The 90,000-nt window shown below is 35.9% G+C and carries 88 protein-coding genes, 14 tRNA genes, 2 rRNA genes and 3 riboswitches (1 of these 107 running past the window's edge); of the genes, 26 read left to right on the forward strand and 78 right to left on the reverse strand.

All coding sequences use genetic code 11. The features are described from left to right. Position 1 precedes the first annotated feature (1 nt). The 6 genes from M1D66_RS25880 to M1D66_RS25905 all read right to left on the reverse strand — a co-directional run bounded on the left by M1D66_RS25880 (position 2) and on the right by M1D66_RS25905 (position 1,007). Positions 2-78 (reverse strand) — tRNA-Met (locus M1D66_RS25880). A gap of 25 nt (positions 79-103) precedes the next feature. Then, positions 104-179 (reverse strand) — tRNA-Val (locus M1D66_RS25885). Positions 180-183: 4 nt separating this feature from the next. After that, positions 184-258: transfer RNA gene (locus M1D66_RS25890), tRNA-Glu, on the reverse strand. Positions 259-266: 8 nt separating this feature from the next. After that, positions 267-357: transfer RNA gene (locus M1D66_RS25895), tRNA-Ser, on the reverse strand. 3 nt (positions 358-360) lie between these two features. Then, a tRNA-Asn gene (locus M1D66_RS25900) sits at positions 361-435 on the reverse strand. A 113-nt stretch (positions 436-548) separates the two neighbouring features. Continuing rightward, positions 549-1,007 carry a SprT family protein gene (locus M1D66_RS25905; protein WP_000344237.1) on the reverse strand — a complete coding sequence of 153 codons (459 nt, stop codon included), beginning with the start codon at positions 1,005-1,007 and terminating at the stop codon, positions 549-551. Between the two features lie 195 nt (positions 1,008-1,202). Between M1D66_RS25905 and cmpA the strand changes: the two genes are divergently transcribed. Beyond that, the gene (gene cmpA, locus M1D66_RS25910) at positions 1,203-1,319 is read left to right on the forward strand and encodes a cortex morphogenetic protein CmpA (RefSeq protein WP_001143642.1); all 117 of its coding nucleotides are present in this window, start codon (positions 1,203-1,205) and stop codon (positions 1,317-1,319) included. A gap of 57 nt (positions 1,320-1,376) precedes the next feature. Here cmpA and M1D66_RS25915 read toward each other — a convergent pair whose 3' ends face one another. The 6 genes from M1D66_RS25915 to acpS all read right to left on the reverse strand — a co-directional run bounded on the left by M1D66_RS25915 (position 1,377) and on the right by acpS (position 7,317). Further along, the gene (locus M1D66_RS25915; protein ID WP_048558646.1) at positions 1,377-3,545 is read right to left on the reverse strand and encodes a Tex family protein; all 2,169 of its coding nucleotides are present in this window, start codon (positions 3,543-3,545) and stop codon (positions 1,377-1,379) included. A gap of 67 nt (positions 3,546-3,612) precedes the next feature. Beyond that, positions 3,613-3,963: a type II toxin-antitoxin system endoribonuclease NdoA gene (gene ndoA / locus M1D66_RS25920; protein ID WP_000635965.1), complete on the reverse strand. Its 351-nt coding sequence runs from the start codon at positions 3,961-3,963 to the stop codon at positions 3,613-3,615. Between the two features lie 4 nt (positions 3,964-3,967). Continuing rightward, positions 3,968-4,255, reverse strand: coding sequence for an antitoxin EndoAI (locus M1D66_RS25925; protein ID WP_000004570.1), 288 nt, complete (start codon positions 4,253-4,255; stop codon positions 3,968-3,970). 308 nt (positions 4,256-4,563) lie between these two features. Further along, positions 4,564-5,733 carry an alanine racemase gene (gene alr, locus M1D66_RS25930; protein ID WP_086385303.1) on the reverse strand — a complete coding sequence of 390 codons (1,170 nt, stop codon included), beginning with the start codon at positions 5,731-5,733 and terminating at the stop codon, positions 4,564-4,566. A 117-nt stretch (positions 5,734-5,850) separates the two neighbouring features. Further along, positions 5,851-6,801, reverse strand: coding sequence for a LolA family protein (locus M1D66_RS25935; protein WP_002004297.1), 951 nt, complete (start codon positions 6,799-6,801; stop codon positions 5,851-5,853). A 156-nt stretch (positions 6,802-6,957) separates the two neighbouring features. Further along, a complete protein-coding gene (acpS, locus tag M1D66_RS25940) occupies positions 6,958-7,317 on the reverse strand; it encodes a holo-ACP synthase (RefSeq protein WP_000583415.1) in 360 nt (119 codons plus the stop codon). A 93-nt stretch (positions 7,318-7,410) separates the two neighbouring features. Between acpS and M1D66_RS25945 the strand changes: the two genes are divergently transcribed. Further along, positions 7,411-7,983, forward strand: a complete 573-nt coding sequence (locus tag M1D66_RS25945; protein ID WP_242554903.1) for a rhomboid family intramembrane serine protease — start codon at positions 7,411-7,413, stop codon at positions 7,981-7,983. Here the strand turns inward: M1D66_RS25945 and uvsE are convergent. The 14 genes from uvsE to M1D66_RS26015 form a co-directional block, all read right to left on the reverse strand. Beyond that, complete coding sequence (uvsE, locus tag M1D66_RS25950; RefSeq protein ID WP_000961166.1) at positions 7,976-8,938, reverse strand: UV DNA damage repair endonuclease UvsE; 963 nt, start codon at positions 8,936-8,938, stop codon at positions 7,976-7,978. The two genes, M1D66_RS25945 and uvsE, sit on opposite strands and share 8 nt — an antisense overlap. 95 nt (positions 8,939-9,033) lie before the next feature. Further along, positions 9,034-10,635 (reverse strand): degradosome RNA helicase CshA, encoded by a 1,602-nt coding sequence (gene cshA / locus M1D66_RS25955; protein ID WP_000206592.1) that lies wholly within the window; start codon positions 10,633-10,635, stop codon positions 9,034-9,036. 305 nt (positions 10,636-10,940) lie between these two features. Then, positions 10,941-12,317, reverse strand: coding sequence for a UDP-N-acetylmuramoyl-tripeptide--D-alanyl-D-alanine ligase (gene murF, locus M1D66_RS25960; RefSeq protein ID WP_086385304.1), 1,377 nt, complete (start codon positions 12,315-12,317; stop codon positions 10,941-10,943). Between the two features lie 62 nt (positions 12,318-12,379). Further along, the gene (locus M1D66_RS25965) at positions 12,380-13,465 is read right to left on the reverse strand and encodes a D-alanine--D-alanine ligase (RefSeq protein ID WP_000161427.1); all 1,086 of its coding nucleotides are present in this window, start codon (positions 13,463-13,465) and stop codon (positions 12,380-12,382) included. A gap of 228 nt (positions 13,466-13,693) precedes the next feature. Then, positions 13,694-14,965: an MDR family MFS transporter gene (locus M1D66_RS25970; RefSeq protein WP_000799717.1), complete on the reverse strand. Its 1,272-nt coding sequence runs from the start codon at positions 14,963-14,965 to the stop codon at positions 13,694-13,696. Between the two features lie 108 nt (positions 14,966-15,073). Beyond that, on the reverse strand, positions 15,074-16,489 hold the full coding sequence (bcaP, locus tag M1D66_RS25975; protein ID WP_000809361.1) for a branched-chain amino acid transporter BcaP: 1,416 nt from the start codon (positions 16,487-16,489) through the stop codon (positions 15,074-15,076). Positions 16,490-16,719: 230 nt separating this feature from the next. Beyond that, positions 16,720-17,892, reverse strand: coding sequence for a homogentisate 1,2-dioxygenase (locus tag M1D66_RS25980; protein ID WP_013141710.1), 1,173 nt, complete (start codon positions 17,890-17,892; stop codon positions 16,720-16,722). Beyond that, the gene (locus M1D66_RS25985; protein ID WP_000674004.1) at positions 17,858-18,814 is read right to left on the reverse strand and encodes a fumarylacetoacetate hydrolase family protein; all 957 of its coding nucleotides are present in this window, start codon (positions 18,812-18,814) and stop codon (positions 17,858-17,860) included. The genes M1D66_RS25980 and M1D66_RS25985 overlap by 35 nt, the downstream gene beginning before the upstream one ends. A gap of 66 nt (positions 18,815-18,880) precedes the next feature. Further along, positions 18,881-19,999 (reverse strand): 4-hydroxyphenylpyruvate dioxygenase, encoded by a 1,119-nt coding sequence (gene hppD, locus M1D66_RS25990; protein ID WP_000810922.1) that lies wholly within the window; start codon positions 19,997-19,999, stop codon positions 18,881-18,883. 393 nt (positions 20,000-20,392) lie between these two features. Then, on the reverse strand, positions 20,393-20,503 hold the full coding sequence (locus M1D66_RS25995) for a DUF3948 family protein (protein WP_001083690.1): 111 nt from the start codon (positions 20,501-20,503) through the stop codon (positions 20,393-20,395). A 43-nt stretch (positions 20,504-20,546) separates the two neighbouring features. Next, on the reverse strand, positions 20,547-20,654 hold the full coding sequence (locus tag M1D66_RS26000; protein WP_000664237.1) for a DUF3948 family protein: 108 nt from the start codon (positions 20,652-20,654) through the stop codon (positions 20,547-20,549). Positions 20,655-20,698: 44 nt separating this feature from the next. After that, the gene (locus M1D66_RS26005) at positions 20,699-20,815 is read right to left on the reverse strand and encodes a DUF3948 family protein (protein WP_000654250.1); all 117 of its coding nucleotides are present in this window, start codon (positions 20,813-20,815) and stop codon (positions 20,699-20,701) included. 35 nt (positions 20,816-20,850) lie between these two features. Then, positions 20,851-20,967, reverse strand: coding sequence for a DUF3948 family protein (locus tag M1D66_RS26010; RefSeq protein WP_000654250.1), 117 nt, complete (start codon positions 20,965-20,967; stop codon positions 20,851-20,853). Between the two features lie 35 nt (positions 20,968-21,002). Further along, positions 21,003-21,110 carry a DUF3948 family protein gene (locus M1D66_RS26015; protein ID WP_000664237.1) on the reverse strand — a complete coding sequence of 36 codons (108 nt, stop codon included), beginning with the start codon at positions 21,108-21,110 and terminating at the stop codon, positions 21,003-21,005. 442 nt (positions 21,111-21,552) lie between these two features. Here M1D66_RS26015 and M1D66_RS26020 point away from each other — a divergent pair, with 442 nt between their 5' ends. Beyond that, entirely contained in the window at positions 21,553-22,425 is an 873-nt protein-coding gene (locus M1D66_RS26020) for a Cof-type HAD-IIB family hydrolase (protein WP_242554904.1), read from the forward strand. A gap of 34 nt (positions 22,426-22,459) precedes the next feature. Here M1D66_RS26020 and M1D66_RS26025 read toward each other — a convergent pair whose 3' ends face one another. From M1D66_RS26025 to M1D66_RS26045, 5 genes are all read right to left on the reverse strand, one after another. Continuing rightward, complete coding sequence (locus tag M1D66_RS26025) at positions 22,460-23,425, reverse strand: ABC transporter ATP-binding protein (protein WP_001294523.1); 966 nt, start codon at positions 23,423-23,425, stop codon at positions 22,460-22,462. Then, a complete protein-coding gene (locus M1D66_RS26030; protein WP_000030789.1) occupies positions 23,422-24,402 on the reverse strand; it encodes an ABC transporter ATP-binding protein in 981 nt (326 codons plus the stop codon). Before M1D66_RS26030 ends, M1D66_RS26025 begins: the two co-directional genes overlap by 4 nt. A gap of 10 nt (positions 24,403-24,412) precedes the next feature. Next, positions 24,413-25,333, reverse strand: a complete 921-nt coding sequence (gene opp4C / locus M1D66_RS26035) for an oligopeptide ABC transporter permease (RefSeq protein WP_000451077.1) — start codon at positions 25,331-25,333, stop codon at positions 24,413-24,415. Between the two features lie 11 nt (positions 25,334-25,344). Beyond that, entirely contained in the window at positions 25,345-26,301 is a 957-nt protein-coding gene (locus tag M1D66_RS26040; RefSeq protein ID WP_000860748.1) for an ABC transporter permease, read from the reverse strand. 103 nt (positions 26,302-26,404) lie between these two features. After that, positions 26,405-28,132, reverse strand: a complete 1,728-nt coding sequence (locus tag M1D66_RS26045) for an ABC transporter substrate-binding protein (protein WP_144597362.1) — start codon at positions 28,130-28,132, stop codon at positions 26,405-26,407. A 367-nt stretch (positions 28,133-28,499) separates the two neighbouring features. Between M1D66_RS26045 and M1D66_RS26050 the strand changes: the two genes are divergently transcribed. After that, the gene (locus tag M1D66_RS26050; protein ID WP_000369248.1) at positions 28,500-28,697 is read left to right on the forward strand and encodes a hypothetical protein; all 198 of its coding nucleotides are present in this window, start codon (positions 28,500-28,502) and stop codon (positions 28,695-28,697) included. 343 nt (positions 28,698-29,040) lie between these two features. Here the strand turns inward: M1D66_RS26050 and abc-f are convergent, their stop codons facing one another. Continuing rightward, the gene (gene abc-f / locus M1D66_RS26055) at positions 29,041-30,921 is read right to left on the reverse strand and encodes a ribosomal protection-like ABC-F family protein (RefSeq protein ID WP_000150889.1); all 1,881 of its coding nucleotides are present in this window, start codon (positions 30,919-30,921) and stop codon (positions 29,041-29,043) included. A 124-nt stretch (positions 30,922-31,045) separates the two neighbouring features. Further along, positions 31,046-31,180 (reverse strand): RAxF-45 family protein, encoded by a 135-nt coding sequence (locus tag M1D66_RS26060; RefSeq protein WP_000830643.1) that lies wholly within the window; start codon positions 31,178-31,180, stop codon positions 31,046-31,048. Positions 31,181-31,600: 420 nt separating this feature from the next. Between M1D66_RS26060 and M1D66_RS26065 the strand changes: the two genes are divergently transcribed. Together M1D66_RS26065 and M1D66_RS26070 are read left to right on the forward strand one after the other, a co-directional pair. Further along, positions 31,601-31,729: a hypothetical protein gene (locus M1D66_RS26065; RefSeq protein WP_041183967.1), complete on the forward strand. Its 129-nt coding sequence runs from the start codon at positions 31,601-31,603 to the stop codon at positions 31,727-31,729. Between the two features lie 135 nt (positions 31,730-31,864). Next, positions 31,865-32,659: a DUF4931 domain-containing protein gene (locus M1D66_RS26070; protein ID WP_000381029.1), complete on the forward strand. Its 795-nt coding sequence runs from the start codon at positions 31,865-31,867 to the stop codon at positions 32,657-32,659. 11 nt (positions 32,660-32,670) lie between these two features. Here the strand turns inward: M1D66_RS26070 and M1D66_RS26075 are convergent, their stop codons facing one another. Beyond that, positions 32,671-33,204: a transglycosylase SLT domain-containing protein gene (locus M1D66_RS26075; RefSeq protein WP_000713249.1), complete on the reverse strand. Its 534-nt coding sequence runs from the start codon at positions 33,202-33,204 to the stop codon at positions 32,671-32,673. Between the two features lie 239 nt (positions 33,205-33,443). Between M1D66_RS26075 and M1D66_RS26080 the strand changes: the two genes are divergently transcribed. Beyond that, positions 33,444-35,093, forward strand: coding sequence for a DUF2334 domain-containing protein (locus M1D66_RS26080; RefSeq protein ID WP_000710606.1), 1,650 nt, complete (start codon positions 33,444-33,446; stop codon positions 35,091-35,093). Between the two features lie 115 nt (positions 35,094-35,208). Here M1D66_RS26080 and M1D66_RS26085 read toward each other — a convergent pair whose 3' ends face one another. The 5 genes from M1D66_RS26085 to M1D66_RS26105 all read right to left on the reverse strand — a co-directional run bounded on the left by M1D66_RS26085 (position 35,209) and on the right by M1D66_RS26105 (position 39,616). Next, positions 35,209-35,973, reverse strand: coding sequence for a TatD family hydrolase (locus M1D66_RS26085; RefSeq protein ID WP_242554905.1), 765 nt, complete (start codon positions 35,971-35,973; stop codon positions 35,209-35,211). A 737-nt stretch (positions 35,974-36,710) separates the two neighbouring features. Next, positions 36,711-37,067 (reverse strand): YxeA family protein, encoded by a 357-nt coding sequence (locus tag M1D66_RS26090; RefSeq protein WP_000728422.1) that lies wholly within the window; start codon positions 37,065-37,067, stop codon positions 36,711-36,713. 138 nt (positions 37,068-37,205) lie between these two features. Further along, positions 37,206-38,042 (reverse strand): YitT family protein, encoded by an 837-nt coding sequence (locus tag M1D66_RS26095; RefSeq protein WP_000248038.1) that lies wholly within the window; start codon positions 38,040-38,042, stop codon positions 37,206-37,208. Positions 38,043-38,160: 118 nt separating this feature from the next. Next, on the reverse strand, positions 38,161-38,490 hold the full coding sequence (locus M1D66_RS26100) for a PH domain-containing protein (RefSeq protein ID WP_001004230.1): 330 nt from the start codon (positions 38,488-38,490) through the stop codon (positions 38,161-38,163). A gap of 148 nt (positions 38,491-38,638) precedes the next feature. Further along, a complete protein-coding gene (locus M1D66_RS26105) occupies positions 38,639-39,616 on the reverse strand; it encodes a LacI family DNA-binding transcriptional regulator (protein ID WP_001273918.1) in 978 nt (325 codons plus the stop codon). Between the two features lie 305 nt (positions 39,617-39,921). Here M1D66_RS26105 and M1D66_RS26110 point away from each other — a divergent pair, with 305 nt between their 5' ends. Beyond that, positions 39,922-40,017: a DUF3948 family protein gene (locus M1D66_RS26110; RefSeq protein WP_001059999.1), complete on the forward strand. Its 96-nt coding sequence runs from the start codon at positions 39,922-39,924 to the stop codon at positions 40,015-40,017. Between the two features lie 72 nt (positions 40,018-40,089). On the opposite strand, the gene M1D66_RS26115 is transcribed toward M1D66_RS26110, so the two are convergent. After that, positions 40,090-40,695 (reverse strand): lysophospholipid acyltransferase family protein, encoded by a 606-nt coding sequence (locus M1D66_RS26115; RefSeq protein ID WP_000277783.1) that lies wholly within the window; start codon positions 40,693-40,695, stop codon positions 40,090-40,092. 337 nt (positions 40,696-41,032) lie between these two features. Here M1D66_RS26115 and M1D66_RS26120 point away from each other — a divergent pair, with 337 nt between their 5' ends. Further along, positions 41,033-41,128, forward strand: coding sequence for a DUF3948 family protein (locus tag M1D66_RS26120; protein WP_001060007.1), 96 nt, complete (start codon positions 41,033-41,035; stop codon positions 41,126-41,128). 60 nt (positions 41,129-41,188) lie between these two features. Here the strand turns inward: M1D66_RS26120 and M1D66_RS26125 are convergent, their stop codons facing one another. Next, positions 41,189-41,329, reverse strand: a complete 141-nt coding sequence (locus M1D66_RS26125; RefSeq protein WP_000894065.1) for a YrzO family protein — start codon at positions 41,327-41,329, stop codon at positions 41,189-41,191. 21 nt (positions 41,330-41,350) lie between these two features. Then, the gene (locus tag M1D66_RS26130) at positions 41,351-42,319 is read right to left on the reverse strand and encodes a DMT family transporter (protein WP_041183966.1); all 969 of its coding nucleotides are present in this window, start codon (positions 42,317-42,319) and stop codon (positions 41,351-41,353) included. Between the two features lie 127 nt (positions 42,320-42,446). Between M1D66_RS26130 and M1D66_RS26135 the strand changes: the two genes are divergently transcribed. Both M1D66_RS26135 and M1D66_RS26140 read left to right on the forward strand, forming a co-directional pair. After that, a complete protein-coding gene (locus M1D66_RS26135; protein WP_000423031.1) occupies positions 42,447-43,313 on the forward strand; it encodes a LysR family transcriptional regulator in 867 nt (288 codons plus the stop codon). A 254-nt stretch (positions 43,314-43,567) separates the two neighbouring features. After that, positions 43,568-43,669 carry a DUF3948 family protein gene (locus tag M1D66_RS26140; RefSeq protein WP_001060017.1) on the forward strand — a complete coding sequence of 34 codons (102 nt, stop codon included), beginning with the start codon at positions 43,568-43,570 and terminating at the stop codon, positions 43,667-43,669. A 217-nt stretch (positions 43,670-43,886) separates the two neighbouring features. Here the strand turns inward: M1D66_RS26140 and M1D66_RS26145 are convergent, their stop codons facing one another. Beyond that, a complete protein-coding gene (locus tag M1D66_RS26145; RefSeq protein ID WP_012593135.1) occupies positions 43,887-44,807 on the reverse strand; it encodes a substrate-binding domain-containing protein in 921 nt (306 codons plus the stop codon). A 160-nt stretch (positions 44,808-44,967) separates the two neighbouring features. Between M1D66_RS26145 and modA the strand changes: the two genes are divergently transcribed. The 7 genes from modA to M1D66_RS26180 all read left to right on the forward strand — a co-directional run bounded on the left by modA (position 44,968) and on the right by M1D66_RS26180 (position 53,569). Next, positions 44,968-45,774, forward strand: a complete 807-nt coding sequence (gene modA, locus M1D66_RS26150) for a molybdate ABC transporter substrate-binding protein (RefSeq protein ID WP_001031840.1) — start codon at positions 44,968-44,970, stop codon at positions 45,772-45,774. A 5-nt stretch (positions 45,775-45,779) separates the two neighbouring features. After that, the gene (gene modB, locus M1D66_RS26155) at positions 45,780-46,454 is read left to right on the forward strand and encodes a molybdate ABC transporter permease subunit (protein WP_144597366.1); all 675 of its coding nucleotides are present in this window, start codon (positions 45,780-45,782) and stop codon (positions 46,452-46,454) included. Between the two features lie 300 nt (positions 46,455-46,754). Continuing rightward, positions 46,755-47,606, forward strand: coding sequence for a GRP family sugar transporter (locus M1D66_RS26160; protein WP_000353544.1), 852 nt, complete (start codon positions 46,755-46,757; stop codon positions 47,604-47,606). 285 nt (positions 47,607-47,891) lie between these two features. Beyond that, the gene (proC, locus tag M1D66_RS26165) at positions 47,892-48,695 is read left to right on the forward strand and encodes a pyrroline-5-carboxylate reductase (RefSeq protein ID WP_000956254.1); all 804 of its coding nucleotides are present in this window, start codon (positions 47,892-47,894) and stop codon (positions 48,693-48,695) included. A gap of 1 nt (position 48,696) precedes the next feature. After that, positions 48,697-49,530 carry an aldo/keto reductase gene (locus M1D66_RS26170; RefSeq protein WP_000604203.1) on the forward strand — a complete coding sequence of 278 codons (834 nt, stop codon included), beginning with the start codon at positions 48,697-48,699 and terminating at the stop codon, positions 49,528-49,530. 114 nt (positions 49,531-49,644) lie between these two features. Continuing rightward, a riboswitch (SAM riboswitch) is annotated at positions 49,645-49,749 on the forward strand. 132 nt (positions 49,750-49,881) lie between these two features. Further along, the gene (locus M1D66_RS26175) at positions 49,882-51,522 is read left to right on the forward strand and encodes a peptide ABC transporter substrate-binding protein (protein WP_000726482.1); all 1,641 of its coding nucleotides are present in this window, start codon (positions 49,882-49,884) and stop codon (positions 51,520-51,522) included. A gap of 406 nt (positions 51,523-51,928) precedes the next feature. Continuing rightward, positions 51,929-53,569: a peptide ABC transporter substrate-binding protein gene (locus tag M1D66_RS26180; protein WP_000731086.1), complete on the forward strand. Its 1,641-nt coding sequence runs from the start codon at positions 51,929-51,931 to the stop codon at positions 53,567-53,569. 44 nt (positions 53,570-53,613) lie between these two features. On the opposite strand, the gene M1D66_RS26185 is transcribed toward M1D66_RS26180, so the two are convergent. Genes M1D66_RS26185 through M1D66_RS26195 form a run of 3 tightly spaced genes read right to left on the reverse strand, consistent with a single transcriptional unit; the run spans position 53,614 to position 54,998 of the window. After that, positions 53,614-53,892, reverse strand: coding sequence for a hypothetical protein (locus tag M1D66_RS26185; protein ID WP_242554906.1), 279 nt, complete (start codon positions 53,890-53,892; stop codon positions 53,614-53,616). Beyond that, a complete protein-coding gene (locus M1D66_RS26190) occupies positions 53,889-54,080 on the reverse strand; it encodes a hypothetical protein (protein WP_000922547.1) in 192 nt (63 codons plus the stop codon). The genes M1D66_RS26185 and M1D66_RS26190 overlap by 4 nt, the downstream gene beginning before the upstream one ends. Before the next feature lie 18 nt (positions 54,081-54,098). Then, complete coding sequence (locus M1D66_RS26195; RefSeq protein ID WP_000544199.1) at positions 54,099-54,998, reverse strand: helix-turn-helix transcriptional regulator; 900 nt, start codon at positions 54,996-54,998, stop codon at positions 54,099-54,101. A 173-nt stretch (positions 54,999-55,171) separates the two neighbouring features. Here M1D66_RS26195 and M1D66_RS26200 point away from each other — a divergent pair, with 173 nt between their 5' ends. Further along, entirely contained in the window at positions 55,172-55,639 is a 468-nt protein-coding gene (locus M1D66_RS26200) for a YusW family protein (protein ID WP_001221552.1), read from the forward strand. Positions 55,640-55,663: 24 nt separating this feature from the next. Here the strand turns inward: M1D66_RS26200 and M1D66_RS26205 are convergent, their stop codons facing one another. Genes M1D66_RS26205 through M1D66_RS26225 form a run of 5 tightly spaced genes read right to left on the reverse strand, consistent with a single transcriptional unit; the run spans position 55,664 to position 60,964 of the window. Continuing rightward, the gene (locus tag M1D66_RS26205) at positions 55,664-57,274 is read right to left on the reverse strand and encodes a peptide ABC transporter substrate-binding protein (protein WP_000714125.1); all 1,611 of its coding nucleotides are present in this window, start codon (positions 57,272-57,274) and stop codon (positions 55,664-55,666) included. 13 nt (positions 57,275-57,287) lie between these two features. Beyond that, complete coding sequence (locus M1D66_RS26210) at positions 57,288-58,061, reverse strand: ABC transporter ATP-binding protein (protein WP_016124190.1); 774 nt, start codon at positions 58,059-58,061, stop codon at positions 57,288-57,290. Beyond that, on the reverse strand, positions 58,058-59,068 hold the full coding sequence (locus M1D66_RS26215; protein ID WP_000531241.1) for an ABC transporter ATP-binding protein: 1,011 nt from the start codon (positions 59,066-59,068) through the stop codon (positions 58,058-58,060). The genes M1D66_RS26210 and M1D66_RS26215 overlap by 4 nt, the downstream gene beginning before the upstream one ends. After that, positions 59,025-60,029, reverse strand: coding sequence for an ABC transporter permease (locus M1D66_RS26220; RefSeq protein WP_086384891.1), 1,005 nt, complete (start codon positions 60,027-60,029; stop codon positions 59,025-59,027). The genes M1D66_RS26215 and M1D66_RS26220 overlap by 44 nt, the downstream gene beginning before the upstream one ends. Positions 60,030-60,046: 17 nt before the next feature. Beyond that, a complete protein-coding gene (locus M1D66_RS26225; protein WP_086384890.1) occupies positions 60,047-60,964 on the reverse strand; it encodes an ABC transporter permease in 918 nt (305 codons plus the stop codon). A gap of 135 nt (positions 60,965-61,099) precedes the next feature. Beyond that, a riboswitch (SAM riboswitch) is annotated at positions 61,100-61,205 on the reverse strand. Positions 61,206-61,374: 169 nt separating this feature from the next. Between M1D66_RS26225 and M1D66_RS26230 the strand changes: the two genes are divergently transcribed. Beyond that, complete coding sequence (locus M1D66_RS26230) at positions 61,375-61,590, forward strand: DUF3951 domain-containing protein (RefSeq protein ID WP_000371386.1); 216 nt, start codon at positions 61,375-61,377, stop codon at positions 61,588-61,590. 16 nt (positions 61,591-61,606) lie between these two features. Here the strand turns inward: M1D66_RS26230 and M1D66_RS26235 are convergent, their stop codons facing one another. The 6 genes from M1D66_RS26235 to M1D66_RS26260 form a co-directional block, all read right to left on the reverse strand. After that, positions 61,607-62,110, reverse strand: coding sequence for a hypothetical protein (locus M1D66_RS26235; RefSeq protein ID WP_000756528.1), 504 nt, complete (start codon positions 62,108-62,110; stop codon positions 61,607-61,609). A 261-nt stretch (positions 62,111-62,371) separates the two neighbouring features. Then, complete coding sequence (locus M1D66_RS26240) at positions 62,372-63,622, reverse strand: multidrug effflux MFS transporter (RefSeq protein WP_001006738.1); 1,251 nt, start codon at positions 63,620-63,622, stop codon at positions 62,372-62,374. Positions 63,623-63,747: 125 nt separating this feature from the next. Further along, positions 63,748-65,466: a DUF3981 domain-containing protein gene (locus M1D66_RS26245; protein ID WP_000674040.1), complete on the reverse strand. Its 1,719-nt coding sequence runs from the start codon at positions 65,464-65,466 to the stop codon at positions 63,748-63,750. A 78-nt stretch (positions 65,467-65,544) separates the two neighbouring features. Then, positions 65,545-66,078 (reverse strand): MFS transporter, encoded by a 534-nt coding sequence (locus tag M1D66_RS26250; protein ID WP_000222352.1) that lies wholly within the window; start codon positions 66,076-66,078, stop codon positions 65,545-65,547. Then, positions 66,075-67,511 carry an FAD-binding oxidoreductase gene (locus M1D66_RS26255; RefSeq protein WP_000746315.1) on the reverse strand — a complete coding sequence of 479 codons (1,437 nt, stop codon included), beginning with the start codon at positions 67,509-67,511 and terminating at the stop codon, positions 66,075-66,077. Before M1D66_RS26255 ends, M1D66_RS26250 begins: the two co-directional genes overlap by 4 nt. A 66-nt stretch (positions 67,512-67,577) precedes the next feature. Further along, positions 67,578-68,342, reverse strand: coding sequence for a DUF6612 family protein (locus tag M1D66_RS26260; protein WP_000720580.1), 765 nt, complete (start codon positions 68,340-68,342; stop codon positions 67,578-67,580). A gap of 157 nt (positions 68,343-68,499) precedes the next feature. On the opposite strand from M1D66_RS26260, the gene M1D66_RS26265 reads away from it, so the two are divergent. The 4 genes from M1D66_RS26265 (at position 68,500) to M1D66_RS26280 (ending at position 72,197) form a co-directional block, all read left to right on the forward strand. Then, positions 68,500-69,408, forward strand: coding sequence for an NAD(P)-dependent alcohol dehydrogenase (locus tag M1D66_RS26265; protein WP_000643856.1), 909 nt, complete (start codon positions 68,500-68,502; stop codon positions 69,406-69,408). A gap of 79 nt (positions 69,409-69,487) precedes the next feature. Beyond that, positions 69,488-69,602, forward strand: a riboswitch (SAM riboswitch). A gap of 86 nt (positions 69,603-69,688) precedes the next feature. Beyond that, entirely contained in the window at positions 69,689-70,501 is an 813-nt protein-coding gene (locus M1D66_RS26270; protein WP_000756999.1) for a MetQ/NlpA family ABC transporter substrate-binding protein, read from the forward strand. Positions 70,502-70,513: 12 nt separating this feature from the next. Beyond that, complete coding sequence (locus M1D66_RS26275) at positions 70,514-71,554, forward strand: methionine ABC transporter ATP-binding protein (protein ID WP_000571317.1); 1,041 nt, start codon at positions 70,514-70,516, stop codon at positions 71,552-71,554. Next, complete coding sequence (locus tag M1D66_RS26280) at positions 71,529-72,197, forward strand: methionine ABC transporter permease (protein ID WP_000527150.1); 669 nt, start codon at positions 71,529-71,531, stop codon at positions 72,195-72,197. Before M1D66_RS26275 ends, M1D66_RS26280 begins: the two co-directional genes overlap by 26 nt. 38 nt (positions 72,198-72,235) lie before the next feature. Here M1D66_RS26280 and M1D66_RS26285 read toward each other — a convergent pair whose 3' ends face one another. Further along, positions 72,236-73,012 (reverse strand): SDR family oxidoreductase, encoded by a 777-nt coding sequence (locus tag M1D66_RS26285; RefSeq protein ID WP_012593131.1) that lies wholly within the window; start codon positions 73,010-73,012, stop codon positions 72,236-72,238. 392 nt (positions 73,013-73,404) lie between these two features. Between M1D66_RS26285 and M1D66_RS26290 the strand changes: the two genes are divergently transcribed. After that, positions 73,405-73,911 (forward strand): DoxX family membrane protein, encoded by a 507-nt coding sequence (locus M1D66_RS26290; protein WP_000236368.1) that lies wholly within the window; start codon positions 73,405-73,407, stop codon positions 73,909-73,911. Between the two features lie 72 nt (positions 73,912-73,983). Here M1D66_RS26290 and M1D66_RS26295 read toward each other — a convergent pair whose 3' ends face one another. Together M1D66_RS26295 and M1D66_RS26300 are read right to left on the reverse strand one after the other, a co-directional pair. Further along, positions 73,984-74,550 carry a DUF4256 domain-containing protein gene (locus M1D66_RS26295; protein WP_000147394.1) on the reverse strand — a complete coding sequence of 189 codons (567 nt, stop codon included), beginning with the start codon at positions 74,548-74,550 and terminating at the stop codon, positions 73,984-73,986. Between the two features lie 107 nt (positions 74,551-74,657). Further along, positions 74,658-76,622 carry a S9 family peptidase gene (locus M1D66_RS26300; RefSeq protein ID WP_041184008.1) on the reverse strand — a complete coding sequence of 655 codons (1,965 nt, stop codon included), beginning with the start codon at positions 76,620-76,622 and terminating at the stop codon, positions 74,658-74,660. Between the two features lie 588 nt (positions 76,623-77,210). Between M1D66_RS26300 and M1D66_RS26305 the strand changes: the two genes are divergently transcribed. Then, positions 77,211-78,362, forward strand: a complete 1,152-nt coding sequence (locus tag M1D66_RS26305) for a DUF3994 domain-containing protein (RefSeq protein WP_079994347.1) — start codon at positions 77,211-77,213, stop codon at positions 78,360-78,362. Positions 78,363-78,459: 97 nt separating this feature from the next. Here M1D66_RS26305 and glmS read toward each other — a convergent pair whose 3' ends face one another. The 18 genes from glmS to M1D66_RS26395 all read right to left on the reverse strand — a co-directional run. Continuing rightward, positions 78,460-80,262 (reverse strand): glutamine--fructose-6-phosphate transaminase (isomerizing), encoded by a 1,803-nt coding sequence (gene glmS, locus M1D66_RS26310; RefSeq protein WP_000334163.1) that lies wholly within the window; start codon positions 80,260-80,262, stop codon positions 78,460-78,462. 12 nt (positions 80,263-80,274) lie between these two features. Continuing rightward, on the reverse strand, positions 80,275-80,460 hold the full coding sequence (locus tag M1D66_RS26315; RefSeq protein ID WP_001206405.1) for a hypothetical protein: 186 nt from the start codon (positions 80,458-80,460) through the stop codon (positions 80,275-80,277). 288 nt (positions 80,461-80,748) lie between these two features. Beyond that, on the reverse strand, positions 80,749-82,095 hold the full coding sequence (gene glmM, locus M1D66_RS26320; RefSeq protein WP_000521476.1) for a phosphoglucosamine mutase: 1,347 nt from the start codon (positions 82,093-82,095) through the stop codon (positions 80,749-80,751). Beyond that, positions 82,088-83,569: a CdaR family protein gene (locus M1D66_RS26325; protein ID WP_000359601.1), complete on the reverse strand. Its 1,482-nt coding sequence runs from the start codon at positions 83,567-83,569 to the stop codon at positions 82,088-82,090. The genes glmM and M1D66_RS26325 overlap by 8 nt, the downstream gene beginning before the upstream one ends. After that, positions 83,562-84,383, reverse strand: coding sequence for a diadenylate cyclase CdaA (gene cdaA, locus M1D66_RS26330; protein WP_001115697.1), 822 nt, complete (start codon positions 84,381-84,383; stop codon positions 83,562-83,564). The genes M1D66_RS26325 and cdaA overlap by 8 nt, the downstream gene beginning before the upstream one ends. 248 nt (positions 84,384-84,631) lie before the next feature. Beyond that, complete coding sequence (rocF, locus tag M1D66_RS26335) at positions 84,632-85,525, reverse strand: arginase (RefSeq protein WP_000711563.1); 894 nt, start codon at positions 85,523-85,525, stop codon at positions 84,632-84,634. A gap of 210 nt (positions 85,526-85,735) precedes the next feature. Then, positions 85,736-86,881 (reverse strand): glycerate kinase, encoded by a 1,146-nt coding sequence (locus tag M1D66_RS26340; protein WP_212126069.1) that lies wholly within the window; start codon positions 86,879-86,881, stop codon positions 85,736-85,738. A 117-nt stretch (positions 86,882-86,998) separates the two neighbouring features. Next, a tRNA-Ala gene (locus M1D66_RS26345) sits at positions 86,999-87,071 on the reverse strand. Between the two features lie 10 nt (positions 87,072-87,081). Continuing rightward, positions 87,082-87,153, reverse strand: a tRNA-Gly gene (locus M1D66_RS26350). Positions 87,154-87,161: 8 nt separating this feature from the next. Continuing rightward, positions 87,162-87,234, reverse strand: a tRNA-Lys gene (locus tag M1D66_RS26355). Between the two features lie 5 nt (positions 87,235-87,239). Then, positions 87,240-87,314, reverse strand: a tRNA-Gln gene (locus M1D66_RS26360). A gap of 65 nt (positions 87,315-87,379) precedes the next feature. Next, a tRNA-Tyr gene (locus M1D66_RS26365) sits at positions 87,380-87,463 on the reverse strand. Positions 87,464-87,480: 17 nt separating this feature from the next. Continuing rightward, positions 87,481-87,556, reverse strand: a tRNA-Val gene (locus M1D66_RS26370). Between the two features lie 5 nt (positions 87,557-87,561). Then, positions 87,562-87,636, reverse strand: a tRNA-Glu gene (locus M1D66_RS26375). A gap of 24 nt (positions 87,637-87,660) precedes the next feature. Then, a tRNA-Thr gene (locus tag M1D66_RS26380) sits at positions 87,661-87,733 on the reverse strand. A gap of 4 nt (positions 87,734-87,737) precedes the next feature. After that, positions 87,738-87,812, reverse strand: a tRNA-Asn gene (locus tag M1D66_RS26385). Positions 87,813-87,821: 9 nt separating this feature from the next. Further along, positions 87,822-87,937: ribosomal RNA gene (rrf, locus tag M1D66_RS26390) — 5S ribosomal RNA — on the reverse strand. A 90-nt stretch (positions 87,938-88,027) separates the two neighbouring features. Further along, a 23S ribosomal RNA gene (locus M1D66_RS26395) occupies positions 88,028-90,000 on the reverse strand (it continues 949 nt past the right edge of the window).

Genomic DNA, 90,000 nt, shown 5'->3' on the forward strand with positions numbered 1-90,000 from the left:
TTGGTTGCGGGGACAGGATTTGAACCTGCGACCTTCGGGTTATGAGCCCGACGAGCTACCGTGCTGCTCCACCCCGCGACAATACTATTCATATAAAATTATATGGTGGAGGATGACGGGATCGAACCGCCGACCCCCTGCTTGTAAGGCAGGTGCTCTCCCAGCTGAGCTAATCCTCCGAAGTGGTGACCCGTACGGGATTCGAACCCGTGTTACCGCCGTGAAAGGGCGGTGTCTTAACCACTTGACCAACGGGCCAATATGTATGGCAGAGAAGAAGGGATTCGAACCCTCGCACCGCGTTAGCGATCTACTCCCTTAGCAGGGGAGCCCCTTGAGCCACTTGGGTACTTCTCTGTATGGCTCCGCAGGTAGGACTCGAACCTACGACCGATCGGTTAACAGCCGATAGCTCTACCACTGAGCTACTGCGGAATAATGAAGACAATTTGTATCTTATAAAAATTCTCTCTGTAAGTCAAGAAGTTTTTAACAACATCTTGTTCAAACGTGACATGTTTATAATATACTGGATTGCGTTTTTACTGTCAAGATGTTTTCGATATCGGTTTGAGTTTCCCTTTACACTTTCCACAGACATATCTTTTTGTATTTATTTGACGCCTTCTTACATATTGAAGTGAACACTCCATACATTCATACTTATAAATCTTTTTTTCCTTCTCTTCATTAATCATTCGTTTACAAAAACGTGGTGCATCAACTTTCTTTAACAACTCACGAAAATCCCTGTCCCTGTGCTTATACCCTCTTCCTGCAATATGTAAGTGATAATGACAAAGCTCATGTTTAATAATCCCGACTAACTCTTCTTCACCATACACTTCGTAATATCGATAATTCAATTCGATATTATGACTCTTCAATAAATAACGCCCACCAGTTGTACGTAATCTATTATTAAACACTGCTTTATGTAAGAACGGCATCTCAAAGTATTGTAGTGACACTTCTTCCACTAGTCGCTGAATTTCTTGCTCATCCACTCTCATTCCTCCTAAACAAAAAAATATTTTTACACTTTTCTCCCTTCTTATACATATATTAAATAGTACATATACCCATCCTCATGTAAGAAGCGTGGTTTCTAAAAACAAAACATGAATAGAAATCCACTCACCAACCTCTCATCAATAGCATTTTAGATTTTTGAGAGCAGGATTAAACAAGGAGGGATTCCTATGCCTACGTGGCTAAAAAAACAAATGCAACGTGCATATTTCGAAAAAAACCGGTATCAAATTAAGTTATTAAATGAATGCTGGTTTTATTATAGCAAAATACATCAAAGCTCATAATCCATTACACTTTTTATTCCATAAAAAAAGAGCAGTTTCATCTGCTCTCTTCTCTTACTATTCAATCGGCAACATAGATAGTGCAACGCGTCCTTTTTTTGTATCAATATCATCTACCCATACTTTTACAATTTGCCCTACTGATACAACATCTAACGGATGCTTTACAAACTGTTTGCTAAGTTTAGAAATATGTACTAAACCATCTTGCTTTACGCCAACATCAACAAAAGCACCAAAATCAACAACGTTACGAACTGTTCCTTCTAATTCCATACCACGTTTTAAATCTTCTAATTTCAAAATCCCTTTTTTCAGAAGTGGTTTAGGCAACTCATCCCTCATATCGCGTTCTGGACTAATAAGCGCATCTATAATATCAACTAACGTCGGCTCTCCAACTCCTGTTTCTTGAGATAACTTAGAAATCTCTACTTCTTCCAATCTCTTTTGTAATTGCGGTTGTCCTACGTCATCTATCGATAACCCTAGACTCTTCAATAATAATTCAACATTTTTATATTGCTCTGGATGAATACCTGTTCGATCTAATGGATTCGCTCCTTCTAGTATACGTAAGAAACCTATACATTGTTCATACGTCTTTGCACCTAAACGTGGGATTTTCTTTAATTCCGTGCGCTTCGTGAATTTCCCATCTTCTTCTCTCTTTGCCACAATATTTTTCGCAACAGTTTTCGATAAACCTGAAACATATTGTAACAATGCAACCGAAGCCGTATTTACATTAACCCCAACTTGGTTAACAGCTGTTTCTACTACAAATGTTAATGACTCATTCAGTCTCTTTTGAGATACATCATGTTGGTATTGTCCAACCCCAACTGATTTAGGATCAATTTTCACAAGTTCAGCAAGTGGATCTTGCAGACGTCTCCCAATAGAAACGGCACTTCTCTCTTCAACTTGTAAATTTGGGAATTCCTCACGGGCTAAATCAGAAGCTGAATATACACTAGCACCCGCTTCATTTACAATAATATAAAAGACATCTCGGTTCACACTTTGTAATACATCTACTATAAACTCTTCTGTTTCTCTAGATGCTGTCCCATTACCAATTGCAATCATTTCAACTTGATATTTATCTATAATAGAAAGAACTTTCGTTTTTGCATCATCATATTTACGAACAGGTGGATGCGGATAAATAACATCGATATGTAGTACTTTCCCCGTATCATCTACTACAGACAATTTACAACCAGTTCTATATGCCGGATCTACCGCTAGCACGACTTTCCCTTTCATCGGAGGTTGTAATAATAAGTTACGTAAGTTCTCAGAGAAAATATGTATTGCTTGTTCTTCAGCTGTTTCTGTTAATTCTTTACGAATCTCTCTTTCAATTGAAGATTGAATTAATCGTTTATAACCATCTTCAATCGCTAATTGTACATAATGTGCACTTTTCGAATCGTTATCACGAATTACTTTCTTATTTAAGAAAGTTACTATCTCAGCTACTGGCGGAACAACAGCAACTCTCAATATATCTTCTTTCTCGCCACGATTCATTGCTAATACACGATGTGGTACTACTTTTTGCAATGGTTCTTCATAACTGTAATACATTTCATATATATTCTTTTCATCTTTTTCTTCATCTTTCACGGACGAAGACATAACACCTTTTCTAAAAGTAACATTTCGAATCCAACTACGATACGCAGCTTCATCTGAAACCATTTCTGCAATAATGTCTTGTGCACCTTGTAAAGCTTCTTCTGCAGATTGCACTTCTTTCTCTACATTAATAAATTCCACTGCCTTTTTAGCCGGATCTTCTTTCTTATATAACAATAACCATTCAGCTAATGGTTCTAATCCTTTTTCTTTAGCAATTGTCGCTTTCGTTCTTCTTTTCTCTTTATATGGACGATATAGATCTTCTACTTCTTGCAACTTTGTAGCTTTAACAATTTGCTGTCGTAGCTCTTCTGTCAGTTTCCCCTTCTCATCAATAAGACGAAGAACTTCTTCCTTCCTATCTTCAAGTTGCATCATATATTGCCATCTCTCTAAAATCGTACGAATTTGCACCTCATCTAAAGAGCCTGTCCATTCTTTTCGGTAACGAGCAATAAATGGAACTGTGTTACCTTCTTCTGTTAATTGAATAACATGACGAACTTGCTTTTCGGTAAAGCCTAATTCTTTCACTAACATTTTCATTAACGCTTGTCGATTATCTACCATTTCCATATACAACCGTAACCTCCTCTATAATAAAAAAAGTTGCCCTTCAAAGAGAGCAACTTAAACTGCCGATTTAAAAATCTATTAGTCCTAAACTAATTTGTAACGCTTCATCTACACGACTCATCATCACTTCATCCAAATGAGTGATTTTGTCCGTTAAGCGTTGCTTATCGATTGTTCGAATCTGCTCAAGTAAAATAACAGAATCTCTCTCAAAACCATACTTTTTCGCATCAATTTCCACATGAGTGGGTAATTTCGCTTTTTGAATCTGTGCAGTAATAGCCGCTACAATCACCGTTGGACTAAAACGATTTCCGATGTCATTTTGAATGACAAGAACCGGACGAACGCCTCCTTGCTCAGAACCAACAACTGGGGAAAGGTCTGCAAAATACACGTCGCCGCGTTTTACAATCAAAATATTACCCCCCGCTAACTAAGCGTTCTACTGTATGAGCTGCTTCATACTCTGCTAAGAAAGCTTCAGATGCAATACCAAGATTAATTTTTCCCATTTCAATGTACCCACGTCGCATTGATTCATGTTGGTAGCGTTTCTTCGTCTTATGTTGACGCAATAACAATTGTGTTGCCTGGCAAATTAGTTCATGGCGATTCTTATTCTCTTGTTTTCCAATTCCGTCCAATTCCGTTACCATTTGCTTTGGCAACCGAACCACGATTTCAGTAGTTACACTTGATTCGGACACAAAAATACACCTCCACCGTCAACTACACACCCAAATATATATATGACACCTATTGTAATAATACCATTGTATGGAGCCTGTTGCAAAGACTTCCTTATTCCTTGCTTATGTTTTCCAATTCACAAACAAAACATTCATCTTCTTAAATTTTTTATCTCATAACTCACTAAAAACAATAGAACTCCTCTTCAAAACTTACGTGCAACTTATATAAAAAATGATTATAAGTAAAAAGCTTCTCATCAAAAAGAGCTTATTATCCAGCAATGAACAGTCACCCCAATGACAAGAAGCAATCATACTACCTTCTATATATTGTTCAAGTAATTAATTATCTCTACAACCTTACCATTCCGTATAAATATTCTTGGCACACGGAAACTGATCGTTGCAATAATTTCATAATTAATAGTCCCTGAGTATTCCGCAACCTCTGTAGCGCTAATATACTCATCTCCTTGCCTTCCAATAAGCGTAACTTTCGTACCAAGTGGTACTTCACAAGGAAGATGAATCATGAACTGATCCATTGTTATTCGCCCTACAATCGGTACCCTTTTACCATTTATAAGCACTTCAAATCCTTGTAACCTTCTAAGCCACCCATCTGCATAGCCAATCGCTACAGTCGCAATCCATTCTTCAGTTTTCGTTCGGTAGGTGACGTTATAACTAATTCCATCACCTTTAATTACCTGTTTAATATGAGCGACTTTCGTATGAAGTGATAGCGCCGGTTCTAATTCAAATGGTAAAAAAGGACGTATTTCTACAGAAGGAGATAATCCATACATTGCAATCCCAATTCGCACTGCATTAAATGTAATCCCTTGAAAACGTAACGTGGCAGCACTATTAGCTGTATGAACAAACTTAGGATCCACTCCAAATTCTTTCAACCAACTTAACTGCTCTAAGAACGTGTTATATTGCTTATCAAAATACGAAGTCTCAACCTCATCTGCCGTTGCAAAATGCGTGTATACTCCTTCTAACTCTAAAAACGGTGCACCCTCTAAACTCTTTAAAAATTCTTTTAGCTCTTTTCTTTCACGTATTCCAATTCTCCCCATACCACTATCAAAGTTAATATGGAATTTCATTACAGATGAACCATCCCAAAGTTTAATTGCTTCGTCCACCCATTCTTTTTGAAAAACAGTTAGCGCTACATCATTTTCAGCAGCTACATTTACATCACGCGGCGGCGAGGGACCTAACACTAAAATCGGCTCAGTAATACCAGCCCTCCGAAGCACTAAAGCCTCATCTAAAAAAGCAACAGCTAACCTTGTTGCCCCTGCTTCTAATGCCGTTTTAGCCACCGGTACATAATCGTGCCCATATGCGTTTGCTTTAACTACAGCAAAAATCTCTACATTACTTGGGATGAACTCTTTAATATGTGTAACGTTGTTATAAATGGCATCTAAATCCACTTCCACCCAAGTGTCACGGTAAAATGGTGCTTCTTCCATAAATACACTTCCTTATACACGATATGCGAAGCTTATTCTTTTATATGCTTCTTTTATGAAATCCACCTTCAAACTAAGAAAAGACGTGGTGCACATATATCACCACGTCTAAGAAGTTTACTTCACCTGCTTCGCTGTAACTGAACGAGCAACCATTAACAGCTCCTTCGGCTCTAAACCTTTAGACACGAGCATATATTCTACTCCGTTATGCGACCACGTTACAGAGTCTTTTGTTAATGCACCAATCGTAAACCCAAGATCAACTGGTTCTCCACTTACACTTACCGCTGATGATGCTTCTGCAACTTTTGCCTTTTCTTGTATTAAAGTAAAGGATTTCTTATTTCCAGTGTATGTGAGTATCGCACGCTTGCCACTGTCTGTCTTCAACTCTTTTTCATCTTGCAGAGTCATACCTTGTGGTGTATCAAGTGGATACAAAATAGCAAACGGTTTGTCTTCTTTCGCTGTTGTTTGAACATCTACCTGCGCTCTAGACATATTTTGTTTCGTATCAAATGCACCTTTATCAAATTTCGCATCGAATTTCACTTTAGAGAAATCTACTTTCACAAGAACATTTTGATCATTATCCATTAACTTCACTGAAACTGGAGTCAAGTCGCTCTTATTCAATGTAATCTCTTGTCTCGGCAACATATTTTGATGTTGATAGTTTGTTTTTGTTTTAAAAATATAATACTTATCTGTTTTCTCAAAAGTAAGGTTTTTCTTGTCCTGCAAAATATCTCTTACAAGTGATTCATATAAATAAGCCTGGCTACTATTTTGCGGCCAATCACTTTGAAAACGGAAGCTCTTATTAAGTGCTGGCGTTAATACAAATACACCTTCTTCATTTCTCAAAATAATTTGGCTCTGATCTTTTTTTGCATTTTTTAAATTCACACGATAAAAAGACGGTTCCTTATGCCAAATCTCTACGTTATACTCTTGAGGCTCATTGCCTGTTTTAATAGATAATTTTGCCTCAGCTTGATAACTTTTCATCCCTTTTACTTTTGATTCTAAATCTCTCACGACATCATCTTGCTTCTTTTCCATACAACCCGCCAACACAAAAACGGTCAATAAACCGACAAGAACTAAAAACAGACGCCTTTTCATCAATTCAGCCCCTTTGCCCCTATAAATGAATGGAAGATGTACCTTCCTTATCGCTACCTCAAATATATGAGACAAAGATATAAAATATGCAGACTAGCGTGACGAGCTTTCTAAAACAACTTGAGCAACAGCAAATTCCTTACTATGACTAATTGATAAATGAACAATATGCTCTGTACTTGTAATCAGAATTGGCTTACCTCTTTCATCATTTTTCACTTCAATATCTAAAAAACTCACTTCTTTTCCGATACCAGTACCTACAGCTTTTGAATACGCCTCTTTCGCTGCAAACCTTCCAGCTACAAACTCTGTAAGGCGACTTCCTTTCAGCTCCATAGCAACATTACGTTCATTTTCCGTTAAAATACGTTCCATAAATTTAAGCTTTCCATCTAGCATTTTTTCAATACGATTTAATTCAATAATATCGATACCAATCCCTATAATCATTTCAAAATCCCCTTCTTCTATTTAACTTTCTTCTTTCATATTGATAAGAATAACAGAGAATCTTTCTGATGCAAAAGGGGTGATAGTAACCGTATGCTAATAAGATCCACTCATATTTCTTTACAACCGACTATTCTTACCTTACTGCTTATTCATTTAGTCATGATGATATTAGGCGACTTTTTTCTCTTACCACTGGCAGCCTCTAATGAATATATCGCGAAAGGAGAATGGTGGCGTGTCATAACTTCTCTTCTCGTACACGTAGACTTACAACATTTTCTTTCTAATAGTATTTTTTTGTTTGTTCTTGGTTCTTCTATCGAAAAGCAACTCGGACACTTTTCTTTTTTTATTCTATTTTTTCTCTCTGGAATTTCTGGAAATATTTCTTCTTATATTATTATGCCGCTTGAATATATTCACGCAGGTGCATCAGGTGGTATTTTCGGACTATTAGGTGCACAGTTATTTTTATTGTACAATCGATACCGCTCTTCAAAACCAAAAGAAATTGCCATTTTCTCAATTATGATACTTCTATTACTGCTATTTACTTTCTTTAACCCTTCTGCCAATCCGATCAGTCATTTAACAGGTTTAATAACCGGTGGTATTTTAACCCCTTTTTTAACAAAAAAAAACGATGGTGCAAAGCTTATTTAATATAAAAGCTTGCACCATCGATAATTTCTACATCTACTTGTTCACTTAAATCTCTCATTAATTGAAATAAAGACTCATCCTTCATCTTCGCCTCAATCATACAATCAATTTGCGGAACACTTCCCTTTATCCTTCTTAAAAAAGATAAAAATGCGTCTACATTAATATAATCTGCATGAGCTCTTGGATCTTTTCCCTCTCTAGGGCTAGAGATATGCATTTTAATCGGCAACAAAGACGTTTCCCACGTATGAACAACACGTGCCCAATCTTCATACCAATCTTCTTGCTCATTATTCATCATATGGTGATGCAAGTCAAATACGACGGGAATATCTAATTTTTCTCCTAAATATAATGTTTCCTCTAACGTAAAGGTTGTATCATCATTTTCTAATATAATCATTTCTTGAATACCCCTTGGGACATTCGACCAATTCTCTATAAAGCGCTCTAATGCAAGTTCTTTATCTTTATATCCTCCTCCAACATGCAGTACACATCGTTGCTTATGTTCAATCCCCATGCCTTTTAATAATTTTTTGTGCATCTGCAATGTTTTTACAGATTGTTTAAAAACACTCTCCTCAGGTGAATTTAGTACAACAAAATGATCTGGATGGAAATCAATTCTCATATTCATATGAACTGCATATTCACCTAGTTTTTTTAAATTTTCTTTTAACGGACGAATATAGTTCCACTCTAGCAATTCCTCATGATTCGCTAAAGGAATGAGCTTTGAACTGAGCCGAAAGAAAGATATGTCATGCCCTTTATTATGCTTTAATAAACGTAAACAATTTTCTAAATTGGAATTAGCAATTCTTTCAAGCTTACGAATTGCAGCATCACGATCATCTAATTTCTGAAACTGTGCATACGTCATCGTTTGAGATGGAGATGCATTCTTCAAATGTACACTCATCGCAACGTAACCAAGCCTTACAAGCATATAACAGCCCCTTTTCTATCATAACTATTATGTAGTATGCACAATTATAGAAATAAAAAAAAGAGAATGCCCGCAAAGGGCATTCTCTTTTTTTATTAAGCTTGTGGACGGCTATGATGTTTTCTTTCGCCGCGTCCATTTGAAGAACCAGGGCGACCTTGGCCTTCACCTCTACGACCACGACTACCACCATCACGATTACGATCGCGGTTACCATCACGATTGCGATCACGGTTTCCGTCACGATTACGTCCATCACGGTTACGGTCACGATTACGTCCATCGCCACCGCCGCGTCCATCACGACTACGATTACGGTTACCATCACGGTATCCGCCTCCGTTACCGCCGCGTTTTTTAGAACCGCCGCCTCTTGAAACAACAGGTGGTTCTGATGTTAAAGCGATCGGAGTTGTATCCGGCTCTTTAGTCATCATTTTTAAAGCAGCAGCTACTACTGTTACAGAGTCATTTTCTTCTAACATTTCTTCTGCAATACGCTTGTAGTATGCTAAGTTTTCATTTTCAATTGTGCTTTGAAGCTTTTCAGCGATTAAACGTTGTTGACCTTCTAATGCCTCGTCAAGTGTCGGTGCATCCATACGGTCCATTTTACGTTTTGTTGTACGCTCGATATTTTTTAATTGTCCTGATTCACGTGGTGTTACAAATAGCATTGCAATACCTTTTTTACCTGCACGACCAGTACGACCGATACGGTGAACGTATGATTCTGGATCTTGCGGAATATCGAAGTTATATACGTGCGTTACGCCTGAAATATCAAGACCACGCGCAGCAACATCTGTTGCAACAAGAACTTCAATAGAACCTTCTTTAAATTTACGTAATACAGACATACGTTTCGCCTGAGTTAAATCACCGTGAATACCTTCTGCAGCATAACCACGTAAGTTTAATGCTTCTGATAATTCATCAACACGACGCTTTGTACGACCAAATACGATTGCAAGCTCTGGAGATTGAATATCTAATAAGCGTGTTAACACGTCAAACTTTTTCTTTTCTTGCACTTCTAAATAGAACTGCTGAATGTTTGGCATTGTTACTTCTTTTGCTTTTACTTTAATGTGTTGAGGCTCAGTCATGAAACGCTCAGCAATACGGCGGATTGGATCCGGCATTGTCGCTGAGAATAGTAATGTTTGATGTGTTTCTGGCACATCTGTTAAAATTGCTTCAATGTCTTCAATGAAGCCCATGTTTAACATTTCATCCGCTTCGTCAAGAACAACTGTCTCTACGTTTTGCAGACGAAGTGTTTTACGGTTAATATGATCTAAAATACGACCCGGCGTACCAACAATAATGTGTGGGTGTTTTTTTAGAGCACGAATTTGGCGGTTAATATCTTGACCACCATAAATTGGTAAAATACGAACGCGTTTATGCTTACCAATTTTGTATAATTCTTCTCCAACTTGAATTGCTAATTCACGCGTTGGCGCGATAACAATACCTTGAACCGATTCTTTATGTGTATCCACTTTATCTAATAGTGGTAATCCGAATGCTGCTGTTTTCCCTGTACCTGTTTGCGCTTGCCCAATAATATCTTTACCTTGCAATGCATGTGGAATTGTTTCAGCTTGAATTGGTGTAGCCTCTTCAAAGCCCATACTTTCAACAGATTGCAGTAAAGAATCACTTAATCCTAATTCTCGAAATGTTGTCAATGTTACTTCTCCTTTTCTATCCTATACTTATCATTTAAAAAAAGGCGTTTTCCGAATTTGCGGAAAAGCCCTTTTCCTGAATGCTCACGTATATAAACGGGCGTATATTCTTCACGAAAATACTTCTAAACGTTATTACACTTTATCAATTATAAGTTTTGTATGTGTAAAAAGCAAACCCAACTGTTACCTTATTTTCATATTCAGAGTTTTTTTCTTCACTTTTATTTTTTTATATTTACTGTAAGCGCTTATTATAAGTTTCTTCTATTTTCGTAACTATCATCCCTATTTATATACACCAATTATTTCAACATCGTAATTACTTCTTCTAATTTCATACCGCGAGATGCTTTTATTAATACAACATCTTTCACATCGACTACTGCTTGTAAATCTTTTACTAACTCTTCTTTATTATCATACGCCTTTACACGTTCATTAGGGAAATTAATTTTTGCTCCTTCAGCAATTTGAGCCCCTAATCTACCGTATGTGAATACATGTGAGATTTTTGCTGGATCGATTAATTTTCCTACCTCATAATGGAACTGTACTTCTTGATCTCCAAGTTCTAACATATCACCGAGCACAACGATTTTTTTAGCAAAACCATCTAAACCATTCATTAAATGGAATGCTGCTTCCATAGCCGTCGGGCTTGCATTATAAGCATCGTTGATAATTGTTAAACCACTATTTGTTTTCACAATTTCCATACGCATGCCCGTCATTTGAAGTGTTACTAAACCTTCTTTCATCTCTTCCCACGTTACACCAAAATGTTTCGCAATTGCCATTGAAGCAAGTGTATTATACACATTATGTTTTCCTAACACCGGTAAATAGAATGAAATATTTTCATCTCTATTCATTTTGAAATGTGTCCCAGTTGCTTGTAATGTTACAGTCGTTGGATAATAATCGTTTGCTCTTGCATCACCAAACGTAACCGTTTCTGCTGCTAAATTCATTCCAGGAACACGATTCGTTAATAAAGGCTCATCTCCGTTATATACGAACACGCCACCTTCTTGTAATCCTGTAACAATTTCTAATTTCGCTTCAGCAATTGCCTCACGAGATCCTAAATCCATTAAATGTGCCTCACCAATATTTGTAATGATAGCTGCATTAGGACGAGCTAACTTAGATAAGAATTCAATTTCGCCTCGGCTTGACATACCCATCTCTAATACTGCTACTTCTGTATTTTCTTCTAAGTTTAAAATGGTAAGAGGTAATCCGATATGGTTATTGAAGTTCCCTTCTGTTTTTTGCACTTTGAATTTAGTCGCAAGAAGACTTGTTACAATATCTTTCGTAGATGTTTTACCGTTACTACCCGTTACACCTACAACTTTAACATCCAATTGATCGCGATAGTTTTTCGCTAACATTTGCAATGCCGATAGCGTGTCTTCTACAAGAATAACCGGAAGATTCTCAGGTGGATTCGCTACATCTTTCATCCATAATGTAGCCACAGCTCCATTTTCAACAGCTTTATCTACAAAAGCATGTCCATCGAAGCGCTCCCCTTGAATCGGAACATACAAGTTTCCTTTTTCAATTTTTCTCGTATCAATAGACACGCCTTGAATAGTAATTCCCTCATATTGCTCTGCTAATTCAGTACCATTTACCATCTGTTCCACTTGCTTTAACATTCGCTTTATCATATAGAAACGCTCCTTACATAGAGGAAGCACTATTCCTATGAATAGTGCTTCCTCCTTTTTTGTTAGATTGTATATTTAATTTTTTGTTTTTCTTCGTGACGTTCAATCGCTAAACGAATTAGCTCTTCGATTAATTCTGGATACGGTAACCCAGTATGTTGCCATAATAGAGGGAACATACTGAACGGTGTAAATCCTGGCATTGTGTTTACTTCGTTAATATACACTTCTCCATCTTTCGTTAAGAAGAAATCAGCTCGCGTTAAACCTGCACCGTCTAATGATTGGAATGCAATAATCGCATCACGCTTAATTACATTAGATTCTTCTTCTGTCATTTCAGCTGGAATAATTAGCGCCGTATCACCATCGATATATTTCGACTTATAATCATAGAAGTCCTTTTTCGGAACGATTTCACCTACAACTGAACATTTCGGCTCATCATTACCTAGTACCCCAACTTCTACTTCACGACCTACAATATTTTCTTCTACAATAATTTTGCGATCAAATTGGAATGCCTCTACAAATGCATCCTCAAGTTCTTCACGATTTTTACACTTATTAATACCAACACTTGAACCAAGGTTCGCTGGTTTTACGAAGCAAGGATATCCTAACTTATCTTCTACTTTAGAATAAGCTTCCTCACGATTTTTTTCCCATGCACTACGAATGAAGGATGCATATTTTGCTTGTTTTAAACCAGCCTCTGCAAAGATGTTTTTCATAACAACTTTATCCATACCAGCAGATGATGCTAGAACACCATTTCCTACATAAGGGATATTCATTAATTCTAATAGTCCTTGAACCGTTCCATCTTCACCGTTTGGTCCATGTAGTAATGGGAAAATAACGTCAATAGCGTTCTCCTCAGAAGCTGCAGATGGGATAATTTCTGTACTTAATGATAACGGAGAAATCGCATTTTCTGCACCGCTCATTTTTAAAGCTTCAACATCTGTTACTTCGCCTTCAATACGCTCACCGCGTACCCATTGACCTTGTTCTGTAATATAAATTGGATGAATCTCGAATTTATCTTGATTTAACGCTTTAATAGCAGCAAGAGCCGTCTGTAGCGAAACTTGATGCTCAGCTGATTTTCCACCATATAATAAACCTAATTTAATTTTCGTCAATGAAATCACCCTAACCAATTGTTTTCATTTTTCTATTTTAGCACTTTTTATAAAAATAGGTAGTTCCTATTTGAAATAAAATGTAACTTCCATAAATAATTAAATAACATCACTTATTGGTTTTTCATTTCATTTTCTATATAGCTACACAAACTAAAATGGCAATCTAATCTAGTTATGTACCTAAAATATGTAGAAATCCCCTTTTTTGTGTATGTCACCTATTCACTAAGAAGATTGTTTGGTTAGTGTGTCTTTTTGCCTTTGCTCCACAAGGCGATCTAAAGAAACATATACAATACCTGCAACTACACATCCTACAGCTAAAATTGTAAATAGAAAGTGACCAAGTAATCGATCTAATAAAAAACCGCCCAAAAGTGGACCAAATGCGCTTCCTGTAATCCACTGCAAACTTGCAGCTCCCATATAAGTCCCTCTCAAATGCTCAGGGGCCAAATTTGCTACAAATGTCATCTGTACAGGCGACATAATCATCTCACCTAACGTATATATAGCATAAACGAACAGTAATATTATTAAAATAATTGTAGCATTTGTATTAAATTCTCCAAACCACTTCGGTAACCACCCTATAAAAAATAATCCAATCCCGAATAAACATGCACCATATAACATCGTCTTCCCGACCGGTTTATCCGTAGCCCATTTTGAAATTTGAAACTGGAATAAAACAACTAATAGTCCGTTTAACGCCATTAAATATGGATATGGATTATTCGTTCCCAAAATATGCTTCATTTCATTATCAAAATGTAGTGGTAACATGCCTTCCGTTTGAGAAAACCCCATCGAAATGATAATGCCTGCTAATAAGTAAATCATTAATACCTTATCTCGCATTACAATTTTCCAAACTGCCCCAGCTTCCTTTTCTTTATGTTCTTCCTTATCTGTCCTTTTTGGCATCGTCTCTTGAATAAGAAGTAATACAAGTAACGCATAAAATAGCATTGTAGAAGAGGCAATAATAAACACAAGGTTCTTTGACAACACAACTACTGATGCTCCCATTATCGGACCAATCGCAGCACCTATATTGTGTCCCATTCGTAATAAACCATATGCCTCTGTTCTTTTTTCTGGTGCCGTTACATCCGCGACCATAGCTGATGCAGCTGGATGAAATAAAGAATTACTCAACCCTAAAAAAATAGATAAAATTGCATATGGAATAAATCCTTCTATAAATAGAAAACCGAGCATTAATAATGCATTACTTGCCATAGAAAATATCATAATAGGCTTTCTTCCATATATGTCAGCAATTCTCCCTCCTATAAGTGATCCAAAACTTGCAGCAATTGGAGAAAGCGCCATAATAACCCCAACTTCCAACAACGAATCCACCTTATCTTTTAAATATAATGCAAAAAAAGGCATTAACATCATCATTGCAATTCCATTTAACGTCTCTCCAATAAATCGAATCCATACGTTACGGTCCATCTCCCTTAACTCACGCCACGTATTTTTCATCATTTCACCCCTTTAGTTAGCCAACAATTATCTTATAATAAGTTCAGAAAAATGTAAATTTTCAAATAAAAAAATCCATTCTAACAGAATTAGAATGGATTTTTTCACTTATAAATTTGCAACATCTTCTTCTTTTTTACTATTATTTAAAGCACTATGTTTTCGGCTATATAAGAAGTAAACCGCTATACCAATAACCATCCATATCCCAAAACTAATCCATGCTGTCCCCGATAATTGAAGCATTAAGTATAAACAGAAGATCACTGTTAATGCTGGTAAAAATGGTACAAGCGGAGCCTTAAATGCCCTTGGTAAGTCTGGATGTGTTCTTCTCATTACGATTACCGCAACAGCTACGAGTGCAAATGCTGACAATGTACCCATATTTACAAGATGTGCTAAAACATTTAAATCTATTAATCCTGAAATCAGTGCCGCAATAATTCCCGTTGTCCATGTATTTAAAAATGGCGTTTTAAATTTCGGATGAACTTTAGCAAGACGTTTCGGCAGTAAACCATCTCGGCTCATCGCATAAGAAACACGAACTTGCCCATACATCATAACTAGCATTACTGTTGTAATTCCTGTAATTGCTCCTACCGAAATTACCCCCGCTAAACCATCTTGTCCAATAAATTGAAGTGCAAAAGCAACTGGATCTGATATATTTAGCTGTCCGTATGGAACAATTCCTGTCAAAATAAGCGAAACAACGATATAAAGAACTGTACAAATTAATAACGATGCAATAATACCAATTGGTAAATCACGTTGCGGACGTTTCACTTCTTCTGCCGCTGTTGAAACTGCATCAAATCCTATAAATGCGAAGAATACTGTAGCCGCTCCAGCCATTACACCATCTAAACCAAATGGCATAAAAGGCGTCCAGTTTTCAGGTTTCACATAATTAAAACCAGCAAAGATAAAAATAAGAACAACTGCTATTTTAATAAATACCATAATGTTATTTACTCGTGCACTTTCACGAACACCCCTAGATAAAAGAACTGTCATCACTAAAATAATTAGAACTGCAGGTAGATCAATTATTCCACCCTTACCTGTACCAGGAGCCGAGGAGAGAATAGTCGGAATATGAATTCCAAACCCCTTTAATAAAGATTGAAAATATGCAGACCAACCGTTCGCTACAGCAGATGTAGCAAGTAAATATTCCAGCATTAAGTCCCAGCCAATTAAAAATGCGAATACTTCCCCCATCGTCGCGTATGTATACGTATACACACTGCCCGAGACAGGAACTGAAGAAGCAAATTCAGCATAACAAAATGCAGCAAAGGCACAAGCTAGAGCGGCAATCGCAAATGATAATATAATAGCTGGCCCAGAATGTTTCGCTGCCACAACACCCGTTAGAACAAAAATACCAGTTCCAACAATTGCTCCGATTCCAAGCATAGTTAAATCTAGCGCGCCCAATGTTCTTGCTAACGTTTTTTGCTTACTTTCTTGCATTAACTTTGCAATTGGCTTCTTTTGAAAAATTTGCTTCATCTTTCACTCCTCCAAGTTTTAAATTTTCTGAAAATTTTTAATTCGCTTTTTTATTTTACTCATTACGCTTTTCCTAGTCAATACTTTTGTCGAAACAAGTAGAAATTCTTCTGAATATGCACGCCCCTTATTATTCTTTCTATATATCTTCCCATTATTTTTTTGGTATTATTATACATGTCGATTCCGTGAAAAAGGCATGCCCCTTATTGAGAGCATGCCTTTTTTACTTATTTCACAGTATATGAACCTTGTTCAATCCAGCTATACATATACTTTTCATCTTCTGTTTCATGTGCTTGTTTTACAATACGAAGCGGACGGAATGTGTCTATCATAACAGCTAATTCAAGCGTCTCTTTCTTCCCTATACTTGCCTCTGTTTTCCCCGGATGCGGCCCATGGGGAATCCCGCTCGGATGAAGTGTAATAGAACCTTCTTCCACACCTTTGCGACTCATAAAGTTTCCTTCTACATAGTAAAGAACTTCATCACTATTAACATTACTATGATAATATGGTGCCGGAATTGACTCTGGATGATAATCGTATAAACGTGGTACGAAAGAGCAAATAACAAAATTATGTCCTTCAAATGTTTGATGTACTGGCGGTGGCTGATGAATGCGCCCTGTAATTGGTTCAAAATCCTCTACATTAAATACCCACGGATATAAATAGCCATCCCATCCCACAACATCTAACGGGTGGTGTCCTAAAACATGTTTATGCATATAGCCTCTTGATTTTGTCATTACGACAAACTCGCCTTTTTCATCATATGTCTCTAATTTTTCTGGACCACGAAGATCTCTTTCACAAAACGGACTATGCTCTAACAATTGTCCGTATTCATTTCGATAACGACGCGGCGTTGTAATTTGGCTATTCGCCTCTACAACAAGAAACTTAGTCTCTCCTTCATCTGGAATAACACGATAAATTGTTCCAATTGGAATCGTTACATAGTCGCCTTTTCTATAGTGAATCGTTCCAAACATCGTTTCAATTTTCCCTGTTCCATAATGAACAAATAACATTTCGTCGCCATCACCATTACGATAGAAATAATCCATTTTTTCTGTTGGACTCACTACTCCAATTAATAAATCTTCATTTCCAAGTATGAAATTCCGTCCACTTATTGCATCACCACTTTTTTTACTTTCTTTCGTTCGAAAGTGGCGATGAGAAAGAGCAACATCCTCTTCATACTGCAACTGACAAGAATGCGATAATGCAGAATGACCTACTTCTGTCGGCATATAATGATGATACAAAATAGACTGCGTACCAGAAAAACCTTTTGTTCCCATTACCTGTTCACGATAAAGCGATCCATCTTTTTTACGAAATTGTACATGTCGTTTATGAGGTAGTTCTCCCATGTGACGATAAAACATGCCCATCACCCGCTTCCTTTTCTTTTTTGATCGTATTACGTAGTGTACCTAAACCAGTAATCGACAGTTCTACAACATCTCCATCTTGTAGCCACTCTTCTGTACCCAGTTCTAAAATACATCCTGTTCCTACTGTCCCAGAACCAATCACATCTCCTGGATATAACGTAACGTCCTCTGAAGCACGTTCAATCATTTCAGCAAATGTATAGTAAATATCTTGGAAGTTTCCTTTTGATAATAGTTTTCCATTTACATGAGCAGTCATTTCTAAATTATATCGATCACCATTACGATAAACGTCTAATTCCTCTTTCGTAACAAGATGTGCTCCTAAAGAAGTTGCAAAGTCTTTTCCTTTCGCTGGACCGAGACCTACTTTCATTTCTGTTGCTTGTAAGTCTCTCGCACTCCAGTCGTTCATAATACAATAACCAAAAATATATTCCTCTGCTTGCTCACGAGAAATATTTCGCCCTTCTCTTCCTATTACGCAAGCAATCTCCAACTCATAATCAAGCTTTTTAGACTTTTTCGGACCAATTACAAAATCACTGGAACCAATTACAGCACGATGATTAGTAAAATAAAAAACCGGAATATCATACCATTCAGGCACAACATCTAATCCTCTTCGTCCGCGAGCTGTTTTTACATGTTGTTCAAATGCGTAAAAATCTCGAATACTACTCGGATTAGGAAGAGCAGCTGTCAATTGTACTTCTTCTAAAGCATATATACCCTTATTTGGATTCTTAATATTCCGCACTACTTCTACATACTCATCCGCTTTCTCTAAAAAAGCAATCATAGAAGAAGGGATTTTCCCTTCACTAGCAAGATTCATATCTATTACTTTGTCACCTTCAAGCCATCCAGCCCGTAGTTCTTTTGAAGGAAGACGAAATGTAACAAATTTCATCCTGATTCCTCCTTATAAAAATGAAATTTCCACCAGCAAAGGGACTTTTGCTGGTGGATACAAATCTTATAAGTTTCCGCGACGCTCTTGTTCTCTTTCAATTGATTCGAATAACGCTTTAAAGTTTCCTTCACCAAATCCACGAGAACCTTTACGTTGAATGATTTCAATAAATAAAGTCGGGCGATCTACAATTGGTTTCGTAAAGATTTGTAGTAAGTAACCTTCATCATCACGATCTACTAAGATCTTTAATTCTTTTAACTTATCAATTTCTTCATCGATTTTTCCAACTCGTGCAGTTAACTCATCATAATAAGTATCAGGTGTATCTAAAAACTCCACCCCATTTGCACGAAGCGCTTCAACTGTTTTAACAATATCACTTGTTAATAAAGCAAGATGTTGTACACCAGCTCCATTATAGAATTCTAGATACTCTTGAATTTGTGACTTTCTCTTTCCATCTGCTGGTTCGTTAATAGGAAACTTAATACGACTTCCATTTGTCATAACTTTCGACATTAACGCCGAATACTCTGTACTAATATCGTCATCATCAAAATGAATCATTTGTTTAAAGCCCATAACATTCTCGTAATAACTAACCCACTCTTCCATTTTTTCAACATTACCAACTACATGATCAACAGCAATTAAACCAGACTCTTCAAATGGAATATTAAATTCTACCTTTTGGAATCCTGGCATAAATGCCCCTTTATAATTTTTACGCTCTACAAGCGTATGAATTGTATCACCATACGTACCAATAACTGCTTTTTTCAATGTACCGTCCTCATCTGTTAATTCCTGCGGTGGAGCAATTGCGACGGCACCACGTTTCACTGCTTCTGAGTATGCTTTATCAACATCATCAACAAGTAGTGCCACATCCTTCACGCCATCACCATGAGTCTTTACAAACTCTGCAATACGATTTTCACTACTTAAAGCTCCAGACACAACGAAACGCATATTTTTTTGCACAAGAACATAAGATACCTTTTCACGGTTTCCAGTTTCTAATCCAGAGTAAGCCACAATTTTGAATCCGAACGCTCTCGCAAGATAATAACTCGATTGCTTTGCATTCCCTACGTAAAATTCCAAATGATCTACATCACGTACTGGAAAAAAGTCCTCCATTTGTGCAGCTAGCGTATCCATAGATTTTTGTTTCATAATATCTTCATCCCCCTGTAAATAGATTAAATGGTCCATACTTAAAACCAACCGAAAACGCTTCCAACATTAATTAATAGAAATTAGTTAGCAAGCTAACAAATTCTGACCTTTAAAATTTTCTATCTTTTCTGTCAAATTCCTCTTTTTTTCTTACATATAAAATTCGACTTTTTTCTCTTTGAAATAAAGCGGGATTTTATTCAGTGGATTTTTGATTATTCGTTGAATCAAGTTTCAACCGCAGCGTTTAATTAGCCATGAATGCTGGATAATGAGGTAACTTTAATACTTGAGGGGATATAAGAAGAATATAAAAAAGACTCCAACATATTAACTACTTACTAATACGTTAGAGTCTTTATTTTTTTTGAATGATTGTATTTATATATCTCATACTAATACATTTGCAAGGAATAGAATAAATGATGTTAATATTACTGCTCCACCTAAGGATCCTAATAAATCTGTTTTTGTTACTTGAAACACTTGTTCACTGTTCATATCCCTCATTCTCCTTCCTTTTTTGTTTGATTTAAAACTTCTATTATACTAATACACTTGATAAAAATACGATTAATGCTGTTAATACTACTGCTCCACTTGCTGATCCTACGAAGTCACCTTTTGTTACTTGTAATACTTGCTCTTTCATATCTTTCATTCTCCCTTCTTTTTTCTTTTGTTACAAAGCTTCTATTATACTAATACGCTTGATAGAAATACGATTAACGCTGTTAATACTACCGCTCCACTTGCTGATCCTACGAAGTCACCTTTTGTTACTTGTAATACTTGCTCTTTCATATCTTTCATTCTCCCTTCTTTTTTCTTTTGTTACAAAGCTTCTATTATACTAATACGCTTGATAGAAATACGATTAACGCTGTTAATACTACCGCTCCACTTGCTGATCCTACGAAGTCACCTTTTGTTACTTGTAATACTTGCTCTTTCATATCTTTCATTCTCCCTTCTTTTTTCTTTTGTTACAAAGCTTCTATTATACTAATACGCTTGATAGAAATACGATTAACGCTGTTAATACTACCGCTCCACTTGCTGATCCTACGAAATCACCTTTTGTTACTTGTAATACTTGCTCTTTCATATCATTTATCCTCCCTTTTTATAAGTTATCTATATGTAATTTCTAAGAAATGTTTATTTCATAGTTTTTATGTTAACGTTACATTAAATTTGATAACGTAACGTTTGTAACATTAATGTAACATAACTATTATTACGTTGCAATATAATTACGTAAAATTTATTACACTTTTTTTACGTTTTTTTATAATAACCCTCAAAAACCTTTATTTAATGCGTTTTTCACTAAGTTCACGTTTGTAACATTCGTGTAACATTACAGTCATAAAGTGAAATGTAGTCATATTCCTCTCTATTTTTGTTACAAATCGTTTATTTAGTGACACTAAACCTATCTAATCTTTTACTTACTTTTAATATGAGATAAAATACCGTCTTTCCAAGATAAGTTTATATGTTTCCTCTATATAACTATGTATAATGAAAACAAAGAGGTGGTCATTTTGAAATTAATCGCATTAGATATGGATGGTACACTACTATCATCTAATCTTGAAATCTCCAAAGAAAACCTACAAGCAATCCAAACTGCACAAGAAGCTGGTCATATTGTAATGATCTGTTCTGGTCGTGCGAAAGAGGATGCTTTAAAGCTATTGGAAGAATATAAATTATCTCTTCCAGTCGGAGCAAGCAATGGGGCTATTGTTTATGTGGATGGAAAAGTAATTAACTCGCGTTGTATACAAAACGACAAAGTGTACAAACTTGCAAAATTACTAGAATCTGAAGGTTTCCCATATAAGCTATATACGAATAAAGGAGTTTATTCTCCATATACATGGCAAGATCAAGTGATGCAAGCATTCGAAGAAAATAAGCATGCACTTGATGTTACATTAGAGGAACTTGAACGAATTACAGAAAAGCAAAAGAAATCGAACCTAATTACTGATTTCAAAAAAATAGAAGATGTTGTAAATAACCAAGAACTAGAAATATCTAAATTCTTCATTTTAACGTTTAATGCAGCGCATCGCGCACAACTATTAAGTATATTACAAGAAGATGCTGATATTATGGTTACAGCATCGGCTCCTACTAACTTAGAAATTATGGATAAGAATGGACATAAAGGAAACGGGATACAGCATATGGCAGCTCATTTTAATATCCCTATTGAAGATACAGTTGCTATTGGTGATAATTTTAATGATGTACCGATGTTAGAAGTAGCAGGCTTATCTGTTGCAATGGGCAACGCTGAAGAAGATGTAAAAAAGCTATGTGATGTTGTAACACTAACAAACAATGAACATGGTGTTGCTCACGCAATCGAGCAATTTGTATTGAAACAAACTTCATCTAGTAAATAAAAAAAGGACTCTTTCAATTTGAAAGAGTCCTTTTTTATACGTGATGACAAGCAACAAAATGCTCTGCACCAACATTACGGAATTCTGGTACTATTTTTTTACAAACATCCGTTGCAAATGGGCAACGTGTATGAAAACGACAGCCCGAAGGTGGATTTGCTGGACTTGGAATATCCCCTTCTAGTATAATTCGCTCTCGCTTCACTGTTGGATCTGGTATTGGAACAGCTGATAACAATGCTTTCGTATAAGGATGTAGCGGATTGGTAAATAACTCATCACGCGGTGCTGTCTCCACAATCGTACCTAAATACATAATTCCGATTTTCGTACATAAATGTTCTACTACACTTAAATCATGCGAAATGAATAAATAAGATAATCCCTTTTTCTCTTGTAACTCACTAAATAAATTAATAATTTGTGCTTGGATAGATACATCTAGTGCCGCCACAGGTTCATCAGCTACAATAAATTCCGGATTTAATACCATAGCTCTTGCGATTACGATACGCTGACGTTGTCCACCAGAAAATTCATGGGGATACCGGTCAATATGATAAGGAGCTAATCCACATAACTCCAATACTTCAATTACCTTTTCACGAACATTTTCTTTCGTCGCTAATCCGTGGGCCAACATTGGCTCTCCAAGCGCTTCTCCAATTCTCATTCTCGGATTTAATGAGCTAAATGGATCTTGGAAAACGAGCTGCATATTAGGGCGATGTTTTCTTAATTCCTCCTTGGATAAAGAATGAACATCTTTCCCTTTAAACTTCACTTCTCCCTCCGTTTTTTGAACGAGGCGTAAAATTGTTTTTCCTATTGTTGTTTTTCCGCTCCCTGATTCGCCAACGAGACCAAACACTTCACCTTTATTAATAGTAAAACTTACTCCATCAACCGCTTTTACATGCCCAATTGTTCTACTAAATACGCCCCCCTTAATTGGAAAATATGTCTTTAGATTTTTCACCTCTAATAATGGTTCACTCATTGTTCCGCACGCTCCTCATATAACCAGCAAGCTACTTTATGATTTTCATCATTTACATTTAGATTTGGGGCTTCTTTTTCACATATTTCCATACAATGCTCACAACGCCCACTAAAGTAGCAAAACTCACCTAAACCAACTAAATTCGGAACTTGCCCTGGAATAGAATATAGTTTATCTATTCGTTTTCCCATTACTGGTTTTGATTTCAATAATCCTTTCGTATAAGGATGTTTTGGATTTTGGAATATCTCTAGTACTGGGGCTTCTTCAATAACTTTCCCGCCATACATAACGACAACATAATCAGCCATTTCCGCTACGACACCTAAGTCATGTGTAATTAATAAAATCGACGTTTTAAATTCTTCTTTCACTTGTCTTAGTAGATCCAATATTTGAGCCTGAATGGTAACATCAAGAGCTGTTGTTGGTTCATCCGCAATTAATAACTTAGGATTACAACTAAGTGCAACAGCAATCATAATACGTTGTAACATCCCGCCGCTCAGTTCATGCGGATAAGAATGGACGATTTCATCAGCGCGGGCTATGCCAACTTTACGAATTAACTCAATTGCCTTCTTATATGCTTCATTTTTACTAAGTAATTCATGCTCCCTTAACGTTTCTACAATTTGCTCTCCTACAGTGAAGACGGGATTTAGCGATGTCATCGGTTCTTGGAAAATCATCGCAATATCATTCCCTCGTAAACTACGAAGCTCTTTCTCTTTCATTCCTAAAAGACTTTTTCCTTCATATAAAATATCTCCACCTACTACACTGCCTGATTCAGCAATAAGTCCCATAATAGATAACGCCGTTACACTTTTTCCGCAACCAGATTCACCTACAACACAAACAGTTTCACCTTCTCGAACAGAAAAACTAACATGATTCACAGCTTTTACTGTCCCTTCTTCTGTCTGAAAGTGTGTTTGTAAATCTTTCAGCTCTACTACTGCTTTACTCATATCTCCTCACCTACCGTCTCATCTTTGGATCTAATGCATCACGAAGTGCATCACCAAGTAAATTAATTGATACAACTGTTATAAAGATTGCAAAACCAGGCGGAATCCATAACCATGGACGCTTTTGGAAATCGATTAATGAGTTAGCTGCGCTAATCATGTTCCCCCATGATGGTGTAGGTGGAACGACTCCGAGACCTAAGTAACTTAGTGCGGATTCTCCCAAAATAGAACCTGCAACACCTAATGTAGATACGACAATTAAAATGGGTAAAACATTAGGTATTAAGTGATATATAATTTTCCGGTAATCTTTTATTCCTAACACATCCGCAGCTTGCATAAATGCTTGCTCCCTAAGTGATAAAATTTGCCCTCTTACAAGGCGTGCAAGCCCTGGCCAACCTACTAAACTTAAAATAATCATAATGACATACAAACGATAATCAGACGGTACTTTCCACTCTGATAAAATCGCACCCATTATAATAAGTAACGGTAATCCTGGCATCGACATTAAAATATCTGCAAGTCGCATAATAATATTGTCCACAATACCACGATAAAAACCTGCAATCGCTCCTAATAAAGCTCCAAGTATAACCGATAAAACCATTGAAGCTAAACCAATGGTTAATGAAATACGTCCCGCTTGCATAAGCCTTGTTAAAATATCTCTTCCTAATTGATCTGTACCAAGCCAATGAGAAAAACTAGGTGGTTTGTTAATGAGCGCAACTTGTATTTTTCCTGATGCATATGGAGAAAAGAACGGACCGATAAAACAAAATAAAAACATAAAAATTAATGCATAAAACCCTACAAGTGCCATCTTATTTTTCTTTATCTTTTTAAAAGCTTGTCGCCATGGTGATGATTCATTTCTTCTCTTTTTTTCTTTTTTTTCTGTAATTACTGTAACAGTCTCCATTTCTTTCCCCCTTACTTCAACCGAATTCTTGGATCAACAACTGCATATACGATATCTGCTAAAAAGTTTGAAACGATTGTTAAACAAGAAAGAAACATCGTAAATGCCATCAATACTGTATAGTCACGGAAATTTAATGCTTCTAATTGAATATTACCAATCCCTGGCCAGTTAAAAATTTGTTCAATAATAATTGCCCCAGAAAACAATCCAGGTAATTCAAATGCTAATAACGTAATTGCCGGTAAAATTGCATTTTTTAATGCATGCTTATAAATAACCGTCTTCTCCTTCAAACCTTTCGCTCTTGCTGTTCGTATGTAATCTTGTCTTACAACCTCTAACATACTTGTTCTAAAATAACGAGTTAGCGAGCCGACCCCAAGAAGTGTCAAAATAAATACTGGTAAAATCATATGTTTTGCAACTTCTATCACGTAAGCAAATCCTGTTGAATTACTGCCAACATCAATCATTCCACCTATCGGTAATAACTTAAAGTCAACCGCAAACACCTTAATTAAAAACAAACCGATAAAGAATGAAGGGAATGACATTGCTGCAAAAACACCGATTGTTACAAGTTTATCGAATAAAGAATGTTGCTTCGTCGCCGAGAATACACCGATAATAAGTGCAATTAGCCAAATAAAAAACAATGCAATAATTGCTACACTAAAAGAATTCCAAATAAATTTATTTAATAATGACGTTACAGGCTCTTGATATTGAAGCGAGAAGCCAAAGTCCCCTTGCAATGCATTACCTAACCAATGAAAATAACGCTCAACAATTGGTTTGTTCAACCCATATAACTCCCTCAGTTCAGCTGCTCTTTCCGGTGTAATTTTCGGGTTTGAATCAATATAATCCCCAGGAAGAAGTGCGAACAGGACGAAGATAATAATTGATGTACCAAGCAGTGTAGGAATCATTTGTAACAACCTACGAACAATATATGTTTTCACCCTTTTTCTCTCCAATCTTATGCTTAAAATAGAAGAACATTTTTTCAAAGCGGCACATTACTAACCGAATGAAAAAATGTCTTCTACTTATACATTCTTATCGTTATTTTTCAAATGATAATACTGGTAAGTTTGCACTAATACTGTTGTACTTTTCAGGATCAATTCCTTTTATATTCCCGTTATAACCAGTAATTGTTCTACGGTAGTTTAATAGAATTACTGGTGGATCATCACTTAATTCTTTATACAATTCTTTATAAATAGGTTTACGCTTTTCGATATCTACAGTTTCAATACCTTTTTGAATTAGCTCATCTACTTTTGCATTCTTATAACCAAGACTAGTTTCATTTGCAGTAGACAAATATTCACCAGCTGTTTCACTCGGATCACTTGTAATCGGTGTCGAAACAGAAGCTAAATCGTAATCCCCTTTGTTTACCTTAGAAAGCATCGTATTAAAGTCCATAAATTCAGGATTAAACTCTACACCTATTTCTTTATAATTCTCTTTCGCAATCGGAATTAATAAATCACTATCTTTAGCCGAACTTGGACCGAAATAAGAAAGTTTTAATTTTTGACCATCTTTTTCACGAATTCCATCCGAACCAACTTTCCACCCTGCTTCATCTAATAATTTTTTCGCTTTTTCTTTATCGTATTCGTATTTATTAACTCCTTCTTCCGTATAAGCCCAAGAAGTTGGATGAATTGGTACATTGGCTACTGTACCGTATCCTTTTAACGCTGTATCAACATATTTTTTGCGGTCTAATCCGTAAATAAGTGCTTGGCGAACCTTTTTATCCTTTAAGTAAGGCTTATTATTATTCATATAAATATAACTAAATGACGGTGCTGTTTCGATTTGGATATTTGCGAATTCTAAAGCCTTAGCCTGTTCAAGAACCTCATCACCAGTACCTAAGCCAGTATGGTCAACTTCTCCTGTTTGGAATAACTGAAGCTTCGTATCACCAGAAGTAATTTTATAAATGAAGTTTTGAATTTTTGGTTTACCCGCATAATAATTTTCGTTTGCTACAAAACGAACTTCTTGACCTGGAATATACTTTTCAAATTTATATGGACCCGCAGCTAATGGCTTTCCATATAAATCTTTTAAGTAATCTAAGCTTGTATTTTGCTTATAATCTTTTCCATAATAAGCTTTTGATAGTACTGTACCTCCTAAAACAAATATAGCTTGTGAATTCACTTTTTCAGTTGTAATTTTAATTGTTTGTGGATCAACAACTTGAATACCTTCAATTGAAGTTGCTTTCCCTTCTTTATATTCTTTACCACCTTTAACCGCATATTGAGAGATATCTACTTCACCTTCATATGCCTTATCATGTAAAAGCGTCAATGTGAAAGCTACATCATCCGCCGTTAATGGCGATCCATCACTAAATTTCAAATCTTTACGTAAATGGAATGTATATGTTAACTGATCAGAAGAAACGTCCCACTTCTCAGCTAATTCTGGAATTGGTTTCCCTTGTTTATCGGTTGATACGAGAGATGCAAAAATAACTGAAGTTACGTTTCCATCCCAACCATTTTGTTGGAAGTATGGCAAAAATACGCCGCCTGGCTTACTAATACCAACTACTAACGTATCTTTTCTATTCTTCGCTTTGTCTGGCAATTTCGTTTTATCTGTCGCAGTGATTTTTTCAATTTTCACATTTTTTAAATCCTGCTGTTTAACCGGCTCTGTAGAAGCCGCGTCCTCCTGTCCCCCACAAGCAGACAACACAAGCGAACTACTCATTAATACCGAAAATACACCAGCCCATTTTTTTGTCTTTTTCTTCATTGTCCCCACCCTAACTTTTTATGATTATACCCTCTGAACGAATTACCTTATGTATGCCTCCCACAGCAACATTTATAGCCAATCGGAAAAGTCGGTTTTAATCGTAAAAAAATAGATGTTTTTGAGGGGTAACAACCTTATTCCGACCTTTCCGGTAGACTTTATGGTTATTAGCTTATATCGTTCATTATGTTTTGTCAATTCTTTCTAAATAAATATTTTGAGAATTTTTCCGAAATTATCACTCTACATTTATACTTTAAGAAAACTCAGCTATAATTCGTATTAAAACTTAAAAATCTACTTCTATTCCTTCAGCATGAAACATAGAATACTAATAACCAATTACAAAAAAGGGGGCGAAAATATGGACAACCTATTCCAATACGTCCTGCACTACGTATTATTAACAATTATGATAGTCGGAGCGCTATTACTATTCCCGTTCTTCCCAAAGTTCGTCCTCTTTTTAGCTTTTTTTATCATGCTCGGGATCGCTATTATAATTTCAACGAAAGAAGATGCCACGCAAAAAGAGAGCAGAGTTCAGCGCGTAAAGCTGTAACTTTGCTCTCTTTTTGTTTTCATTCACTAGTCTCTGTTACACATATTTATTCCGCTATTTGCCGGGCAGTAAGACCCCCACTGATTAAAGTTTCACTTTATCTCTCGGGAAATAATTAGCCTTTGTTTTTGTAATTACTCCTATCGAAAAACCACTAATGACATTTATTTTTCAGCTTATCATTTTCATATGTTTCACAAACTATGCAAATTAAGGGAAATGGATTTATCTAAGTTACTGTTTCACGTGAAACACATCGCTTCATTTAACCTTTAAAGCAAAATATCATTATAAAAAACGCCACTTCCTCCAGCAAAACTGAAAGGAAGTGGCTTTCTACTCATTACTCCACCATATTCTCTAATTCATTATATAAATCTGCTCGTAACAACTCTTTCTTCGTTTTTTCCTCATATAATTTTTCAAGTCTTTCAACATCAGCTACATATTCCATTTCACTTTCTAATGCATATATATCTTCTTCTATATGCATTAACTCGTTTTCAATCTCCGCAAAACTTCTAGAATCTTTCTTTTTTATAGAGATTGCTTCAACACTTTTTCTTCCATGGTGCTTATGCTTTATTACTTCCTCCTCAAGCTTTTCTTCCCACTTTTGACGAGCCCATGCATAGTTTCCTGCGAACTCAAATAATTTGCATCTATCAATCCAGTACGTCTTTTCAAATAACTTATTTAAAAAATATCGATCGTGTGAAACAGCTAAAATCGTTCCATTATATTGCTCAAGGGCTTCCTCTAAAACTTCCCTTGATTCAATATCAAGATGGTTTGTCGGCTCATCTAAAATTAGAAAATTGATGTCTTGATACATAAGTTGCGCAAGTCTTAATCTCATTTTTTCTCCACCACTAAGTTGCGTTACTTTCTTAAATACTGCTGGACCATAAAACAAAAACTTAGCTAATATATGTCTTGCTTCTCCCTCTGTTACAGCCACATTCTCTCTGAATGCTTCCAATACATTACTCTTCATATTTTCATATGCATGTTGTGATAAATAACCAATTTTGACACTACTACCAATTCGAATTTCACCAACGTCTGGATTTATTTCTTCTAATAGTAGTTTTAATAATGTAGTCTTTCCTGTACCATTACGACCAACGATAGCAGCACGCTCTTGAAAACGAACATGTAAATTCGCTTGTTCAAATAAAGATCGGCCAGCAAAACCTTTACTCACTTCTTTCATTACAACAACATCTTTTCCACTTCTCTCTTGCCCTTCAAACTGAAGACCCATCTGTTTTCTTTCTAAAATCGGCCTCTTTAATTTCTCTATACGCTCTAACGCACGTTCCATATTCCTCGCTCTTTTATGCAATCCTTCATTCGGAGGATTCGCTTGATTTGCCCATTCACGTAGCCGCTTAATTGCTTCTTTCATTTTCTTTATTTTCTTTTGCTGCTCTTGATAAGCTTGAAACTCTTGAAGTAATCTTTCTTCCTTCTCCTCAACGAACTGAGAATAATTCGTATGGTACACGTGAATCTCTCCATCTTCCAGATCAAAAATTTTCGTTACAACTTCATCAAGGAAATAGCGATCGTGTGAAATAACCATAACTGTTCCATTATATTCTTTTAAAAATTTCTCTAACCATTCAACTGCAAACAAATCTAAATGATTTGTTGGTTCATCTAATAGAAGTAAATCTGGTTTCTGCAATAGCATATATGCAAGGCTTACTTTCGTCTGTTCTCCTCCACTTAATTCCGTAAATACTCTTGGAAATAAGTCTGTTACTTGTAAGCCATTTGCTACCTTCATTATATTTGCCTCTATTTCATAACCACCGAGAAATGCAAATTTTTCTTGAATTATTCCGTACCTCTCCATTAGCTTTTGCAAAGAAGATTGTTCCTGCTCCTCCGCCATATTTTTTTCTAGAGCATGCATTTCTTTTTCTAATTCCTTTTCTACTTTAAAAGCGGAACTCAATACATCATATACAGTCATGAACTCATCAAACTTCGGAATTTGTGCGACATGACCAATACGTGTACCTTTCTTCATATGGATGGCTCCTGCATCCAAACTCTCCATTCCCGTCAGAAGCCCAAAGATTGTTGTCTTCCCACTACCGTTACGACCAACTAACCCAACACGTTCACCATTCTTTATTTCAAGCGATATATTTTCAAATATGATGTTTCCACCAAAAGATTTCGTTACATTATTTACACTACAAATAGTCATTTTCCGTACTCCTTTCAATATAAAAAACCATGAGAAAGAAACATTCCCCATGGTTTTCGGCATAGAAAAAGGAAGCCAAATAGCTCCCTTTTCACACGTTTATTAAAAATGGGTGAAGAGATTTCTATCGTTCAATAGTCACTATGCAATTGTTAAAAAAGGGCATACGTATCCCGTTAACAACTACATCATGAAAAATCGCACGACAAAAATAGATAAAATCTAAAAATTTGGCACGCGCAGCTAAAGAACGTTTCATCTCATTCACCCCTTTCGTACGGAATTTAATACTTACTTCTTTATTATACTTTCCAATTTCATGTTTGAATAGTCATTTTTCTGAAAATAATGAAGATAGACTAAACATTTCAATAAGTGACATCAAATCTTACAAAACTGTTATGTTCACGTAATGGAAAGCGATAGTACGAAAAGATGCCTCCCTCTACAATAAAGATGTAAACAAACGAGACAAACAAAAGGAGGAAACAAACATGATAAAAGAAATCGTAAAAGCAATCTTTGAGGTATTAGTGAACGGACAAGCAGTTGTAAAAGAACTAAATGAACTATAAAAAGGAGTGAAGAAATATGATGAACATGGTGAAAATGATTTTACACGCTTTAGTCGATGCAAAAGCAGTTAGCCAAGAATTAAACCAACAATAAAAAGGGGTATATGAATATGAAGAAAGCCATTATTATAATTGCAAGCACAGCAATTACCTTATACACAATAAAAAAGAGAAAAAATAAAAATAATGAAAATGTTCTATATTATCCATACACGCTATTAGAGAAAAAATAAAAGACAAGGTACCCTATCGTAATGAGGATATCTTGTCTTTTATTTTTCCCCTATTCCTTTAGAGGATTTCCTTCTCCTTTTCCCGAATGTATTAAGCGGGATTTTTACACATATTTTAAAGGGGCATATATACAAATGGATACACAACAACTATATTTTTTAAACGATATCGGTAAACAAAAACCAGAAAGTATTCGGAATAGAAGCGCTGCATGTCCATTTTGCGATAAAGAACAATTAACGGATATTTTAGCAACTGATGGTTCTATTATTTGGTTAAAAAATAAATTTCCTACATTACAAGATACATTTCAAACAGTGTTAATCGAAACCGATAATTGCGAAGATCATATCGCAACATATACAAAAGAACATATGAGAAAATTACTGCAATTTTCTATTCAACATTGGTTACACTTACAGAAGAACGAAGAGTTCGCATCTGTGATTTTATATAAAAATCACGGTCCATTTTCAGGTGGAAGTTTGCATCATGCACACATGCAAATTATCGGAATGAAATATGTAGATTATCTTGAAAATATTGAAGAAGAAAATTTCCAAGGGTTAGTTGTTCAAAAAAATGAATGCATTGAGCTTAATATTTCAGAGCGTCCCATTATTGGCTTCACTGAATTCAATATAATCATTGATAATATTTCATATATAGATGAAATGGCAAATTACATTCAGCAAACTGTACGTTACATACTGACAGATTTCCATAAAGGATGCAGTAGTTATAACTTATTCTTCTATTACTTAAATGGAAAAATTATTTGTAAAGTTGTACCTAGATTTGTCGTTTCACCATTGTATGTAGGATATAAAATACCGCAAGTTTCTACAAAACTAGAAGAGGTGAAAATACAACTCACGCAGTATTTCACGAAAGAAAAGGATGAAATTATTCATAAAAAAACAGAGTAGGTATAGAAAACCTACTCTTTTATTACACCTTTATTTCGATAGTACACATCTTCTAATCCGATGTTATACTTCATGTTATTATCCGTCCACTCTGGCCCTAAATTCCCTGGCCATCCAGATGTATTCGCTATATATTTCAGTAATGCAAAATCAGTCAAACCTTTTTGCACCCCACGCTTATATCCTTTCATTAAATGCGGCATTGCAATTTGCGCATTTGTACGTGGATCTTTCAGCTCATCATCAGTTAAATGTTCTGGTGCAAGCCCGCCGCCGCGGTGTAGTTGAAACAATCCGAATGAAGTTCCATTATCTCCAACACTTCTTGGATTTAATCGACTTTCATGCTCGGCAATTGCAAGAGGTATCCATTCTGGAAGATTTACTTTCTTCGCTTCCTCTATAATAATTTGTTTCATCTGTTTTGCTTCTTCTGAATCAACATAGCTTGTTCCATTCACTAGCTTATCCATTCCTTCAGACTTTCCTTGGAAATATAAATATACTCCAAGAACAACTAAAAATCCTACAAAGAATTTCTTCACTACCTCTACCTCTTTCTCCGCTGAAATTTGTCCCCTTTCAGCCTTCCCTTTACAATTACCTACATTCTATTACTCTTTTATCATAGCAAATAACTATACATATTATCATCATGCTTTAGACCGATTTTGCGAAAAAACAGCTGGTAAATACGGGCAAAAATGTAACTTTCATAGACTATAACGCATTTATTGTATATAATTGTAAACTGAACTCTATATATAGAATAGGAGCGTACAAAATGAAAAAATGCCTAACACTCTTGTTCAGCATTTTACTACTCATCCCTACCTACACCTCTGCACAAACATCATCAAAACCAAAAGTACTTGTTTTGTATAGTACACAAGACGATAAAGTTTCAAATAATGTCCAAATCCTTAATACTCAATTAGGACATTTTACAAATGATATAACCGTAAAAAACTTAAAAGAAGCAACTTCAATTAATAATGTATCCTCCTATACACATATTGTTTATATCGGTGAAACAAAAGAAGCGTTTTCTGATGAAACGAAACAATTTCTAGAAAACTTCTCCGGCCCTATATTAGTATTAGGACAAAATGTTGAACAATTATCTAAGCGTTTTTCTTTCATTACTTTGAAGAGTGATGATATACGAGTTAATAAAATTGAATATCCAGACAAGAAGCTAAAAAATACCTTAGAAGAGGAACGATTAATTCAATCATTTGATACGAATGGAACTGTGCTTGCTAACGCCTTAAGCTCAAATAACACTAATCCACTAATTGTTCAGCATGAAACATCTTATTATGTTGCAACACCTAACCTCTTTGACTGGATGTCTCATTACGTCGGTGAAATGTTATTTTCTTATTTCGGCCAAAAACCAACGAAAAATAAAGTTGAAGCTTATTTACGCCTTGAGGATGTTCACCCAGTAGCAGATATAAATCAATTGAAAGAAATTGCTGAATTACTAAAAGAGAAAAAGATGCCTTACATGATTACTGTTATTCCGGTATATAAAGATCCAGATACAGGAAAGATAATACATTTAAAAGATAGACCAGAACTAGTTGATCTTTTACGCTCTATGCAAGATGATGGTGCAGCAATTATTATGCATGGTTATACTCACCAATTTTATGACAGTGAAACAGGTGAGGGCTTTGAATTTTGGGATGTAAAAACAGATCAACCAATTCGCCAACCGAAGCATGAAAAACCGAAGACAAAAGATGACTTTCCAAATATAGAGGCATATAACCAATATGTAAAAAAAGGGGAAGAATTCGAGGAAAAATATACGAAAGATCATATCGAAAAAGGAATTCAAGAACTTGTAGATGCTAAACTATATCCTGTTGCCTTTGAAGCACCTCATTACACGATGTCTCAAAAAGGATATGAAATATTATCAAGGTACTTTTCAACTTATGTAGGACAACTACAGTTAAATGATACAACTTGGAAATCCATGCACTCACCATATTATACAAGTACTCCGTCATTTTTACATGGAATGAAACTATTGCCTGAAACAGTCGGATTTATTGAAGAAGATACGCCACAAACTATTGCTAAAATGAAAGAACGTGCTCTATCTGTTTCTAAATTATCAGATGGAGTTATTGGTGCATTCTATCATCCTTACTTAGGTGTGAAACCATTAAAAGAAGTATTAAAGGATCTAGAAAGTATTCCAAATATAGAATGGATTGATTTACAAAAGGAAAAGAATGAAGTAAAAATGAAAGATATTCATATTACGACGAATAAAGACGGCATTCACGTTGAAAAACCAACCAGTGCGAATGACATAATTGATTATATAAAGCAATATGGCTTCTTCCTTATACTGGGGTTCGTTATCATTGTCTTTCTTTTATTATTAAAACGTGCGAAAAAATTAGAATCCTAATACAAAACCACCGAGCGGAACGCTCGGTGGTTTTTTTCATATATCAAACCGTGGCATTTTATTAAATAAATTCAACTTTTACTTTTTCCGTTACATTATGAAAATTATAATTCTCCTATCCTTTCAAATAAAATCGACTTGTATTTCCATATATTGTTTTTGCGACCTTATCAATGGATATGTTTTTTATAGAACTAATTTCCTTTAATACCTCTCGAATCATTCTTGGATGCGTTATAACACCCTCTTGAAATTCCCACGGTCCATCTGTTTCTACCATCATATATTCAAGCGGATAATACGAAACAATTTTTCTAATCTTCTCCTTATGTAAAACATCCGGTGTAATCGAAATATGATAACCATTCTTCATCATCCGTTTCATTGTTTCATCACTTCCTTTAAACCAATGGAAATGTGCACGTGAAACTTTATATTTCTCTAGCAAATCACATACAGTGTCAGCATCTTCATAAACTGCGTGTAATATAATCGGCAAATTATACTTACTAGCTAGTTCTATAAATTTTTTCAATACAGCTATGTATGGATCTACAGCAATTCTTTCATCTTCTTTCCTCAAATAATAGGGCAAACCTACTTCACCAATCGCAACAATTTCCTCTGCGTTCTGTTCAATAAGTTGATAAATCTGGTCACACTCTTCTTTATGAATCTGTTGCTCTGGATGAAACCCTATCGCTGGATATATAAAGGGATACTTCTTCGCTAAAAATAACGTTTCCTTACAAGATTGATAATTCATAGATACTGCAATAAGCCCCTTTATTTCATTACTATTTTCCACCTCTTTCAGTAATCTGCTCTTCTCTTCATCCTTATATTGATCAACATGTATATGACTATCAATCCATTTCATCTTTATGCCCCCATAAAAAAAACAAGAAAGGACTTCCTTTCTTGTTTTAGCATCTATATTATTTAACAATTAAGTTTGTTATGATATCAAATAATCCAATACACACTACGGCAACAGTAAAGTAGCTACAGAAATCTTTAATTGGTAACTTCACTACTTCTTCTTTACGCATCCCATTCTTCTCCCTTCTTACTAGATCCCTAATTATTTTTCTATCTGTATCTATTATGCAAAAAATATGACAAATTTACTATCGAATTAACTTACGTAAACCTTACAATGTTGTAAGGTTTAAAAAAGGATCCCCATCTTTATTCAGATGAGGATTATTAAAAATTAGTTGGTTTTTCATTCTTCATTACAAACAGAAAGTAATACATTGAGACTTTCTAGTTACACTATATGAAAATTACTATCTTTTAACTATCGAATTACATTACAGAAGACTTACATGTTTGTAAGTTATGTGTAATGTAATTCGATAGTTTCCCTTACTTATATTTCGTACAATAAAGTTAGAAAGTAAGCCAAATAAGAAGAACAATTACATAACCAAATTGCATTGCTAGTAGCTACTCTTCTTATACCTTTCACCCATGCTACTACAATGTACCCCCTTCCCCTTTATATAATAAAAAAGCCTTAGTCTATATGGACTAAGGCTTTTTTGTTAATCTTAAAAATACCCTTACCCAGTATTTTTATTTTCGACAAAAAATAGATGGGGGTATATTTTACTATCTCATCGTTAAAAGTTTGCTCTTCGCATTTATAGGAATATTTGCAACCTCAATCTCTTCAATCGATTCACCGTAACGTCCTTTTGCAAAAACCTTTAATGCTTCATCTCTCTTTAACATATGCTTAACCGTTTTCTTTATTTTCTGCTCTCTACCACGTTCATCGAATGCAATAAATTCATATTCATACCACTCATCACCAATATGCTGACCAATTGTATTCACAACCGTATAGTATTCTTTCGTCTTATAAAATGGATTATATTTATCGATAACCGGTCCAAGTTTCGTAGGCAGTAACATTACTACTATCACTATCATCGCTATTATAGTAGTGATCATTTTTTTCTTCATAATAAACATTCCTCCTCTGCAGGATATATATACATCCATTTTAAAAAGGGGGAATAAAATCTACTATTGAATCTCATTACATTACACTTACATTTTTGTAAGAATTAAAAAAGGTGAACGAATTTGCTCGTTCACCTTTTAGCTTGCTTTAAAGCCACCGCCAAGTACATCACGTACATCATGTATAACAACGAAAGAATCTTCATCTACCCGGCTAATAACTTGTTTTAACTTAACAAGCTCTTGTTTATTAATAACAACATATAAAACTTCTTTATTTTTACCAGTATATCCGCCGCGCCCTTCTAATACAGTAACACCGCGTGTCATATTTTTCGTAATAGCTTCACGAATTAAATCTGGTTGATTCGAAATAATCGTAACAGCCGTTTTTGTATCCATTCCTTCTACAATGAAATCAATCACCTTCGCTCCAATGAACACAGCTACAAGTGTATACATTGCCTTTTCTTGCCCTATTATAAATACAGAACCAGCAATTACAACAATATCAATAATTAGTACACCTTTACCTACACTCCAACCTAAATATTGATTTGCTAACTGAGCTAAGATTGCTGATCCTCCCGATGTACCTCCGGCTTTGAACATACAGCCTAATCCAATACCCACAAATAAACCAGCAAATAAAGCTGCTAATAATGTATCACTATTTACATGATACTCAATATGTTCTGTAACGTATAAAAACAAAGATGTTTCTACAATCCCTAAAATTGTATAAATCATTGTTTTCTTATCAAAAAATTTATAACCAATAGCTAGTAAAATTGCATTTATAGCAAAATTCACAATCCCTGGTGACCAATCAAATAAGTAGTACGTAACAACCGTTAAACCAATAATTCCACCTTCCGATAAACGGTTTGGAATTGCAAAGTAATTAATACCAATTGCGAATAATAATGAACCAATTGTAATTAGTGTTATTTCCTTTATACGTTGATTAACCATAGTTCATACCCTCCCCCCATTTGACATTGTATCACTATCTCCTAGAGGTTTAGAAGTGGTTTTTATTCCGCATTTTCCCTCTTAAAAATTGAAATATTATGTTTAAACAGAGGGTTGATTAATTATTCATATTTGCTCTAACTACATGGACAAATCGCTCCACATTCCCTTTCTGAATATGCTTAGCTCTAACCGTTTCATGATTATAAGTAAACTCAAAGTACGAATGAAAATCTATGCTATCTATATGCAAATATGGGTACTCTTTAAATGTTGAAGGATAGTACGGAAATTTCCCGTAAAAAAGGAGACGTCTAGTAGTGGCAACAAAAATTCCATGTTGGTAACATAACATGAAATTATCCTTCTCAAAGATCCCTACTACAAAGGCTAACATTTTTTCGTTATCCTCTATATACTTGTTCACACTTAATAAAAGTTCATTCATGCATATCCCTCCAAATACTATTCTTGAAAAGAATCCATGGATTGTTACAAACCGGTTTAACTCCTTTATAAAGTATGAAACGCGTTTCCTGTCAAAGGTATTTCAAAAAAATAATCCGTTATGCGATTATACACATAACGGATTAAAATTAAACTGTAGAGCGTTCCACAAGTTCGTATGGAATTTCCAGCTTTTCTTGTTCAGAACTCTCTTCATTCACTTTTCTATGCAACATTTCAAAAGCAGTTTTCCCTATCTCCTTTAAATTTTGATCAATAGTTGTCAATTGTAACACTTGCGAGATAGGTTGATTATCAAAGCCAATAATCGCTAAATCCTCAGGAACTTGAATCCCTAATTTTTCAACCTCTGTCATAACCCCAATCGCAACTTCATCGCCTGCTACTATTAATGCTTCAGGAAGATCCTGCATCTCTTTTAACTTATGAGCCACTTTTACACCATCTTCTAGTGTAAAACATTCTGTAAAAATCCATTCTTCATTAACCTCTTCGTCTATAGATTGTAATTGCTGTTTATAGACATCAAAACGCTTTTGACTACTTGGCCCTAATTTTCTTCCCGTACAATAACCAATTTTTTTATAACCTTTCTCAATCAAATAATCCATTCCTAATTGAAAGGCCGCTGAATGATTCGTATATACACTTGAGATGTTTGAAATATCATTATCTTCACAAGCAATTATTGTGCCGTAAGAAGCATACGGTTCTATCGTTTCCCAATCATTTGCACGTGAACAAATAATAAGACCATCCAATTGTTTTGTTTTTAACATATGTAAACTTTTCATTTCTTCTTTTTTATTATAATTCGTTTGGCAAAGTAGCACCCTGTAATTATGAGTTAACGCTCCCTCCATCATTCCCCCTACCATTGCATCAAAGCTCGGGTGATTAATGTAAGGTAGAATTACACCAACAATATTCGTCTTCCCTTTTGATAAATGAACAGCATTTGCGTTTTGCGAGTAATTCAATTTCTCAACTATCTCTATAACCGCTTTTCTTTTTTCTTCACTTACATATGGGTGATCATTCAACACTCTCGAAACAGTCGTAACTGAAACTCCCGCCATCTTTGCGATATCTTTAATATTAGCCATACACTCACCTCTATCTTTAACTTAATGAATCCCATGAACATATGTCAAATCTTCTTATCATTACACCTTCATTCGTTTCTCTTACAAAAGTGTAATTTTTCTGTAAGCTAATTCGATAGTGACTTTCCGCAACATTTCATACAATTAAGTCAGAAACAAGGTAACAACTATTCGAAAAGGAGCGGATTAATATGATGAACAAAATGAAAACGAACAATTTCTTACATACAATGGGCATGGTATTTTCCACTCTTTTCGACGCAAAAGCTGTTGCTTCTACATTAAACAAGTAAGGAGAATGTATTATGAATAACATCACTTTTAACAAATTAGATTTTTTAGGACTAGCTAGTGGCTCGATTCTTCTTACTGCTTTTATTTACGCCGCTACGCTTGTATAACTTTGTGTCCCCTTTCCCCTTTATTATAAATAGTAATAGAAAAGACGACCGTCTATGCCCGGTCGTCTTTTCTTATTTTTGATTTGATTGCAAAGCTTCTTTTAACTCCTCAAACTTCTCATTTAATTGATCCGTCATCATTTTCATAGCGGTTTTTCGATCTATTTGTTCTCCAGCCTCAATTTGAATCGGATCTCCAAAAATTAATTGTGCCTTTTTCCCCCTTATTAATTCTTTTACACTTGATGGACCAACATAAGCTGCCGGCACTAAAGGTACATTAGAACGCATCGCAATTGTCACAGCACCCGCTTTTAATGAAACATCTTCTGCTGATCTCGTTCCACTCGGAAAAATTCCTACTACCTTTCCTTCTTTTAATAAACGTGATGGAATTTTAAGTGTACTTGGTCCCGGATTCGCACGATCTACAGGGAATGCATTTACATTTTTAAAGAACCAATTTTTGAATTTCCCTTCAAATAATTCTTTTTTTGCCATGTAATGAATTTGAGTTGGGTACATCCCTGTAGCTAACATTAATACATCCATAAAACTTGTATGTGTACACGCAACAACATACGGACCACCTTCCGGTAACTTTTCTCTTCCTTGCACTTCTACTTTCCCAGCTGTTTTAAATATATATTTCAACAAAAATGTAATTGGTTTATACATTGGTTTCGTTCCTTTCTAAACATCCGAAGTATAATCATATTCTTATAACGATTATAACACTAAGTTTTAGGAGTTGGTAATAAAATTAAGTATGAATTGTTAAATTTCAATTCTTACAAAAGTGTAATTTTCTTGTAAGCTAATTCGATAGTTACTTCTCACTATATTTCATACAATTAAGTCAGAAATAGGGCAACAACTATTCGAAAAGGAGTCGATTGATATGATGAACAATATGAAAATGAACAATTTCTTACATACAATGGGCATGATATTATCAGCTCTTTTCGACGCAAAATCTGTTGCTTCTACATTAAACAAGTAAGGAGAACTCATTATGAATAACATCACTTTTAACAAATTAGACTTTTTAGGATTAGCTAGCGGCTCTCTTCTTCTTACTGCTTTTATTTACGCTGCTACGCTTGTATAACCTTGTGTCCCCTTTCCCCTTTATATAGAAAAAGACGACCGTCTATGCCCGGTCGTCTTTTTAATTTTTTCTTTCTTTCAATTCTTTTAAAAGCTGTATCAGCTCAGCTTGTTGTTTTATCTTTTTACGACCATTTCGATTAATTGCTGCAAGCTCACAGGCAACTCCGACGGCGAAGAAAAACAATAAACTTTCTAACATGTGAAATCCTCCATTTGCCTATTAAACAGCTTGACGTAATTGTTCTTCTTGTAAAACTCTCTTATTTATATTTTCTTCTTTTCTCTGACAAACGTTATTGCGAATAAGCGCTACAATAACAAGTACAGTCCCTATAATATCAAACATTGTGATTTGATACCCTTGCATCATCATAATAGCTAAAGTCGTAATTGGTACAAAATTAATAAATAAAATCCCATTAATGGATGATAAAATTTTTACACCATAGTTCCAAGCAAGTAGCGCTACAATACCTGGCAATGTCATCATAAATAACAAATCATATTTCACAATAGAAATCGTTCCCATACTCGGAACTGAAATATATCCAAGCGACGTAATAATTACCGTTATAATCGCTGTAACAGTCGTACCGAATACACACGTCAACGTAGAATAACGTAATGTTGACCAATCACTACAAGTTTGACCACCCATCGTATAAATAACCCAGCCTACAACACCAATAAATATAAATGCTAATGGGAACATATTATCTTTCAATGTTACAAAGAAACTCATGTCACCTTTTGTAATAACAAATACAGCTCCTACAAAAGCTATAACCATACTCGTTATCATATACTTCTTCGGTTTTATATGCTTATATCCCCATAAAATACAAATAGAAATCATCGGCATAAGTGCTTCCATAATGGAAGCTACCATTACACCCGACTTACCCATTAACATTTGCCCTAAAAATATGAGGACATTATATACTGTAAATGCCATCGTTCCAAAAAAGACGAGTAACTTTCCTCTTCCCTCTAAACGAAATGCCTGTTTTCCTTCTTTCATTAACAACAATACAATCAGCATTATCGCCACTGCTCCATAGCGAATAAGCGAAAAATAAAATGGATCTATGTATTCTAGCGCATGATCAGCAACTGGAAACATCGCTCCCCATGACATACTCGCAATTAAACACGCTAAAGCCCCTATTATCATTTGACCTCTTCTCACCACAATCCCCCGTTTTTTTCTATTTGCACAAAGAGAATTGTAAAAGAAAAAATATATCACGTAAAATGATTCAAAATGATGTTAACTATCATTTATAATGATAGTTAACATCAAGGGGGATTACAAAATGGAATTACGAGACTTACAAATCTTTAAAAGCGTTGCCGACCAAGGTAGTGTAAGTAGCGCAGCAAAGGAATTAAATTATGTACAATCAAATGTAACTGCACGTATTAAACAACTAGAAAACGAATTAAAAACCCCACTCTTTTACCGCCATAAACGAGGAATGACTTTAACAGCTGAAGGAAGAAAAATGCTCGTTTATGTTAGTAAAATTTTGCAAGATGTCGACGAACTAAAACAAGTATTTTTAGATAGCGAAACACCTTCTGGTATATTAAAAATCGGTACAGTCGAAACAGTAAGTACACTGCCTACCATTTTATCTTCTTACTATAAAAGCTATCCGAATGTCGATTTATCATTACAAGCGGGTCTAACAGAAGAATTAATTAGAGAAGTACTTGATCATCAATTAGATGGCGCCTTTATATCAGGTCCTATTAAACATCCACTAATCGAACAATACGATGTTAGTACAGAGAAATTAATGCTTATAACACAAAATAAAGCCTTTCATATAGAAGAATTTACAACAACGCCTCTACTCGTTTTTAACCAAGGATGTGGATACCGCTCCAAACTAGAACGTTGGCTTAAAGATGAAGGTTTGCTACCAAAAAGAATTATGGAATTCAATATATTAGAGACAATATTAAACAGTGTTGCACTCGGTCTCGGAATTACACTCGTACCACAGTCTGCTGTCCATCATCTTTCTAAAGCAGGTAAGGTACATTGTCATGCAATCCCTGAAAAATACGGCAGTATTTCAACGGTTTTCATACGCCGTAAAGATAGCTATATGACGAATTCAATGCGTAGTTTTTTAAAAACAATTGAAGACCATCATCATATCAATATGCTGTGAAAGACATTCTTACATGAATGTCTTTTTTTCTTACAAAAGTGTAAGTCTTTCGTAAGCTAATTCGATAGTTGCAAGTATCCATATTCCCTATAATTAAGACATAAGCAGGGCAACAACAATTCGAAAAGGAGCGGATACGCATGATGAACAATATGAAATCAAATAAATTTTTAAATACAATGGGCATGGTGCTATCCGCACTTGTCGATGCAAAAGCTGTTGCAACTACATTAAACAAATAAGGAGAGATTATAATGAACAACATTACTTTCAACAAATCAGACTTTATCGGACTTGCAAGTGGAGCTACTCTTCTTACGGCTTTCATTTATACACTTGCTCAAGGTCTTATTTAACACTTTGTTTCCCCAAACCCCTTTATATATAGAAAAAGCTGCTCGTCTTATAGACAAGCAGCTTTTTAGTTTGTCCCGCTTTAATGGGCAGTAAGACCCCCACCTCAAAATTCAGCGAAAGCAAAGAAGTTAGGTGGGGGTCGGGCTGCCCATTAAAGTCCGATTGGTGAAGGCTAATAATCAGTGGGGGATGAAGAACCCCCCACCGATTAAAGTTTCACTTTATTTCATATACAATTTGACCTGTTTTCGTAATATCATATCCGCCAATCGCATTTAATTCATTATGAAATTCTTCCGATTGCAGAATGTCTTTCACAACTTCAATCAGCTCTTCATTTTCTTTATTCTTCAAAATTACTAAATCATACTGTTCTTTCATGATTGGAATAAAGTCCACATTTACAATTTGCGAAAACTTTTCTGAACCTACCCCTACATCAGCTTTTCCATTTGCAACTTGCGTGGCAACACCAAGATGATTCGATTCTTCCCATTCATATCCACTAATATCAGCTTTATTTAATTTTTGGATTCGTAATTGTTCATCCACTAACACTCTAATACCAGAACCCTTTTCTCGATTCACAAACTTTATAGTGGACCCGGATATGTCAGCCCATGTCTTTATTTTCTTCGGATTTCCTTTTTGAACATAAAACCCTACATTTCTGGACAATAAATTAATCATAAGACATGGCTGTCCTACTAAAATACGTTTTACGTAAGGAATATTATATGTACCCGTTTCACCATCAAACAAATGCAAACTAGCGATACTTCCTTCTCCTTGATACATTTTCACTAAACTCGTTAAGCTACCTTGATACGCTCTTAAAACATTAGAACTTGGCAAACGATTTTCTATACGTTTAGCTAACATATCTAACGTTAGTTCTTGACCACTAATAATACACGTGTTCAAGATACTACTACCATCGTTTTTTACAGGATTAACTTGTACTTTCCCTGTTTTCATTTGCTTTATATATTGATCTAAATCTGCTGCATCAATGCGCATCTGTCTACCAACTCTATAAGAAGGAAGTTCTCCTTTTTTAATTAAGTCGTATACAGTTAATTTTGATACTTTTAATCGCTTTGCTACTTCTTCCGTTGTGTAGGAATGATGATCCATAGACGATTCCTCACTTTCTCCTTTCATTGTAACAAAGAAAAGAATATTTCTCCTATTTTTTAAAAATAGACATATGTTCAAATTATATTCAATTATAACTAGTTATATTTAGTTATATTTAGTTATAATTAGATGTGTCAAAATGAAAGGGGATTTTTTTATGAATAAATTTATATTACGTTCCATCGGGGCACTTATACTTTCTTTCCTTCTTATATTTAGCGCTGCTTGTACAAGTGGGGAAAAGCATACAAAGTCAGCTGCTAAAGAGGATAAAACAGTTGAACTGACTATCTCAGCTGCTGCAAGCTTACAAGATGCATTAAAAGAAATCGAAAAACAATATAAAGAAAAAGAGCCAAATATCAAACTTTCTTTTAACTTCGGTGCTTCTGGAGCACTTCAACAACAAATTGAACAAGGTGCACCTGCTGATTTATTCTTCTCAGCAGCAGAAGATAAATTCCAAACCCTTGTAAAAAAAGGATTCATTAATGAAAAAGAAGGGAAAAATCTTCTTGGAAATGAACTAGTTCTAGTCATCCCTAAAGATAGTTCTCTTACAAAATTTCAAGATTTAAAAAATGAGAAAATCAAAAAAATTGCACTTGGTACACCTGAATCTGTACCTGCTGGCAAATATGCAAAGGCTTCTCTAACACACGAAAACCTTTGGAATGATGTTCAAAATAAAGTCGTATTTACAAAAGATGTTCGCCAAGTGTTAACATATGTAGAAACAGGGAATGTCGATGCTGGTATCGTATACAAAACAGATGCTCTCATTTCGGATAAAGTAAAGATTGGTGAGACAGCAGCAGCTACTTCTCATGAGCCAATCCACTATCCTTTAGGTGTTATAAAGGAATCTAAACATAAGAAAGAGGCGACTTCATTTTATGAGTATTTGCAGTCAAAAGATGCACAATCTATCTTTAAGAAATATGGATTTACAGTCCTGTCGTAATTACTATGAGCATTGATGCTATTTTATCGCCTGTCTTTCTATCTTTAAGAGTAGCTGCATGCGCCACTATTCTCGTTACAATTTTAGGGACAATTGTCGGGCGAGCACTAGCTCGCTCCTCATGGCGATATAAAGTACTATTAGAAACCATGTTTTTATTACCAATGGTACTTCCACCAACTGTTATCGGCTTCTTTCTCATTATCATCTTTGGAAACAACAGCCCGATCGGAAAGTGGGTTGAATCATTATTTCAGCAGTCTATTATGTTCACATCTACTGCTGCGATCATTGCTTCTACAGTTGTTGCATTTCCGCTTATGTACCAATCAGCGAAAACGGGATTTTCTATCGCAAATGTACAAATTGAAGAAAGTGCTCGTGACCTTGGCGCAAGTGAATATCAAGTTTTTCTGCACGTTACACTTCCGCTCGCATTTCCTGCCTTACTAAGTGGGATGATTTTGAGCTTTGTCCGCGCGCTCGGTGAGTTTGGTGCTACACTTATGTTTGCCGGGAACATTCCTGGTAAAACACAGACAATCCCAACTGCAATTTACATGGCTATTGATGCAAGTAATATGCAACTCGCATGGACACTTGTAGTTATTACTATCGGTATGTCACTCGTATTTCTACTATGTATTCAACTTATTAATAAAAGAATTACTAACCCTTAAAGCAGCTTTTTTCGAAGCTGCTTCTTTATTTCTTAGGAAATAAAATATACCACCGGGAAATAACTGAATTTTACCTTTTATTAAAATATACATTTTATTTGAATTCACTTTCTAAAATAGGCAATTTCCTGTTATTATATGGAGGTGTTTCAAAAAATGAAGAAATGAAAACGCATTTATATCGTGAATTCTTCATCCTGTTTTAGCAATCGGTAATCTTCTACTCTATTAGTGGGGCATTACCGATCGTTAGAACGATATGTAACTATATTGGTATAGCAAACCGAAGGGAGTCTTGTAATGGACATTTTATTAGCGCTTCTTCCTGCAATTGCATGGGGAAACATCTTATTAGTAAGCGTAAAAATGGGCGGTGGTGCATATAGCCAAACGGTAGGTATGACAATCGGTGCTCTATTCTTCGCAACAATTATGTATGTATTTACTCAACCAGCTTTAACAATGACAATCTTAATTGTTGGTTTTATTTCAGGTTTATTCTGGGCTTTAGGACAAGTAAACCAATTAAAAACAGTTGAAAAACTAGGTGTTTCAACTACTGTAACGATTTCTACTGGTATGCAACTTGTTGCAACTTCTATCTTTGGGGTTATCGCTTTCCGTGAGTGGACTACTACTACAACGATCATTCTGGGAACGATTGCAATCCTATTAATCGTAGTTGGTGTTGTATTCACATCATTAGATGATAAAGAAAATGCTCAGCCACCTGGACAATTGAAAAAAGGACTTCTTACTTTAATTGTTTCTACTTTCGGCTATCTTGTATATGTAATTATTATTCGTTGGTATAATATCGATGGTTGGTCTGCTATTTTACCACAAGCAGTTGGTATGTTTGTTGGTGCGGTTGTACTGACGTCTAAACATAAACCATTTAACAAATATGCAATCCGTAATGCTTTGTCTGGTTTACTATGGGGAACTGGAAACTTATTCTTACTTCTTTCATTACCACGTGTTGGAGTAGCAACAAGCTTCCCATTATCTCAAACTGGAATCGTTATCTCAACATTCGGTGCGATTGTATTCTTAGGTGAAAAGAAAACAAAACGTCAATTGATCTTTATTGCACTCGGTAGTGTTTTAATTATTGGCGGCGCTGTATTACTTGGTATGACAAAAGCATAATCTTATATTCTATTAGTAAACCCCTGAAGCATATGTACTTCAGGGGTTTTTTAATTCTAATTATTTTCTAGATATAATTATTTGTATGTTCTTTCCCCTTATAATTGCTCTTCCACTCTAGCAAACCAGCTACACATATAAAGAGATTAATAATAGCTAATATTAGCATGAATTTCCTCCTTCTCATTATCCATTCCATCTACGGTAAGTCTTTTCTTTTTACAAAATTCTCTTAAAGATGATATCGTTTTTATAACATATCTCTACTAGAAAGGAATAAAGGATATGCTAACTAAACATCGAATTTTATTTATTGGTGCCGGTCGTATGGCAGAAGCTATATTTTCCGGATTACTTAAAACAAGCAAAGAGTACATCGAAGAAATTATCGTCTCTAACCGAAGCAACATAGAAAAGCTAAAACAGTTACAACGTCGATATAATGTGTCTACTACAACAGATTGGAAACAGCATGTTACATCTGTTGATACGGTTGTTTTAGCAATGCCACCTTCTGCTCATGAAGAGTTATTAGCTGAGCTATCTCCGTTAATATCAAATCAACTAGTCGTAACGGTAGCAGCTGGCATTGGACCATCTTATTTAGAAGCTAGACTCCCAAAAGGCACGCCTGTTGCTTGGATTATGCCTAATACAGCTGCTGAAATTGGCAAGTCTATCTCCTTATATACAATGGGACAATCAGTAAACGAGATACATCAAGAAACCCTGCAACTACTTTTAAAAGGTATTGGTACTTCGCAACTTTGTACTGAGGAAGAAGTTCATCAGCTTACTGCAGTTACTGGAAGTGCACCAGCCTTCCTTTATTACTTTGCTGAAAGCTTAATTGAAGCAACAAAAAGTTATGGAGTTGATGAAGAAACCGCAAAACATCTTGTCATTCAAATGATTTCTGGCTCTGCTTCTATGCTTGAACAAACGCAAAATCCAGCTAACCTTCGCGAACAAGTAACAACGCCAGGTGGTTCCACAGCTGAGGGTCTCAAAACTTTATACGAATATAATTTTTCAGAGGCAATTCAAAAAGCAGTAGAAGCAACAAACAAAAAAGCTAGGGGGAAATAATATGATTTTAACAAGTTTAAAAGACTATACAACATTACATAACGGTGTAAAAATGCCTTGGTTTGGTTTAGGTGTTTTTAAAGTAGAAGATGGTTCAGAAGTAATTGATTCTGTAAAAGCAGCAATTAAAAATGGCTACCGCAGCATCGATACTGCAGCAATCTATCAAAATGAAGAAGGCGTTGGGCAAGCGATTCGTGAATCCGGTGTTTCACGTGAAGAATTATTTATTACCTCAAAAGTATGGAATAGCGATCAAGGATATGAAACAACACTTCAAGCATTTGAAACTACATTAGAGAAATTAGGTCTAGAATATTTAGATTTATATTTAGTACATTGGCCTGTAAAAGGGAAATATACTGAATCATGGAAAGCATTAGAAACACTTTATAAAGATGGCCGTGTTCGCGCTATCGGTGTGAGTAATTTCCACATTCACCACTTACAAGACGTATTTGAAATTGCTGAAATTAAGCCAATGGTCAACCAAGTGGAATATCACCCACGTTTAGCACAAGAAGAGTTACATGCATTCTGTAAAGAACATAATATCCAGCTTGAAGCTTGGTCACCATTAATGCAAGGACAACTACTAGATAATCCAACGTTACAAGAAATTGCGACAAAATATAATAAATCAACTGCGCAAATTATTTTACGTTGGGATTTACAAAACGAAGTTGTAACAATTCCCAAATCAATTAAAGAACATCGCATTATTGAAAATGCAAACATCTTCGACTTTGAATTAAGTGCTGATGATATGAAAGCAATTCAAGCTTTAAATGAAGATCGTCGCGTTGGTCCAGATCCAGATAACTTTAACTTCTAGTAGAAAACTGAAAATTTAAACTATATTTCATTTAGTTGACACTTCATTATTCAAGGTGTAAGATTTTGAATTATCAAAGAAACACAAAAATTAATAAAATTTATTCGTTTACTCATTGTATCAAGAGAGGTGGAGGGACTGGCCCTTTGAAACCTCGGCAACAGGTTCATTTTGAATACTGTGCCACTTCCTGCAAGCTTTATGCTTGAAAGATAGAATGAGGGACTTCGTTTATATACGGGTGCATAACTTGTACGTAAAAATCCCTCTTTCTCAATATGAAAAGAGGGATTTTTTATTTTTCATTTCCCTCATCATCATCCAAACTTAATTATTTAGGAGGAAAATCAAATGAAAAAGAAGTTTGTACCCGGTATTGCATCAGTTGTAGGAGTAAGTATTTTATTAACTGGTTGCGGTAGTTATAAAAACGAAGCAAGCGGAGCAAATGCAAAAGACGAGGCACCTAGTAAACAGGTTTTAAACTTATCTTCACCTACTGAAATACGAACAATGGATACGGCTCGTGCTACAGATACTGATTCTGGTCAAGTAATGAGAAACGTATTTGAAGGTTTGTATAATCTTGGTGAAGGTAACAAACCTGTTCCTGGTGTTGCAAAATCTCATGAAGTAAGTGGCGATAAAACGAAATACACATTCCATTTGCGAGATTCAAAATGGTCAAACGGCACTCCTGTTACAGCTAAAGATTTTGTGTTCGCTTGGCAACGTGCCGTAGATCCAGCAACAGCCTCTGAATATGCATTTTTATTCTTTGATATTAAAAACGCAACAAAAATTAACAACAAAGAACTTCCAGCCGACCAACTTGGTGTAAAAGCAGTTGATGACCATACGTTTGAGGTAGAATTAGAGCGTCCTGTTCCTTATTTTATTAGCTTAACAGCGTTCCCAACATTTCTACCAATTAATGAGGAATTCTTTAAAGTACAAGGTGATAAGTACGCTTTAGAAGATAATACAATCTTGTACAATGGAGCTTTTACACTAAGCGATTGGAAGCACGAACAAAGCTTTAAATTTAAGAAGAACCCTACCTATTGGGATAAAGATACTGTCAAACTAGAAGAAATCAATTTTAATGTCGTAAAAGAAAAATCAACAGAAGTAAATTTATTCGAGTCAAAACAATTAGATCGTATAAAACTAACATCTGACTTCGTCGATAAATATAAAAAGGATGCTAACTTTAAAGAACGTCCAAACGTAGGCGTACAATTTTTACGTATGAATCAACAAAACAAAGTACTTCAAAACGTTTCTGCACGCCAAGCAATTGATCAAACAATTGATAGAAAATCCTTTGTAAATACGTTATTAAATGATGGCTCTACACCAACATTTGGTCTCGTTCCAAAAAACTTTGCAAAAGGACCTGAAGGAAAAGACTTCCGTACTGCAAACGGCGATTTAACAAAAGTTGATACAAAATCTGCACAAGAGTTATGGAAAAAAGCTAAACAAGAGCTTGGTTCTGAAAAGATAACATTAGAATTATTAACGAGTGATGCTGACCTTGATAAGAAAACTGGTGAATTCTTAAAAGGACAACTAGAAAAGAATCTAGATGGATTAACAGTAAATATAAAACCTCAGCCGCGTAAGCAACAAGTTTCGCTTTTATTAAAAGGTGACTACGAAATCGGAATTGATGGCTGGAGCCCTGACTTTGCGGATCCAATTACATTCCTTGAGCTATTTACAACGAATAACCCTTATAACTTAGATCATTACTCTAATAAGGAATTCGATGAAACAATAGCAAAAGTGAAAACAACTTTAGCTGGTGATGAAAAAGCTCGCTGGGAAGCATTACTAGCATCCGAGAAAATATTATTTAAAGACTCTGTTATCGCTCCTCTTTACCAAAAAGGCGAATCTTATTTAGAACGTTCTTATGTGAAAGGAATTGTGCAAGTAGACTTTGCAGGTCAATTAAACTTCAAGTGGGCAAAAATTGAAAAATAAAGTGAAACTTTAATAAGTGGGGGGGTTCTTCATCCCCACTTATTATTAGCCCACACCAATTGTTTTTTTAGCAAAATATATTAAAAATAGGTTCTCTCACACATGAGAATCTGCTTTTTTAATATATTATTCTAAGAAATTAACAATCTATTTTTATTATTGACATATAGTTCTTTTCAGTGTTAATATTCTAAATAATCAAAGAAACAAAATATTTAACCATCAAAATATAATGTCTACTACGTTGAAACATATAACGATAGATTATAGTTCAACATGTATATACATATAGAACACCTGATTACCTATAAACAAATATTTATAATAGGTTTTATCTCCTTCTATAGCTACTTCAAGACACGGACATTATGACGTTACGAACAACACATTTAGGGAGGAACGAACAATGAAGAAAAAAGTTGTACCTGTTGTTGCATCTGTTTTAGGGGCAAGTCTATTACTAACTGCTTGCGGGGGAAATAAAGATAATGCAAGCGGAGCGAAAGCAAACGATAAAGCACCTGATAAACAGGCAATTAACTTATCATTCGCTTCAGAAATTCCAACAATGGATGTTGCAAAAGCAACGGATGGGGAATCCATGAACGTAATGCGTAATGTTTTTGAAGGGCTATATGCAATGGGAGAAGATAATAAACCGGTTCCTGGTGTCGCTGAGTCGGTTGACATTAGTCCCGATAAAACAAAATATACATTCCATCTCCGTGATTCAAAATGGTCAAACGGTACTCCTGTTACAGCAAAGGACTTTGCCTTCGCTTGGCAACGTGCCGTAAATCCTGATACAGCAGCTGAATACGCATTCTTATTCTTCGATATAAAGAATGCGAAACAAATAAACCAAAAACAATTGCCAATTGATCAACTAGGGGTCAAAGCTGTTGATGATAAAACGTTAGAAGTACAACTAGACCGTCCTGTTCCCTACTTCTTAAGCTTAACTACATTCTCAACATTCTTACCAATTAATGAAGAGTACTTAAAGTCTCAAGGCGATAAATATGGTTTAGAAACAAATCATTTAATTTATAACGGTGCTTTCACATTAGATAACTGGAAACATGAACAAAGCTTCCAATTGAAGAAAAATCCTAACTATTGGGATGCTAAAACTGTAAAATTAGAAGAAATCAACTTCAATGTCGTTAAAGATAAGTCTACAGAAGTGAACTTATATGATTCAGGACAAATTGATCGTGTTGCTTTAACTGCAGAGTTTGTTGATAAATATAAGAGCGATCCAAACTTCAAAGAACGCGCTGAAGTCGGCATTCAATTCTTACGATTAAATCAGAAAAATGAAACATTAAAAAATCAACATGCACGCCTTGCTATTAACGGCGCAATGAATAAAAAAGCTTACGTAGAAACAATCTTAAATAACGGCGCTGTTCCAGCTGAAGGAATGGTTCCTGCGAAATTTGCAAAGAGTCCAGAAGGCAATGACTTCCGTAAAGAAAATGGAAATCTAGTCAAGGATGATGTGAAAACAGCGAAAGAAAACTGGAAAAAAGCAAAACAAGAACTTGGTACTGACAAAGTAACAATCGAACTATTAACAAGTGACAATGCTTTAGCTAAAAAGACTGGAGAATATTTAAAAGGTGAATTAGAAAAGAACCTAGATGGATTAACAGTGAATTTAAAACCACAACCACGTAAACAACAGCTAAAACTACTATTAAGTGGTGACTATGAAATTGGTATTGACGGCTGGGGCCCTGACTTCGCTGATCCAATTACATTCTTAGATTTATTTACAACAGATAGTGCTTATAACTTCGATAAATACTCTAACAAAGAGTACGATGAGCTAATTCATAAAGTGAAAACTGATTTAGCTGGCGATGAAAAAGCACGCTTTGAAGCAATGAAGCAAGCTGAAAAAATTCTATTACAAGACGGCGCTGTCGCTCCTTTATACCAACAAGGCCGTTCTTACTTACAACGCTCTTTCATTAAAGGACTTGTAACAACTGACTTCGGTGGTGAGTTTAACTACAAGTGGACAGAAGTTACAAAATAATAAGTGCTAATAAAAAGGTATCCCACCGAGGATACCTTTTTATTTTATATTTCTTTAACTACAGAGCTTCTTCTTCCCTTTACCATTCCTTTTATAGCTAAAGTCATCACTGCTACTGATTGTGTAACCAATACAATAACTAATAATGAAATAATATTTCTCTCTAAACTAACTCCTCCAAATATTATTGTATAATAGCCATTCGCTGCATATGTTGCAGGAAATAATTCACTGATTGTTTGATATGTTTTAGAAAGCATTTCATGTGGCACAGTTACAACCATTTGTGTTAATGAAAGAAAGGCGAAAAAGACTATTGTCAATAATCCTCTTTTCCTTCTTTTTGCATTGAACCAAAACTCATCATAAATATAAACACAAACATCAAATATGTTCTCCACGTCAAAGAAGGTATATGCCCTGACCAAAGATAGCTAACTAAATAATTAATTCCCATAATACAAGACGATATTACTAAACTAATACTTATTAGTTTTACATATTTGAGCATATCTTTTCTCCTTGTTTTTTATTTTTCTACTTCTTCAAATTGCAGATTCACCGGCTCTTCTAAAAGTGTTTCATAAAAGTTCTCTGCCAAATCTGTTGAAGGAATTTTTTCATCTACTTCATCAAATCGAATACTATCTAGCCACACACAACCTTCTCCTGATAATAAAACACCAAATGCAATACCAAGTGCTTCTTCTTTTATATCTAATACAACCGAGTACGATTGCCAGTTATTCGTATTTTTAATGGGGCGATTTTGCATATTATCCATAGCGAGCGGTTCTGTATCTTTTCCATCTACTCGCATCCACAATCCTGCCCAATCTCTTACATTTTCACTCTTAACAAATGCTGTAAAACGTAATCTCTTCCCTACATATTTATCCGCTCTGAACATTTGCATTAATGTTGAAAATCCTCCGTGCGTAACATTCTCTTTTGCTTTTATGTATGCAGATACTTTTCCTTGATGGACAACTTCATAATCTAAACCCATCTCATATTCAGCAGGATGACTCCCACTTAAGATCCATCCTTTCGGTATACCTTTTTGCATTGAAACACCCTCTCTTTCTATATAAAATGACTGAAAGTACTTTCGATATTTCTTTGGTGGCAATTGAAACATTCTTTTAAAAGCTCTCGTAAATGCCTCTTGTGAGGAAAAACCGTATTGCAGTGCAATATCAATAACAGCTTTCTCCGTTGACACTAAAACTTGCGCAGCATGAGTTAACCTTCTCTTTCGAATATAATCCGTTACACTCATCCCAACATATCTTTGAAAGATGCGATGAAAATGGTACATCGATACTGCACTGTGAGATGCCACTCTTTCTGTTGTAAGCTCCTCATGTAAGTGATTCTCTATATATTCAATTGATTTTTTTATTATCTCTTTATATTCTTCATGCATTTTAGCCCCTCCCTCACAATTTCAATTTACCATATACATACAAATCGTTTTTGATTTAAATTGCGGATTAGCCCTCGTGACTGCAGGATAATAATTTATTTTCAACACATACATAATTACATGTTTTTGGGAAAAACTTGTATAGAACGAATTTACATAAGGAGGAATTTATAATGAGAATTCTACTATCAGTTTTATTAGCTCTTATGCTAGTACCTGCATTAACAGGATGTAAAGCTCCTGCCAAAGAAGACACAACTTCTAATAAAAAGACGACTGAAGAAGCAAAAAATGAGGCTCCTGCAGATTTAAAACTAAACTTCAATGAATTCGATTTAAAGGCAGACTATCAAGATACAAAGAAAGACTACGAAGCAGACTATAAAAATGTAGCAGCTGACAAGAAAATGGAAGCAAAAATTGAAGATCATAAAGCAGATGTAAAATTAACAGGAGACGAGGCTATCACAAAATTAAGCCCACTTCTACAAGAATTAAAATTTGATAAAGATACTCCTGACCAAGAAGTAATCGATCAAGTAGTGAACGTGTTCAAACTTGATAAAGACTATCAAAAATTCGATTTAGAAGTTGTCTTCTCTGATGGAACGAAAAAAGAATATAAAAGAGAAATAAAATAAAGAAGTAGGCCGTTGCCTACTTCTTTATTTTTTAATTTTTGCGTATCTTAATTCTGGACTAGAACCAATAATGAATTGGACACCGGATACTGATGATTTTTGTAAATAGGAAGCACTTGGGAAAATAATTGGGATTAATGGTGAATCTGTAAACATAATATCTTCCGCTTTATGCAATAATTCAAAACGCTTATCCTCGTTTTGTTCAACTTTTGCTTCTTTTATTAAAGCGTCAAATTCTTTATTATGCCATTTTGCATAGTTATTTGGACCATCACCCGCATATAAATCTAGTTTAGTAATTGGATCTAATAAAGAGCCGCCCCATCCCATATAAGCTAATTGGAAATCACTTTGCTTGTATGTGTCGATGTAACTCTTCCACTCTTTATTTTCTAATTTAATATCTACGCCAAGATTTTTCTTAAACATTTCTTGCATTGCTTCTGCTACTTTTTTATGTTGTGTATCTGTAGTGAATTTTAATGTTACTTCAGGTAATGTAGACCAGCCTTGTTCTTTCATGCCTTCTTCTAATAACTTTTTCGCTTCCGCTGGATCAAATTTAACGTAATCACCTTTTTCTTTACGGAAATCACGGCCACTTTGTGTTTTTGCTCCTTCTGGAACGAATGCATATGCTTCTTGCGCATTATTTTTATACAATTTTTCAACGATAAATTTACGATCAACCGCTAATGAAAATGCTTTACGTACCTTCGCATTTGTAAACGGCTCTTTTTCTACGTTAAACGAATAAATATAAGAAGAGAACCCTGCAACACGCTTATATTCTTTATTTCCTTTTTCTTTTTCGATCATCTCTTGTGGTAAACCACTTAGTAAATCTAATTCTTTGGATTTAAATAATTGATACGCTGTTTTAGAGTCTGGAATAATACGAAACTCAATTTCTTTTAGAGTTACCTTTTTATCATAGAATTCTTTATTTTTTTGTACTGTAATAGCTTGGTTATGCTTCCACTCTTTTAACGTGAATGGCCCATTCGTAATTAACTCTTTTGGATCTGTTTTTAATTTATTATTATCATCAATCGACTTTTTAGCTAATGGAATAAATAGTGAGCTTGCTAGTTTTTGTTTAATAGAAGCAACTGGGTGTTCAAGGGTTACCTTTAATGTTTGAGGATCAACAACTTGAATACCAACTTGTCCCTCTTCACCTTTTCCAGTATTATACGCCTCTGCCCCTTTAATAAAATACATTTCTGTCGCATTCATAGAACCCGTTTTCGGATTTAATAATCGCTTCCATGCAAATTCAAAATCATTTGCTGTAATAGGAGAACCATCTGACCATTTAATATCTTTCTTCAAATGGATTGTATATTCAGTTCCATCAGCATTTACTTCTTCTTTCTCCGCTAATTCATTTTGATATTTCCCATTACTATCTTGCGTATATAAACTTGAAAACAACTGCCCAATTATATAACCTGACGTGCTATCTGTTGCAATAGCAGAATCAAGTGTATATGGATCACTACTAATATTCGTTACTAATCGATCTCCTTCTCCCTTACCAGCACTCGCCTTTTGCGTCTCTTTCTTACCGCAAGCGACAGAAGTAATCGCTAAAACAGTCATAATGACAAACAGTAAAAACTTCTTCATCCTACATTCTCCTTTAACCTGAAATTTTTGGTGTTGATGCTAATAATGTTTTTGTATAAGAATGTTGTGGATTACGGAATACTTCGTCCGTATTTCCAAATTCAACAAGTTCTCCTTTGTATAAGACAGCTACTTTTTCACATAAATAGTGAACCATCGGTAAATCGTGAGCGATGAATAAATATGTATAACCTTGTTCTTTTTGGATTTTTTGCAGCAGATGTACAATTTGAATTTGCAATGAAACGTCTAATGCTGAAATTGGTTCATCAAGAATCAATACTTCTGGCTCACACAATAACGCCCTTGCAATAGCGATACGTTGACGTTGTCCTCCGCTAAATTCATGCGGATATCGATCAATATATCTTCTATCTAATCCAACACGCTCTAGCGCATCACCCGCTACTTTATCCTTTAATCCTTTATCACCTAAACCGAATGAAATATAACCTTCCGTTACGCTATCGCGTACTTTCCAGCGCGGATTTAATGCTGCTGTGGAATCTTGAAAAATGAACTGTACTTTCTGTAAAAAATCTCGCCTATGAGCTGATTTCAGCTTGTGAACGACTTGACCGTTATAATCAATTTCACCAGACGTTGGACTCTCAATCCCTGCTATGAGCTTTCCAAGTGTTGTTTTTCCTGAACCACTTTCACCAATAATGCCAAGTGTTGTTCCTTTCGGGATAGAAAGTGATATATCTTTTAACGCTGTGATTTCTTTACTTCTACTTCCATATGTTTTTGTTACTTGCTTTACAGTAATTAAATCTGTCGTCATGAGGCATTCACCTTCTCTTTTGATTTCGCTTTATTATGCTCCAGAACATGCTGCCAGCAATGTGAACTATGCTCCTTAGAATACGTTGTTCTCTCTGGGAAACGATGAATACATTCTTTTATCGCTACTGGACAACGATTTACAAAAGGACAACCAAAGCTATTTAATGTTTCAATGGAAGGTGTCGTTCCTTCTATAGCACGTAATACCTTTTCAGAATCATCCATATTCGGAATTGCTTGTAATAAACTTTTCGTATATGGATGTTTAGGAGAACCTATTACCTCCTGTATCGTTCCTTTTTCAACGACACGTCCCCCGTACATAACAACTACTCGATCAGCAACTTCACGTACAAGTGCCAAATCATGTGTAATTAATAAAATACTCGTATTTTGTTTTTCTTTTCTTTCTTTTAATAGCCCCATAATTTGTTTCTGAATCGTTACATCTAACGCTGTTGTCGGCTCATCTGCAATTACAAGCTTTGGGTGACAAGCAAACGCAATTGCTAAACAAATACGCTGCCTCATACCTCCGCTTAATTGATGTGGGTACTGTTCAAAGCGTTTCTCTGCTTCATGTATCCCTAAATCTGTTAACAAGTTAATCGCAATTTCCTTTGCTTCTCTTTTCGATTTGTTCCCATGTTGCAAAATTACTTCTGTAATTTGTTTGCCTACCTTCATCGTTGGGTTTAAAGATGAAAGCGGATCTTGAAATATAAAAGAAATATCTTTTCCGCGAATTTGATTCCATTCTGACTCTTGTAAATTCGTTAATTCCTTTGCTTGGAAAGCTATATTTCCATCATCGATATGAATGGATTCTTGATTCAAGCCAATAATGGATTGTGCTGTAACACTTTTTCCTGAACCACTTTCTCCTACAAGTGCAACTATTTCACCTTCGTTAATAGAAAAGGAAACATGTTTCACAATTGCTTGCTTACTATTCTCTTTTTCAACGGCTAACGTTACGTTTTCTAAAGATAAGAGCTGTCCCATGTTTTTTCTCCTTTCGATTCCGTTTTACGATTTTTGGATCAATTGCATCTTGCAAACCATCACCAATTGCATTAAATGCGAACATAATGAGTGCAATCATGATTGCTGGGAAAAATAGTTGCCACCATTCTCCGCTCAATAATGTCCCGAGTGCGTCATTCGTCATCGTCCCCCAACTTGCCGCTGGTGATTGTACCCCAAGTCCTATAAAGCTTAAAAATGATTCTGAAAAAATAGCTGCCGGAATTGTAAATGATAAATTGACGATAATAATGCCTGTTAAATTCGGAATTAAATGCCCATATATAATTTTCATATGTGATGTACCTAATCGCTCTGCTGCAATAACAAACTCTCGTTGTTTTAAAGACAATACTTGTGCTCGAATGAGACGAGCCATTCCAATCCATCCCGTTAATGCAAGGGCGATAATAATGGTGAAAAGACCTGGTTTCATAACAATTAATAGTAAAATAACAATTAATAAATATGGGATGCCGTATAATACTTCAATTCCTCTTATAATCCACTCATCAATTAACGTTCCAAGGCGATTACGCCCTCTCACGTATCCACTAAATCCACCAATCAGTACACCAAGCCCTATATCGAGGGCAGCTGCTACTAATCCCACTGTTAGTGAAATCTTCCCACCAGCCCAAGTACGTGCCCAAATATCTCTCCCTAAATCATCTGTTCCAAACCAATGTTCACTACTCGGCGGTAAATTTGTTGCCTCTTTTACTTGTTCACTCGCAGTAAATGGCGTTAAACTTTCGCCAATAAGCGAGAAAACAATAATTAGCAATAACGTCACTGTTCCTAAAACTGCGATTGGATTCGATATAAACTTACGAAACACTTCTTTCTTTCTGCTAATCGTTTGCTGATTTTTATTTATCGTTAATTCTTTTTTCTCTTCATTTGTTAATAACTGGTCATTAATTTCATAAGCTCCCATTTTAATATCCCCCCTCCTTATGTAATAGAACGAATACGTGGATCAACAATACGGTGAATAATATCTGTAATGAAAATACAAGCAATTAATAATGCACTATAAAAAATCGTTGTTCCCATAATCACCGGATAGTCTCGGTTAAAAATACTATCTACAAAATATTTTCCTAGGCCAGGAATTGAAAAGATTTTTTCAATAACGAAAGTCCCTGTTAAAAGTCCAGCCATTAACGGTCCCACAAATGTAAGTACTGGAACAATCGCATTTCGAAGAGCATGTCTTATAATAATCTTCTTAATTGGTATGCCTTTTGCTCTTGCTAGCTTAATATAATCACTCTGCAGTACTTCGATCATATTAGAACGAACAAACCTTGTAATAACTGCGATTGGCCCTAACGCTAATGCAAAGGATGGCAATACTGTATGTTCGAATGTTCCCCAAGAGGCTACTGGTAAAAGCTCAAATTGGATAGCGAATACTTGTATAAATAGTGGTGCTAAAATAAAACTTGGAATAGAAATACCTAGAATTGCGAGCAAACTCACACTATAGTCAATTACTCTCCCATGATATAGAGCAGCAAATGTCCCTGCCGCAATTCCTACCAACAATGAAATAACAAGTGCTTGTAGACCAATAATTGCTGATGGACCAAAGCCAGTTGTTATAATTTCTGATACACCTTGCCCGGTTGATTGAACAGATTCGCCAAAATCAAAATGAACTACACCGTCTAAATAAGCAATATATTGATTCCATAACGGTTCATCAAGGTGATACTTCGCTCTCATGTTTTGGATCACTTCTTCAGGAAAGATTTTTGCATCTGATGAAAATGGATCCCCCGGAATAATATGCATAATTAGAAATGTCACTGTCGTAATAACCCATAGTGTGAACACCATAACCGATAATTTTTTAATTACATACACTTCAATAACCCCCTAAATACATGTTTTTACTTTGTTTTATGAATGTACTTTTCCATTACTCCCTTTTCTCTTTTTAGAATACAAAAAGCCTTGATCTTAAAAAATAAGATCAAGGCTTAACAAACAAAGGCCCATCACTTATCTTTCAAGACTTGCTTGCTGGAATTAGCACGGTGTTCTTATTACAGAACCCGTTGCTGAGGTGTCATAGGGCCAGTCCCTCTACCTCTCTGGATAAGTAAATTGCTATATTATTATTTAGTTCAAATTGTATATCTCGAATTATAATTCTGAAAAATTGAAAAGTCAATCTAATTGGATAAATTTAGAAAAGTCAGTTTTTAATTCTTTTATCGAAATTACAGTTTTCGGCTTATAATAAAAAGAAATGATATTAAAGGAGTTATAAGATGGACCCCTTACTTCTTGCTACTATAGGATTACCCTTAACAATCGTTATACTTGTCATCATCGGCTTCTATAAACTCTTTATTAAAAAGAAACGTATTACTTCTTTTTATACTCCTTTCGATAATATTACCGGGCAAACTATTTCCGAATTTCACGAAGAACAGAAGGTATTAGTATCCGAGGATGAAGACGGAGATGGTAAGAAGAAAAAATAACCTTGCATAGGCAAGGTTATTTTTTCGTTTCTGCTTGAAAACGTTTATAGTATGTCGATGCTGTTGCAAAATTAATTTCTATATCACGAATCAACGATGAATCTTCTTCTTTCGCTAACTTCTGTAATTTTTTCATTGCTTGTTCCGATTCATTCAAGAAACCGACATATACCTCATGTTCTTGCTCTTTCGACTTCGGAACACGAATTTCTTTTCGTATATGATCAATATCTTCTAACATGCTCGTTGTTACCTTTTGCACATCTTCTTTATATGTAGCAGTCGTTATTTCCTTACCGCCCTTTTCTTTTGCCACTTCAAATAACTGCAGTGCGTTATTAATTTCTTTATTCATTTTCAAATCGTATTTTTCATGTACTGCACGGTATTCTTTCATTTCTTCTGTTTGTTCTGTAGATTGCTCTACCTTTTCTTTCGGTTCTTTCGTATCCTTATTTCCATTACATCCTGCTAGAAGGATCATACTTCCCATTACAGCAATACCCAAAACCTTCTTCATCTCTTCTTCTCCTTTTATCTACAGCTACTACTCATTATAGTTTCTTTTATCTCCACTTGTTATTATACCGAGAACGCCCTACTTTTTACACTTAAGACGACATCGTAATATATATACCAACATGTTTGTCACAGTATCGTCACTTTATACAAATAACTTTTGCACTGCTTTACTACAGCACCTTACAAAACTATATGAGGTATTTCAAAGAAATGAAAAAAGAACTGATTCAAATATTCCCTTTGAATCAGTTCTTTTTTGTTAAGCCTCTAAATTTTGTCTTGCTTGCAGTTCAAACTGCTTTTCACTTCTTCTAGCCATAAATAAATAGCATAGTACCGCACCAACTTCACAAAGAGCTATTACAACACCCATCGGTAATGCTGTATTACTTCCACCAATACCTACTAGCGGTGCAACAAGTGCTCCTGAAATGAACTGTAATAAACCTAATAAAGCTGATGCTGTTCCTGCAGCTTGTTTTTGATTTCTCATCGCTAATGAGAACCCAGTTGTTGAGACAACCCCAACACTTGATACGACAAGGAATAACGAGCATAAAACACCAATTAACCCTATTCCTAGTAAGATTGTCAGTAGTAAAGATAAACCACCAACAGCTGCAATAATGATACCAGAGACAAATAATGTCTTCTCATTCACTTTCCCCGCTAAACGACCCGTAACCTGACTAGCAATAATAATACCGATACCGTTGATTGCAAAGAATAAACTAAACTGCTGTGGTGATGCTCCGTATATGTTCTGCAACACAAATGGTGAGCCCGAAATGTATGCAAACATTGCCGCTGTTACTAATCCTTGTGACAATGCATATCCCATAAACAGACGGTCCTTTAACAATTTTCCGTACGTCGCCAAAGTCCCTGACAAACCACCTGTTTCTCTTTCTTCAGGAGGTAATGTTTCACGTAATACAAAAATAGCTGAGATTAACATGAATACGCTAATTGCTCCAAGAACGATGAAAACACCGCGCCACGTTGTAAACTGTAATAATTGCCCCCCAATAATCGGTGCCAAAATAGGTGCTGCTCCGTTTACTAACATAAGCAGTGAGAAAAACTTCGTCATTTCAGAACCTGAATACATATCACGTACCATCGCACGTGATATAACAATCCCGGCTGATCCTGAAGCTCCTTGTAGGAAGCGCAATAACACTAATGTCCAAATAGATGGCGCAACAGCACAAAGTAAAGAAGAAGCAACATAAATAATAAGAGCAATAATAAGAGGTTTGCGTCTTCCGTAAATATCACTAATTGAGCCAACAAATAATTGTCCTACTGACAGCCCAAGCAAACAAGCTGTTAATGTAAGCTGCGCGAGGGATGCACCTGTTTGCAAGTCATCCGTTAACTTCGGTAATGAAGGCAAATACATATCAATAGATAATGGCCCAATCGCCGTAAGTGTTCCTAATACAAGAATCATCCATAACCTGTTTGCCTTTACAGGTTTATATATTTCGTGATTAACTTCATTCACTTTTCAATCCACCCTTTCCTATACAAACTGAATCGTAACAATTATAGTTACATCATAAACATACGTCAAGTACAGCGCATTTTCCTCTTTCATAATGTAAAAAAAGCGATAGAAATTCTATCGCTTTACTTTTTCACATTGCTATTCGTAAATTTAGATACTGAGGACATCATCTCTCCCGTATCTAAATATGTAATTTGAATTGGGTCTCCTACTTCTGTAAACATAGCATATGGGAATTTCTTCACCGGTATCATAAATACCTTTTGTTCATTCTCTAAAAGTACGTACACGATTGTATTTTCACCTGATTTTTCTTTATATACACGTTGTACAATACCTTCTTTTTGCGCTTCTTTTCCTGTTGAGGTTGGTCTAAATGTATCACCATTACCGCTCATTACGTTTTTATAATTCTCAAGCGCTTCTTTCTGCGAAGAACCTGTCGCAAATATTTTTGCATTAGCAGCATATACAACTGTATGTGCACGTACTAGGCCTCCGTCATCAACAACCGGAATAATCCAAGCTGGTTTACCGTATACGTTATAAATGACAGGCATTGTCCCATGCCATTTCTCTCTCTTAAAGGAATTATCTACTACTTCTGTAGCTGCTGAACCATCCATAATCCCCTTTACTTCTTTTCCATTATAGTAATATAGCTTGCCTGTGCGTGCATCTACTAATGAATAGCCTAGGGCTGAATCTACTCCTTCTTTTGGAGAAGTAAAGTCTGTAAAATAATACAGTGTTCCATCTTTACCAAAGATCGGGGTCACGCCTTCTTTCGTTCCCCACTCAGTCGGAATTTTCATATCTGTTTGTGAGAATTTCGTATTCCAAAATCCGTGAATATATTTACCAAAGTACGTATTTAACGTAGATGCAGTCTCATGATTTAATACACCATCAACAAATTTAGGTGCCTTTCCTTTATCATATCTTTTCACTTCACCTGTTTGTGCATCTACTACGACAACACCTTCTACCTCAAATCCAGATCTTCCTGAAATAAATTCACCATACGTCATTGTATAATATGGTTTTCCTTTATCATCAACCTCAAATTTAGGTTTTCCTTTAAAGATTAAATTTGGTTCTGCTTGCCTTACCACACGCTCTAAATTATTACCAAAAAACATGCTTGGCACATATTTCATTTTATAACCGAGGTGCAGTTTCGCTTCCGCATCAGGATTCGTACCTGACATCGTTACATACCCTGGAATTGTCTCAGCTTTACGCGCTTTAAAAAATCCTGAAACTTCAATCGGCGCTACATATAAAGCTTCGCCGTTTACCATTTGTGGCGTTAATTCTCCTAGCTCAAAATAAGCTACTTTCGGAATATCACCAAATACTTTTTTCATCTTATTCTCCGCTGTCTTTGGCGGCACTGTAAACGGCTGGTCATTTTCAGTAAATGGCTCTGAAATATCTTTCTCTATCTTAACAACAGAATCATATTTCTTTTGCGAGATTACTATATCGTGCAAATAACCAAAGTAGCCGTAACTTGCGAGTAAAATAAACATTAGAAGTCCTTTTAATGTACCTTCTAATTTCCCTATTTGATCTTGTGAAAATAAAACAAGCCCAATTAAAATTGCTACTGCAACAGAATAATGAGTAAGAATCGAGTCTACCCGATCATCAATTAGCCAAAAGTATTCATAGATTGCAATACCTATCCAAAATAAAACAGGAATAACTAAAATAGATGATTTCTTACCCTTTACAACCTTCTTATCTCCCTTCTTATCCACTGCTCGAAGCTTACTACTACTTCTTGTCCATGGAATCAAAAACAAAGTAAGAATAGCTAAAACTACAAATTTCATCAAAGGCACTGTCCCCTTTTCTTTTGTATTCCCTTTTAGTATAACAAATAAAGGGTATTAAGGTGAAAATAGGAATAGTTATATTTTTTTACTACTTAATACAATCCCGCTCACTACATATAGAATAGATGCAATATAAAAAATTGTACCAATCGTAAAGAAATCTACTAAATATCCCGTGGCAATAACCGCTACTGCTCCGCCAATGGATGTCCACACATGGTATTTTCCAATCTCATAACCAGCCTTTTCCTGCGCAACCTTTCGTGCTAATGAAGTCTTCTCAGTATTACGCTGCACAGCACCTAAAACTCCCATTACAATTTGAAGAATATACACATGCCATACTTCCGTGGCAATCGGAAAGCAAAGCATTAAGATTGCCATGGACCAAGCGTATATGATTAATAATTTTTTATCACCTACTTGATCAGATACCTTTCCCACTAGTGGATATACAAGTGCTGATGTTAAAGCAAATAAGCCATACGCCCAGCCAAATTGCGAGAAGCTATTTCCAATGTTTCGAAGCAATAATATATAAAAAGGAAATACCATACTTCCTGCCATCATGATGATACTTTGCGAAGCCACAAATCTTCTATATGTCATTTCGTATACTCCCTATAAAATAAATTCACAAATCTCTCTTCTGAATCTACTTCCTTCTTTTTCTTGAGAAATTCTTCAATACGAGGATATGCCCTCTTTAACTGCTCTTTCGTTGGATAAGAATAGTACGGCAAATAGTAACTACCGTTATGCTTTAAAGTAACATCAATCATCTTCCGAATGACATCCTCTGTTTTCTTTATCTCACTCTCTGAGCGTCCCTGGTTAATCAAAAGAACCAGCGCAAACATATCATCTTTCGCATAGGACAAAACTGCATTTTCATTCTTTTCCACGTAACGAATCGTAATGTTGAGTAAATTAAACTCTTCTTCATTTAATACGTTACGTAAATCATCTATATACTCCGTGAAAGCATCTATAGGCACAAAGTATTCTTGTAACACTTCGGTCCTATTTGGATTTTCATATTCCATAAAAGCACTATCTGATCTCATAACATTATTACGCGTCTCATACTTTCCATCTGTACGTTCAAAATAACCTCTTTGTATATCCCAAAATGTATTCTTTCCCCAATCACTATAACGTGATAACCCAAGTAAAAATTTCGGTACCGCTATAATATTTTCTTCCTTTAATTCACTGTACTCTTCTCTCATATTTTGATTTTGTGCCAAAGTATAATCTGTCACATACATCTCTTTTAAAAATGAATTTGGAGCAACAGAAATACGCGCTAAGTGCATACGAACATTCTCATCTCTTTTCACTTTCTCTTTGAAATAAGATGCGTATTCTTTATAATCTATCATTCTCGTGTGCATTTCATATAATTCATCATCTGTTAACTTCAGCGTCACATCTAAAATAACTCCAAATAAACCGTAACCCCCAATGACATATGGAAATAACTCTGCATTTTCTTCTCTACTTACATTACGTACCGTGCCATCTGCCATTAACAATCTAAATGAATCTACTGTATCAATTAGTGCCTCATGACGAATATCACGCCCGTGTACATTTACACTTAATGAACCACCAACAGTAAAAATATTTTGAGACTGCATGACCTGTACCGCAAGGCCATATGGATTTATTTTCTTCTGAATATCATTCCACGTGACACCACTTTGAACTGTAATCCACTTCTTCTCTGGATCAAATTCTAATATTTTATTATATCCTTTCATATCGAGCATCGTACCATTTGGATAATATGTCTGTCCTCCTTGGCTATGTTGCATGCCTGCAATGGAAATTTTCTCTCCTGAAACTTTTGCATCTCGCACTAATTTTATTAACGAGTGCTCTTCCGTAGCACTTTCAACACGTTTTATTTTTGTCGGAAGCAATTTACCTACATCACTCATAATAGGATGATCAATTTGTTTTTTATACGTATGTACAGACGTTGCAAGCAAAACCGTATATGCGACAATGACCACTACTATCTTTCTTTTTTTCAAAGGACACTCTCCTTATTAGCAACAAAAAGAGATACCCGTTCTTTCAGGTACCTCTCTTGACAGTGATTACTTTGCTGCTGGCAATTGTATTGGATCAAATTTATCATACGATGTAAACTTCGCATCCGTAATAATGTGCGCTTTATCCTCACCATTGCTACTCATAACCATATCTATCTTTGCTGATTCATATTTAAAATCTTTTGTAATAATATATTCTCCATCTATTTCTTCTATCTTTGCATTTTGGCCTTGTAGCATTTGTTTCTGCTTTTCATCCATACTAGCTAACATACTCTCTGTCTCTTGCCCTTTTAATGCAAACTTCAGCTTATAATTATCTCCACTTTTCTCCATCTTCACTTTATTTAAAATTTCCGATGGAATCTCTAAATTATCTACCATTCCTTGAGTCGCATTCATTCCGTTAGCATTTAATTGTTCCTCTGGTACAGACATAACTTCACCCGTATTAGGATTTTTCAACTGACCAGCAATTTTGCCACCCACATCATAAACAACAACCTCTGTACCAGAAACATTCATTTCAGAACGAGAATTTTTTTTCTTCGGCTCTAATTGCATTTTGGCCTTTATTACATTCATCTCTGTTCCTTCAGCCTTTATTCCCACATCATATGTCATCGTTACATTTTCTTCGTTTTTAAAAGCTTCATTCGCTTTATTAAAAACATCCTTCGCTGTTAATTCCTTTTCTTTCTGCACAGCTTCTTTTTTCGGTTCATCAGTCTTTTTTGCTTTCTCATTACTACACCCTACTCCTAGACCGACTGCAAGTACTAAACTTGAAATTAAAATAATTTTTTTCATAACGTCCCCTCCTTCCCAAAAATAATATCATCTCTTTTCCTATGAAATCTATATAATTCGTAATATTCTTCTTTAAATTTATTTCCTATATAGCAACATGTTTGAGAAAAAGTTTAAATATGATGTAAATAATAACAACTCATTTCAGGAGGTCATTATGAAAGCTATTATTTGCACAAAGTATGGACCACCTAATGTTCTCCAACTTCAAAATATAGAAAAGCCTAAACCTAAAAAAAATGAAGTATTAGTTAAAATTCACGCAACAAGTGTATCGACTGGAGATTGTAGAATACGTGGCTTTAATAGCCCCCTCTTATTTTGGATTCCTATGCGGATCATATTAGGTTTCAGAAAACCGAGAAAACCTATACTTGGCGTAGAGTTATCCGGTGAAATCGAAGACATTGGAACAGATGTAACACAATTTAAAAAAGGAGATCAAGTTTTTGCATTAACAGAACTAAACCTTGGTGGTTATGCGGAATACACATGCGTGCATGAAAGTGGATTAATAGCATTAAAACCTACCAATGTGACATATGAAGAAGCTGCCGTTATTCCTTTTGGCGGAACTTCAGCATTGCACTTCCTTAGAAAAGGACAGATAAAAAAAGGGCAACGAGTACTTATATACGGCGCCTCTGGGTCAGTAGGGACAGCTGCCGTACAACTTGCGAAATACTTCGGGGCGACTGTCACAGCCATTTGTAGTAGTTCGAATTTCGATTTAGTAACAGCTTTAGGGGCAGACAACGTAATTGATTATATGAAAGAAGATTTTACTAAGCGGGGCGAGCACTATGACATTATATTTGATGCAGTTGGAAAATATAATAAGTCTCTTTGTACAGATGCATTAATGCCTAATGGAAAATATGTATCTGTGAACGGAATGATGGCAAAAGTCAGTAAAGAAGATATGAACCTACTAAAACAACTAGCTGAAACAGAAAAGCTAAAACCTGTTATTGATAGAACTTACCGATTAGAAGAAATTGCTGAAGCTCATATATATGTAGAAAAAGGACATAAAAAGGGGAACGTTTCGATTACCTTAAAATAAAATATATTCTGAAAATATAATTGACAATTCTTTTTGTACGATTTACTATTAGTACCATATTCAAAACTACATACACATACTCTTATCAAGAGTGGCGGAGGGACTGGCCCGATGATGCCCGGCAACCGAGCTTATGACGTATAAGCTAAGGTGCTAATTCCTGCAAAACGAGTTTTCGTTTTGGAAGATAAGAGAGGAATCTATTTCGTCTATTCGGCACCTCTCTTATTTTTTGGGAGGTGCTTTTTATTTTGGAACGTATATGAAGGGGGATTTATAGATGAAAAAGGTATTATTAAGCATTGTAAGCGGAGCAGTATTATTATTAGGCGCATGTAGTGTGAGTTCAAATAAAGAGGTAAAAGAATTAGACGAGAAAAAGATTACTGTCGGTGTAACAGGTGGACCACATGAACAAATTTTTGAAAAGGTAAAAGAAGTTGCAGCAAAAGATGGTCTCGAAATTGATATAAAAGTATTTAATGATTATGTAGCGCCAAACGTATCATTAGATGAAAAAAGCCTTGATGTAAATAGCTACCAAACGAAATCGTATTTAGATGTATTTAAAGCTGAACGCAATATGAAATTAGCTGAAGTATTTTCAACAGTAACATTCCCTATGGGTGTATATTCTAAAGATATAAAAGATGTAAAAGACTTAAAAGAGGGCGATGCAATTGCTGTACCAAATGACCCAACCAATGAACTTCGAGCTTTAAAATTATTTGAAAAAGCAGGGGTTTTAAAAGTTGATCCAAAGGCTACAGAAAAAGCGACTGCAAAAGATGTAATTGAAAATCCAAAAAAATTAAAGATTGTCGAATTAGAGGCATCTCAATTACCAACGCAACTAAGTGAAGTGAAAGCAGCTGCAATTAACACAAACTTTGCATTAGGTGCAAAATTAAGTCCAGCGAAAGATTCTATTTTCCGCGAAGGAAAAGATTCACCCTATGTGAACTGGGTTGTTGTTCGTACTGAAAATAAAGATGATGCCGTTGTAAATAAATTAAAGAAAGCTTATCAATCTAAAGAAGTAAAAGAGTTTATCGAGAAAAAATTTGATGGTTCAGTTTTACCATCTTGGTAGGAGCTGACGATAATGATTGAATTAAAAAACATATCTAAAGTATTTACAACAAAAAAAGGGAATGTTGAGGCTCTTAAGTCTACTTCCCTTAAAGTAGAAAAAGGCGAGGTATTTGGAATCATTGGGTATAGTGGCGCTGGTAAAAGTACATTGATTCGATGTGTAAATTTATTAGAAAAACCAACGACAGGAAATATCATTGTAAACGAACAAGACTTAACAACGTTATCGACAAAAGAACTAGCAAAAGCGAGACAAAGAATCGGAATGATCTTTCAAGGATTCAATTTACTTAAAACTGTTACCGTTTATGAAAATATCGCATTACCGTTACGGCTTGCTGGCATTCCAAAAGCAGAAATTGAAAAAAGAGTAGAAAAGTATTTACGCATTGTCGATCTTTTTAATCGAAAAGATGCGTATCCAAGCGAACTTTCTGGTGGTCAAAAACAGCGTGTTGCAATTGCTCGTGCGCTATCACATGAACCTGAAGTGTTATTAAGTGATGAAGCAACGAGCGCATTAGATCCCGAAACAACCGATTCTATCCTTGATTTGCTATTAAAGATTAACGAAGAAATCGGAATTACGATTTTACTCATTACACATGAAATGAATGTCATCCAGCGTATATGTGACCGCGTTGCTGTTATGGAACATGGATCTGTAGTCGAAAGTGGGACTGTAAAAGATATTTTCACAAACCCACAACATGTAACAACGAAGAAATTTGTAAATAGCGCATTTGCAGCGAAAATTCCAGAAGAGGTACAGAAAGAACTACAAAGTACTGGAGAAATTGTAACACTTTCATTTATTGGCACTACTTCAGGGGAACCTGCCTTAGCCGTTGCCACAAAACGTTTCCAAGTGTATCCGAATATTTTATCCGGTAATATTACGCAGTTAAAACATGAAGCATATGGGAAACTAGTCGTTCATATGCAAGGGGAACAAAATGAAATCCACCGTGCTTTATCATTTTTACAAGAGCAAGGAATCATCGTAGAAGGAGGTAGAACAGACTATGGGAAACAAGTCCTTTTTGGATGAATGGGGTAAAGTCATATGGGAAGCTACGATCCAAACCTTTCAAATGACATCTATTTCATTACTCATCTCGATCCTTATTGCACTGCCACTTGGTGTTACACTTGTTTTAACGAGACCTGGTGGGCAGCGTGAAAATAAAATCATCTATCCTATTCTTAATACAATTATTAATATCATTCGTTCTCTTCCATTTATCATTCTATTATTCTTTATTTTACCTTTTACAAAGTTTCTAATGGGAACGTCCATTGGCGTGCAAGGTGTTATCGTACCGCTTGTCGTCTTCACAGCCCCTTATATCGCACGTTTAATGGAGACAGCTTTACTAGAAGTCGATCGCGGTGTCATTGAAGCCTACCAAGCGATGGGCGTTTCTACTATAAAAATCATTTGGCACGTTATGGTTAAAGAAGCACGTCCCTCCCTTGTACTCGGATTAACAATCGCAACGATCGGCTTAATCGGCGCAACAGCAATGGCTGGCCTTGTAGGTGCTGGCGGGCTAGGGGATTTAGCATACCGCTTCGGACATTTACGCTACGAGCCTGAAGTAATGTATGCAACTGTCTTTATTTTAATTATCCTCGTTCAAGGATTACAGTCTTTAGGGAATGATGTTGCACGAAGATTGAAGAAAGATTAAAAAAGAAGGTATCTCACCAAGGTGAGATACCTTCTTTTTTATCTTTTAAATCCACCTTCTGAATGAATAACTTGCCCAGTAATCCACTCAGCTTCTTCACTTACTAGAAATTTAATGAGTCTAGCTGCATCCCTTGGCTCACCAATTCTGCCAAAAGGAAACATCGGCTTTAACCCTTGTTTTATCTCTTCAGTCATCCATCCTGTATCGGTTGGTCCTGGATTAATTGCATTCACTGTTATTCCTAAATGAGCTACCTCTGCTGACAACGTACTAGTAAGAGCATCAATAGCTCCCTTCGTTGTCGCATAAGCTAGTTCTCCTGCCATAGGACCTTGAAATTGCCCCGAAGTAATATTAACAATTCTACCACCATATTTCTTATCAAACCCCCGGGAAAATTGACTACTGAGCAATGTAGTCGCACGAACATTTACCATATAATGCTTATCTAATTCTTCAGCAGTCAACGTAGAGAAATCATTATTCGTAGAATATGCTGCATTATTAATTAATATATAAGGGTACCCTAATTGTTCAGTAACTTTATTTATAAGCTCTTTCGGTGCATCATTCTGAGTTAAATCTAACTCCATACTTGAGACTTTAACACCGTTTTTTAGTAACTCTTCTTTTAATTGTATTTGTTCATTTTTATCAACGCCCCAAGGCCTCTCTTTATCGTAAGCTGTCCAATACGTAAAAAATATATCGTATCCTAATTCAGCTAATTCTTTACAAACCGCTGCGCCTATACCATCTAGACGACTTACCCCTGTAATAACTGCTACTTTATTTTTCAATTGGTTCATCATATACTCCTCCAAGTTTAAAGGACGCATATTTTATATAAGAGATATAAACTTTCCCACAAAAAAGACAGATACATAAAATAGGCACCTATCCTTATAAAAGGGATGTACAATCCAAATATGCATTCCTTGAATGATTTACAGATAACTAAATAAACCCTCGCTTATGAGAGCAAAATTCATCTATCTAGTTTCTAATCATTACAAGTTCATCCACATATCTAGTCTTTGCCTCCTTTTGATATATCTCTATTATTAGTCTATCAAAAAAGATGAAATGTTACAAAAAATAAAACAATTACTCAAAACATATATTCGTTCACACTTCCTCCATTGTGAATTTATTCACAATGGATATATAATAAACATGTAAATACAATATTGGAGGGATTTCAATGGTTATCAATTTTTTAAGAACTGATAAACGTGCTACTTTCATATTATTACTTTTACGGCTTTACATAGGATATACATGGCTCGCTGCTGGGATAGGCAAAGTCTTCGGACAATCTTTTGACGCAAGCGGTTTTCTAAAGGGTGCTATTGCTCAAGCATCAGGTGACCATCCTGCAGTACAAAGTTGGTGGGCAGATTTTCTTCAACATTTTGTCCTTCCAAACGCAGACCTATTTAGCTTTTTAGTTCAATGGGGAGAAATTTTAGTAGGTCTAGGTTTGATTTTAGGCGGATTAACAAAAACAGCTGCATTTTTCGGAATCATAATGAATCTTTCATTTTTATTAAGTGGAACCGTTAGTGTAAACCCAAACCTGCTTATTTTGACTATGTTCATTTTAGTTGCAGGGCAGAACGCTGGACGTATTGGATTAGATGGCTATGTTTTCCCTAAACTTTTCCGTAAAAACAACCACAGAACATATAAATTAAGTAAAACTGCGTAGTAACAGTTTACTTTTAAAATATAAATAAGAAAAAGAGCCTGAATATAGGCTCTTTTTCTTATTTATCCTAATTTAAACTTTTAACGAACCACGAAAACCTCTGGCAGCATAGTAAGAGTCTGCTCCATTGTGGTACACGAAAACATGTCCAAAGCGATAATCGCAAAATAGAGCACCACCAAGCTCTCTAATATCTGAAGGTGTTTGTACCCAACTCGATGATTTCATATCAAAATCTCCAAGTTGTTGTAACTCTCGATATTGTTCTTCCGTTAATAACTCAATGCCCATAGCATTGGCAACATCAATAACGTTATTTTCTGGTTTATGTTTTTTTCTTGATTCTAACGCTTCAAGATCATAACAAAGACTTCTGCGGCCTTTAGGACTCTCCTTTGAACAATCATAGAAAGTATATTCGTCCTTTTCTTCATCATAACCAACAACATCCGGCTCACCACCAGTTACTTCCATTTCGTTAAGTGACCACATTTTTTCATTATTAGTAGTCAGCTTCGCTTCAACTTTAGCCCATTCAAGACCTTCATGGCGGTTCATGTTTTTCTCAAAACGAGCTTGCAATACTTTCAATAACTCTTCACGTTTTTCTACTAGTAAGTCATTTTTATTTCCTGTCATATTAGTCCTCCCTAATGTATGTACTGATAGTAGTTTAAGTATATATTTTATAATAAATCATCTCAATATGAAGACCGTTTCAACCTTATGTCTTGTACAAACATCCATTACAAAGTCCTAAAGCCCTCCATACTCTCCTCAAGAATATAGTGTGAAAACCACATCAAGTTCTGCTTCATAATAGCCACATGAACTCCTGGTTGGTCAGAACTATATGCCATTCCTTTAAATATAATTAATTCTGTATCAACTTCCATATCCATTAATCCTTGATATAGATCATATGCATTTGTAATTGGAATTCTTGCATCCTTTTCCCCATGTTGAATTAAGGTAGGCGTACAAGCTGATTTAATATACGTCATAGGTGATGTCTTCGTATATATCTCTGGATCATTCCATGGAGTATTTCCTAAATACATTCTAATAAAGTAAGGTATATCTGTATTTACATAATGGGTACTCCAGTTAGTGATTCCACCGCCAACTGAAATAGCTTTAAACCGACTACTAAACGTAGAACAGAAAGCTGATACATATCCACCGTTGCTCCATCCCATAACTCCTACTCTATCCTTGTCTACCATCCCTTTTTCTACTAGTTCATCCACTCCAGATATAACATCATCGTAGTCAGCAATCCCCTGTTTTCTATAGTTAGCTTTTAAAAATTCATTACCATAACCTGAACTTCCTCTGTAATTTGGTTCTAAAACGATAAAGCCTTTTTCAACAAACTGTTCAATCGGATATTTCTCATTGAAGCAGTCTGAAAATATCGGAAAAGATGCCCAAGCCGGACCGCCGTGAATTACTACTAATAAAGGATATTTTTTATTAGTGTCAAACTCTACTGGCGTTGATAAAACACCTTCTATTTCAAGACCATCACTACTTTGCCATGAGATGATTTCCCTGTTACTTCTAAGTTTCCCTTTGAAAAAGCTATTTTCATCCGTTATTTTTTTATCGTCTAAATAGATTTCAAAGGTTTCATTTGTTATTGCCTTATTGTAGGATATATGTTTGCCATCCTTTGTTATAGAAGCATCCATTATAAAGCCATCTACTTTTTCGCTTAATATTTCCACAGTGCCATCTTCGGCTAGCAAACCAATAAGATAATTCGTTTTATTCTGCCACCTAATTAAAACCCCTTTAGCTGTCCACTGTAATGGCATAACCGTACTATCAAAATTTGTTACAGGTTGAATTACCTCTCCGGTATTTATATCATATATCTCTAACGTACTATCTTGTATATGGTTTCTATAGTAATCCTTCTCTCTTATGCTTGCTGTGTAACATATTTTACTGCCGTCAGGAGAAAAGCAAACACTCCCTCCCAACAACTTATCCACATTCAGCTTTTGTAGCTCTCCAGCTTTAATATGGAGTATGTATAGATCTCCATTTATATAATCTGCCATATTTGAGCTTGGTGTCGCCATAAATACAACCTTTTTACCATCATTTGAAATATCAAATTCATGGATATGAAAATCCTTACCATCCGTTAATTGATAAACAACTCTGTTCTCGTGTTCATCTGTATCACTTTGTATCACCTTCTCTATTTCAATGTAATATAAACAATTATTCTGGTGTTCCTTACCTATATGTTGAAAATCTCCATATAGGTCCTTACGTTTCTTTATCTCCTCACATTCTTTTGACTGCGTAACATAATAAAGACCCTTTCCAGTAGGACCCCATTTGAATGTACTGACTCCTTCTTTCTCATCAGTAATTTGAACATCTCTATAACCATCTAGTGACTTAACAAATATCTGATTTTCCCCATCACCAACTGGACTAAGATATGCAATGCACCTAGCATCTGGAGACCATAATGGGTGTGTACTATCTATATCCCCATTTGATAATGGGTAACTCTGCTTCTTATCTTTTTCATATATCCATACATGATTCCTATATATATTGTCTTTCCAATCAGCCGTCTTCTTAACAAATGCTACGTTTTTACCATCATCACTTATGTTTGTACTTGATACGGTTGGTAATGAAATAACCTCTTCTATACTTAAATATGTTTTTTTATTCACTTTTATCAATATACCCCCTTGAAATGTCCATAAATCTCTCGTCTCTTTTTTTCGTAATAAAGGAAATTGTTCACGAATACTTAAAATGATAACGGAAAATTCAGATAAACAAAAGTGAAGTCGATAAAGTAAAACTTTAATTTATGGAGTTCTATCCACTTACCAATTCTAGATGTTCTTTTTCGACACAAAAACACCCCTTTTAGATACAAATTTGTAAATTTATTTTAAAGCTATAACTATATGTTGGTTTGGAATAAAATTTGATAGAAATGAAGTCACAAATCTTTATTTAACAACAAAAAAATTCATTTTGAAAAAACGATTGATCAAAATAGAATTACTCTTTTTAACTAAGTATGAGATTTTTATAAAAAAATTTTAATCAAAACTCACTTAGAATCTTTACTTGAAGGAATAAAGCTTCGCATCTTTTTTGTGAACATCGTTAAACTAAGATAAATTTTGACCGTATCTGTAATTAATTGTAAAATATTATACGTAGAAAGGTATTATAAAATAAATATAGAAGGGGTATGTTTTTTAGTTTTAAAGGGGCTAAAGCACATCTATTTTATGTTTTCAAAGGGAGAATTGAAAAATCATATGAAGAATTTCAAAAAGAGTACAGGTAAAATTTTACTAGCATCCGGATTAGTAGTTTCTATGTCAGCTTGTAGTGTAACAAATTTATTTGGAGAAAAAGAAAAAACAAATGCTGAATCTGGTAAACAAGAAAGTAAAGAAACTAAGACAGAAGGAACAAATTCAACTAAGTCAGAAGGTAAATCATCTGAAACAAAGGAAAAATCAACTAACTCAAAAGAAGAAAGTAAAGATGTTAAGATGATTATGGTTTTACCTGAGGATTACCCACAACTTATGGTAGACATTGAAGAAGACTTATTAAGACGTCTAGATTACTATGATGCTTCTGTGAGGGATAATAAAAAGGGAAGTAAGTCAAATGAAGAGGTACGAGATAGTATTAAAGACTTAGATAAAGTATTTAATAAAATAGAGCGTATAGATGCACCAGGAAAATACAAGGAAGATCATAAGGAAATTGTAAAAGCTGTTCAAAAGTTAAAAGAATCTTTCAAAGAAGTATCGAAGTTATTTGATTACTCTAAAACACTTAAAGATACGGATGATGCAATCATAGATAAAGCAAACAATAAATTAGATGAAGCAAAACGCATTTGGAAACCTGTATTTGATAAGTTAAAAGCGGAAGCTAAGGGTGGTTCAACAACTACTTCTACAACAAGTGGTACTAGTTCTTCTAACTCACCGAGTTTATCTAGTGGTAATACAGTTAAAACATACAGTACCCAAGATAAAACTGGTATATTCAAAGGAAAAATTGATACACCAGACGAGGATTCCGCTAAGTTTAAGAATGTACAGAACAACTATAAAGACGGTACAGAGCTTGTAGGTAATTGGGGTATTGATTACGGAGACGGAGTCAAAACTACGTTAGTCCTAAAAGCAGATAAGACATTTGAAACATATGCAAATGGTTCTTATCCAAATAAAGATAATTACTTAACAGGAACATACCAAGCAGACGTTTCTTCCCATCAGTTAACGCTAATGGTGGAAAAAGGAACTCAAAATGGTCAAGAAGTGAAATTGGAAAGACCTATTTATTCATCATATGAGGTTAAAAATTTAGATGGTAAAGCGTTACAGATTTTCCACATAGACGAACAAGTAACAATTTGTTATGTAAAACAATAAATAACTAAAAAAACTCTGTAAAATGATTTTTACAGAGTTTTTTCTTAGTTTTAATTTATTTCAAACGTATAACTATACTTATTAACCTACCAATCTCCTACTCAACAGTAACAGACTTAGCTAAGTTACGTGGCTTATCAACGTCACACTCGCGGTGAAGTGCTGCGTAGTATGAGATAAGTTGTAATGGAATAACTGCTACTAGCGGTGCTAGCGCTTCGTGTACAGCTGGTAATACGAAGCTGTCACCTTCCATTTCTAAGCCTTTCATTGAAATGATACATGGGTTAGCCCCGCGTGCTACTACTTCTTTCACGTTACCACGAATTCCAAGGTTTACGTGCTCTTGTGTAGCAAGTGCGATAACTGGTGTACCATTTTCGATTAAAGCGATTGTACCGTGTTTTAACTCTCCTCCAGCGAATCCTTCTGCTTGGATGTAAGAGATTTCTTTTAGTTTTAACGCACCTTCTAATCCTACGTAGAAGTCTACGCTACGTCCGATGAAGAAACAGTTACGCGTTGTCGCTAAAAATTGTTTTGCTAATGCGTCCATTTCTTCTTTTTGATCACAAAGTTCTATCATTGCATTTGCTACAAGTCCTAGTTCGTGTGTTAAATCGAAATCAAGAACTTCACCTTTTGCTTTAGCAATATCAGCCGCTAAAATTGAAAGTACTGCAAGCTGTGCTGTGTAAGCTTTCGTTGATGCAACTGCAATTTCTGGTCCAGCGTATAACGGAAGTGTATAATCAGCTTCACGAGAAAGCGTAGAACCAGGCACGTTTGTAATTGTTAATGCTTTATGGCCCATTTCATTTGTTTGCACAAGTACTGCACGGCTATCAGCTGTTTCACCACTTTGTGAAATGTAAATGAAGAATGGTCTTTCTGTTAATAATGGCATGTTGTAAGAGAATTCACTTGCCACGTGTACTTCAACTGGCATTTTTGCAAACTTCTCGATAAATTGTTTTCCAACAAGACCTGCATGATAACTCGTTCCACATGCAATGATGTAAATACGATCGCTATCTAAAATCGCATTGCGGATGTCTTGATTTAATTCAATTTCGCCATTTTCATCTTGATACTTTTGAATTATATTACGGATTACAAGTGGTTGCTCATCGATTTCTTTAAGCATGAAATGAGGATATGTTCCCTTTTCAATATCACTTGCGTCTAATTCCGCTGTAAACGGTGCACGTTCAATCGTTTCACCTTGTAAGTTTTTAATTGTAATACTTTCTTTCGTTACGATTACGATTTCTTTATCCATTAGCTCAATAAATTGATCTGTAACTTGTAACATCGCCATAGCGTCGCTTGCCACAACATTAAAGTTGTCACCAACACCTACTAATAGCGGGCTTTTGTTTTTAGCAACATAAATCATGTTTGGATTTTCAGCATCAAGTAATCCGATTGCATAAGAGCCATGTAAAAGAGATAGCGTATTACGGAACGCTTCTTCTACACTTAATCCTGTGCTCACTTGTTGTTCCATAAGCTGTACGATAACCTCTGTATCTGTTTCACTTACGAACGTTACATCTTGTAAATATTCCTTTTTCACTAATTCATAGTTTTCAATTACACCGTTATGAACTAATGTAAAGCGTTTTGATGTACTTTGATGCGGATGCGCGTTTACCTTACTTGGAACACCGTGTGTAGCCCAGCGTGTGTGTCCGATACCTACGCTTGCTGCTACGTTCTCATCTACGATTTCACGAAGTTTTGCGATACGGCCTTTTTCTTTGTATACAACAACACCGTTCTCTGCTTGTACTGCAATACCTGCTGAATCATATCCACGATATTCTAGCTTTTCTAAACCTTTTAATAAAATTTCCTTTGCATCTTGCTCTCCAATAAATCCTACGATTCCACACATGTTTAGTCGCCGTTACAAATGCTTACACTGCTCTGCGAACATGTAACGACATAGTCCGATACCATTTTTATTTATACTAAAAAACGGATTACATATTGCTAGCCCTGTAAGCTTGTAACGGCTTTCACCTTCCTCTCGATTGGGTTTAAGTCCGTATATACTTATACAGCTAGTTTTCATCCGTTCCTCTTCTCTCATCACACTTTCACCTTTGTCCACTAAGTCACCTTAATGATTTAAGTAAAAGTTTGCGGTTGTGATGAACAACCGGGAGTCATCCGCCGAAATCTCGATAAACCCCACCTCGTCAACTACACTATTTGTAGTTCTGGCGCTTTTATAATTTACAATATTTCCTTTGAGAAAAAGAACAAGACCATCTTATAACAAACATGGATAAACCGTCAATGAAATTTTTTTCATCGTCTATAAAACATATGAAAAAGGAGCACTTTTTGTGCTCCTTTTTCATATAAATTCAGCTAATTATTCAGCGCCAACTTCGGCTTTCACAACTTCTACAATGCGATGTACATATGCATCACAAACTTCTTGTGTTGGTGCTTCTGCCATTACACGAATAAGTGGCTCTGTTCCAGATGGACGAACAAGAATACGACCATCACCGTTCATTTCTTCCTCTACAACACGAATAATTTCTTTAATTTTTTCATTTTCTAATGCTAATTTTTTATCTGTTACACGAACGTTTACTAACAATTGTGGGAATTTCGTCATTTCTCCTGCAAGCTCAGATAATGGCTTTTTCGTCATTTTCATGATGTTTACAAGTTGAAGTGCACTTAACATTCCATCACCAGTTGTAATGTAATCAAGTAAGATAATATGGCCTGATTGTTCTCCACCTAGGTTGTAACCTCCACGCTTCATTTCTTCCATTACGTAGCGGTCACCAACTGCTGTTTTATCACTTGTAATATTATTTGCTTCAAGTGCCTTGTAGAAACCTAAGTTACTCATAACAGTTGAAACAACTGTATTATGTTTTAATTGACCAGTTTCTTTCATATATTTCGCACAAATGAACATAATTTGATCACCGTCAACGATGTTTCCTTTTTCGTCTACAGCAATTAAACGGTCGCCATCGCCATCAAAAGCAAGTCCGATATCCGCACCTTTTTCTTTTACCAATTCAGCTAAGCCTTCTGGATGTGTAGATCCTACACCCTCATTAATATTCATACCGTTTGGAGAAGTTCCCATTGTTGAAATATCAGCTTCTAGGTCTGCAAATAAGTATGGAGCTAGAGAAGAAGTTGCACCATGTGCACAATCTAAAGCGATATGTAGGCCAGAGAAATCTTCTTCAACAGTTTGTTTAATGTACTGTAAATATTTTTGTCCACCTTCAAAGTAATCGCTCACTTGTCCAAGATTAGTACCTGTCGGACGTGGTAGTTCATCAACTTCTTTGTCTAATAAAGCTTCAATCTCAGCTTCTTGCTCATCTGTTAATTTAAAGCCGTCTGAACCAAAGAATTTAATACCGTTATCTTGTACTGGATTATGAGATGCAGAAATCATAACACCCGCTTGTGCATCTAGTGCTTTTGTTAAATAAGCAACGCCCGGTGTAGAAATAACGCCAAGGCGCATTACTTCTGCTCCAGTTGATAATAGGCCTGCTACTAAAGCTCCTTCTAACATATGACCAGATACACGTGTATCACGACCGATAATTACTTTTGGACGATCTGTATCTTTTGTTAATACATAACCACCAAAACGTCCAATTTTGAAAGCTAATTCAGGTGTTAACTCCTTATTTGCAACTCCGCGTACTCCATCTGTACCAAAATATTTACCCATTATGATTCGCTCCTTTTTCTTGCTCTTTTTGATTATCTACTGTTGGTTCTTGACTCGTTTCTTTATCTTTATCTTGATTTTGATTTTGGTTTTGATTCTTTTCCTGTTCTTTTTCTGAATCAGGTTCAGGATTTTTTGGTTTCTCATTTTGATTTTCTTGATCCGTATTTGAATCGGGTTGTTGACCGTTACCCTGTACTTCTTTATCTGGTTTTTCTTTCTTCACAATAGTAACTTTAGCACTTTTTTGTTTTGGCTCTATTGAAATATTACCAGGACCGCTCACTTGAATGGAAATATCTTTCGTCCCTGAGGATACATTTTGCAGATTAATTACCGCTGTTATTTGAGCAGCTGTTATTTTATCTACTATACTTGCTTCTCCTGAAATATCAACACTTATCTTTCCATCTTGCGGCGAAAGTAGCTGAGCAGTAACATCTTTAGACAGTCCATTTTTCTGGATTGGGATACCATCAATCGTTTTTGTTTTCGTTTGTTTTGTTTTTTGCACCCCCACCGAAACCTTCACTTGATTCGGTTTTGCACTTGTTACACCCTTGGGTAATAAAACAGAGGCATCGAATGTTGTAGACTCTGTCAATTGACTAAGATCTACTTCGACCCCCTCTAGAGATTGTATATTATCCAAAATATCTTTTGGACCAGCTATCGTTACTTCTCTCGGTTCAACACTGATATTTGTAACCGCCAATCCTTCTGCTAAACTCCCCTTCTTCGTATACGTTACAGGAACAGTTTTTTCAGTATTATTGGCTGTAGTTTGCGTTGCCACATTCAACGTTACACTAATCTTAGATGGACTTGTTCTTACATTTAAACGTTTTCCTTCTTTGTTGTATAATGTAACTTCGGGAGTTTTTGTAACAGTTTTATTAACACCTTTTAAATCAACATACGCTTTGGCAGATGAAATGCTTTCAATTTCTTCTTTCGTCCCAACTACCTCAACAGTATCCGGTTTAAGGCTTGATTTTTCTAGAGTAGCCCCCGCTGGCATCTGGTCCTCATTTGATAATTTCAGATCTACATGAACATATTTTCTCGCCTTTTCATGAAGAGTAACTTTAATTGTTGATGGCTGAACTGTTCCTTTCACATCATCTGGAAGCCCGTTCGTTTTTAAAGAAATCTCATAAGTTCCTTTTGGACTATCTCGCAAATCAACCGGTATGTCAAATTGTTTTTTTGCTTTTGCTGTAGCAACTGATGCTTTTGGGCCTTCTAATTTTACTTTAACGCCCTCTGCCGGAATACCACTTACAATATATTTTTCCTCATCATACTTAAGATTAATAGCATAATTAGTTAATGTTTCTTTCGTATCATTTGCAAAAGGTAATATACCTGATGTCGTATTTTTTTCAGTTAACGTCGCTGACATAAAAAGCATACACGCCAATAGTAATGAGATCCCTTTTAAAAACCAATGATTCTCCATTAACTTATCCATGACGCTTTCTCCTCCAATTCCATAAAGACGAAGAAGTCGTTTTTTCGTTTCCACTAAATTCAGCTAATAACATATCTTTCAGCTGTTCTGTCTTCAAATCACGATGCAACTTACCATTTTTCGTTAAAGAAATTTGACCAGTTTCTTCAGACACAACTACTGTAATACTATCAGTAACTTCACTAACTCCCATTGCAGCACGATGTCTAGTTCCTAATTCTTTAGAAATAAACGGACTTTCTGATAATGGAAGATAGCATGCTGCTGCTTTAATTGTACTTCCTTGCATAATTACCGCTCCGTCATGAAGAGGTGTATTTGGAATAAAAATATTAATAAGTAATTCCGATGATACGTTTGCATTAAGCGGAATACCCGTTTCCACATAATCACCCATACCGGTCTCTTTTGACAAAGTAATTAATGCACCAATTCTACGTTTCCCCATATATTCGGTTGCTTTTGCTATCGCTGTTGCAACCATTTCAGGTTCATCATCCTCATGCGTTCCAACACGCGAAAATAAACTCCCGCGCCCTAGCTGCTCAAGTGCTCTTCGCAATTCTGGCTGAAAGATAATAATAACGGCTAAAAATCCCCACGTTAATACTTGTTCAGTTAGCCAAGATAGCGTACGCAATTCAAGGAAAATACTGATCATCTTAACGACGATAATAACTGTAATCCCTTTTAAAAGTTGAACAGCTTTCGTCCCTCGGATTATAAGAATTAGCTTATATATAATAAACCATACAATGGCAATATCTAATGCCGTACTAAGATATTTCAAAATGGTCGTATCTTCAAAAGGCATGCTATCCCTTCCTCCTACTTACGAGCAATTCTATCCATATATTGAAATATTGTTTTATGCTCTATCTGTATGTATTTCCAACAACTAGTTAATTATACCATACATGAAACAAACGACAATTACAAACAACCCCCTTTAGCTCAAATTGGTAAGATGTCAAACATTTTTATTGTACAGTATAATATAAATCATTATTATACGCTTATTTTCAAATAAAAAAAGCAACTTCTCAGTTGCTTTTCTTACATTTATTTTAGTTTTTCACCGAATAAAGAACCCATTAAAGCAACTGCTGTTGTTGCCGTTCTATTTCTCTCATCTAAAATCGTATTTACCTCAACAAATTCAGCAGATGTGATAATATCAGCTTCTGCTAACATTTCCATCGCCAAATGACTTTCACGATAAGATAGACCGCCAATTACAGGTGTTCCAACACCTGGTGCATCATGAGGATCAAGACCATCTAAATCTAATGATAAGTGTACACCATCGGTATGAGATAAATATGCGATTGTTTCTTCCATCACAGCCGTCATCCCCATACGATCAATTTCATGCATTGAGAACACTTTAATACCTTCATTGCGAATGAAATCTTTTTCTCCTTCATCCAATGCACGCGCACCGATAATTACGACATTCTCTTTTTTCACCTTTGGATATGCTCCGTATAAATCTACAAGTGAAGAATGTCCATAACCTAAACTTGCTGCAAGTGACATACCATGAATATTTCCAGATGGTGAAGTTTCCTCTGTATTTAAATCACCGTGTGCATCATACCAAATAACGCCTAAGTTTTTATAATGTTTTGCTACACCAGCTAATGTACCGATAGCAATACTATGGTCACCACCTAATACAAGTGGAAAACGACCTTCTTCTATAATATGATCCACCTTACTTGCTAATTCATTACATACAGTTGCAACTTGTGTAAGGTTTCTTAATTTTGTATTTTCATCTATCTCTTTTTCTCTCTCTATACATATATCTCCCATATCTTTAACGTCATATCCAATTTCTTCAATTCTTTCAATTACCCCTGCATAACGGATCGCGCTCGGTCCCATATCAACTCCACGACGCATCTGTCCTAAATCCATTGGAACTCCAATAACTGAGATTTCTTTTTTCATAGATAGTATCCCCCTTTTATGCCTTCACTAAATATTTTAAATCTTTTATATAGTCTGACTCAACTCGACATTTTTCTGTATGGATATACAATTTATTCACTTATATTCACGTTGAAAACCAAATTTCAAGACTATTCTATGTATAAAGTTAACTTAATGAAACAATCGCAATCACTATTATTAAATAATAATAATAAAACACTCCTATATTTAGAAGTGTTTTTCTGATGCTATTTTCCATACTGTTGCAATATTCTTCGTTGTCATTTCAATATTTTCTTCTGCTACTTTATATGCTTCTTCTAGTGTCATCGGTCTCGTTGTAATACTAAATACCGCATCTATTCCTTTCTCGTACACAGCTGAATAATCAGATGATACAGACCCTCCAATAGCAATTACAGGCACAGAAAAACGTTTTGCACGCCCCGCAACACCCACAGGAGCCTTTCCATATGCAGTTTGTTTATCTATTCTACCTTCACCAGTTATAATAAGATTTGCATCTTCTATATGTTTATCGAAATTTGTATACTCTAATACAATTTCAATGCCCCTACGCAAGTCTCCCTTTAACACTGAAATAACAGCCGCTCCCATTCCTCCCGCTGCCCCTGCACCAGGTATTTCAGATACATCAAAAGATACATATCGTTTAAGCATATTCGCATAATGTTGTAAATTTTCATCTAGCTCTTTCATCATCTCTATATTTGCACCCTTTTGTCTCCCAAATACGAAAGATGCTCCCTGCATTCCGACTAATGGATTATCCACATCACATGCCGCTTCTATCTTTACCCCCTTTAAGCGTGGGTCCATTCGTGAAAAATCAATAGTAACAATCGAGTGTAATGTGCCTCCAGATGGATCTATTACTTCACCCTTGCCATTTATAAACCTTACTCCTAAAGCCCCTAACATACCTGCCCCGCCATCATTTGTAGCACTTCCTCCAAGTCCTAAAATTATGTACTCCACTCCTTGATCTAGCGCATGTAATATAAGTTCTCCTGTTCCTTTTGTCGTTGTAATAAGTGGGTTGCGCTTTTCAACTGGAACGTGCTGTAATCCTGATGCTGCTGCCATTTCAATAAACGCTGTCTTTTTATCTTTAGAAATGCCATAAAAAGCTTGTATACCTTCTCTAAGCGGTCCTGTCACACTAATTGATATAATTCTCCCCCCTGTAGCATCAACAAGTGATTCAACCGTCCCTTCTCCTCCATCTCCAATTGGTATTTTCACATACTCTGCATTAGGAAAAATTGCTCTAAAACCTCTTTCAATAGCTCCACATACTTCTATAGCTTTTAGGCTTTCTTTATATGAATCAGATGCAATAACAACTTTCACAATTATCTCCCCATCCCTTATTTTTACGTTTTCTTCATTTTAAACGACAAGTATAAAAGTTGTCTTTTTAAACACAAAAAAAGCTTACATCGTATGATGTAAGCTTTTTTATTTAGATGGAGCCTAGCGGGATCGAACCGCTGACCTCCTGCGTGCAAGGCAGGCGCTCTCCCAGCTGAGCTAAGGCCCCTTATTAATTAAGCGGAAGACGGGATTCGAACCCGCGACCCCAACCTTGGCAAGGTTGTATTCTACCACTGAACTACTTCCGCAAAAATGATGAGCCATGAAGGACTCGAACCTTCGACCCTCTGATTAAAAGTCAGATGCTCTACCAACTGAGCTAATGGCTCGTAAATGGCTGGGCTAGCTGGATTCGAACCAGCGCATGACGGAGTCAAAGTCCGTTGCCTTACCGCTTGGCTATAGCCCATTAATATTTACTAGTATGGTTATCTTTTCAAAAAAATAAACCCTCTCAGGTTATTTTAAAGAAAATGGTGGAGGGGGGCAGATTCGAACTGCCGAACCCGAAGGAGCGGATTTACAGTCCGCCGCGTTTAGCCACTTCGCTACCCCTCCGACATTTTAAATATATATGGTGGAGGATGACGGGATCGAACCGCCGACCCCCTGCTTGTAAGGCAGGTGCTCTCCCAGCTGAGCTAATCCTCCAAAAGTGGTGACCCGTACGGGATTCGAACCCGTGTTACCGCCGTGAAAGGGCGGTGTCTTAACCACTTGACCAACGGGCCAAAAAAGTTTTAAACCTATTCCCAAGCTTCCAACCGGGCTTGAACCGGTGACCTCTTCCTTACCATGGAAGTGCTCTACCAGCTGAGCTATGGAAGCATAATGGCTCCGCAGGTAGGACTCGAACCTACGACCGATCGGTTAACAGCCGATAGCTCTACCACTGAGCTACTGCGGAATAATATTAGCCTGGCAACGTCCTACTCTCACAGGGACAAGGTCCCAACTACCATCGGCGCTAGAGAGCTTAACTTCCGTGTTCGGTATGGGAACGGGTGTGACCTCTCTGCCATCATTACCAGACTTTTATCATTATAAACATTTCTTTCGAAATGTCAAGAAGAAATTTTAATATATATTCCTTCAAAACTAGATAACATTGCTTCATATTATATGGTTAAGTCCTCGATCTATTAGTATTCGTCAGCTCCACATGTCACCATGCTTCCACCTCGAACCTATCAACCTGATCATCTTTCAGGGATCTTACTAGCTTACGCTATGGGAAATCTCATCTTGAGGGGGGCTTCATGCTTAGATGCTTTCAGCACTTATCCCTTCCGCACATAGCTACCCAGCTATGCCCTTGGCAGAACAACTGGTACACCAGCGGTGCGTCCATCCCGGTCCTCTCGTACTAAGGACAGCTCCTCTCAAATTTCCTACGCCCACGACGGATAGGGACCGAACTGTCTCACGACGTTCTGAACCCAGCTCGCGTACCGCTTTAATGGGCGAACAGCCCAACCCTTGGGACCGACTACAGCCCCAGGATGCGATGAGCCGACATCGAGGTGCCAAACCTCCCCGTCGATGTGGACTCTTGGGGGAGATAAGCCTGTTATCCCCGGGGTAGCTTTTATCCGTTGAGCGATGGCCCTTCCATGCGGAACCACCGGATCACTAAGCCCGACTTTCGTCCCTGCTCGACTTGTAGGTCTCGCAGTCAAGCTCCCTTATGCCTTTGCACTCTACGAATGATTTCCAACCATTCTGAGGGAACCTTTGGGCGCCTCCGTTACACTTTAGGAGGCGACCGCCCCAGTCAAACTGCCCACCTGACACTGTCTCCCGGGTCGATAAGACCCGTAGGTTAGAATTTCAATACAGTCAGGGCGGTATCCCACCAGCGCCTCCACCGAAGCTAGCGCTCCGGTTTCAATGGCTCCCGCCTATCCTGTACAAACTGTACCAAAATTCAATATCAGGCTACAGTAAAGCTCCACGGGGTCTTTCCGTCCTGTCGCGGGTAACCTGCATCTTCACAGGTACTATAATTTCACCGAGTCTCTGGTTGAGACAGTGCCCAAATCGTTACACCTTTCGTGCGGGTCGGAACTTACCCGACAAGGAATTTCGCTACCTTAGGACCGTTATAGTTACGGCCGCCGTTTACTGGGGCTTCAGTTCAGAGCTTCGCTTACGCTAACCCCTCTCCTTAACCTTCCAGCACCGGGCAGGTGTCACCCCCTATACTTCGCCTTACGGCTTCGCAGAGAGCTGTGTTTTTGCTAAACAGTCGCTTGGGCCTATTCACTGCGGCTTTCCGTTAAGAAAGCACCCCTTCTCCCGAAGTTACGGGGTCATTTTGCCGAGTTCCTTAACCAGAGTTCTCTCGCACACCTTAGGATTCTCTCCTCGCCTACCTGTGTCGGTTTGCGGTACAGGCACCTTTTATCTCGCTAGAAGCTTTTCTTGGCAGCGGGGAATCAAAGACTTCGCTCCATAAGGAGCTTCCCCATCACAGCTCAGCCTTTACGATAAGCGGATTTGCCTACTTATCAGCCTAACTGCTTGGACGTGCACAACCAATCGCACGCTTCTTCTATCCTTCTGCGTCCCTCCATTGCTCAAACGATAAAGAGGTGGTACAGGAATATCAACCTGTTGTCCATCGCCTACGCCTGTCGGCCTCGGCTTAGGTCCTGACTAACCCTGAGCGGACGAGCCTTCCTCAGGAAACCTTAGGCATTCGGTGGACGGGATTCTCACCCGTCTTTCGCTACTCATACCGGCATTCTCACTTCTAAGCACTCCACCAGTCCTTCCGGTCTGACTTCACTGTCCTTAGAACGCTCCCCTACCACTGATACCATTGGTATCAATCCGCAGCTTCGGTGGTGTATTTAGCCCCGGTACATTTTCGGCGCAGAGTCACTCGACTAGTGAGCTATTACGCACTCTTTAAATGGTGGCTGCTTCTAAGCCAACATCCTAGTTGTCTAAGCAACTCCACATCCTTTTCCACTTAATACACACTTTGGGACCTTAGCTGGCGGTCTGGGCTGTTTCCCTTTTGACTACGGATCTTATCACTCGCAGTCTGACTCCTAAGGATAAGTCATTGGCATTCGGAGTTTGACTGA

The sequence above is a fragment of the Bacillus sp. PK6-16 genome (assembly GCF_056530295.1).

Excerpts from the sequence above, each read along its gene's own strand:
- M1D66_RS26090 (WP_000728422.1), bottom strand. The coding sequence starts at position 37,067 with ATGAAGAAAAAAATGATCACTACTATAATAGCGATGATAGTGATAGTA.
- M1D66_RS26140 (WP_001060017.1), top strand. The coding sequence starts at position 43,568 with ATGAACAACATTACTTTCAACAAATCAGACTTTATCGGACTTGCAAGT.
- bcaP (WP_000809361.1), bottom strand. The coding sequence starts at position 16,489 with ATGAAGCAAATTTTTCAAAAGAAGCCAATTGCAAAGTTAATGCAAGAA.
- M1D66_RS26190 (WP_000922547.1), bottom strand. The coding sequence starts at position 54,080 with ATGCTCAAATATGTAAAACTAATAAGTATTAGTTTAGTAATATCGTCT.
- opp4C (WP_000451077.1), bottom strand. The coding sequence starts at position 25,333 with ATGGAGACTGTTACAGTAATTACAGAAAAAAAAGAAAAAAAGAGAAGA.
- M1D66_RS26200 (WP_001221552.1), top strand. The coding sequence starts at position 55,172 with ATGAGAATTCTACTATCAGTTTTATTAGCTCTTATGCTAGTACCTGCA.
- M1D66_RS26110 (WP_001059999.1), top strand. The coding sequence starts at position 39,922 with ATGAATAACATCACTTTTAACAAATTAGATTTTTTAGGACTAGCTAGT.
- M1D66_RS26085 (WP_242554905.1), bottom strand. The coding sequence starts at position 35,973 with ATGAAATGGATTGATAGTCATATACATGTTGATCAATATAAGGATGAA.
- M1D66_RS26045 (WP_144597362.1), bottom strand. The coding sequence starts at position 28,132 with ATGAAGAAAAAGACAAAAAAATGGGCTGGTGTATTTTCGGTATTAATG.
- modA (WP_001031840.1), top strand. The coding sequence starts at position 44,968 with ATGAATAAATTTATATTACGTTCCATCGGGGCACTTATACTTTCTTTC.
- M1D66_RS26265 (WP_000643856.1), top strand. The coding sequence starts at position 68,500 with ATGAAAGCTATTATTTGCACAAAGTATGGACCACCTAATGTTCTCCAA.
- M1D66_RS26275 (WP_000571317.1), top strand. The coding sequence starts at position 70,514 with ATGATTGAATTAAAAAACATATCTAAAGTATTTACAACAAAAAAAGGG.
- M1D66_RS26125 (WP_000894065.1), bottom strand. The coding sequence starts at position 41,329 with ATGTTAGAAAGTTTATTGTTTTTCTTCGCCGTCGGAGTTGCCTGTGAG.
- rocF (WP_000711563.1), bottom strand. The coding sequence starts at position 85,525 with ATGAAAAAAGAAATCTCAGTTATTGGAGTTCCAATGGATTTAGGACAG.
- M1D66_RS25995 (WP_001083690.1), bottom strand. The coding sequence starts at position 20,503 with ATGAACAGTGAACAAGTGTTTCAAGTAACAAAAACAGATTTATTAGGA.
- M1D66_RS26195 (WP_000544199.1), bottom strand. The coding sequence starts at position 54,998 with ATGCATGAAGAATATAAAGAGATAATAAAAAAATCAATTGAATATATA.
- M1D66_RS26215 (WP_000531241.1), bottom strand. The coding sequence starts at position 59,068 with ATGGGACAGCTCTTATCTTTAGAAAACGTAACGTTAGCCGTTGAAAAA.
- M1D66_RS26135 (WP_000423031.1), top strand. The coding sequence starts at position 42,447 with ATGGAATTACGAGACTTACAAATCTTTAAAAGCGTTGCCGACCAAGGT.
- M1D66_RS25980 (WP_013141710.1), bottom strand. The coding sequence starts at position 17,892 with ATGTTTTATCGTCACATGGGAGAACTACCTCATAAACGACATGTACAA.
- M1D66_RS26095 (WP_000248038.1), bottom strand. The coding sequence starts at position 38,042 with ATGGTTAATCAACGTATAAAGGAAATAACACTAATTACAATTGGTTCA.
- M1D66_RS26145 (WP_012593135.1), bottom strand. The coding sequence starts at position 44,807 with ATGGATCATCATTCCTACACAACGGAAGAAGTAGCAAAGCGATTAAAA.
- hppD (WP_000810922.1), bottom strand. The coding sequence starts at position 19,999 with ATGAAACAAAAATCTATGGATACGCTAGCTGCACAAATGGAGGACTTT.
- M1D66_RS26015 (WP_000664237.1), bottom strand. The coding sequence starts at position 21,110 with ATGAAAGAGCAAGTATTACAAGTAACAAAAGGTGATTTCGTAGGATCA.
- M1D66_RS25935 (WP_002004297.1), bottom strand. The coding sequence starts at position 6,801 with ATGGAAAAGAAGCAAGATGATGTCGTGAGAGATTTAGAATCAAAAGTA.
- M1D66_RS26230 (WP_000371386.1), top strand. The coding sequence starts at position 61,375 with ATGGACCCCTTACTTCTTGCTACTATAGGATTACCCTTAACAATCGTT.
- M1D66_RS26115 (WP_000277783.1), bottom strand. The coding sequence starts at position 40,695 with ATGTATAAACCAATTACATTTTTGTTGAAATATATATTTAAAACAGCT.
- M1D66_RS26210 (WP_016124190.1), bottom strand. The coding sequence starts at position 58,061 with ATGACGACAGATTTAATTACTGTAAAGCAAGTAACAAAAACATATGGA.
- M1D66_RS26005 (WP_000654250.1), bottom strand. The coding sequence starts at position 20,815 with ATGAAAGATATGAAAGAGCAAGTATTACAAGTAACAAAAGGTGACTTC.
- alr (WP_086385303.1), bottom strand. The coding sequence starts at position 5,733 with ATGGAAGAAGCACCATTTTACCGTGACACTTGGGTGGAAGTGGATTTA.
- M1D66_RS26175 (WP_000726482.1), top strand. The coding sequence starts at position 49,882 with ATGAAAAAGAAGTTTGTACCCGGTATTGCATCAGTTGTAGGAGTAAGT.
- abc-f (WP_000150889.1), bottom strand. The coding sequence starts at position 30,921 with ATGACTATTTGTAGTGTAAATAATGTAACGAAATCTTTTGGTGGAAAC.
- uvsE (WP_000961166.1), bottom strand. The coding sequence starts at position 8,938 with ATGCTTGTAAGGCTTGGTTACGTTGCGATGAGTGTACATTTGAAGAAT.
- M1D66_RS26030 (WP_000030789.1), bottom strand. The coding sequence starts at position 24,402 with ATGAGTAAAGCAGTAGTAGAGCTGAAAGATTTACAAACACACTTTCAG.
- glmM (WP_000521476.1), bottom strand. The coding sequence starts at position 82,095 with ATGGGTAAATATTTTGGTACAGATGGAGTACGCGGAGTTGCAAATAAG.
- modB (WP_144597366.1), top strand. The coding sequence starts at position 45,780 with ATGAGCATTGATGCTATTTTATCGCCTGTCTTTCTATCTTTAAGAGTA.
- M1D66_RS26050 (WP_000369248.1), top strand. The coding sequence starts at position 28,500 with ATGGACAACCTATTCCAATACGTCCTGCACTACGTATTATTAACAATT.
- M1D66_RS26270 (WP_000756999.1), top strand. The coding sequence starts at position 69,689 with ATGAAAAAGGTATTATTAAGCATTGTAAGCGGAGCAGTATTATTATTA.
- M1D66_RS26260 (WP_000720580.1), bottom strand. The coding sequence starts at position 68,342 with ATGAAAAAAATTATTTTAATTTCAAGTTTAGTACTTGCAGTCGGTCTA.
- M1D66_RS25915 (WP_048558646.1), bottom strand. The coding sequence starts at position 3,545 with ATGGAAATGGTAGATAATCGACAAGCGTTAATGAAAATGTTAGTGAAA.
- M1D66_RS26250 (WP_000222352.1), bottom strand. The coding sequence starts at position 66,078 with ATGACATATAGAAGATTTGTGGCTTCGCAAAGTATCATCATGATGGCA.
- M1D66_RS26120 (WP_001060007.1), top strand. The coding sequence starts at position 41,033 with ATGAATAACATCACTTTTAACAAATTAGACTTTTTAGGATTAGCTAGC.
- M1D66_RS25985 (WP_000674004.1), bottom strand. The coding sequence starts at position 18,814 with ATGAAATTTGTTACATTTCGTCTTCCTTCAAAAGAACTACGGGCTGGA.
- M1D66_RS26025 (WP_001294523.1), bottom strand. The coding sequence starts at position 23,425 with ATGAGTGAACCATTATTAGAGGTGAAAAATCTAAAGACATATTTTCCA.
- M1D66_RS26245 (WP_000674040.1), bottom strand. The coding sequence starts at position 65,466 with ATGAAATTTGTAGTTTTAGCTATTCTTACTTTGTTTTTGATTCCATGG.
- M1D66_RS26000 (WP_000664237.1), bottom strand. The coding sequence starts at position 20,654 with ATGAAAGAGCAAGTATTACAAGTAACAAAAGGTGACTTCGTAGGATCA.
- M1D66_RS26010 (WP_000654250.1), bottom strand. The coding sequence starts at position 20,967 with ATGAAAGATATGAAAGAGCAAGTATTACAAGTAACAAAAGGTGACTTC.
- M1D66_RS26170 (WP_000604203.1), top strand. The coding sequence starts at position 48,697 with ATGATTTTAACAAGTTTAAAAGACTATACAACATTACATAACGGTGTA.
- cdaA (WP_001115697.1), bottom strand. The coding sequence starts at position 84,383 with ATGCCTTTTGAAGATACGACCATTTTGAAATATCTTAGTACGGCATTA.
- proC (WP_000956254.1), top strand. The coding sequence starts at position 47,892 with ATGCTAACTAAACATCGAATTTTATTTATTGGTGCCGGTCGTATGGCA.
- M1D66_RS26065 (WP_041183967.1), top strand. The coding sequence starts at position 31,601 with ATGAATATGAAGAAAGCCATTATTATAATTGCAAGCACAGCAATTACC.
- M1D66_RS25970 (WP_000799717.1), bottom strand. The coding sequence starts at position 14,965 with ATGAAAAATACGTGGCGTGAGTTAAGGGAGATGGACCGTAACGTATGG.
- M1D66_RS26325 (WP_000359601.1), bottom strand. The coding sequence starts at position 83,569 with ATGGATAAGTTAATGGAGAATCATTGGTTTTTAAAAGGGATCTCATTA.
- M1D66_RS26100 (WP_001004230.1), bottom strand. The coding sequence starts at position 38,490 with ATGAATGAACTTTTATTAAGTGTGAACAAGTATATAGAGGATAACGAA.
- M1D66_RS26235 (WP_000756528.1), bottom strand. The coding sequence starts at position 62,110 with ATGAAGAAGGTTTTGGGTATTGCTGTAATGGGAAGTATGATCCTTCTA.
- M1D66_RS26295 (WP_000147394.1), bottom strand. The coding sequence starts at position 74,550 with ATGACAGGAAATAAAAATGACTTACTAGTAGAAAAACGTGAAGAGTTA.
- M1D66_RS26205 (WP_000714125.1), bottom strand. The coding sequence starts at position 57,274 with ATGAAGAAGTTTTTACTGTTTGTCATTATGACTGTTTTAGCGATTACT.
- M1D66_RS26070 (WP_000381029.1), top strand. The coding sequence starts at position 31,865 with ATGGATACACAACAACTATATTTTTTAAACGATATCGGTAAACAAAAA.
- M1D66_RS26160 (WP_000353544.1), top strand. The coding sequence starts at position 46,755 with ATGGACATTTTATTAGCGCTTCTTCCTGCAATTGCATGGGGAAACATC.
- cmpA (WP_001143642.1), top strand. The coding sequence starts at position 1,203 with ATGCCTACGTGGCTAAAAAAACAAATGCAACGTGCATATTTCGAAAAA.
- M1D66_RS25945 (WP_242554903.1), top strand. The coding sequence starts at position 7,411 with ATGCTAATAAGATCCACTCATATTTCTTTACAACCGACTATTCTTACC.
- M1D66_RS26180 (WP_000731086.1), top strand. The coding sequence starts at position 51,929 with ATGAAGAAAAAAGTTGTACCTGTTGTTGCATCTGTTTTAGGGGCAAGT.
- M1D66_RS26285 (WP_012593131.1), bottom strand. The coding sequence starts at position 73,012 with ATGATGAACCAATTGAAAAATAAAGTAGCAGTTATTACAGGGGTAAGT.
- M1D66_RS26290 (WP_000236368.1), top strand. The coding sequence starts at position 73,405 with ATGGTTATCAATTTTTTAAGAACTGATAAACGTGCTACTTTCATATTA.
- M1D66_RS26280 (WP_000527150.1), top strand. The coding sequence starts at position 71,529 with ATGGGAAACAAGTCCTTTTTGGATGAATGGGGTAAAGTCATATGGGAA.
- M1D66_RS26220 (WP_086384891.1), bottom strand. The coding sequence starts at position 60,029 with ATGGGAGCTTATGAAATTAATGACCAGTTATTAACAAATGAAGAGAAA.
- M1D66_RS26080 (WP_000710606.1), top strand. The coding sequence starts at position 33,444 with ATGAAAAAATGCCTAACACTCTTGTTCAGCATTTTACTACTCATCCCT.
- M1D66_RS26315 (WP_001206405.1), bottom strand. The coding sequence starts at position 80,460 with ATGAGAGAAGAGGAACGGATGAAAACTAGCTGTATAAGTATATACGGA.
- murF (WP_086385304.1), bottom strand. The coding sequence starts at position 12,317 with ATGATAAAGCGAATGTTAAAGCAAGTGGAACAGATGGTAAATGGTACT.
- acpS (WP_000583415.1), bottom strand. The coding sequence starts at position 7,317 with ATGATTATAGGGATTGGTATCGATATTATTGAATTAAATCGTATTGAA.
- M1D66_RS26060 (WP_000830643.1), bottom strand. The coding sequence starts at position 31,180 with ATGAAACGTTCTTTAGCTGCGCGTGCCAAATTTTTAGATTTTATCTAT.
- glmS (WP_000334163.1), bottom strand. The coding sequence starts at position 80,262 with ATGTGTGGAATCGTAGGATTTATTGGAGAGCAAGATGCAAAGGAAATT.
- M1D66_RS26105 (WP_001273918.1), bottom strand. The coding sequence starts at position 39,616 with ATGGCTAATATTAAAGATATCGCAAAGATGGCGGGAGTTTCAGTTACG.